Annotated in this window: 103 protein-coding genes, 1 tRNA gene and 1 pseudogene (2 of these 105 cut by a window edge); 56 read left to right on the forward strand and 49 right to left on the reverse strand. The window is 72.2% G+C overall.

The genetic code is table 11. From position 1 onward, the window contains the following. Positions 1-126, forward strand: the 3' end of a protein-coding gene (gene gltB / locus ACZ3IJ_RS16615; protein ID WP_467468749.1) for a glutamate synthase large subunit. It extends 4,434 nt beyond the left edge of the window; 126 of the gene's 4,560 nt are visible here — the last part of the coding sequence; its start codon lies beyond the left edge, outside the window; the stop codon is at positions 124-126. Further along, entirely contained in the window at positions 119-1,579 is a 1,461-nt protein-coding gene (locus tag ACZ3IJ_RS16620; RefSeq protein ID WP_467468751.1) for a glutamate synthase subunit beta, read from the forward strand. Before gltB ends, ACZ3IJ_RS16620 begins: the two co-directional genes overlap by 8 nt. A 128-nt stretch (positions 1,580-1,707) precedes the next feature. Here the strand turns inward: ACZ3IJ_RS16620 and ACZ3IJ_RS16625 are convergent, their stop codons facing one another. From ACZ3IJ_RS16625 to ACZ3IJ_RS16635, 3 genes are read right to left on the reverse strand one after another with little or no spacing between them, the layout of a single operon-like run. After that, the gene (locus ACZ3IJ_RS16625) at positions 1,708-2,748 is read right to left on the reverse strand and encodes a hypothetical protein (protein WP_467468753.1); all 1,041 of its coding nucleotides are present in this window, start codon (positions 2,746-2,748) and stop codon (positions 1,708-1,710) included. Next, entirely contained in the window at positions 2,745-3,626 is an 882-nt protein-coding gene (locus ACZ3IJ_RS16630; RefSeq protein WP_467468755.1) for an alpha/beta hydrolase, read from the reverse strand. Before ACZ3IJ_RS16630 ends, ACZ3IJ_RS16625 begins: the two co-directional genes overlap by 4 nt. Beyond that, entirely contained in the window at positions 3,623-4,753 is a 1,131-nt protein-coding gene (locus ACZ3IJ_RS16635) for an LLM class flavin-dependent oxidoreductase (RefSeq protein ID WP_467468757.1), read from the reverse strand. Before ACZ3IJ_RS16635 ends, ACZ3IJ_RS16630 begins: the two co-directional genes overlap by 4 nt. 79 nt (positions 4,754-4,832) lie before the next feature. On the opposite strand from ACZ3IJ_RS16635, the gene ACZ3IJ_RS16640 reads away from it, so the two are divergent. The 5 genes from ACZ3IJ_RS16640 to ACZ3IJ_RS16660 all read left to right on the forward strand — a co-directional run bounded on the left by ACZ3IJ_RS16640 (position 4,833) and on the right by ACZ3IJ_RS16660 (position 8,222). Further along, complete coding sequence (locus ACZ3IJ_RS16640) at positions 4,833-5,435, forward strand: helix-turn-helix transcriptional regulator (protein WP_467468759.1); 603 nt, start codon at positions 4,833-4,835, stop codon at positions 5,433-5,435. After that, positions 5,435-6,313 (forward strand): alpha/beta fold hydrolase, encoded by an 879-nt coding sequence (locus ACZ3IJ_RS16645; RefSeq protein ID WP_467468761.1) that lies wholly within the window; start codon positions 5,435-5,437, stop codon positions 6,311-6,313. The genes ACZ3IJ_RS16640 and ACZ3IJ_RS16645 overlap by 1 nt, the downstream gene beginning before the upstream one ends. Before the next feature lie 115 nt (positions 6,314-6,428). Beyond that, the gene (locus ACZ3IJ_RS16650) at positions 6,429-7,148 is read left to right on the forward strand and encodes a VWA domain-containing protein (protein WP_467468763.1); all 720 of its coding nucleotides are present in this window, start codon (positions 6,429-6,431) and stop codon (positions 7,146-7,148) included. A gap of 70 nt (positions 7,149-7,218) precedes the next feature. Further along, positions 7,219-7,593: a VOC family protein gene (locus ACZ3IJ_RS16655; RefSeq protein ID WP_467468765.1), complete on the forward strand. Its 375-nt coding sequence runs from the start codon at positions 7,219-7,221 to the stop codon at positions 7,591-7,593. A 113-nt stretch (positions 7,594-7,706) separates the two neighbouring features. Beyond that, entirely contained in the window at positions 7,707-8,222 is a 516-nt protein-coding gene (locus tag ACZ3IJ_RS16660) for a pyridoxamine 5'-phosphate oxidase family protein (protein WP_467468767.1), read from the forward strand. On the opposite strand, the gene ACZ3IJ_RS16665 is transcribed toward ACZ3IJ_RS16660, so the two are convergent. After that, the gene (locus ACZ3IJ_RS16665) at positions 8,217-9,221 is read right to left on the reverse strand and encodes an acyl-CoA dehydrogenase family protein (protein WP_467468769.1); all 1,005 of its coding nucleotides are present in this window, start codon (positions 9,219-9,221) and stop codon (positions 8,217-8,219) included. The genes ACZ3IJ_RS16660 and ACZ3IJ_RS16665 overlap by 6 nt on opposite strands. Further along, positions 9,221-10,366 (reverse strand): acyl-CoA dehydrogenase family protein, encoded by a 1,146-nt coding sequence (locus tag ACZ3IJ_RS16670; RefSeq protein WP_467468771.1) that lies wholly within the window; start codon positions 10,364-10,366, stop codon positions 9,221-9,223. Before ACZ3IJ_RS16670 ends, ACZ3IJ_RS16665 begins: the two co-directional genes overlap by 1 nt. Positions 10,367-10,423: 57 nt before the next feature. On the opposite strand from ACZ3IJ_RS16670, the gene ACZ3IJ_RS16675 reads away from it, so the two are divergent. The 6 genes from ACZ3IJ_RS16675 (at position 10,424) to ACZ3IJ_RS16700 (ending at position 16,275) form a co-directional block, all read left to right on the forward strand. Continuing rightward, positions 10,424-11,560, forward strand: coding sequence for an acyl-CoA dehydrogenase family protein (locus ACZ3IJ_RS16675; protein ID WP_467469077.1), 1,137 nt, complete (start codon positions 10,424-10,426; stop codon positions 11,558-11,560). Continuing rightward, positions 11,557-12,351 carry an SDR family oxidoreductase gene (locus ACZ3IJ_RS16680; RefSeq protein WP_467468773.1) on the forward strand — a complete coding sequence of 265 codons (795 nt, stop codon included), beginning with the start codon at positions 11,557-11,559 and terminating at the stop codon, positions 12,349-12,351. Before ACZ3IJ_RS16675 ends, ACZ3IJ_RS16680 begins: the two co-directional genes overlap by 4 nt. Before the next feature lie 15 nt (positions 12,352-12,366). Beyond that, the gene (locus tag ACZ3IJ_RS16685) at positions 12,367-12,996 is read left to right on the forward strand and encodes a TetR/AcrR family transcriptional regulator (RefSeq protein ID WP_467468775.1); all 630 of its coding nucleotides are present in this window, start codon (positions 12,367-12,369) and stop codon (positions 12,994-12,996) included. Between the two features lie 18 nt (positions 12,997-13,014). Further along, positions 13,015-14,172 carry an acetyl-CoA C-acetyltransferase gene (locus tag ACZ3IJ_RS16690; protein ID WP_467468777.1) on the forward strand — a complete coding sequence of 386 codons (1,158 nt, stop codon included), beginning with the start codon at positions 13,015-13,017 and terminating at the stop codon, positions 14,170-14,172. A gap of 187 nt (positions 14,173-14,359) precedes the next feature. Beyond that, complete coding sequence (locus ACZ3IJ_RS16695; protein WP_005318814.1) at positions 14,360-14,563, forward strand: cold-shock protein; 204 nt, start codon at positions 14,360-14,362, stop codon at positions 14,561-14,563. Between the two features lie 89 nt (positions 14,564-14,652). After that, the gene (locus tag ACZ3IJ_RS16700; protein ID WP_467468780.1) at positions 14,653-16,275 is read left to right on the forward strand and encodes a DEAD/DEAH box helicase; all 1,623 of its coding nucleotides are present in this window, start codon (positions 14,653-14,655) and stop codon (positions 16,273-16,275) included. Here ACZ3IJ_RS16700 and ACZ3IJ_RS16705 read toward each other — a convergent pair. The 5 genes from ACZ3IJ_RS16705 to ACZ3IJ_RS16725 are packed head-to-tail and all read right to left on the reverse strand — an operon-like array spanning position 16,272 to position 20,610. After that, positions 16,272-17,195 carry a tyrosine-protein phosphatase gene (locus ACZ3IJ_RS16705; protein WP_467468782.1) on the reverse strand — a complete coding sequence of 308 codons (924 nt, stop codon included), beginning with the start codon at positions 17,193-17,195 and terminating at the stop codon, positions 16,272-16,274. The two genes, ACZ3IJ_RS16700 and ACZ3IJ_RS16705, sit on opposite strands and share 4 nt — an antisense overlap. Positions 17,196-17,223: 28 nt before the next feature. Then, positions 17,224-18,273, reverse strand: coding sequence for an NAD(P)H-dependent flavin oxidoreductase (locus ACZ3IJ_RS16710; protein WP_467468784.1), 1,050 nt, complete (start codon positions 18,271-18,273; stop codon positions 17,224-17,226). Then, positions 18,273-19,010: a CoA-transferase subunit beta gene (locus ACZ3IJ_RS16715; RefSeq protein WP_467468786.1), complete on the reverse strand. Its 738-nt coding sequence runs from the start codon at positions 19,008-19,010 to the stop codon at positions 18,273-18,275. The genes ACZ3IJ_RS16710 and ACZ3IJ_RS16715 overlap by 1 nt, the downstream gene beginning before the upstream one ends. Beyond that, positions 19,007-19,852: a CoA transferase subunit A gene (locus ACZ3IJ_RS16720; RefSeq protein ID WP_467468788.1), complete on the reverse strand. Its 846-nt coding sequence runs from the start codon at positions 19,850-19,852 to the stop codon at positions 19,007-19,009. Before ACZ3IJ_RS16720 ends, ACZ3IJ_RS16715 begins: the two co-directional genes overlap by 4 nt. Beyond that, a complete protein-coding gene (locus ACZ3IJ_RS16725) occupies positions 19,849-20,610 on the reverse strand; it encodes an enoyl-CoA hydratase family protein (protein ID WP_467468790.1) in 762 nt (253 codons plus the stop codon). The genes ACZ3IJ_RS16720 and ACZ3IJ_RS16725 overlap by 4 nt, the downstream gene beginning before the upstream one ends. 68 nt (positions 20,611-20,678) lie before the next feature. Between ACZ3IJ_RS16725 and ACZ3IJ_RS16730 the strand changes: the two genes are divergently transcribed. The 3 genes from ACZ3IJ_RS16730 (at position 20,679) to ACZ3IJ_RS16740 (ending at position 22,893) form a co-directional block, all read left to right on the forward strand. Then, entirely contained in the window at positions 20,679-21,443 is a 765-nt protein-coding gene (locus ACZ3IJ_RS16730) for an SDR family oxidoreductase (RefSeq protein ID WP_467468792.1), read from the forward strand. Between the two features lies 1 nt (position 21,444). Then, positions 21,445-22,326 carry an SDR family oxidoreductase gene (locus ACZ3IJ_RS16735; RefSeq protein WP_467468794.1) on the forward strand — a complete coding sequence of 294 codons (882 nt, stop codon included), beginning with the start codon at positions 21,445-21,447 and terminating at the stop codon, positions 22,324-22,326. Positions 22,327-22,470: 144 nt separating this feature from the next. Next, on the forward strand, positions 22,471-22,893 hold the full coding sequence (locus ACZ3IJ_RS16740) for a ribonuclease domain-containing protein (protein ID WP_467468796.1): 423 nt from the start codon (positions 22,471-22,473) through the stop codon (positions 22,891-22,893). A gap of 161 nt (positions 22,894-23,054) precedes the next feature. Here the strand turns inward: ACZ3IJ_RS16740 and ACZ3IJ_RS16745 are convergent, their stop codons facing one another. Then, positions 23,055-23,612, reverse strand: coding sequence for a hypothetical protein (locus ACZ3IJ_RS16745; RefSeq protein WP_467468798.1), 558 nt, complete (start codon positions 23,610-23,612; stop codon positions 23,055-23,057). Positions 23,613-23,697: 85 nt separating this feature from the next. On the opposite strand from ACZ3IJ_RS16745, the gene ACZ3IJ_RS16750 reads away from it, so the two are divergent. Further along, entirely contained in the window at positions 23,698-23,856 is a 159-nt protein-coding gene (locus tag ACZ3IJ_RS16750) for a hypothetical protein (RefSeq protein ID WP_467468800.1), read from the forward strand. 4 nt (positions 23,857-23,860) lie between these two features. On the opposite strand, the gene ACZ3IJ_RS16755 is transcribed toward ACZ3IJ_RS16750, so the two are convergent. From ACZ3IJ_RS16755 to ACZ3IJ_RS16780, 6 genes and pseudogenes are all read right to left on the reverse strand, one after another. Further along, positions 23,861-24,616 carry a GntR family transcriptional regulator gene (locus ACZ3IJ_RS16755; RefSeq protein ID WP_467468802.1) on the reverse strand — a complete coding sequence of 252 codons (756 nt, stop codon included), beginning with the start codon at positions 24,614-24,616 and terminating at the stop codon, positions 23,861-23,863. Between the two features lie 25 nt (positions 24,617-24,641). Further along, positions 24,642-25,295, reverse strand: coding sequence for an HAD family hydrolase (locus ACZ3IJ_RS16760; protein WP_467468803.1), 654 nt, complete (start codon positions 25,293-25,295; stop codon positions 24,642-24,644). Beyond that, entirely contained in the window at positions 25,292-25,537 is a 246-nt protein-coding gene (locus ACZ3IJ_RS16765; protein ID WP_467469079.1) for a TOBE domain-containing protein, read from the reverse strand. Before ACZ3IJ_RS16765 ends, ACZ3IJ_RS16760 begins: the two co-directional genes overlap by 4 nt. Continuing rightward, a pseudogene (locus ACZ3IJ_RS16770) lies at positions 25,538-26,188 on the reverse strand (ABC transporter substrate-binding protein); the annotation flags it as partial. Between the two features lie 345 nt (positions 26,189-26,533). Then, positions 26,534-28,213 carry an ankyrin repeat domain-containing protein gene (locus ACZ3IJ_RS16775; protein ID WP_467468805.1) on the reverse strand — a complete coding sequence of 560 codons (1,680 nt, stop codon included), beginning with the start codon at positions 28,211-28,213 and terminating at the stop codon, positions 26,534-26,536. 70 nt (positions 28,214-28,283) lie between these two features. Then, the gene (locus ACZ3IJ_RS16780; RefSeq protein ID WP_467468807.1) at positions 28,284-29,159 is read right to left on the reverse strand and encodes a hypothetical protein; all 876 of its coding nucleotides are present in this window, start codon (positions 29,157-29,159) and stop codon (positions 28,284-28,286) included. Positions 29,160-29,300: 141 nt separating this feature from the next. Between ACZ3IJ_RS16780 and ACZ3IJ_RS16785 the strand changes: the two genes are divergently transcribed. Continuing rightward, entirely contained in the window at positions 29,301-30,098 is a 798-nt protein-coding gene (locus ACZ3IJ_RS16785) for a S1 family peptidase (RefSeq protein ID WP_467468809.1), read from the forward strand. 82 nt (positions 30,099-30,180) lie between these two features. Here ACZ3IJ_RS16785 and ACZ3IJ_RS16790 read toward each other — a convergent pair whose 3' ends face one another. Further along, a complete protein-coding gene (locus tag ACZ3IJ_RS16790; RefSeq protein WP_467468811.1) occupies positions 30,181-31,923 on the reverse strand; it encodes a glycoside hydrolase family 35 protein in 1,743 nt (580 codons plus the stop codon). Between the two features lie 84 nt (positions 31,924-32,007). Here ACZ3IJ_RS16790 and ACZ3IJ_RS16795 point away from each other — a divergent pair, with 84 nt between their 5' ends. From ACZ3IJ_RS16795 to ACZ3IJ_RS16820, 6 genes are all read left to right on the forward strand, one after another. Further along, entirely contained in the window at positions 32,008-32,895 is an 888-nt protein-coding gene (locus ACZ3IJ_RS16795; protein WP_467468812.1) for a helix-turn-helix domain-containing protein, read from the forward strand. Positions 32,896-32,906: 11 nt separating this feature from the next. Continuing rightward, positions 32,907-33,215 carry a chorismate mutase gene (locus tag ACZ3IJ_RS16800; protein WP_352186355.1) on the forward strand — a complete coding sequence of 103 codons (309 nt, stop codon included), beginning with the start codon at positions 32,907-32,909 and terminating at the stop codon, positions 33,213-33,215. Further along, positions 33,212-34,207, forward strand: coding sequence for an asparaginase (locus ACZ3IJ_RS16805; protein ID WP_467468815.1), 996 nt, complete (start codon positions 33,212-33,214; stop codon positions 34,205-34,207). The genes ACZ3IJ_RS16800 and ACZ3IJ_RS16805 overlap by 4 nt, the downstream gene beginning before the upstream one ends. 70 nt (positions 34,208-34,277) lie before the next feature. Continuing rightward, positions 34,278-36,770 carry an aminopeptidase N gene (gene pepN, locus ACZ3IJ_RS16810; RefSeq protein ID WP_467468817.1) on the forward strand — a complete coding sequence of 831 codons (2,493 nt, stop codon included), beginning with the start codon at positions 34,278-34,280 and terminating at the stop codon, positions 36,768-36,770. A 148-nt stretch (positions 36,771-36,918) separates the two neighbouring features. Then, positions 36,919-38,319 (forward strand): pyridoxal phosphate-dependent decarboxylase family protein, encoded by a 1,401-nt coding sequence (locus ACZ3IJ_RS16815; protein WP_467468819.1) that lies wholly within the window; start codon positions 36,919-36,921, stop codon positions 38,317-38,319. Beyond that, positions 38,316-39,728, forward strand: a complete 1,413-nt coding sequence (locus ACZ3IJ_RS16820) for a lysine N(6)-hydroxylase/L-ornithine N(5)-oxygenase family protein (protein ID WP_467468821.1) — start codon at positions 38,316-38,318, stop codon at positions 39,726-39,728. The genes ACZ3IJ_RS16815 and ACZ3IJ_RS16820 overlap by 4 nt, the downstream gene beginning before the upstream one ends. A gap of 5 nt (positions 39,729-39,733) precedes the next feature. Here the strand turns inward: ACZ3IJ_RS16820 and ACZ3IJ_RS16825 are convergent, their stop codons facing one another. Next, entirely contained in the window at positions 39,734-41,533 is a 1,800-nt protein-coding gene (locus ACZ3IJ_RS16825; protein WP_467468823.1) for a bifunctional metallophosphatase/5'-nucleotidase, read from the reverse strand. Positions 41,534-41,667: 134 nt separating this feature from the next. Between ACZ3IJ_RS16825 and ACZ3IJ_RS16830 the strand changes: the two genes are divergently transcribed. The 3 genes from ACZ3IJ_RS16830 (at position 41,668) to ACZ3IJ_RS16840 (ending at position 44,918) form a co-directional block, all read left to right on the forward strand. Then, complete coding sequence (locus ACZ3IJ_RS16830) at positions 41,668-42,339, forward strand: SIMPL domain-containing protein (protein ID WP_467468825.1); 672 nt, start codon at positions 41,668-41,670, stop codon at positions 42,337-42,339. 134 nt (positions 42,340-42,473) lie between these two features. Further along, the gene (gene pyk / locus ACZ3IJ_RS16835) at positions 42,474-43,910 is read left to right on the forward strand and encodes a pyruvate kinase (protein ID WP_467468827.1); all 1,437 of its coding nucleotides are present in this window, start codon (positions 42,474-42,476) and stop codon (positions 43,908-43,910) included. Positions 43,911-43,964: 54 nt separating this feature from the next. After that, positions 43,965-44,918, forward strand: coding sequence for a DUF4331 family protein (locus ACZ3IJ_RS16840; RefSeq protein WP_467468829.1), 954 nt, complete (start codon positions 43,965-43,967; stop codon positions 44,916-44,918). Here ACZ3IJ_RS16840 and ACZ3IJ_RS16845 read toward each other — a convergent pair whose 3' ends face one another. After that, the gene (locus ACZ3IJ_RS16845; protein WP_467468831.1) at positions 44,919-45,701 is read right to left on the reverse strand and encodes a transcriptional regulator; all 783 of its coding nucleotides are present in this window, start codon (positions 45,699-45,701) and stop codon (positions 44,919-44,921) included. A gap of 110 nt (positions 45,702-45,811) precedes the next feature. Beyond that, positions 45,812-45,886: transfer RNA gene (locus ACZ3IJ_RS16850), tRNA-Leu, on the reverse strand. 98 nt (positions 45,887-45,984) lie between these two features. Here ACZ3IJ_RS16850 and ACZ3IJ_RS16855 point away from each other — a divergent pair. Further along, positions 45,985-46,641, forward strand: coding sequence for an ANTAR domain-containing response regulator (locus ACZ3IJ_RS16855; RefSeq protein WP_361432797.1), 657 nt, complete (start codon positions 45,985-45,987; stop codon positions 46,639-46,641). A gap of 107 nt (positions 46,642-46,748) precedes the next feature. On the opposite strand, the gene ACZ3IJ_RS16860 is transcribed toward ACZ3IJ_RS16855, so the two are convergent. The 7 genes from ACZ3IJ_RS16860 to ACZ3IJ_RS16890 all read right to left on the reverse strand — a co-directional run bounded on the left by ACZ3IJ_RS16860 (position 46,749) and on the right by ACZ3IJ_RS16890 (position 56,861). Continuing rightward, positions 46,749-47,465, reverse strand: a complete 717-nt coding sequence (locus tag ACZ3IJ_RS16860; RefSeq protein WP_352186344.1) for an ABC transporter ATP-binding protein — start codon at positions 47,463-47,465, stop codon at positions 46,749-46,751. Continuing rightward, positions 47,462-48,523, reverse strand: coding sequence for an ABC transporter ATP-binding protein (locus ACZ3IJ_RS16865; RefSeq protein WP_467468834.1), 1,062 nt, complete (start codon positions 48,521-48,523; stop codon positions 47,462-47,464). Before ACZ3IJ_RS16865 ends, ACZ3IJ_RS16860 begins: the two co-directional genes overlap by 4 nt. A gap of 3 nt (positions 48,524-48,526) precedes the next feature. Further along, positions 48,527-50,368, reverse strand: a complete 1,842-nt coding sequence (locus tag ACZ3IJ_RS16870; RefSeq protein WP_467468836.1) for a branched-chain amino acid ABC transporter permease — start codon at positions 50,366-50,368, stop codon at positions 48,527-48,529. Beyond that, entirely contained in the window at positions 50,365-51,294 is a 930-nt protein-coding gene (locus ACZ3IJ_RS16875; RefSeq protein ID WP_352186341.1) for a branched-chain amino acid ABC transporter permease, read from the reverse strand. The genes ACZ3IJ_RS16870 and ACZ3IJ_RS16875 overlap by 4 nt, the downstream gene beginning before the upstream one ends. 103 nt (positions 51,295-51,397) lie before the next feature. Then, positions 51,398-52,630 (reverse strand): branched-chain amino acid ABC transporter substrate-binding protein, encoded by a 1,233-nt coding sequence (locus tag ACZ3IJ_RS16880; protein WP_352186340.1) that lies wholly within the window; start codon positions 52,628-52,630, stop codon positions 51,398-51,400. Between the two features lie 1,300 nt (positions 52,631-53,930). Next, positions 53,931-54,437 (reverse strand): PaaI family thioesterase, encoded by a 507-nt coding sequence (locus tag ACZ3IJ_RS16885; RefSeq protein WP_467468840.1) that lies wholly within the window; start codon positions 54,435-54,437, stop codon positions 53,931-53,933. 126 nt (positions 54,438-54,563) lie between these two features. Beyond that, positions 54,564-56,861, reverse strand: a complete 2,298-nt coding sequence (locus tag ACZ3IJ_RS16890; protein WP_467468842.1) for an FdhF/YdeP family oxidoreductase — start codon at positions 56,859-56,861, stop codon at positions 54,564-54,566. Positions 56,862-57,039: 178 nt separating this feature from the next. On the opposite strand from ACZ3IJ_RS16890, the gene polA reads away from it, so the two are divergent. Beyond that, positions 57,040-59,694 carry a DNA polymerase I gene (gene polA / locus ACZ3IJ_RS16895; RefSeq protein WP_467469081.1) on the forward strand — a complete coding sequence of 885 codons (2,655 nt, stop codon included), beginning with the start codon at positions 57,040-57,042 and terminating at the stop codon, positions 59,692-59,694. Between the two features lie 52 nt (positions 59,695-59,746). Here the strand turns inward: polA and ACZ3IJ_RS16900 are convergent, their stop codons facing one another. Next, a complete protein-coding gene (locus ACZ3IJ_RS16900) occupies positions 59,747-60,625 on the reverse strand; it encodes a DUF4184 family protein (RefSeq protein WP_467468844.1) in 879 nt (292 codons plus the stop codon). Between the two features lie 238 nt (positions 60,626-60,863). On the opposite strand from ACZ3IJ_RS16900, the gene ACZ3IJ_RS16905 reads away from it, so the two are divergent. The 3 genes from ACZ3IJ_RS16905 (at position 60,864) to pgfA (ending at position 63,913) form a co-directional block, all read left to right on the forward strand. Next, on the forward strand, positions 60,864-62,603 hold the full coding sequence (locus ACZ3IJ_RS16905; protein WP_467468845.1) for a lytic transglycosylase domain-containing protein: 1,740 nt from the start codon (positions 60,864-60,866) through the stop codon (positions 62,601-62,603). Between the two features lie 189 nt (positions 62,604-62,792). Then, positions 62,793-62,933: an SPW_0924 family protein gene (locus ACZ3IJ_RS16910; RefSeq protein ID WP_355111251.1), complete on the forward strand. Its 141-nt coding sequence runs from the start codon at positions 62,793-62,795 to the stop codon at positions 62,931-62,933. A gap of 14 nt (positions 62,934-62,947) precedes the next feature. Next, a complete protein-coding gene (pgfA, locus tag ACZ3IJ_RS16915; RefSeq protein ID WP_391797952.1) occupies positions 62,948-63,913 on the forward strand; it encodes a cell envelope lipid trafficking protein PgfA in 966 nt (321 codons plus the stop codon). Here pgfA and hrpB read toward each other — a convergent pair. Both hrpB and ACZ3IJ_RS16925 read right to left on the reverse strand, forming a co-directional pair. Further along, a complete protein-coding gene (gene hrpB / locus ACZ3IJ_RS16920; protein WP_467468846.1) occupies positions 63,897-66,458 on the reverse strand; it encodes an ATP-dependent helicase HrpB in 2,562 nt (853 codons plus the stop codon). The two genes, pgfA and hrpB, sit on opposite strands and share 17 nt — an antisense overlap. A 91-nt stretch (positions 66,459-66,549) precedes the next feature. Beyond that, positions 66,550-67,377, reverse strand: coding sequence for a class I SAM-dependent methyltransferase (locus ACZ3IJ_RS16925; protein WP_467468847.1), 828 nt, complete (start codon positions 67,375-67,377; stop codon positions 66,550-66,552). Positions 67,378-67,722: 345 nt separating this feature from the next. Between ACZ3IJ_RS16925 and rpsA the strand changes: the two genes are divergently transcribed. From rpsA to ACZ3IJ_RS16945, 4 genes are all read left to right on the forward strand, one after another. Next, positions 67,723-69,225 carry a 30S ribosomal protein S1 gene (gene rpsA / locus ACZ3IJ_RS16930; RefSeq protein ID WP_019885395.1) on the forward strand — a complete coding sequence of 501 codons (1,503 nt, stop codon included), beginning with the start codon at positions 67,723-67,725 and terminating at the stop codon, positions 69,223-69,225. 218 nt (positions 69,226-69,443) lie between these two features. Next, the gene (locus ACZ3IJ_RS16935) at positions 69,444-70,382 is read left to right on the forward strand and encodes a PAC2 family protein (RefSeq protein ID WP_467468848.1); all 939 of its coding nucleotides are present in this window, start codon (positions 69,444-69,446) and stop codon (positions 70,380-70,382) included. A gap of 31 nt (positions 70,383-70,413) precedes the next feature. Further along, positions 70,414-71,022: a dephospho-CoA kinase gene (coaE, locus tag ACZ3IJ_RS16940; protein WP_467468850.1), complete on the forward strand. Its 609-nt coding sequence runs from the start codon at positions 70,414-70,416 to the stop codon at positions 71,020-71,022. Between the two features lie 203 nt (positions 71,023-71,225). Then, a complete protein-coding gene (locus ACZ3IJ_RS16945) occupies positions 71,226-71,594 on the forward strand; it encodes a tetratricopeptide repeat protein (RefSeq protein WP_467468852.1) in 369 nt (122 codons plus the stop codon). Between the two features lie 33 nt (positions 71,595-71,627). Here ACZ3IJ_RS16945 and ACZ3IJ_RS16950 read toward each other — a convergent pair whose 3' ends face one another. Next, entirely contained in the window at positions 71,628-71,909 is a 282-nt protein-coding gene (locus ACZ3IJ_RS16950) for a DUF6343 family protein (protein WP_467468854.1), read from the reverse strand. 127 nt (positions 71,910-72,036) lie between these two features. Here ACZ3IJ_RS16950 and ACZ3IJ_RS16955 point away from each other — a divergent pair, with 127 nt between their 5' ends. Then, the gene (locus ACZ3IJ_RS16955) at positions 72,037-72,744 is read left to right on the forward strand and encodes a class I SAM-dependent methyltransferase (RefSeq protein WP_467468856.1); all 708 of its coding nucleotides are present in this window, start codon (positions 72,037-72,039) and stop codon (positions 72,742-72,744) included. Between the two features lie 119 nt (positions 72,745-72,863). Then, entirely contained in the window at positions 72,864-73,310 is a 447-nt protein-coding gene (locus ACZ3IJ_RS16960; protein WP_467468858.1) for a DoxX family protein, read from the forward strand. A gap of 35 nt (positions 73,311-73,345) precedes the next feature. Here the strand turns inward: ACZ3IJ_RS16960 and ACZ3IJ_RS16965 are convergent, their stop codons facing one another. Further along, positions 73,346-73,678, reverse strand: a complete 333-nt coding sequence (locus ACZ3IJ_RS16965) for a hypothetical protein (protein ID WP_467468860.1) — start codon at positions 73,676-73,678, stop codon at positions 73,346-73,348. A 188-nt stretch (positions 73,679-73,866) separates the two neighbouring features. Between ACZ3IJ_RS16965 and ACZ3IJ_RS16970 the strand changes: the two genes are divergently transcribed. From ACZ3IJ_RS16970 to ACZ3IJ_RS16980, 3 genes are all read left to right on the forward strand, one after another. Further along, positions 73,867-76,710, forward strand: coding sequence for a DEAD/DEAH box helicase (locus ACZ3IJ_RS16970; RefSeq protein ID WP_467468862.1), 2,844 nt, complete (start codon positions 73,867-73,869; stop codon positions 76,708-76,710). Then, positions 76,707-78,011, forward strand: coding sequence for an SWIM zinc finger family protein (locus ACZ3IJ_RS16975; RefSeq protein ID WP_467468864.1), 1,305 nt, complete (start codon positions 76,707-76,709; stop codon positions 78,009-78,011). Before ACZ3IJ_RS16970 ends, ACZ3IJ_RS16975 begins: the two co-directional genes overlap by 4 nt. 162 nt (positions 78,012-78,173) lie before the next feature. Continuing rightward, the gene (locus ACZ3IJ_RS16980) at positions 78,174-78,980 is read left to right on the forward strand and encodes a chaplin (RefSeq protein WP_467468866.1); all 807 of its coding nucleotides are present in this window, start codon (positions 78,174-78,176) and stop codon (positions 78,978-78,980) included. 27 nt (positions 78,981-79,007) lie between these two features. On the opposite strand, the gene ACZ3IJ_RS16985 is transcribed toward ACZ3IJ_RS16980, so the two are convergent. Continuing rightward, the gene (locus ACZ3IJ_RS16985; protein ID WP_467468869.1) at positions 79,008-79,667 is read right to left on the reverse strand and encodes a DUF2293 domain-containing protein; all 660 of its coding nucleotides are present in this window, start codon (positions 79,665-79,667) and stop codon (positions 79,008-79,010) included. A 12-nt stretch (positions 79,668-79,679) separates the two neighbouring features. Next, positions 79,680-80,138, reverse strand: coding sequence for a hypothetical protein (locus tag ACZ3IJ_RS16990; RefSeq protein WP_467468871.1), 459 nt, complete (start codon positions 80,136-80,138; stop codon positions 79,680-79,682). Positions 80,139-80,219: 81 nt separating this feature from the next. On the opposite strand from ACZ3IJ_RS16990, the gene ACZ3IJ_RS16995 reads away from it, so the two are divergent. Then, positions 80,220-80,954 carry a DUF7873 family protein gene (locus ACZ3IJ_RS16995; protein WP_467468873.1) on the forward strand — a complete coding sequence of 245 codons (735 nt, stop codon included), beginning with the start codon at positions 80,220-80,222 and terminating at the stop codon, positions 80,952-80,954. A 422-nt stretch (positions 80,955-81,376) separates the two neighbouring features. Here ACZ3IJ_RS16995 and ACZ3IJ_RS17000 read toward each other — a convergent pair whose 3' ends face one another. Then, a complete protein-coding gene (locus ACZ3IJ_RS17000) occupies positions 81,377-82,771 on the reverse strand; it encodes an MFS transporter (protein ID WP_467468875.1) in 1,395 nt (464 codons plus the stop codon). A gap of 47 nt (positions 82,772-82,818) precedes the next feature. After that, complete coding sequence (locus ACZ3IJ_RS17005) at positions 82,819-84,030, reverse strand: pyridoxal phosphate-dependent aminotransferase (protein ID WP_393497824.1); 1,212 nt, start codon at positions 84,028-84,030, stop codon at positions 82,819-82,821. Positions 84,031-84,114: 84 nt separating this feature from the next. On the opposite strand from ACZ3IJ_RS17005, the gene ACZ3IJ_RS17010 reads away from it, so the two are divergent. From ACZ3IJ_RS17010 to ACZ3IJ_RS17020, 3 genes are all read left to right on the forward strand, one after another. Then, on the forward strand, positions 84,115-84,744 hold the full coding sequence (locus ACZ3IJ_RS17010) for a winged helix-turn-helix transcriptional regulator (RefSeq protein WP_467468878.1): 630 nt from the start codon (positions 84,115-84,117) through the stop codon (positions 84,742-84,744). A gap of 99 nt (positions 84,745-84,843) precedes the next feature. Then, positions 84,844-85,320, forward strand: coding sequence for a cupin domain-containing protein (locus ACZ3IJ_RS17015; RefSeq protein WP_467468880.1), 477 nt, complete (start codon positions 84,844-84,846; stop codon positions 85,318-85,320). Between the two features lie 45 nt (positions 85,321-85,365). Continuing rightward, the gene (locus ACZ3IJ_RS17020) at positions 85,366-86,013 is read left to right on the forward strand and encodes a nucleoside/nucleotide kinase family protein (RefSeq protein ID WP_467468882.1); all 648 of its coding nucleotides are present in this window, start codon (positions 85,366-85,368) and stop codon (positions 86,011-86,013) included. Between the two features lie 94 nt (positions 86,014-86,107). Here ACZ3IJ_RS17020 and ACZ3IJ_RS17025 read toward each other — a convergent pair whose 3' ends face one another. The 4 genes from ACZ3IJ_RS17025 to ACZ3IJ_RS17040 all read right to left on the reverse strand — a co-directional run bounded on the left by ACZ3IJ_RS17025 (position 86,108) and on the right by ACZ3IJ_RS17040 (position 90,027). Next, entirely contained in the window at positions 86,108-87,004 is an 897-nt protein-coding gene (locus ACZ3IJ_RS17025) for a carbohydrate kinase family protein (protein ID WP_467468884.1), read from the reverse strand. Beyond that, a complete protein-coding gene (locus ACZ3IJ_RS17030) occupies positions 87,001-87,915 on the reverse strand; it encodes a pseudouridine-5'-phosphate glycosidase (protein WP_467468886.1) in 915 nt (304 codons plus the stop codon). The genes ACZ3IJ_RS17025 and ACZ3IJ_RS17030 overlap by 4 nt, the downstream gene beginning before the upstream one ends. A 62-nt stretch (positions 87,916-87,977) precedes the next feature. Beyond that, a complete protein-coding gene (locus ACZ3IJ_RS17035; protein WP_467468888.1) occupies positions 87,978-89,183 on the reverse strand; it encodes a hypothetical protein in 1,206 nt (401 codons plus the stop codon). Then, complete coding sequence (locus tag ACZ3IJ_RS17040) at positions 89,167-90,027, reverse strand: hypothetical protein (protein ID WP_467468890.1); 861 nt, start codon at positions 90,025-90,027, stop codon at positions 89,167-89,169. The genes ACZ3IJ_RS17035 and ACZ3IJ_RS17040 overlap by 17 nt, the downstream gene beginning before the upstream one ends. A 592-nt stretch (positions 90,028-90,619) precedes the next feature. Between ACZ3IJ_RS17040 and ACZ3IJ_RS17045 the strand changes: the two genes are divergently transcribed. Beyond that, complete coding sequence (locus ACZ3IJ_RS17045) at positions 90,620-90,976, forward strand: cupin domain-containing protein (protein WP_352186309.1); 357 nt, start codon at positions 90,620-90,622, stop codon at positions 90,974-90,976. Positions 90,977-91,108: 132 nt separating this feature from the next. On the opposite strand, the gene ACZ3IJ_RS17050 is transcribed toward ACZ3IJ_RS17045, so the two are convergent. Both ACZ3IJ_RS17050 and ACZ3IJ_RS17055 read right to left on the reverse strand, forming a co-directional pair. Then, the gene (locus tag ACZ3IJ_RS17050; RefSeq protein WP_467468892.1) at positions 91,109-92,401 is read right to left on the reverse strand and encodes an MFS transporter; all 1,293 of its coding nucleotides are present in this window, start codon (positions 92,399-92,401) and stop codon (positions 91,109-91,111) included. Then, positions 92,398-92,997, reverse strand: coding sequence for a methylated-DNA--[protein]-cysteine S-methyltransferase (locus ACZ3IJ_RS17055; protein ID WP_467468894.1), 600 nt, complete (start codon positions 92,995-92,997; stop codon positions 92,398-92,400). The genes ACZ3IJ_RS17050 and ACZ3IJ_RS17055 overlap by 4 nt, the downstream gene beginning before the upstream one ends. A gap of 198 nt (positions 92,998-93,195) precedes the next feature. Here ACZ3IJ_RS17055 and ACZ3IJ_RS17060 point away from each other — a divergent pair, with 198 nt between their 5' ends. The 5 genes from ACZ3IJ_RS17060 to ACZ3IJ_RS17080 all read left to right on the forward strand — a co-directional run bounded on the left by ACZ3IJ_RS17060 (position 93,196) and on the right by ACZ3IJ_RS17080 (position 100,439). Next, entirely contained in the window at positions 93,196-94,140 is a 945-nt protein-coding gene (locus tag ACZ3IJ_RS17060) for an MHYT domain-containing protein (protein ID WP_467468896.1), read from the forward strand. Between the two features lie 71 nt (positions 94,141-94,211). Then, complete coding sequence (gene uvrB / locus ACZ3IJ_RS17065) at positions 94,212-96,350, forward strand: excinuclease ABC subunit UvrB (RefSeq protein WP_467468898.1); 2,139 nt, start codon at positions 94,212-94,214, stop codon at positions 96,348-96,350. 151 nt (positions 96,351-96,501) lie between these two features. Next, on the forward strand, positions 96,502-97,080 hold the full coding sequence (locus tag ACZ3IJ_RS17070) for a TerD family protein (RefSeq protein WP_391797982.1): 579 nt from the start codon (positions 96,502-96,504) through the stop codon (positions 97,078-97,080). A 105-nt stretch (positions 97,081-97,185) separates the two neighbouring features. Then, positions 97,186-99,180, forward strand: coding sequence for a TerD family protein (locus ACZ3IJ_RS17075; RefSeq protein ID WP_467468900.1), 1,995 nt, complete (start codon positions 97,186-97,188; stop codon positions 99,178-99,180). A gap of 236 nt (positions 99,181-99,416) precedes the next feature. After that, positions 99,417-100,439 (forward strand): TerC family protein, encoded by a 1,023-nt coding sequence (locus ACZ3IJ_RS17080; RefSeq protein ID WP_467468902.1) that lies wholly within the window; start codon positions 99,417-99,419, stop codon positions 100,437-100,439. Positions 100,440-100,517: 78 nt separating this feature from the next. Here the strand turns inward: ACZ3IJ_RS17080 and ACZ3IJ_RS17085 are convergent, their stop codons facing one another. The 3 genes from ACZ3IJ_RS17085 to ACZ3IJ_RS17095 all read right to left on the reverse strand — a co-directional run bounded on the left by ACZ3IJ_RS17085 (position 100,518) and on the right by ACZ3IJ_RS17095 (position 103,524). Then, the gene (locus ACZ3IJ_RS17085) at positions 100,518-101,867 is read right to left on the reverse strand and encodes an MFS transporter (protein ID WP_467469083.1); all 1,350 of its coding nucleotides are present in this window, start codon (positions 101,865-101,867) and stop codon (positions 100,518-100,520) included. A 261-nt stretch (positions 101,868-102,128) separates the two neighbouring features. Next, entirely contained in the window at positions 102,129-102,785 is a 657-nt protein-coding gene (locus ACZ3IJ_RS17090) for an MBL fold metallo-hydrolase (protein ID WP_467468904.1), read from the reverse strand. Between the two features lie 49 nt (positions 102,786-102,834). After that, complete coding sequence (locus tag ACZ3IJ_RS17095; RefSeq protein ID WP_467468906.1) at positions 102,835-103,524, reverse strand: maleylpyruvate isomerase family mycothiol-dependent enzyme; 690 nt, start codon at positions 103,522-103,524, stop codon at positions 102,835-102,837. A gap of 187 nt (positions 103,525-103,711) precedes the next feature. On the opposite strand from ACZ3IJ_RS17095, the gene uvrA reads away from it, so the two are divergent. Then, entirely contained in the window at positions 103,712-106,705 is a 2,994-nt protein-coding gene (gene uvrA, locus ACZ3IJ_RS17100) for an excinuclease ABC subunit UvrA (protein WP_467468908.1), read from the forward strand. Positions 106,706-106,829: 124 nt separating this feature from the next. On the opposite strand, the gene ACZ3IJ_RS17105 is transcribed toward uvrA, so the two are convergent. Continuing rightward, on the reverse strand, positions 106,830-107,723 hold the full coding sequence (locus ACZ3IJ_RS17105; RefSeq protein ID WP_467468910.1) for a carbohydrate kinase family protein: 894 nt from the start codon (positions 107,721-107,723) through the stop codon (positions 106,830-106,832). 115 nt (positions 107,724-107,838) lie between these two features. Here ACZ3IJ_RS17105 and ACZ3IJ_RS17110 point away from each other — a divergent pair, with 115 nt between their 5' ends. After that, positions 107,839-108,264, forward strand: coding sequence for a Rieske (2Fe-2S) protein (locus tag ACZ3IJ_RS17110; RefSeq protein ID WP_391797989.1), 426 nt, complete (start codon positions 107,839-107,841; stop codon positions 108,262-108,264). Between the two features lie 50 nt (positions 108,265-108,314). Here ACZ3IJ_RS17110 and ACZ3IJ_RS17115 read toward each other — a convergent pair whose 3' ends face one another. After that, a complete protein-coding gene (locus ACZ3IJ_RS17115; protein WP_467468913.1) occupies positions 108,315-109,244 on the reverse strand; it encodes a hypothetical protein in 930 nt (309 codons plus the stop codon). Between the two features lie 247 nt (positions 109,245-109,491). Here ACZ3IJ_RS17115 and ACZ3IJ_RS17120 point away from each other — a divergent pair, with 247 nt between their 5' ends. Both ACZ3IJ_RS17120 and ACZ3IJ_RS17125 read left to right on the forward strand, forming a co-directional pair. Beyond that, positions 109,492-110,088 carry a papain-like cysteine protease family protein gene (locus ACZ3IJ_RS17120; RefSeq protein WP_467468915.1) on the forward strand — a complete coding sequence of 199 codons (597 nt, stop codon included), beginning with the start codon at positions 109,492-109,494 and terminating at the stop codon, positions 110,086-110,088. A gap of 5 nt (positions 110,089-110,093) precedes the next feature. Continuing rightward, a complete protein-coding gene (locus ACZ3IJ_RS17125) occupies positions 110,094-110,873 on the forward strand; it encodes a hypothetical protein (protein WP_467469085.1) in 780 nt (259 codons plus the stop codon). A gap of 173 nt (positions 110,874-111,046) precedes the next feature. Here ACZ3IJ_RS17125 and ACZ3IJ_RS17130 read toward each other — a convergent pair whose 3' ends face one another. Further along, on the reverse strand, positions 111,047-111,823 hold the full coding sequence (locus tag ACZ3IJ_RS17130) for an SDR family NAD(P)-dependent oxidoreductase (RefSeq protein ID WP_467468917.1): 777 nt from the start codon (positions 111,821-111,823) through the stop codon (positions 111,047-111,049). A 58-nt stretch (positions 111,824-111,881) separates the two neighbouring features. On the opposite strand from ACZ3IJ_RS17130, the gene uvrC reads away from it, so the two are divergent. Then, positions 111,882-112,181, forward strand: the 5' portion of a protein-coding gene (gene uvrC, locus ACZ3IJ_RS17135; protein ID WP_467468919.1) for an excinuclease ABC subunit UvrC. Its footprint extends 1,737 nt past the window's final position; 300 of the gene's 2,037 nt are visible here — the first part of the coding sequence; it begins with the start codon at positions 111,882-111,884; its stop codon lies off the right edge, out of view.

A 112,181-nucleotide genomic window follows, 5' to 3' on the forward strand; every position in this document is an offset into this window, starting at 1 on the left:
CGGTTCAGCAAGATCATCCCGTCCACGTACAAGGCAGTGCTCGCCGCCAAGGACGCCGCTGAGCTCGCCGGTCTCTCCGAGGCCGAGACCACCGAGAAGATGATGGAGGCGGCGACCCATGGCTGACCCCAAGGGCTTCCTGACCACCGGGCGCGAGGTCGCCAAGACCCGTCCGGTGGGCGAGCGAGTCAAGGACTTCAACGAGGTCTACGTCCCCGGCTCCCTGCTGCCGATCATCAGCAAGCAGGCCGGCCGCTGCATGGACTGCGGCATCCCGTTCTGCCACAACGGCTGCCCGCTCGGGAACCTGATCCCCGAGTGGAACGACTACGCCTACCGCGAGGACTGGGCGCAGGCGAGCGAGCGCCTCCACGCCACGAACAACTTCCCGGAGTTCACCGGGCGGCTCTGCCCGGCTCCGTGCGAGGCTGCGTGCGTGCTCGGCATCAACCAGCCGGCCGTCACCATCAAGAACGTCGAAGTCTCGATCATCGACAAGGCGTGGGACGCGAACGACGTCAAGCCGCAGGCGCCCGAGCGCCTGTCCGGCAAGACCGTCGCCGTCGTCGGCTCGGGCCCGGCCGGACTGGCCGCGGCCCAGCAGCTCACGCGGGCCGGTCACACGGTCGCCGTGTTCGAGCGCGCGGACCGGATCGGTGGACTGCTGCGGTACGGCATCCCCGAGTTCAAGATGGAGAAGCGGCACATCAACCGCCGTATCGAGCAGATGCGCGCGGAGGGCACCAAGTTCCGTACGGGTGTCGAGATCGGCCGCGACATCACGGCGACGGACCTGCGCAAGCGGTACGACGCCGTGGTCATCGCGGCGGGCGCCACGACCGCGCGCGACCTGCCGGTTCCGGGCCGCGAGCTGTCCGGCATCCACCAGGCGATGGAGTACCTGCCGCTCTCCAACAAGGTCGTCGAGGGTGACTTCGTGACCCCGCCGATCACGGCCGAGGGCAAGCACGTGGTCGTCATCGGCGGCGGCGACACGGGCGCGGACTGCGTCGGCACCGCCCACCGCCAGGGCGCGGCCTCGGTCACGCAGCTGGAGATCATGCCGCGACCGGGCGACGAGCGGGCGGCCGGCCAGCCGTGGCCGACGTTCCCGATGCTGTACAAGGTCACCTCGGCGCACGAGGAGGGCGGCGAGCGGGTCTACTCCGTCTCCACCACCCACTTCGAGGGCGACGAGGACGGCAACGTCCAGTTCCTGCACCTGGTCGAGGTCGAGTTCGTCGAGGGCAAGCTGACGCAGAAGCCCGGCACGGAGCGGAAGATCCCGGCGCAGCTGGTGACGCTCGCGATGGGCTTCACGGGCACGGACGTCGAGAACGGCCTGGTCGGGCAGTTTGGTCTAGACCTCGATGAGCGGGGTAACATCGCCCGTGACGCGGACTTCGCCACCAACGTCGGTGGTGTGTTCGTGGCCGGTGACGCCGGCCGCGGCCAGTCGCTGATCGTCTGGGCGATCGCCGAGGGCCGTTCGGCCGCCCGCGGAGTCGACCGCTTCCTGACGGGTGCGAGCGACCTCCCGGCCCCGATCCGCCCGACGGACCGAGCCCTGACGGTCTGACCGTCCCGTCCCCAAGACGTCCCGTACAACGACGTACGGAACTGAGCGCGGCGCCCCCCGAATGTCCCCGACCGGACGACTGGGAGGGCGCCGCGGCGCGTCCTGCGGCCGCCGGGACGACAGTCGGCCTACTGGCTGCTCATCCGGTGGGGGTGCGAGGCGTCCGCGGGACAGACGAAGGCCCGGTACTCGTCGCGTGCCGCGCCGATGCCCGTCGGGCCGTACAGGGAAGGGGGCGTCGAGCCGTCCCAGGTGGCCGCGACCTCCTCGTACGACAGCCAACTACGCCCGCCACCACCGGAGTCCATGGTCAGCAGCAGCCGCATCTCCGTCCCGCACGCCCCGCAGAACACCCGGTCCAGGTCCGTCCGGTGCCACGAGTCCCAGCCGCCGATCTTCCAGCCCGGTGCGATGGACAGGTCGTACTGGTACCGGGGCGCCGCGTCCCCGGCGCGCTCCACGAAGGCGTCCTCCCAGGAGTCGATCCGCTCCACCAGCTCCTGGGGGAGGTAGTCCGCGAAGGGGTACTCGACGACCTGCTCGGGAGCGAGGACGCACGGTTTCGGGAGGTACTGCTCCCGCTCCACGACCGGCGGTTCCGGCTGGTCCGGCAGTACCGCCCGCACGTCCGCCGACCGCCGCCAGCGCAGGTGCGTCGAGGGCCCGAAGTCGCCCGGGGAGGCGTCGTCGTGGCGGGTGAACGGGCACCACAGCACCTGGAGCAGATCCGCCCCGGGCGGGGCGAACGGTGCCAGGTCCGGAACGTCCCGGACGTAGAACTGGGCGAGCCCCAGCAGGGGCAGCGGGGAGCCGTCGTGCCGGTCCGGCTGATGCGCGGCGTCCACCATCTCGTCCAGCTCCACCTGTTCGGCGGCGGTGTGCCGAATGCCGTCCGGGCCCGCCGCCCGGGGCCGGGCCCAGGCCGCCCGCACGATCCGCTCGTACCGCCGTGCCCGCTCCGGGCGTACGCCACGAGCCCGCCCGTGCGCCGTCCCGCACACCGGCCACGCCTCGTCCGCCGGCCACAGCAGCGGACCGCCCACCGAACTGTCCGCCGCCGTCGGCGAGCCCTCGCGCGGGTGGAGCAGGGTCGCGGTGCGGGCGTACGCGGTCAGTTCGGGGAACGGGATCGTGATGTCCAGCGGACGGTACGGCGTGGTCGGTCTCACGCGCACAGGCTAGCGAGCCAGCCCGCGGCGCCCGCCAGGGCCGCGTCCGCTTCGGGGAGCACGCCGCGCGCCCCCAGGAAGCCGTGGAACATGCCGGTGTGCAGCCGCGCTTCGGCGCGGACCCCCGCCGAGGAGAGTCGGCGGGCGTAGGCCAGGCCCTCGTCCCGGAGCGGGTCGCAGTCCGCGAGGACCACGAGCGTCGGAGGGAGGCCGGTGAGGTCGGCCGCGAGGCCGGGGGAGGCGGCGACCGGATCGCCGGCCGGGCCTACGTACTGCTCCCAGTACCAGCGCATATGGGCCGTGGTGTGGAAGAACCCCTCGGCGTACGCCTCCGCCGAGAGGGAGTCGAGCCGGTGGTCGAGGGCCGGGTAGAAGAGCAGCTGGCCCGCGACCGGTGGGCCGCCGCCGTCCCTGGCACGCAGGGCCGCGCCCGCGGCGAGGTTGGCGCCGCTGGAGTCGCCCGCCAGGATCAGAGGGCCTCCGTGACGGGCGGCGGCCCACTCCAGGACCGCGTACACGTCGTCCTCGGCGGCCGGGAAGCGGTGCTCGGGCGCGCGCCGGTAGTCCACGGAGACCACGGAGACCCCCGCCCGGACGGAAAGTTCACCGCAGAGTCCGTCGTGGGTGTCGAGGTCGCACAGAACCCACCCGCCGCCGTGCGCGAAGACGACGACGGGGCGGGAGGCGAGCGCGGAGCCCGGCCCGGCGTCGTACAGACGTACGCGGACGCCGTTCGCCGTCGTCTCGTGCCGTGGCGGGACCTCCCGTACGCTCGCCCGGGACGCCGCCCGTAGTGCCAGGGGTGAGCCCGGGGGCGGGAAGTCCGCCGACATCGCCTCGCAGAGCGCCCGGGCCGCCGGTGTCAGGGGATCGGTCATCCGGCCGTCAGCTCCCGCGCGCGGAAGTGCGGGATGACCCGCTCGCCCCACTGCCGGATGGTCTCCATGCAGACCTCCTGCGGGACCGTGCCCATCTGGATCAGGCACATCACCTCGTCGACGCCGATCTCGCGCAGCCGCTCGACGTAGGCGATCGCGGTGTCGGCGTCCCCGTAGGCGTGGTCGGTGTTGTACGGGCCGGTGTCCGCCGGGCGGGCCGGGACGTCCGCCTCGTGGAGCCGGGCGACCAGCTCCTCGCGTCGTCGTTCGAGCGCGGCCGTGTGGTCCTCGTCCTCGGCGTAGCCGGTGGGTGCCGGGGCGTCGCCGTACCAGTGGGCGATCGACTCGGCGAAGAAGCGCTGGCCGCGCGTGCCGAGGCGCAGCGCGCGCTCCGCGTCGTCCAGGACGATCGTGGGGCAGAGCGCCGAGAAGTGGTCGTTGACCTCGGTGGAGACGAGCCGCGAGCCGTCGCGTACGGCGATGGCGTCGTCGTACACCTTCCGCATCGCACGGACGTCGTCCGCGCCCGCGAACCCCAGCACCAGTGCGCCGATGCCGAGTTCGGCGGCCCGCTTGAGGGTGTCGTGCTTCGAGCAGGCCATGAAGAGGGGCGGGTGCGGGTCCTGCACGGGACGGGGAAGGACCGCGCCCGGGCCGATGTCGATCGAGCCGTGCCACTCGAACCGCTCCTCGCGCCAGGCCCGGGAGAAGATCCGCAGGGCCTCCTCCATCTGCGGATACGTGTCCTCCTGGCGCACTCCGTACATGCGCATCTCCTGGCGGGTCGCTCCCCGGCCGGCGCCGATGTCCACCCTGCCGCCGCTGAGGACGTCGAGCATGGCGGCGCGCTCGGCCACCCGTACCGGGTGCTGGTAGCCGAACGGCATGGTGACGACGCCGTGGCCGATCCGGATGCGCTCGGTGCGGGCGGCGACCCAGGACAGGAAGATCTCGGAGGCGCTCATGTGGGCGTACTGGGTGAGGGAGTGGTGCTCGACGGCCCAGACGCGGTCGAAGCCCATCCTCTCCGCGTGGACGGCCTGTTCGACGCAGTCGTGGATGACCTGGCGTTCACGTTCGGGGGTCGGGTCGACGAGCTGGGCTTCGAAGATCATGGAGAACTTCACGGTGAACTCCTCTATGCCGAATAGAAATACTTCTAGCAGGCATAGGTGTGGTGCGGAAGGGAGTCGTAGACTTCGGTCCGTGGCGGACAAGACGACGGCGGGGCGGGGCGCGGAGCCGGAGAACCCCGGTTTCCCGGCGACCGGTTGGGCGGTGCTCGGGCTGCTCTCCTTCGGCCGGGAGCTGTCCGGCTACGACCTCAAGAAGTGGGCCGACCAGTCGCTGCGCTTCTTCTACTGGAGCCCGTCGTTCAGTCAGATCTACAGCGAGCTGAAGCGCCTGGAGCAGGCCGGATTCGCCACCTCGCGGACGGTCGCCCAGGAGACGGGGAGCCGTGACAAGCGGGTCTACCGGATCACGGACGAGGGGATGACCGCCGTCCGCACCTGGGCCCGCACCGCGGCCGTCGACCCGCCGGTGCTCAAGCACGGCCCCATGCTCAGGCTCTGGCTCGGGCATCTCCTCGAACCCGAGCAGATGGGTGAAGTCCTCCGCCACCACCGGGAGTTCGCCGAGGGGATGCGCCGGCGCGCCGAGGCCGACGTGGAGGGCGCGAAGGCCGAAGAGGCCTGGGAGTACCCGATGCTCACCCTCACCTGGGCCGAGCGGTACTACGCCGCCGAGCGCGATCTGGCGGACGCCATGCTCGCGGACATCGAAGACCTGCGGAAGAGGAGGCTGTGATGACGACAGGGATCGAGCAGTGGTGGGCCGAGGGCGAGCGGATCACGCTCACCGTCTCCGGAGTCCCGCGCGAGGTGTTCGTCCGCCGGGCCGGCAGCGGACCCGTGATGACGCTCCTCCACGGGTTCCCCAGCTCGTCGCACGACTGGGCACGGGCGGCCCCCGCTCTCGCCGCCCACCACACCCTCCTCATGCCGGACCTCCTCGGCTTCGGCGCCAGCGAGAAGCCGGCCGACCACACGTACTCGATCCACGAACAGGCCGACCTGGTGGCCGCGTTGTGGCAGCACGAAGCGGTGCGCTCGACGCATCTGGTGGCCCACGACTACGGCACCACCGTGGCCCAGGAACTCGTCGCCCGCCGCGCCGAGGGAGCGTCGAAGAGCGAGATCACGAGTCTGACGCTGCTGAACGGCGGCATCTATCCCGAGCTCCACCGGCCGGAACCGGCCCAGTCCGCGCTGCTCGACCCCGAGCTCGGCCCCCAGCTCAGCGCCGCGCTGAGCGCCGAACTCCTCGCCGCCGCCCTCGCCCCGACGTTCGCCGAGGGGTACGACGCGAGCGCCGACGTGGCCGCGATGTGGCAGGGCCTCGGCCGGGACGACGGCCACCGGAACGCCCATCTCCTGATCCGGTACATCGACGACCGGACCGCCCACCGCGACCGCTGGGTCGAGGCCATGGAGAGCGGCGACCTGCCCAAGGCGTTCGTCTGGGGCCTGCTCGACCCCATTTCGGGGGCCCACATCGCCGAGCGGATCGCCGAGCGCATGCCGGACGCGACCCTCCACGCTCTGGCCGACGTCGGCCACTGGCCCCCGCTGGAGGCCCCGGACCGCGTCGCCTCCCTGATCCTCGCCGCGGTGGGTGACCGGTGACGCCGGCCCCTGGAACACGTGCGGCGCGGCGGGCCTGATCACGTACGCTCGGGAACGTATCGGGAGGAGTCCGCGCGGCAGCGGCCGCGCGGGTCCTGGGGGAGGGGAGCCGTCGATGGCACTGAGTCTGCGCAAGGTCGAGGAGACCGCACCGGCGCTGGTGAGTCTCTACAAGTCGGCGGGGGCCTCCCTGCGCAAGCACGGCCTGGACGGGCAGCGCGTCGCCGTCTATCTCGTGCTCGACTACTCCGGCTCGATGAAGCCGTACTACAAGGACGGCAGCGTCCAGGCGCTGGCCGACCGGGTGCTCGGTCTCTCGGCCAACCTGGACGACGACGGGCGGGTGCCCGTGGTCTTCTTCTCCACCGACGTCGACGCCGAGACCGACATCGAACTCGCCGACCACCAGGGGCGGATCGACCGGATCGTCGCCGGGCTCGGCCACATGGGCAAGACCAGCTACCACCTGGCGATGGACGCGGTCATCGACCACTACCTCGACAGCGGCGCCACCGTGCCCGCGCTCGTCGTCTTCCAGACCGACGGCGGACCGATCAACAAACTGGCCGCCGAGCGGTACGTCTGCAAGGCGGCGAAACTACCGCTCTTCTGGCAGTTCATCGGCTTCGGCGACCCCGGCAGCCGGCAGTTCGAATTCCTGCGCAAGCTCGACGAGTTGGCCGTGCCGGACAGGCGGCCCGTCGACAACGCCGGGTTCTTCCACGCCGGAACGGACCCGCGCAGGGTCCCGGACGCCGAGCTGTACGACCGGATCGTCTCCGAGTTCCCAGCCTGGCTCTCCGCCGCCCGGGCCGCGGCCATCGTCCGCCCGTGAGACCCCGCAGGCCCGGGAACCGCGGGAAACCCGCTGGCTCGTACGGTGTCGACCACGTGATAGTGACGGCATGGCATCTCTTGTGCGACATGTGACGTTCGACTGCTCCGACGCGTACGGCCTGGCGGCCTTCTGGGCCGAGGCCCTGGACGGAAAGGTGTCCGACGAGGACGCGCCCGGTGACCCCGAGGTGCTGGTCCACTCCGCGGGTGCGGACCTGCTCTTCATCCAGGTGCCCGAGGGGAAGGCGGTCAAGAACCGGGTCCACCTCGACCTGCGGCCGGAGGACCGCGGCCGGGACGCGGAGGTCGAGCGGCTGCTGGCCGTCGGCGCCACGATGGTCGGCGACCACCGGAACGCGGACGGCACCGGCTGGGCCACGCTGGCCGACCCCGAGGGGAACGAGTTCTGCGTGGAGCGGTCGGCCGCCGAGCGCGGGGAGTAGGCGGGGCCGGAGATTCGGGCCGCAGTCGGTGGGCCGGTCCCGGCCGGCGTCCCGGTCCGGACAGAGGAGCAATCCAGACAGAAGGTGTCGGGTATCCGGTGTTTCCTGGAGTCATGGGAGACACCGGAACCACGACCACCTGGGCGGCCTTCGAAGCCGCCGAGCCCGCTTTCGCCGCGACCGTGCGCGAACGCTTCGGGCAGTACACCCACCACTCGCTCGCCACCGTACGGAAGGACGGCTCGCCGCGGCTCAGCGGCATCGAGGCCGACTTCCGCTGGGACGAGCTGTGGCTCGGCATGATGCCGAACTCCCGCAAGGCTCTCGACCTGCGCCGTGACGGCCGCTTCGCGCTCCTCGCCAACCCGGGCTCGGGGACGGACATGGGCGGCGGCGACGTCCGGATCTCGGGCCGGGCCGTCGAGATCACCGATCCGGGGGCGCTGGAGCGGTACGCGGAGGCCGTGGGCATGCCCCTGCCGTTCCACGTCTTCCGGGTGGAGGTGACGGAGGTGGTCCGCACCTTCGTCGAGGGCGACGACCTGGTCGTCCGCACCTGGTCACCGGGGCGGAGGCTGCGGACGATCCGGCGCCGTACGGACGACAGTCCGCCGCGCGAGCAGTCATGAGCCGCCGTACGTGTCGAGGACACGGGCCCGGCACCAGGACGGGGCGCCCCAGGCGTCCCTGAGCGGCCGGGCCTTGCGGAGCCAGAGCGAGAGGTCGAGCTCCTCGGTGTAGCCGACGGCGCCATGGATCTGCAGGGCCGTCCGGGCGGCGGTGTAGGCGGCCTCCCCGGCCGTGACCTTGGCGGCCGCGAGATCGGTGCTCGCGAAGGAGAGCGCCGCTCCGAAGACCAGGGGGCGGGCGAACTCCAGCGCGATCAGGGTGTCGGCCAGCCGGTGCTTGACCGCCTGGAAGGAGCCGATCTCCGTACCGAACTGCCGCCGCTGCTTCGCGTACGCCACGGTCCGGTCGAGCAGCGTCAGGCCGACGCCGAGCGCCTGGGCGGCTGTCGCCAGCAGGGCCCAGTCCCGGGCGTACGCGACGGCCGCCGTCACGGCGGGCCCCGCGGCCAGCACCTCCCCGCCGGGCCCGGGCCTGGCGAACCGGCGCGCGGGATCGGCGGAGACGCGTACGCCCTCGTGGCCCCGGGCGATCCGTAGCTCGTCCGCCTCGACGGCGAGGACCAGGTCGGCGCGGTCCGCGTCCAGGGCGGCGCCCCGGGGCGGTGCGGGCGGCGCGCCCGTCGCCAGCGTCGCGATGGTCCCGCCCGCGGCGATCCCCGGGAGCAGACGCTTCGCGGGACCGTCCTCGCCCCGCCGTGCCAGCTCCGCGAGCAGCGCGGAGGCCGCCACCGTCTCGACCACCGGGCCGGGCACCCCGTGCCGACCCAACTCCACGAACGCCGTGGCCAGTTCGACCGGCAGCGGGCCCACGCCCTCGTACGGCTCCGGCACCGCGAGCGCGAAGACGCCCGCCTCCGCGAGGCGTGACCACAGGGCGCGGCCCGGCGACGGATCGTCCGCCGCCCAGGCCCGGATCGCGGCAGGCGTCCCCGCCGCCGTCAGCATCGCGTCCAGCGAGCGCGCGAAGGCGCGCTGTTCCTCCGTCGCCGGGAATCGCATCAGCGCCGCCCCTTCGGCAGGCCGAGCAGCCGCTCGGCGATGACGTCGCGCTGGATCTCGTTGGTGCCGGCGTAGATCGGACCCGCGAGGGAGAAGACGTACCCCTCGCCCCACGCGCCGTCCGCCGGCTCCGTCTCGTCGCCCAGCAGGTCGAGCGCCGTCTCGTGCAGTGCGATGTCGTACTCCGACCAGAAGACCTTGTTCAGGCTCGACTCCGCCCCGATGGCCTCCCCGGCCGCGAACCGTGCGGCGGCGCCCGCCGTGAAGAGCTGGTAGGCCCGGGCCCCGATCACCGCGTCCGCGACCCGGTCGCGATGCCCCGGACCCTCCCCGCCCTCGCGCCAGAGCCGTACGAGCCGGTCGGCGGCGGCGAGGAAGCGGCCCGGGGAGCGGAGCATCAGCCCGCGCTCGTTGCCCGTCGTGGACATCGCGATCCGCCAGCCCTGGCCGGGCTCCCCGATCACGTCCTCGTCCGGGACGAAGACCTCGTCGAGGAAGAGCTCGGCGAAGGCCGGCTTCCCGTCGAGCCGCCCGATCGGCCGGACCGTCACCCCGGGCGCCCGCAGGTCGAACATCAGGTACGTCAGCCCCCGGTGCGGCCGTGCGGGGTCCGTCTCCGGGTCGGTGCGGAAAATGCCGAACGCCCGGTCCGCGAAGGCCGCCCGCGAGGACCAGGTCTTCTGCCCGGACAGCAGCCAGCCGCCCCGCGTCCGTACCGCGCGCGAGGTGAGTGAGGCCAGGTCGGAGCCCGACTCCGGCTCCGACCAGGCCTGCGCCCAGACGACCTCGCCGGTCGCCATCGACGGCAGCACGCGGGCCCGCTGCTCCTCCGTGGCGTGGTCGAAGAGGGTCGGGGCGAGGAGGTTGATGCCGTTCTGCGTGACCCGGCCCGGCGCCCCCGCCGCGTAGTACTCCTCCTCGAAGACCAGCCAGCGGAAGATGTCGGCGCCCCGGCCGCCGTACCGCTCGGGCCAGGAGACGACCGACCAGCGGCCGGCGGCCAGCTCGGCCTCCCAGGCGCGATGCGCGGCGAAGCCCTCCCCGGTCTCCAGGGAGGGCAGCGGCTCGGCGGGCACATGGGCCCGCAGCCACTCCCGGGCCTCCGCGCGGAAGGCGTCCTCCTCGGCGCTGTACGACGGGTCCATCGGGGCTCCTTCCCTAACAAGTGTTTGGTAGGTTAACGTACGGCCATGAGCAGCGCCATGAGCAGCGTCGAGGAGTTCCGCACCGAGATACGCGCCTGGCTGCGAGCCCACCTCACAGGCGAGTTCGCCGCCCTCAAGGGACTCGGCGGCCCCGGCCGCGAACACGAGGCCTTCCCCGAACGCCTCGCCTGGGAACGCCACTTGGCCGCCCACGGCTGGACCTGCGTCGGCTGGCCCACCGAGTACGGGGGGCGCGGGGCGAGCGTCGAGGAGCAGATCGCCTTCCACGAGGAGTACGCCCTCGCCGACGCCCCCGCCCGCGTCAACCACATCGGCGAACAGCTCCTCGGCCCCACTCTCATCGACCACGGCACCGAGGAGCAGAAGGCGCGCTTCCTTCCCCCGATCCGCGCCGTCGAGGAGCTCTGGTGCCAGGGCTACAGCGAACCCGGCGCCGGCTCCGACCTCGCCGCCGTCCGTACCCGCGCCGTCCGGGACGGCGACGACTGGGTGATCGACGGACAGAAGGTCTGGACCTCGCTCGCCCACGAGTCGCAGTGGTGCTTCGTCGTCGCCCGCACCGAGCCCGGCTCCCGGCGCCACGCGGGACTCTCGTACCTCCTCGTCCCCCTGGACCGGCCGGGCGTGGAGATCCGGCCGATCGTCCAGCTCACCGGCACCAGCGAGTTCAACGAGGTCTACTTCGACGGCGCCCGGACCGCCGCCGCGAACGTCGTCGGCGCCCCCGGGGACGGCTGGCGCATCGCCATGGCCACCCTCGGCTACGAACGCGGCGTCTCCACCCTCGGCCAGCAGGTCGGATTCCGCCGCGAGCTGGAAGGGCTCATCGCGCTCGCCCGGCGCAACGGCGCCCTCGCCGACCCGCTGATCCGCGACCGGCTCGCCCGGGCCTGGACCGGACTCCAGGCCATGCGCGCGAGCGCCCTGCGCGGCACCGACCCCTCGACGGCCAAGCTCTACTGGTCGCACTGGCACCGCGACCTCGGCGAGCTGGCCATGGACGTCGGCGGCGCCGCCGCGACGGTCGTCGCCGCCGAACCGTACGAACTCGACGAGTGGCAGCGGCTGTTCCTCTTCTCCCGCGCCGACACCATCTACGCCGGATCCAGCGAGATCCAGCGCAACCTCATCGCCGAGCGGGTGCTCGGCCTCCCCAAGGAGCCGCGCCCATGACCCCGCCCGCCGCCCCGCCCCCGTACGTTCCCGGGCACGGACTGCTCACCGGCCGTAGCGCCGTCATCACCGCGGCCGCCGGCGCCGGTATCGGCGGGGCCACCGCCCGGCGCTTCCTGGAGGAGGGCGCCAGGGTCCTGATCAGCGACGCGCACGCCCGCCGGCTCAAGGAGACCGAGGCCGCCCTCGCCGCCGAGTTCGGTGCGGACCGGGTCGACGCGCTGCCCTGCGACGTCACCGACGAGGCCCGGGTACAGGCCCTCTTCGACACGGCCGTACGGCTCCACGGCCGGCTCGACGCCGTCGTCAACAACGCCGGGCTCGGCGGCACCGCCGCGCTCGTCGACATGACCGACGCCCAGTGGAGCCGGGTCCTGGACGTCACCCTGAACGGCACCTTCCGCTGCACGCGCGCCGCCCTGCGCCACTTCGCGGCGGCGGATCACGGCGGCGTGATCGTCAACAACGCCTCCGTCGTCGGCTGGCGCGCCCAGGCGGGCCAGGCCCACTACGCCGCCGCCAAGGCCGGCGTCATGGCCCTCACCCGCTGCGCCGCCGTCGAGGCGGCGCCGTACGGCGTCCGCGTCAACGCCGTCGCCCCGTCCCTCGCCATGCACCCGCACCTGGTCAAGGTCACCTCCGCCGAGCTGCTCGCCGAACTCACCGCGGCCGAGGCCTTCGGGAGGTACGCCGAGCCCTGGGAGGTCGCCAACGTCATCGTCTTCCTCGCCGGCGCGTACTCCTCCTACATGACCGGCGAGACCGTCTCGGTCAGCAGTCAGCACGCCTAGGACCAGAATGGACGTGTGCCGAAGACAGTCAGCAGCGACAGCAAGAAGAAGCCCCCGGTGAGCGCCTCGCCCGAGCGCCGCAGGGAACTCCTGGACACCGCGGCCGAGGTGTTCGCCGCCCAGGGGTACAACGCCACGACCGTACGGAAGATCGCCGACGCCGCCGGCATGCTCGCCGGCAGCCTCTACTACCACTTCGATTCCAAGGAATCGATGCTCGACGAGATCCTCTCCACCTTCCTGACCGAGCTGTGGGAGGGGTACGACGCCGTCCTCGCCGCCGGACTCGGCCCCAGGGAGACCATCGAGGCCCTCGTCACCGAGTCCTTCCGGGAGATCGACCGGCACCGCGCCGCCGTCGCGATCTACCAGAAGGAGTCCAGGCACCTCGCCGACCAGCCCCGCTTCCACTACCTCTCGGACTCGCAGGTGAAGTTCGAGAAGGCGTGGCTGGGCACGCTGCAGCGCGGGGTCGAGGCCGGGACCTTCCGGGCCGACCTCGACATCCGGCTCACCTACCGGTTCGTGCGCGACACCGTCTGGGTCGCCGCGTCCTGGTACCGCCCGGGCGGACAGCACAGCCCGGACGAGATCGCCCGCCAGTACCTGTCGATGGTCCTGGACGGAATCGCCGTACGTTCCTAGCCGTCTGGAGGAGTTGTCATGGCCGAGGCCTACATCGTCGAAGCGGTCCGCACCCCGGTGGGCCGCCGCAAGGGAGGCCTGGCCTCCGCCCACCCGGCGGACCTCGGCGCGCACGTCCTGAAGGCGCTCGTCGCCCGCTCGGGCATCGATCCCTCCGCCGTCGAGGACGTCGTCTTCGGCTGCCTCGACACCGTGGGCCCGCAGGCCGGCGACATCGCCCGTACGGCATGGCTGGCGGCGGGCCTCCCCGAGGAGGTCCCCGGCGTGACGATCGACCGTCAGTGCGGCTCCTCGCAGCAGGCCGTGCACTTCGCGGCGCAGGGCGTGCTCTCCGGCACGCAGGACCTGGTCGTGGCCGGCGGCACCCAGAACATGTCGATGATCCCGATCGCCTTCGCCTCCCGGCAGGCCGCCGAGCCCCTCGGCCTGAGCGAGGGCCCCTACGCGGGCTCCCAGGGCTGGCGAGCGCGGTACGGAGACGTGCCCGTCAACCAGTTCCACGGCGCCGAGCTGATCGCGAAGAAGTGGGGTATCACCCGCCGTGACCAGGAGGAGTTCGCCCTGCGGTCGCACGAGCGGGCGCTGCGTGCGATCGACGAGGGCCGCTTCGCGCGGGAGACCGTCGCCTACGGGGACGTGACCGTGGACGAGGGCCCGCGCCGGGACACCACCCTGGAGAAGATGGCCGGCCTGAAGCCCGTCGTCGAGGGCGGCACGATCACGGCGGCCTGCTCCTCCCAGGTCTCCGACGGTGCCGCGGCGATGCTCCTGGCGAGCGAGCGGGCCGTACGGGAACACGGCCTCACCCCGCGCGCCCGCGTCCACCACCTCTCGGTGCGCGGCGAGGACCCGATCCGGATGCTCTCCGCCCCGATCCCGGCCACCGCGTACGCCCTCAAGAAGACGGGCATGACCATCGACGACATGGACCTCGTCGAGATCAACGAGGCCTTCGCCCCGGTCGTCCTCGCCTGGCTGAAGGAGACGGGCGCCGACCCGGAGCGGGTGAACGTCAACGGCGGCGCGATCGCCCTGGGCCACCCCCTGGGCGCGACGGGCGTGAAGCTGATGACGACGCTGCTCCACGAGCTGGAACGCACGGGCGGCCGCTTCGGCCTCCAGACGATGTGCGAGGGCGGGGGCCAGGCCAACGTGACGATCATCGAGCGGCTCTGATCTTCGTACCGCCCCCGGTGTGACGCTCGTCGCCGTCCCGCCCTCCGGGTGGGGCGGCGTGCTAAGGTTCCCTTGTTGCTAGTTGGTACCCATGAACTTTATGTGCGCCTGACGGGAATGTTCCTCAGGCGCGATTTTGTTTTCCGGACTCTCCGGGATGGGACCCTTACCTATTCAGGAGAAGATTATGGCCACCGGAACCGTGAAGTGGTTCAACTCGGAAAAGGGCTTCGGCTTCATCGAGCAGGACGGCGGCGGCGCCGACGTCTTCGCCCACTACTCCAACATCGCGACCTCCGGCTTCCGTGAGCTGCAGGAAGGCCAGAAGGTCACCTTCGACGTCACGCAGGGCCAGAAGGGCCCGCAGGCGGAGAACATCCTCCCGGCCTAATTGTCGGACGCGTTTCTCGCAGCCGGGGCCCGCACCGCGCAGGTGCGGGTCCCGGCTTGTGCTGTGCTCAGGCCAGGAAGGCATTTCCCATGACCCGCTCCGAAAGGCGGCCCCGCCGGGCCGCGGAATCCCGCTCCGGAAACCCGTCCGGAAATACCCGCCGTGGCTCCGCCGCCGCCCCCAAGGGCAAGGCCAAGGGCGCCGGGCGTGGCCGTGGACCGGCCTCGCCTCCGCCGCCGCGTGAGTTCACCCTGCCCGAGACGCTGACGCCCGCGCTCCCCTCCGTCGAGTCCTTCGACGCCCTCGACATGCCCGCCGCCCTCGTCAAGACGCTGAACGCGCAGGGCGTGACCGAGCCCTTCCCGATCCAGGGCGCGACCCTCCCGAACTCGCTCGCCGGCCGGGACATCCTCGGCCGCGGCCGCACCGGCTCCGGCAAGACCCTCGCCTTCGGCCTCGCCCTGCTCGCCCGCACCGCGGGCCGCCGCGCCGAGCCCAAGGCCCCGCTCGCCCTGGTCCTGGTGCCCACGCGCGAGCTCGCCCAGCAGGTCACCGACGCCCTCGCGCCGTACGCCACCTCGGTCCAGCTCCGGCTCGCGACCGTCGTCGGCGGTCTGTCGATCACCAAGCAGGCCAACTCGCTGCGCCGTGGCGCCGAGGTCCTCGTCGCCACCCCCGGCCGTCTGAAGGACCTCATCGAGCGGGGCGACTGCCGGCTCGACCAGGTCGCGATCACGGTCCTGGACGAGGCCGACCAGATGGCCGACATGGGCTTCATGCCGCAGGTCACCGCGCTGCTCAAGCAGGTCGAGCCCGACGGCCAGCGGATGCTGTTCTCGGCGACCCTGGACCAGAACATCGACCGGCTCGTGAAGATGTTCCTCGACGACCCGGTGGTGCACTCCGTCGACCCGTCGGCCGGCGCCGTCACGACGATGGAGCACCACCTGCTCTACATCGCCGACGAGACCGACAAGAAGGCCGTCACGCTGAAGATCGCCGCCCGCGACGGCCGGACGATCCTCTTCCTGGACACCAAGCGTGCCGTGGACCGGCTGGTCAAGCGGCTGCTCGCCAGTGGCGTACGGGCCTCCGGCCTGCACGGCGGCCGCTCGCAGCCGCAGCGCAACCGCACGCTGGACCAGTTCAAGAACGGCCAGGTCACCGCGCTCGTGGCGACCAACGTGGCGGCCCGAGGCATCCACGTCGACGACCTCGACCTGGTCGTGAACGTCGACCCGCCGATCGACCACAAGGACTACCTGCACCGCGGCGGCCGCACCGCCCGGGCCGGCGAGTCCGGCAGCGTGGTCACCCTCGTCCTGCCCGAGCAGAAGCGCGACATGGGCCGCCTGATGTCGAACGCCGGCATCAGCCCGCGTACGGCGCAGATCAAGTCCAGCGACGAGGAACTGACCCGCCTCACCGGCGCCCGCGAGCCCTCGGGCGTCCCGGTCGTCATCGAGGTCCCGCAGCCGGCCCAGCCCGCGCAGCCGCGCACGGGCGGCCAGCGCTCCCGCCGCGGTGGCGGCGGCGGCCGTCCCCGCTCGGGCGCCACCACCCGTACGGGTACGACCGGTTCGCGCACCGCCGCGGGCACGGGCGGCTCGCGTACGGGTACGGCGGGCGCCGCCGGCCGCACCCGCGGGTCCGGCACCGCCGGCGGCGGCCGTAGCGGCCGCCGGGGCGGCGGAGCCGCGACGCAGGGCTAGCGGAGAGCCGGGCGGGTGCCCGGCTGGTCGACGAGTCGGTCCTGGAGCCTGGCCAGCGTGCCCAGCTCCAGGCCGAGCCCGTCGGTGAGGTAGCGGAACAGGCTGCCGTACCCCTTCCTCACCTCGTCGAGCGCGGTCCTCAGATACTCGGTCCGCACCTCCTGGAGGGGGATGATCAGGTCCGGGTTCTGCATCAGACCGCCCTGCTTCAGGCCCTCCCGCACCTTCGCGTCGTACGCGGAACGGAAGGTGTTCGAGGCCAGGTAGTCGCCGACGACCATCTGCTCCGGCACGCCCAGGACCGTCAGGAGCAGGTAACTCGTCCAGCCCGTACGGTCCTTGCCCGAGGTGCAGTGGTACAGCGACGGCGTGGAGCCGAGACCGGCCAGCTCGCGGAGGGTGAGACCGAGCTGGGCCCGGTTCGCCGCGCTCGTGACGAAGGTGCGGTACACCTCGTGCATGAACGCGGCCGCCCGGCCGCCGCCGAGCATCTGCTCCTGGCGCACCGGGTCGCGGGAGCCGATCGCCGCGAGCAGCTGCCCGAACAGACCGTTGTCGGTGACCTGCCGCGACACCGCGACGAGCCCGGACGGCAGCCGGTCCGCGCCGTCGTACTGGACCTCCAGCGGGATCCGGAAGTCGACGACCCGCCCCAGGCGCAGCCCGGCGAGGGTCGTCACATCGGCGTCGGTCAGCTTGCTGAGCGCGTCGGCGCGGTAGACCAGGCCGTGCCGGACCCGGTCGCCCGTGTAGGTGAGGTAGCCGCCCAGGTCACGTACGTTGACCGCGCCCTGCAGCGGGATGTGGCGGACGGCCGCGGCGCGGGGACGGCTGCGGGGCGCCGCGACGGCCGGGGCGGCGGCCGCCGCGAAGGCGGCTGCGGTGGCGGTGCTCAGCAGTGCGCGTCTCGACAGTGGCATGACGGAACTCCCGTGGGCGATGAGGGTTTCACCCTGGTGATGGCAGGGTGCGGAGCACGTGCTCGGCCTCGGACATGACCCGCAGGACGAGTTCCTCGCAGCTGGGGAGGTCCTCGATGACTCCCGCGACCTGTCCGGACGCCATGACACCGAGGTCGGTGCGGCCCTCGACCATGGACGCTCTGAGGAGCATGGGGGTGTTCGCTGCGAGCAGGACCTGGCTCCACGACAGGTCCTTGCCGTGTCTCATCGCGAGACCGTCGCGGACCATCCGCGACCAGGAGAGGCCCGAGATCCCGCGGAAGTGCGCCGCGCGCCGGACCGCCTGGGCCAACGCCCGCACCCGGCCCGCCCGTTCGAGGGCGGCGACCATCTCCGTACGGAGCATCCGGTGGGGCAGTCCGTCGACGGCGGTGGTCACCGTCACGTCCTTGACCGTCGCCGCGAGGTACTTCGCCTTGACGGCGTCGGGGACGGTGGAGTCGGAGGTGAGGAGGAAGCGCGTGCCCATGGCGATGCCCGCGGCCCCGTAGGAGAGCGCGGCCACCAGGCCGCGGCCGTCGTGGAATCCGCCCGCGGCGATCACCGGGACGGAGACCGCGTCGACGACCTGCGGCAGCAGGACCGTCGTGGCCACGTCGCCGGTGTGCCCGCCGCCCTCCCCGCCCTGCACGATCACGGCGTCCGCGCCCCAGGCCGCGACCTTCTCCGCGTGCCGCCGTGCCCCGATCGAGGGGATGACGACCACGCCCGCGTCCTTCAGCTCCGCGATCAGCTCGCGGGACGGGGCGAGCGCGAAGGAGGCGACCCGGACGCCCTCCTCGACGATGATCCGGACCCGCTCGCCGGCGTCGCCCGCGTCCGCGCGCAGATTGACCCCGAACGGCCGGTCCGTACGCGACTTCACCTCGCGGACGGCGGACCGCAGCTCCTCGACCGTCATCGTCGCGGAGGCGAGGATGCCGAGGGCACCCGCCTCGGCCGTGGCCGTGACCAGGCGGGGGCCCGCGACCCAGCCCATACCGGTCTGGACGATCGGGTGGCGTACGCCGGTCAGTTCGGTGAGCCCCGTCTTCATCAGGCCCGGACCTCCCTCTCCCGCAGCCCCCGGGGGTCGATCACCTCGCGGATCAGCCGGAGCTCCTCGGCGGTCGGTTCGCGGGTGTACGGCACGTCGTCGCCGATCGCGAGGTCGAAGCCGGTGGCCTGCCGCACCTGGTCCACGGTGACGCCCGGGTGCAGGGAGGCGAGCCGCATCGAGCGGTCGGGCGTCTCGAAGTCGAAGACGCCGAGGTCGGAGACGACCCGGGGGATCCGGTGGAAGCGGTCCACCCCGGCGGCGGCCGCGCGGTCGTGTCCCACGCCGCTGACCATGTCCACGCGCTCGACGAAGACCCGCGGGGAGTGCTTCGGCACCCAGTAACTCACCGGGTTGTTGAGGGTGTTGACCGGCGCTCCGCGTACGCCGAGAAGTTGCCGGGAGGGCCGGGACCAGTCGCCGATGCAGGAGATGTTCTGGTTGCCGTACCGGTCGATCTGGCTCGCGCCCATCATGACGTGCCTCTTGCCGCCGGTGACCATCGTCAGATGGCGGCGGTACGGCAGCCAGCCCTCGATCTCCCCGTCGAGGCCCACCAGCATCGCCTCGCCGTCGGTCAGCAGCAGTTCGGGGGCGAAGGAGCGTTTGGCGAGCCGGGCGCCGAACGAGGAGACGGGGGCCATGGCGGCGGCGAGCACCTCGCCGCCGTCCCGCCAGGCCTCGGCGCAGGCGAGGACGCAGTACTCGGCGCGGGTGACGCTCGCGGTCGTGGTCACTGCTGCTCCTCGTGCCAGGTGCGTACGGCCTGCTGGTAGTCGTCCTCGCTCTTGCCGGAGAGGAAGCGCTCGGCGAACTCGGGCCAGGGGGTGGTCGCGTACAGCTTCTGGAAGGATTCGTCGCGTTCGTGGTCGGGGGCGCAGGAGGTGAAGTGGGCGCCGTTCGGGGTCTCGACCACTCCGGTGACGCTGTGCCGGCTGACCAGCAGGGACTGCGGGGCGGTGCCGGGGTCGAACCGCTCGACGATCCGTTCGCACGAGACGTACGCGGTGTCGGCGGCCTCGCAGAAGAGGTCGTCGAAGTACGGGTCGGGGCCCAGGTACTGGCCGTTGCCCAGCCGGTCGGCGCGGTTGAGGTGGACGAAGGCGGCGTCCATGCGCAGGGCGGGGACGGCGACGAGCGTCTCGCCGTCGTCGTACGGCGAGGTGATGGTGCGCAGCTCGGGGTTGACCGTCATCACGTCCGAGCCGAGCCCGGCCCGGACGGGCATGAAGGGCAGCCGGTTGGCCGCCGCGTGCAGCCCCCACATGAACATCGCCTCGTCCAGCTCGGTCATGGTGAGGTCGCCGCGCTCGCGCGCGGCGCGGAAGTGGGGTTCGAGGGGGATGGAGTCCAGGGTGGTGAAGGCGGCCACCAGACGGCGGATCCGGCCCGCCGCGGCCAGCAGGCCGACGTCGGGTCCGCCGTAGGAGATCACCGTGAGATCGGTGATCTCGGACCGGAGCACCGCTCTGACCAGGGCCATCGGCTTGCGGCGCGAACCCCAGCCGCCGATGCCGATCGTCATGCCGGAGCGGAGCCGGCCCACCACCTCGTCGGGGGTCATGGTCTTGTCGGTCACGGGGAGCCCTCCTTGGCCTCGTCCTTGCCGAAGGTGTCGCGCACGCGGTCGGCGACCCCGCTGAGGTTCGCCTCGAAGGTGAAGCCCTGCTCGAAGCGGTAGCTGCGGCGCACGTCCACCGGGTCGATGCCGTTGATGGCGGCCTTGGCTAGCCGGATCAGGTAGCCGTCCTTCCGGGCGATCTCGGCCGCCAGCTCCAGCGCCGCGCCGAGGAGTTCCTCGCGCGGCACGACCTTCCAGACCGAGCCGTGGGCGTGCAGTTCGGCGGCGGTGGCGGTGCGCGAGGTGTAGTACAGCGCGCGCATCAGGTGCTGGGGGACGAGCCGGGCCAGATGGGTGGCGGCGCCGAGCGCGCCCCGGTCGAGTTCGGGCAGTCCGAAGGTGGCGTCCTCGGAGGCGACGATCGCGTCCGCGTTGCCGACGAGTCCGATGCCGCCGCCCAGACAGAAGCCGCCGACCGCGGCCACGACCGGCACCTCGCACTCGTACACCGCCGCGAACGCCTCCGCGCAGCCGCGGTTGGCGCCGATGAGACTGCCGTGGCCGGTGTCGCGCTGCATCTCCTTGATGTCGACCCCGGCGTTGAAACCGCGGCCCGCGGCCGCGAGGACGACGCAACGGGTCCCCGGGTCCCGGCCGGCCGCGCGGACGGCGTCGGCGAGGTCGTACCAGCCCCGCACGGGAAGGGCGTTGACCGGTGGGAAGTCGACGGTGACGAGTGCGATGCCCTTGCCCGGGCTTGCGGTGGAGACACCCATGAGCGGATCAGCTACCTTTCCACCAAACATTTGTTAGGTGACTGCTCGATGAGGAAAGGTAGCAGCCGATGGAGCTGGACGGGAGGGTGGCCGTCGTCACCGGCGGCACACGCGGGGTCGGCGCGGGCATCGCGCGGGCCCTCCTCGGGGCGGGCGCGCGCGTGGTCGTCTGCGCCCGCAGACCGCCGGACACGCCCGTCACGGAGGGGGGCCGCGAGGCCGCCTTCGTCCCCGTCGACCTGCGGGAACCCGCCGCCGTCGGCGCGTTCCTCGCCGGCGTCGGCGAGCGCTACGGACGGCTGGACGTGCTGGTCAACAACGCGGGCGGCACGCCCTACCGGCTCCTGGGGGAGGAGGAGGCCGAACGCCACGCGCGGGTGGTGGAGTTGAACCTGGCCGTCCCGCTGCGGGTCTCGCTGGCCGCCCACGGACTGCTGCGGACCTCGCGCGGCTCCGTCGTCATGATCGGCAGCGTCAGTGCCACGCGGCCCTCGCCGGGCACGGCCGCGTACGGCGCCGCGAAGGCCGGCCTGGAGAACCTGGCGCGCTCGATGGCCGTGGAGTGGGCCCCGTACGTACGGGTGAACACCCTGGTCCTCGGGATGGTCCGGACCGAACTCTCCGATCTGCACTACGGGGACGAGGACGGGATCGCGGCCGTCGCCCGGACCGTGCCGCTCGGCCGGCTCGCCGAGCCCTCGGACGTGGGGGAGGCGGCGGTCTTCCTCGCCTCCGACCGGGCCTCGTACGTCTCGGGGGCCTCATTGCTTGTCCACGGGGGCGGCGAGCGCCCCGCGTTCCTGGATGCCGCGACCGCCAACAAGGAGAGCTGATATGGGACTGTGCGAGGGCCGGGTCGTGATCGTGACCGGAGCGGGAAGGGGTCTGGGGCGGGCGCACGCGCGCGCCTTCGCCGCCGAGGGGGCGAGGGTCGTCGTCAACGACCTGGGGGTGGGGCTCGACGGTTCCGCCGGGTCGGGTTCGCCCGCCGGGCAGGTGGTGGAGGAGATCCGTACGGCGGGCGGCGAGGCCGTGGCACACGGCGGCGACATCGCCACGGAGGAGGGGGCGGCCTCGCTGGTCGCCACCGCCCTGGACGCCTTCGGGCGCCTCGACACCCTGGTCAACAACGCGGGCTTCCTGCGGGACCGGATGCTGGTGAACCTCGGCGAGGACGACTGGGACGCGGTGATGCGCGTCCACGTGAAGGGCCACTTCCTGCCGCTGCGGCACGCGGCGGCGTACTGGCGCGCGGAGGCCAAGGCGGGCCGCGAGCCGGTCGCCCGGGTCGTCAACACCACCTCGGGTGCGGGCCTGCTGGGCAGTGTCGGGCAGGGCAACTACGCGGCGGCCAAGGCCGGGATCATCGGTCTGACCCTGGTCGCGGCGGCGGAGACGGCCCGCTACGGCGTGCAGGTCAACGCCATCGCCCCGGCGGCCAGAACCCGGATGACGGAGGGGGCCTTCGCGGACCTGGCGGGCGTACCGGAGGACGTCTCCCCGCTGGTCGTCTGGCTGGGCTCGGCCTCCTCGGCAGGGGTGACCGGCCGGGTCTTCGAGGCGGAGGGCGGCCGGATCACCGTCATGGAGGGCTGGCGTCCGGGCCCGACGGCCGACAAGGGCGCGCGGTGGAGCCCCGCGGAGGCGGGCGAGGCGGCGCTGAAGCTGCTGGCGGAGGCGGAGGTGCCGCAGCCGGTGTACGGCTCCGGGGGGTGAGCCCCCACCCGTACGTGCGGAGGGCGTGACGTCCGAGTGGGGGCCGCACACGCGACCCCCACATCACGCAGATGAAGTCAACATCCAGCGAAATGAAGGGAGTTGGGCTGTCGGCGACGCTTCTACGCGCGTCATCATCGGTGCATGCGAATCCCCCCACGATTCACCCTCATCGGCGGCGCCGCCGCTCTCGTCTCGACACTCCTCCTGGGCGCCCCCGCCGGCGCGGCCCTCGCCCCGGCGGCCCCCGTGTCCGCCGCGTCCTCCTTCTCGACCGCCGCCGTCGGAGAGATCTGTCTCTCCGACCTCCCCTCCCAGGCCCACGACACCCTCCGCCTGATCGAAGGGGGCGGGCCCTTCCCGTATCCCCAGGACGGCACTGTCTTCCAGAACCGGGAACGTGTCCTCCCGGGTCAGTCCGCCGGTTACTACCACGAGTACACGGTGGAGACCCCCGGCTCCCCCACCCGCGGTGCGCGCCGGATCGTGACCGGTGAGTCCCAGCAGGAGGACTACTACACGGCCGACCACTACGCCACGTTCGACCTCGTCGACCACGGCTGCTGAGCCGGCCCGGCCCCATCGGCTCCCGTTCCGCGGCCGGCCTTCCCCCATGCCGGCCGGCCGCGGACCGGGTGTTGGGCTGTCCGTAACCCGTCGGCCGCCCACGGCTGCGAGGCTCCGAGACGAACTGAAGTTGTCTGTACAACTTGGAGAACCTCATGGCGTCACCCGCCGCCGCGCCGCCGCGCTGGCTGCGCGACAACGGTCCCTGCGCGGAGTGCCGGGATCCCCGCAACGGCCAGAAGCTGTTCCAGATCACCGAACTCCCCGCCGCGCTCGCCGTCGGCACCGTGCGCAACACCCGCACCCCCGACGGCGCCCCCGCCCGCGAGGTCGTCCGGGCCCCCGACGGTCACCGCTCGCTCTACCCCGAGTCCTGGCTCGACGCCCACCTCCCCGGCGCGGCGGCCGCCCCCGGCGACGGCCGCACCGAGGACGACAAGGAGCTGTGGGCCGCCGGGCGGTTCGCGGACGGCGTCCCCGAGGCCGACTGGGCCTCCTACACGTCCGACCCCGCCGTCCGCGCCGACCTGCTCGACGCCGTCCTCCGCCTCGGCTTCGCCCTCGTCCGCGACGTGCCCGTCCGCGACCGCCAGGTGCTCGACGTGGCCCGCACCTTCGGCCGGCACCGACAACCGGCACAGCCACACCGGTGCCGACTGGCTCGACCAGTGGTTCGGGCCCGAGGTCACCGAACCCGTACGGCTGCACGTCGCGGCCAAGCGGTACCTGTGCGCCGTCGAACCCGGCTACTCCGCGCTGCTCTCGGAGGCCTCCGTCCACACCCTGGCCGTACAGGGCGGGCCGATGACCGAGGAGCAGGTCCGCGCCTTCGAGTCCCACCCGGGGGCCGCGGACGCCGTCGCCGTACGCCGCTGGGACGAGCAGGCGAAGGGTCCGGACCTGCCGACGCCCGGCTTCGAGCACTTCCGGCCCCTGCTGGCCCGGCTGCTCCTCACGGGCTGAGTGCTCACGAGCCGAGGCGGCGTCCGAGCGCGCTCGTCGCCGTCGAGCTCTGCATCGTGAACGCCACCGTCCCCGGCAGATACCGGTCCTGCGACCACTCCACCGGGTTCCCCGCCGGGTCGGTCGAGTGCCGCCGCTCCCGCAGCAGCGACTCCCCGGCCCGGCACCCCAGCAGCTCCGCGTCGTCCGCGTCGGCCGGCACCAGGTCGATGGTGTGCCGCGCGTCCGCGAACAGCACGCCGTGCAGCTCCAGTTGCTCCGAGTGCGAGACCGTGTCCAGCGGCATCCCGGCCACCAACTCCCCGATCCGCTCCGGATACGTCGTCCGCTCCACCATCACCGGGCTGCCCGCGAGCGTCCGCAGCCGTCGCACCCGGTAGACCGGCGCGCCCTCCCCGACACGGAGCTTCTCGGCCTCCTCCGCGTCCGCCGGGACCCGCTCGACCGCCACGATCCGGCCACCCGGCTTCTCGCCGAGCGAGCGCGCCCAGCGCGTGAAGGAGCGCAGCTCGCCGAAGCTGTGCAGCCGCGGACCGCCGAGGACCACCCGGCGCGAGCCGCGCCGCGAGGTGATCAGACCGTCGGTGCGCAGCGCGGCCAGCGCCTGCCGGACCGTACCCCGCGACACGCCGTAGCGGCGGGCCAGTTCGTCCTCCGCCGGCAGCTTCGCCCCGGAGCCGTACTCGCCCGCCGTGATGGCGGTCCGCAAATCGCCGGCGACCTTCAGATACAGCGGCGTCCGCGCCCGTTCCTCACTCACACGCCCACCCTGTCATGCGCCCCGCTCACCCGACCAGGGAGCTCAGCAGCTCGGGGTCGACCTCGGTCAACGACTCGGCCAGCGTGACGCCTTCGGTCCCGGCGAAGGCCCCGAGCGGCTCCGTCGACGGCACCGCGAGGACGCGGCACCCGGCGGCGACGGCCGAGGCGACCCCCGTCGGGCTGTCCTCGACCGCCACGCACCGCCCCGGCTCGGCGCCGAGCGCCACGGCCGCCGCCAGATAGGGATCGGGCTCCGGCTTCGTCCGCACGGTGTCCTCGGCGCCGAACAGCGCGTCGAAGCGGTGCCCGTCCAGGGTGCTCGCCACCTGGGCGACGACCGCGCGCGGCGAGGCCGAGACGAGCGCAGTCGGCACCCGGCTCTCGCGGAGCGCGGCGAGCAGCCGCAGCGCGCCCGGGCGGGGCGCGGCGGCCACCGAGAGCCGGCCGGCGAAGTCCGTGCCCAGTTCGGCGGCGAGTTCGGCCGCCGGCGCGTCCAGGTAGGTGTGGAGCAGGGCCGCCGTGTCCTCGACGGACCGTCCGGTCACCGCCGTCCGGCGCTCGGCGTCCAGGGCGCGGCCCCGGCGCGCGGCGGCGGCCTCGACGACGTCCAGCCAGACGCCCTCGGTGTCGACGAGGGTGCCGTCCATGTCGAAGAGGACCGCCTGCAGCCGCGTCACGCCGCACCGCCCGTCGGCGCGGTGGAGGCGAGCAGCACGGGCCGCTGACGGGGACGGACGGAGACCTCCGTGCCCGGGGTGAGCCCCGCCGCCGCGTGCGTGGGGACATCCGCCTTGACGTCGGTGCCGTCGGCGAGAGCGATCCGCAGCCGGGTCGTCGGGCCGTGGAACGAGGTGCCGGTGACACGAGCGGGACCGCCCGCCGTGACCTCCAGCGCCTCGGGCCGCAGCAGCACCCGCACGTTGAGGGCGACCTTGCCCTTGTACTCGGGCTTGAGCAGGTCGGCGAAGGTCTGCGGGCAGACCGTGACCCGCTTGGCGTCGCAGCCGATGGAGACGTAGCCGCCGTAGTCGTTGAACCAGCGGCCCTGGGCGTCGCGCTGCGTGCCGGGGATCTTGTCGAAGGCGGCGACCTTGTACGGGGCGGTGAGGCCCTGCTCGCCCGCGGCCTGGGCGAAGGACGCACCGAGGTCGAGCACGTCGGGGGCGCGGTCCTGGCCCTTGCGGGACCTCACCGCGTTGATCTCGTCCTGGCTGGAGCCGTCGGGGTTCTCCACGTTCACCTTCATGCCGTACTTCGCGGTGAAGCCGTCGATGATCGCGCCGTAGTTCGCCCAGTCGCGCGGGATGGCGATCGCGTTGAGCGTGCCCTCCTTCTTCGCGGCGGCGACCAGGGCGTCCATGCCGCCGGCCTCGGTGGCGGAGGTGGCGGTGGCGAGGTTCTTCCCGTCGGCGCCGGCGGCGTCCTTCGTCGGGGCGGCGCCGCAGGCGGTGAGGGAGAGGGCTGTCAGGCCGAGGGCGCCGAGCAGGACGGCGGCGCGGGCAGGGGAGGTCACGCGTACTCCATGAGGGAAGGGGAGCGGGGCCAAGATGTATGAACAACTGCTGTCCATACAACTCCTGCATTACGGGGGGTCGCGGTGGCTCCTCGGTGAACGCGAGGAGAAGCCCGCCCTGCGATTCCCCGGCGGAACGGGGCGCTCGACCGGGGGCCAGGGGAGCCTGGGGTCAGGGGAGTCAGGGGCCAGGGAGCCTGGGGTCAGGGGAGCCAGGGGCCAGAGAGCCTGGGATCAGGGGAGTCAGAGGAGTCAGGGAGCCTGGGGTCAGGGGTCCCTGGGGACGGATCAGGTCAGGGGAGCCAGGGATCAAGGTCCCTGGGGTCAGGAGGCCCCTGGGTCAGGTGGCCTTGGGGCAGGGGTCCGACGCGCCCCGGGGGTGCGGGGTGCCGCCCCGCCGCCTCAACGGCAGCGCGGCGTCGTCCACTCCAGGCGGGTCCTGGCCCGGGGGTCCGCGACGTACTCGACGGCGGCGAGCGCGGTGTCGCGGGCCGTCCCCTCCGGGTCGCCGTCGGCGAGGAGACGCGCCAGGACTTCCACGGCGCGCGGATCCTGACGCATCGCCAGCCCTCGGGCGGCCTCGGCCACCGCGTCCTCGTCGTCGTCGGCGAGCCGCGCGACGAGCGCCTCCCGCAGAACCGGGGTGTCCTCGGGAACCTCCGCGAGCGCGAGCGTCGCCCAGTCCCGTACGCCGTGGTCGTGGTCCCGGCTCAGCGCGATCAGCGTCGCCACCTCCTCGGGGCGCCCGGCGGGCACCAGGCCCGTGAGCGCGCAGCCGAGCGCCCGCCGCACCTCCACGTCGGGATGCGAGGCGAGCGCGAGCAGCTCCGGCAGCGCCTGCGCGTCCCCGCACCGCCCGAGTGCGACGACGGCGGAGAGCGCGGGCTCCCGGGCCGCGCCGGGCGCGACGCCGGGCACGGTGCCGGGCGCCTCGCCGGACCCCGAATCGGCCACCGTCGCCGGCCACGCCGCCACCTTCGCGGCCTCCGTCTCCGCCCTGGCTCTCGCCACCTCCGCGGCCGTCCCGGCCTCCGCAGCGGTGCCCGTCCCCGCAGCCGTCCCCGCCTCCGCGGCCCTCCCCATCTCCGCAGCGGTCCCCGTCCCCGCCTCCGCGGCCGCCTCCGCCGCGAGCCTGCGCAGCACCGGGACGGACCGGGACGTGAAGCGGTCGAGGCCGCCCAGGACGCGGGCGCCCAGCGCCCGTCGCAGCGGGCCTCCGCTCGCGCACCAGCCGGCTGCCACCCTGAAGGTCTCCTCGTCGTCGCGGTCGGCCAGCGCGCGGACCGCCTCCTGCCAGTCGTCCAGCTCGGGGTCCGCGCAGTTCAGGGCCCGGGTGGCGAGCTCCTCCGGGGAGACGCGCACACCGAGCGTCCGCTCCAGGAGCGTGGCGATCGCGGCGTGGCCGGTCTGCTGCTCGTTGCCCCGGCTCGGCGCGCCGTCCGCCCGCAGCACGTCGACGACGACGGTCACCCCGCCGTCCTCGCGCACGCGCCGCACCACGGTCTCCTCGGCGCCCTCGGGCCGGCCCGGGTCGAGCAGCCCGCGCCGCAGCTCCCCGGCGATGTCCACGCCGACCCAGCGGCGCGCCTCCCGCAGGGCGTCCTCGGCCGGGCCCGCCCCGTACTCCAGGAGCGCCCGCACGCTCGCGGCCGAACCGCGCCGTGCCGCGGCCACCAGCGGCGGGAGGCCGTCGGGCCCCGGCCGGCTCGGCGCGGCGCCGTGTTCGAGCAGGACCCGTACCGTCTCCGCGTGTCCGAGCCGCACCGCCCAGTCCAGGGCCGTGAATCCGTACGCCTCGGCCTGATCCGCCCGCGCGCCGCCCGCCAGCAGGGCCCGCACCACGTCCGCGTGGCCGCCGCAGGCCGCACCGCACAGCGGAAGGTCCCCCGCCTCCTCGCCGCTGCCCCGGCGGGGATCCGCCCCGGCCGCGAGCAGCAGCCGTACGATCCCCGGTTCGTTCGCGACGGCCGCCCGATAGAGCGCCGTCTCCCCTTCGTCGTCCGTCTCGGGGGAGACCCCGCTCCGCAGGACGCGCACCACGGCGTCGTCCCCTTCGTGCATTGCCTCGAACAGCGTGCTCATCCACCGACCTTCACCCGTGGGGCGCGGACGGCGCAAATGGGAAACAGCCCCCCGCGACCACCCACCGGGACTACGTGTCGCACTCCAGGACCGCCTCGCACACCCCGCACCGGGCGCGCACCCGGCGGCCCGCCGGCACCCTCAGCCGCTGCCGGCACACCGGGCAGGGGAAGGAGACGCGGGCCGAGGCCCCGCTCCCCTCGAAGGCGTACGAGGCATCCTCCGCCGCTCGCCCGTAGCGGCGGTCCTTCGTGTACCGGTGCCGGGCAGCCCATCCCGCCGCGGCGAGCGGGGGCCGCCGGGCGTCGCGCGCCGCCTCCTCCCGCCCGCGGATCCACGCCTCGTACGCGCGGGGGCTGGTGAACCACGGCGAGGGGTCCTCTCCGAACACCTCGGCCCGCTTCGCCAGCACGTACCCGAACTCCTCCGGCGTCAGATACCCGAGCTTCTGGCTGGACATCCCGTCCTCCCGGAAGGCGTCGAGCAGCAGCCAGCCTGCCCCCAGATAGGCGGTCACCACATCGGTGAGGATCTCGTTGTCCCTGGTGCCGGGAAAGCCCAGGCCGAGGCGGTGGAGCAGCACGTGCGTGATCTCATGGGCCAGCGCCGCCCCGATGTCCCTGCGGTGGCCCCGGAAGCGGTCGTTCAGCTCCACGAAGTACTCGGGACCCGCAGCCAGGTCCACGCTCGCCGCGTGCTCCATCTCCCGGAAGCTCACGATCATCCGTGCCTCGGGCAGCCTCAGATGGTGCACGAGTGCCCCGGCCACGCGCTGGGCGCCGAGGTGGAGGTCCTCCTCGTCGGTGAAGGCCACGGCCTGCGCGGACATGCTCGCCCCGTACCGCCGCACCCCGTCCGCCGACAGCCGCCGGTACAGCGCGGTGATCGAGGCCCGGACCGTGGCGAGGTGCGGGAACCCGTGGACGACTTCGCTTCCGTTCGGCACGCCGCACCCCCTTGCCTCCACTGTACGAGGCCTCGCGGGAGCGCGGTGCTGGCCGAAATCGCGCCCTTGTGGCCCTCCCGGGGCGCTGTCCATAATCCCGACCAAGTCTTGACGGGCACATGCCATCAAGGCCAACCCCCCATGAAAGGCAGACACTTGAAGAAGAACAGGTTCGTCCGCGCCCTTCAGAGAATCGCCGCCGCCGGCGCCGTCGTCCTCGCGGCCGTCAGCCTCCAGCCCTCCAGCGCCTTCGCCGCGCCCGCCCCGGTCGTCGGCGGAACCCGCGCCGCCCAGGGTGAGTTCCCCTGGATGGTCCGGCTCTCCATGGGCTGTGGCGGCTCGATGCTGACGTCGCAGATCGTCCTCACCGCCGCCCACTGTGTGAACGGCTCCGGCAACAACACCAGCATCACCGCCACCGCCGGAGTCGTGGACCTCCAGTCCAGCAGCGCCATCAAGGTCCGGTCGACCAAGGTCCTCCAGGCCCCCGGCTACAACGGCCAGGGCAAGGACTGGGCCCTGATCAAGCTGGCCTCGCCGATCACCTCGGTGCCCACGCTCAAGATCGCCGAGACCACCGCGTACAACAGCGGCACGTTCACCGTCGCCGGCTGGGGTTCCACCCGTGAGGGCGGCGCGCAGCAGCGGTACCTGCGCAAGGCCACGGTCCCGTTCGTCTCGGACGCCGACTGCAAGGCCGCCTACGGCAGCTCCCTCGTCGCCGGCGAGGAGATCTGCGCCGGCTACAACGAGGGCGGCGTCGACACCTGCCAGGGTGACTCCGGTGGCCCGATGTTCCGCCGCGACAACGCCGGCGCCTGGATCCAGGTCGGCATCGTGAGCTGGGGCGAGGGCTGTGCACGTCCGGGCCTCCCCGGCGTGTACACCGAGGTCTCGACCTTCGCCGCCCAGATCAAGTCCGCCGCGGCGACCCTCTAGCACGACCGGTCGGACCGGTCCGACCGGCAAGACCCCGAGCGTGTACGGGGGCGGGGCCGCCGCCCCCGTACACGCTCGCCCCTCAACCGAGCCGCACGCCCGCCGGTCCGCCCTCCAGTTCGAGCACCCACACCTCGTTGACACCCTCCCGCAGCACGGGGCCCGGGACGAAGAGCGACTCCTGCGGGCCCGCGCTCCAGTACCGGCCGAGACAGAAGCCGTTCACCCAGACGAAGCCCCGCGTCCCGCCCGGCAGCGACAGCGCCGCGTCGCCCGGCCCGGACACCTCGACCTCCGCCCGGTGGAGCCCCGGCAGCGTCCCGGCGGTCACCGGACGGAACGGCACCTTCGCCACCGCCGCCGCCTCGAAGGCGTCGAGCCTCAGCCCCCGGGCCCGCACCCCGTGCACGTACTGCCGCTCGTGCCGGACCCCGCCCGTGATGCCCTTCGGCTCCGCCTGCCGCGGCCCGTAGTTGACCCGCCCCAGCGACTCCACCCACAGCTCCACCACCGCCGGCCCCGCCACCGGCTCGGGCAGCACCGCGTCCTCCGACGTCAGCACGCCCGCCCGGACCCCGTCCACGTACACCAGCGCACGGTCGCGCAGGCCGGACACCGCGAGCGGGTACGGCTGCCGGGGGCCGGGGAGCTCCAGGCGGTAGCGCACCAGACCCCGGTCCACCCCCAGCTCCTCGAAGGTCGGCGGCACCGGCGTCCGCGACTCCTCGTCCCCGAGGACCTCCAGGACCTCCGCCAGGGGCGCCCACTCCGTCAGGGCGGCCTCCACCGGCCCGGCGATCCGCCGCGGCGGCCCCGGCACCTCGGGCAGCGGCCCCTCCGCATACTCCGCGAGCACCTCACGGAACCGCCAGTACTTCTCCGTCGGCAGCCCCGCCTCGTCCACCGGCGCGTCGTAGTCGTACGAGGTCACCGTCGGCAGCAGCGCGCCCCCGTGGAGCTCACCGGCCCGGTTCGCCCCCGCCCAGCCCGCGAAGTTCGTCCCCCCGTGCGCCATGTAGACGTTCACCGAGGCTCCGCACTCCAGGATCTCCCGCAGCGCCGCCGCCGCGTCCGCCGCTTCCCGTACGGAGTGCTCCGTGCCCCAGTGGTCGAACCAGCCGCACCAGAACTCCATGCACATCAGCGGCCCGGACGGCTGGTGCCGCCGCAGCACCGCGAACGCCTCCCGCGCCCCCGAGCCGAAGTTCGCCGTCGCGAGCGCCCCCGGCACCGAACCGCCCGTCAGCATGTGGTCCTCCGGCCCGTCCGAGGTGAAGAGCGGAACCTCCACCCCGCAGTCGAGCAGCAGATCCGCGACATGGCGCAGATACCCCTGGTCCGAGCCGTAACTCCCGTACTCGTTCTCCACCTGGACCATGATCACCGGACCGCCGCGGCCGATCTGCCGCTCCACCACCTGCGGCATCAGCCGGCGGAACCAGCGCTCCACATGCCCGAGGTACTCCGCGTCGTCCGTCCGCACCCGGCGCCCCAGGCGTCCCGTCAGCCAGTGCGGCAGCCCGCCGTTCTCCCACTCGGCGCAGATGTACGGCCCCGGCCGCACGATCGCCCACATCCCGGCCCGCGCCACCTCGTCCAGGAACCGGCCGAGCGCGCCCACGTCCCCGTACCGGCCGGGCTCCGGCTCGTACAGGTTCCAGGGGACGTACGTCTCGACACAGTTGAGGCCCATCGCCCGGAGCATCCCCAGGCGATGGCCCCACTGCTCCTCGTGCACCCGGAAGTAGTGCAGCGCCCCCGACAGCAGCCGCACCGGCCGGCCGTCCAGGAGAAAGTCCTCGTCACCCACAGCGAACGTGCTCATGACGTCACCCTCGCCCTCTGGCGGCGGACGGGTCCATGGACAAAGATCGTCGCTGTTTGGACGGAAGAAAGGCAGGTACGGCGGATGTACCACACCTGGATGCGTTACTTCACACCCAGCCCGGTCCACCACCGACTCGGTCTCGTCTGCCTCGGCGTCGGGCTCCAGCACGGCGCCCTGCCCACCGTCGGCCCCCGCACCCTCGACCACCACGTGGCCGTCGTCGTCAGCGCCGGCAGCGGCTGGTACCGGGGCCCCGACGGGCGCCGCACCACCATCACCGCGCCCGCCCTGATCTGGCTCACCCCCGGCGTACCCCACCACTACTCCGCCGACCCCGACACCGGCTGGGACGAGGCCTTCGTCGACTTCGCGGGACCCGCCACCGTCACCTACACCGAACTCGGATACATCGAGCCCGATCGGCCCGTCGTCCCCCTCGCCGACGCCACCGCCCCGCGCGCCGCCGTCGGCCGCATCGCCCGCGCCGCCCGCCGCGGCAACCCCCTCCTGGAGGTGGAGACCGGGGCCGCCGTCCACGAGCTCCTGGTCGCCCTGCGCCGCGCCCGCGCCGACACCAACGCCGACGGCGACCCCGTCCTCACCGCCCTCGCCCGCGACGCCTTCCAGCCGCTCTCCGTCGCCGAGCACGCCGCCCGCCACGGCATGACCCAGGCCGAACTGCGGACCGCCGTCCGCCGCACCGCGGGCTGCAGCCCCAAGGACTACCTCCTCACCATCCGGCTCGGCCGTGCCAAGGAACTCCTCGCCGCCACCGAACTGCCCGTCGCCGCCGTCGCCCGCCGCGTCGGCTACGACGACCCCGCCTACTTCTCCCGGCTCTTCACCCGCCGGGTCGGCACCGCCCCCGTCCGCTTCCGCGAGCAGCAGGGCCGGACCGTGCCAGGCGGCTGGAGCAACGTGATCCCGGATCCCGAACACCCGCCGACCCTTCGCTCCCGATCCGTCTAAGCTCGCTGCTCATGAGCGAGATCGACGAGTCCGTCACTGCGGAACTGACCCGGCTGCGCGAGAGCATCGACAACATCGACGCGGCGGTCGTCCACATGCTCGCCGAACGCTTCAAATGCACCCAGCAGGTCGGCGTCCTCAAGGCGAAGCACCAGCTGCCGCCCGCCGACCCGGCGCGCGAGTCCCGCCAGATCGCCCGGCTGCGGGAGCTCGCCGAGAGCGCGAAACTGGACCCGGCGTTCGCGGAGAAGCTGCTCAACTTCATCATCGCGGAGGTCATCCGGCACCACGAGACGATCGCGGACGGAGCGCAACGATGAACCGGGTCACGGTCTTCACCCTCGGCGGGACGATCTCCGCGCGCGGCGGCGACGCCAGCCGGATGACGGGAGCCGAGGTCCTCGCCGGCCTCGGCGTCACCGACGCCGGCCTCTCCGTCGACCTGCGCGACTTCCGTCGGCTCCCCAGCTCCTCCCTCGCCTTCGAGGACCTCGCCGCCCTCGCCGACGAGGTCCGCGAGACCGTCGCCGCGGGCTCCGGCGTCGTCGTGGTCCAGGGCACCGACACCCTGGAGGAGACCGCCTTCCTCCTCGACCTGCTCTGCGAGACCGACCGGCCCGTCGTCGTCACCGGCGCCATGCGCCGCCCCGACCTGCCCGGCGCCGACGGCCCCGCCAACCTGGCCGCCGCGATCGCCGTCGCCGCCGACCCCGGCTGCGCGGGCCTCGGCGTCCTCGTCGTCCTCGCCGACGAGATCCACGCCGCCCGGCTCGTCCGCAAGACCCACACCACCTCCGTCGCCACCTTCGCCTCCCCGGGCGCCGGGCCGCTCGGCACCGTCGTCGAGGGCGAACCGCGCCTCCTGCTGCGCCCCACCGGCACCAGCGCCATCCACCCGCTCCGCTTCGACCCGGCGGTACGCGTCGCCCTGGTCACCCTCTCCCTCGGCGACCGCGGCGAGCTCCTCGAAGCGGTCGACTCCCGCTTCGACGGCATCGTCGTCGCCGCCTTCGGCGCCGGCCACGTCCCGACCTGGCTCGTCGACCCCCTGGAACGGCTCGCGACCCGCATCCCCGTCGTCCTCGCCTCCCGCACCGGCGCCGGAGCGACCCTCAGCCGTACCTACCGCGGCCCCGGATCCGAGCACGACCTCCTCACGCGCGGACTCGTCCCCGCGGGCCCGCTCGACCCCGCCAAGGCCCGCCTCCTCCTCCACGCGCTCCTCTCCACCGGCGCCAGGAGCCCGAGCGGTTACGACCGCCCCGGCATCACGGCCGCCTACGCCCACGTCACCGGCGCCGGCCTCGCCTGACGCCGCCGCGCCGGGCTGACTGCGGGAACCCCCGTGCCCCGCCGCCGCACCATCGGGCAGCATGGGCCCCATGTCCGTACTGACGCGCGACGAAGCGCAGACCCGTGCCCGGCTCCTCGACGTCCAGCACTACACGGTCGACCTCGACCTCACCACAGGCGACGAGACCTTCGAATCCACCACGCTCATCCGGTTCACCGCCCGGACCGCGGGGGAGACGTTCGTCGAGCTGAAGCCCGTCACGCTCCACTCCCTCCAGCTCGACGGCGAGCCCCTCGACCCCGCCTCCCTCGAAGAGAACCGGGTCCCGCTGCGCCTCACGGAGGGCGAGCACGAGCTGCGCGCCGTCACGACCATGCGGTACTCCCGTACCGGCGAGGGCATGCACCGCTTCAAGGACCCCACCGACGGCGAGTCGTACGTCTACACCCAGCTCTTCATGGAAGACGTCCAGCGCGTCTTCGCCGCCTTCGACCAGCCCGACCTGAAGGCCGTCTTCGAGGTGAGCGTCAAGGCCCCCGAAGGCTGGACCGTCCTCGCCAACGGCATCACCGAGCAACAGCCCGACGGCAGCTGGAAGGCCGCCGCCACCCCGCTGCTCTCCACGTACTTCGTCTGCGTCGCCGCCGGCCCCTGGCACTCCGTCCGCACCCGGCACGCCGGACTGCCCTTCGCCATCCACTGCCGGCGCTCCCTCGCGCCCCACCTCGACGCCGACGCCGACGAGATCCTCGACATCACCAAGGCCTGCTTCGACCGCTTCCACGAGAAGTTCGAGGAGCCGTACCCGTTCGACTCCTACGACCAGGCCTTCGTCCCCGAGTTCAACGCCGGCGCCATGGAGAACCCCGGCCTTGTCACCTTCCGCGACGAGTTCGTCTACCGCTCCGCCGTCACCGTCACCGAGCGCCAGACCCGCGCCATGGTCATCGCCCACGAGATGGCCCACATGTGGTTCGGCGACCTCGTCACCCTGCGCTGGTGGGACGACATCTGGCTGAACGAGTCCTTCGCCGAGTACATGGGCTACCAGACCGTCAACGAGGCGTGCTCCGACCGCTTCCCCGACACCTGGATCGACTTCGGCATCGAGCGCAAGGCCTGGGGCTACGACGCCGACCAGCGCCCCTCCACCCACCCCGTCGCCCCCGATCCGGACGCCGTACCCGACACCGACTCCGCGCTCCTCAACTTCGACGGCATCTCCTACGCCAAGGGCGCCTCCGCGCTGCGCCAGCTCGTCGCCTGGATGGGCGAGAAGGACTTCCTCGCCGGCATCAACACCCACTTCAAGCGCCACCGGTTCGGCAACGCCACCCTCGCCGACTTCATCGACAGCCTCGCCTCCGCGACCGAACGCGACGTCCACGCCTGGGCCGAGCGGTGGCTTCGGACCACCGGGGTCGACACCCTCACGCCCGAGCTCGCCGGCGGCGACACCCGCACCACCCTCACCGTCCGGCACGACGGCAGCCGGCCGCACCGCATCGCCGTCGGCGTCTACGACCGCGACCTCGTCGACGGCCGACGCCTCGTCGCGCGCGAACGCCTGGAGACCGACGTCCCGCAGACCGCGCCCCTCGACCTCCCCGGACCGCGCCCCGCCCTCGTCGTCCTCAACGACGGCGACCTCACGTACGCCAAGGTCCGCCTGGACGAGACCTCGCTGGAGACCGCCCTGCGCGGCATCTCCGGCATCCCCCACGCCCTCACCCGCGCCCTCGTCTGGAACACCCTGCGCGACATGGTCCGCGACGGCGAACTGGACCCCCGCGACTACCTGGCCACGGCCGAGGCCCACCTCCCCGAGGAGTCCGACCTCGCCGTCGTGCAGGGCGTCCTCGCCTTCGCCCGCACCCAGATCGCCGACCACTACCTCGCCCCCGCGGACCGTCCCGCCGCGCTCGCGCAGCTCACCTCCCTGGCCCGCACCCTGATCCGCCACACCGAGGACGGCGAAGCCCCCGGACTGCGCCTCACCGCCGTCCGTACGTTCATCAGCAGCGCCACACAGCCCGACACCATCGCCGGGTGGCTCGCCGAAGGGACCGTCCCCGGCGGCCCGGAGCTCGACCCGGAGCTGCGCTGGCGCGTCCTCGCCCGGCTCTCGGTCCTGGGCGCGGTCGACGGCGCCGTGATCGACCGCGAGCTTGCGCGGGACGCGAGCGCCACCGGCGAGGAGGGCGCGGCCCGCTGCCGGGCCGCCCTGCCGACGCCCGAGGCGAAGGCGGCCGCCTGGTCCGCCCTCTTCGACTCGGACGATCTGTCCAACTACCTGTTCACCGCGACGGCCCAGGGCTTCTGGCAGCCCGAACAGGCCGATCTGGTGCGGGAGTACGTGACGCGCTACTACCCCGCGGCCATCGCGCTCGGCGCCCGCAGGGGCGCCGCGATGGCCGCGGCGGCCGGCCGCTACGCGTTCCCCGCGTTCGCGATCGACCAGGAGTCCCTCGCGCTGGGCGAGTCCCACCTCACGGACCCGGCCCTGACTCCTGCCCTCCACCGTAAGCTCGTCGACCAACTCGCCGACCTGCGAAGGGCCTTGACGGTCCGCACCGCCTGACGGCCCGCGTGCCGGGGGCTCACCGCCCAGCGGCCCGCGGGCGAACGGCCACCGGGGGACGGCGTCCTGTCAAGGACCCGTCCCCCGTTCGGGTTGCTCCCGCGACATCGTCGGACAAACCCCCAGAACCCCCGGCAGGCTCGTGCCCATGCGTGCCGACCCCGCCCCACCCCTCGCCGCGACGGACACCGACGCCCTGCGCCCCCTCCTGGACACGGTCCTCGACGCACTCCGCGCGGGCGCGACCGCGCGCGGCGGTCCGATCCCCTCCGGCGGCCCGGACGAGGTCACCGCCCGCGTCCGGGAGGCACTGGGAGACCCGCTCCCCGCGCACGGCACCGACCCCACCGAGACCCTCCGCACGCTCACCCGCGCGCTCGCCGAGGGGGCCGCGGACCCCGCTCATCCCCTCTGCGCCGCCCACCTCCACACGCCGCCCCTCGGGCTCGCCGCCGCCGCCGACCTCGCCGCGTCCGTGCTCAACCCGTCCATGGACTCCTGGGACCAGGCCCCCGCCGCCTCCGCCCTGGAAGCCCTGGTCACCGAAGCCCTGGCCGCGGCGGTCTACCCCGCGGGACCCGACGGCACCGGACCCGGTCCCGACGCCCTCGTCACCACGGGCGGCACCGAGTCCAACCAGCTCGCGCTCCTCCTCGCCCGCGAGCGCCACGGCCCGGGCCACAGCGTCCAGAGCGTCGTCGGCGCGAACGCCCACCACTCCTTCCGCCGCGCCGCCTGGCTCCTCGGCCTCCCCGAACCGGTGACCGTGCCCACCCCCAACGGCACCCTCGACCCCGTGGCCCTCGACGAGGCGCTCACCGACCTCCACGGCCCCCTCCTCGTCGCCGCGACCGCGGGGACCACCGACACCGGCCGCATCGACCCCCTCCCGCAGATCGCCGACCTCTGCGACGCCCACGGCGCCGAGCTGCACGTCGACGCCGCCTACGGCGGCCCCCTTCTCTTCAGCGACACCCGCCACCCGCTCCTCGCCGGCCTCGACCGCGCCCGCACCGTCACCCTCGACCTGCACAAGCTGGGCTGGCAGCCGGCCGCCGCCGGACTCCTCGCCGTACGGGACGGGCGAGACCTCACGGTCCTCTCCCACACCGCCGACTACCTCAACGCGGCCGACGACACCGAGGCCGGACTCCCCGACCTCCTCGGACGCTCCCTGCGCACGACCCGCCGACCCGACATCCTCAAGATCGCCGTCACCCTGCGCGCCCTCGGCAGGGACGGCATGGGCGCGCTCGTCGACCGGGTCTGCGACCTCGGCCAGCAGCTCGCCGACCTCGTCGAGAAGAGCCCGGACCTGGAGCTGTACGAGCGCCCGGCCCTGACCACCGTGCTGTTCCGGCCCGCCGGCGCCGACGACACCACCGTCGCCGCGATCCGCCGCGCCCTCCTCGACGGGGGACGGGCGGTCCTCGGCCGGGCCCGCGCGGACGGCCGGCTCTGGCTCAAGGCCACCCTGCTCAACCCCCACGCCACCCCCGGCGACCTCCAAGACATCCTGGACCTCGTGGAAGGCAGCACCGACCGATGACCGGCAGCACCCCCCAGCGCGACCTCGACCACCCCCATGACCTGGTGGGCATCGGTATCGGCCCCTTCAACCTCTCCCTCGCCGCGCTCGCCCAGGGCGTCCCCGGCGGTCTCGCCACCGCGTTCTTCGACCAGAACCCCGCCTTCCACTGGCACCCCGGCCTCCTCATCGAGGGCGCCAGCCTCCAAGTCCCCTTCCTCGCCGACCTGGTGACCCTCGCCGACCCCGCCAGCCCCTGGTCGTTCCTCAACTACCTCCGCTCCCGCGACCGGCTCTTCCCCTTCTACTTCGCCGAGAAGTTCCACATCCAGCGCGCCGAGTACGACGCCTACTGCCGCTGGGTCAGCGCCCAGCTCTCCGGCCTGCACTTCGGCCACCAGGTCGACGCCGTCCGCTGGAACCCCGAACGCGCCCTGTTCGAGGTGGACTTCACCCAGCTGGACAAGGACGGCGAGGCCGAGGCGCTGGGCCGCGTGTACAGCCGCAACGTCGTCCTGGGCGTCGGCACCGAACCGTACGTACCCGAGCCCCTGAAGCCGCTGGCCGACGCCCCGCACGTGCCCGTCCTCCACTCGGCCGACTACCTGGAGCACCGCGAGCGGCTCCTCGCGGCCGAGCACGTCACGGTCATCGGATCCGGCCAGTCCGGCGCCGAGATCTTCCTCGACCTGCTGCGCGCCAGGCCCGCTGGAGCCGAGAAGATCCACTGGCTGGCCCGGACCGAGGCCTTCGCACCCATGGAGTACTCCAAGCTCGGCCTGGAGCACTTCACCCCCGACTACACCCGCTACTTCCACGCCCTGCCCGAACAGACCCGCAACGAACTCGTCCCGCGTCAGTGGCAGTTGCACAAGGGCATCGACGCCGACACCATCGCCGCCATCCACGACGAGCTGTACCGGCGCACCCTCCACGGCGGGTGGCCCGACGCCGTCCTCACCCCGGGGGTCCGCGTCCGCACCGCCGGCCGCGTCGCCACCACCAAGGTCGAACTCCATCTGGAGCACCTGCAGCAGTCGACCCGTTCCCGGCTCACCACCGACGCCGTCGTCCTCGCGACCGGCTACCGCGAACGCCCCGTCGACCGGATGCTCGCCGGGCTCGACCCGTATCTGCGCCACGACTCCGCCGGCCGGGCCAGGATCGACGACGACTTCCGGCTCGTCCTCGACTCCTCCGTCACCGGCTCCGTCTACGTACAGAACGCCGAGAAGCACACCCACGGCGTCGGCGCCCCCGACCTCGGACTCGCCGCCTGGCGCAGCGCCACCATCCTCAACTCGCTCACCGGCAAGGAGCCGTACCCGCTGCCGCGCCGCACCGCCTTCACCAGCTTCGGCCTGGAACGGAGAGAGGCGCCACGCATCCCGGCGCAGGGCCAGGCGATGACGCCTCTCACACAGAGCTGAACCGCCTAGAAGACGGGAACACCGTCCCGGGTCAGCTTCCAGTCCACCGACGCGAACTGGCCCGGGTCGATCGATCCCTTCGCCTTCACCCACTGGATGATGGTGTTGCGGATCTCGTCCGAGTTGGCCCACAGCTGCTGGGCCTTGGCGACGTGCGGGAAGGCGCCGCCGCCGCTGGCCCGGTAGTTGTTCACGGCGAGGACGAACTGCGCGGCCGGGTCGATCGGCTTCCCGCCGAAGGACAGGTTCACGATCCGCGAGCCGGCCGGCCTGGCGATGTCGATCTCGTACGTCACGCCGTACACGGCGTCGTAGTTGTAGTCCGGCGTGCCGTCCGCGTTCGTCAGCTTCGCCGTGTCCACGGGCGCGCCCGCCGGGGTCTGCACGTAGTACCGCGCCGAGAACTCCAGGTAGTCCTTGACCTGGGCACCCGTGAGCAGACGCGCCTCCAGGGTGTTCTCGAAGACGTAGAGCCCGGCCGCGTCACGGATGGTGACCTGACCGGCCGGGATCGCCGCCGTACGGGAGAAGCAGGACGCCTGCGACAGGACCGGCAGGGCCCCGTACGCGCCGCCCGCCAGCGCCTCCTTCACCGTCTCCGCCTGCACGTGGTTGATCAGATCGATGATCGGCTCGTCCTTCCACGGCGCGTCGGCCGTGGCCATCGTCGCGCTGGAGGTGCCGATGATCTGGTTGACGTACGCGACGACCTTCTTGTGCTCGTCGGCGAGCAGGCCGACGATCTCCGGGTCCTCCTCCACGGTGTTGGAGTTCAGCACCTGGGCGCCGATCTTCTCGACGGTCCACCGGCCCTTCTCCCACACCAGGTCGAAGTCGAAGAGGGTCAGGCGCTGACCCCACTTGAGCGGCTCGGACAGCACGACGTCCTTGCCGGTCTCCTTGTTCCTCACCCGGTACTCGGGGATCTCGGTGTGGGCGTGGCCGACGAGGATCGCGTCGATGCCGGCGACCTGCTCGGCGACGAGCCCGGCCGCGTTCTCGACGTGGGGGAGCTGGTCGCCGTACGAGGACGTGCCGCTGGAACCGCTGTGCGCCGACACCACCACGACGTCCGCGCCCATCGAGCGCAGCTTCGGCACCCACTTCGCCGCCTGCTCCTCCAGGCCAGGGAAGACCATCTTGCCGCTGACGTTGGCCTTGTCCCAGATCGCGATGCCCGGGTTGGTCAGACCGAGGACCGCGACCTTCACGTCCCGGCCGTGCGGGGTGCGCAGCCGGTGCATGCTGTACGGCGGGAATGCCGGCCTCAGCGTCTTCGCGTCGAGCGCGTTGGCGCCGAGCAGCGGGAAGTCGCACTGCTCCTCGAACTTCCGCAGCACCGGTATGCCGTAGTTGAACTCGTGGTTGCCGAGCGCGGCGGCGTCGTATCCGATCGCGTTCATCGCCTGCGCCATCGGGTGTACGGGACCGCGACGGGCGGTGATCGGGTCGACCTTGGCGTAGTAGTACGACAGCTGGGTGCCCTGGATCGTGTCGCCGGCGTCGATGAGGAGCGTGTTGCACCGCCCCTTGGCCTCGCGCACCTGGTCGACGAGGGTGGAGATCTTCGCGAGACCCACGTCGTTGTGCGCCTTGTCGTCGAACTCCTTGTCGGTGAAGTAGTCCCAGTTGAATACGTTGCCGTGCAGGTCGGTGGTGCCCATCACGGTGAAGGAGTACCGCTTGGCCGGCTCGGGACGCGGTCCGCGGGCCTGGGCCGGGGCGGCGGCGACCCCCGTGGTGAGGGCGGCTCCGGCTCCGACGGCGACGGAGCTCTCCAGGAACGTCCGGCGGTTCAGCGGCATGTGTTCTCCTTGGTCCGATGGTGCACAACGCGCGTAGATTCTGGCCCACCCGTCCCTCCGGCGACAGAGTTTTCGGGTCACGGAGTGGGAAAGTGTTCGGGATCGCAGCCACCGCCCGTACGAGGGAGCCCGACGTGACGACCCCACACCCGACCCCGGAGGCACCGCAGGTGGCTGTCCGCGGGGAGGCCCGACTCGACGTCGATCCGGAAGTCGCCCGTATCGGGGTGACGGTCAGCGCCCGCGGCACCGACCGGGCGGCGACCCTCTCCGACCTCACCCGGCGCAACACGCTCGCCCTCGACCTCGTGAAGTCCTACGGCGACGCCGTCGAGAAACTGGAGACCGGTTCCTTCTCCATCACCCCCGAGCCGGGCCGGCACGGTCGAGGCGAGCGGATCCGCGCCTACCAGGGCCGTGTCCATCTCACCGTGGAACTGACCGACTTCACCGCCCTCGGCGAGCTCACCACCCGCCTCGCCGATCTCGAACTGACCCGGGTCGACGGCCCCTGGTGGGCGCTGCGCCCCGACTCCCCGTCCTACGCGGAGGCCCGGCGCACGGCGGTGCGAGAGGCGGTCTCGCGCGCCCGCGCGTACGCGGAGGCCCTCGGCACCTCCCTCGCCGCCCTCCTGGAACTCTCGGACACGGGCCTGGTCGCGCCCCCGCCGGCAGTGGGCGGCATGCGCATGGCGTTCGCGGCCGACGCCTCCGACGCGCCTCCTCCGCTGGACCTGGAACCCCAGCTCCAGACGGTCACCGCCGAGGTGACCGCCCGCTTCACGATGGCCCCTCCGGCCCTCTAGGACCACCCCCGAAACGCTCATCGGAGCACCCGCCCGCACAGATTCAAGACTTGTCAATAACCTTTCATGCAAAGGTTGTTGAACAGACATGCCCGGCCTCTCGACTACCCGCCGGTAAGCCCTAGGGTCGAACCATGCGCCGAGCGAAAATCGTTTGCACCCTGGGGCCCGCCACCGACTCGTACGACCAGATCAAGGCACTGGTCGAGGCCGGAATGGACGTCGCCCGCTTCAACCTCAGCCACGGCGGCTACGCCGAACACGAGGAGCGCTACCAGCACGTACGGAAAGCCTCCGACGAGACCGGCCGCAGCATCGGAGTCCTCGCCGACCTTCAAGGTCCGAAGATTCGCCTCGGCCGGTTCCGTGAAGGACCCGTACTCCTTGAACGCGGTGACGACTTCACCATCACCGTCGAGCCGACTGAGGGCGACCGCCACATCTGCGGCACCACCTACGACGGCCTCGCCGCCGACGTCACCGCCGGTGAGCGCATCCTCGTCGACGACGGCCGCGTCACCCTCGAAGTCACCTCCGTCGACGCACCCCGCGTCCACACCCGCGTCGTCGAGGGCGGAATGGTCTCCGACAACAAGGGCCTCAACCTGCCCGGAGTCGCCGTCTCCGTCCCCGCCCTCTCCGAGAAGGACGTCGACGACCTCCGCTGGGCGCTGCGCACCGGAGCGGACGTCATCGCCCTCTCCTTCGTCCGCAGCGGCCGCGACATCGAGGACGTCCACCGCATCATGGACGAGGAGGGACGCCGCCTCCCCGTCATCGCCAAGATCGAGAAGCCCCAGGCCGTCGAGAACATCGACGACATCGTCGCCGCCTTCGACGGCATCATGGTCGCCCGCGGCGACCTGGGCGTCGAGATGCCCCTCGAACAGGTCCCGATCGTCCAGAAGCGCGCCATCAAGCTCGCCAAGCGCAACGCCAAGCCGGTCATCGTCGCCACCCAGATGCTCGACTCGATGATCGACAACTCCCGGCCGACCCGCGCCGAGGCCAGCGACGTGGCCAACGCCGTCATCGACGGCACCGACGCCGTGATGCTCTCCGGCGAGACCAGCGTCGGCAAGTACCCCGTCGAGACCGTCCGCACCATGGGCCGGATCGTCGAGGCCGCGGAGGAGGACGTGCTCGCCAAGGGCCTGCCGCCGCTGACCGAGCGGAACAAGCCCCGTACCCAGGGCGGAGCGGTCGCCCGCGCCGCCGCAGAGATGGGCGACTTCCTCGGCGCCAAGTTCCTCGTCGCCTTCACCCAGTCCGGCGACACCGTCAAGCGCCTCTCCCGCTACCGCTCGCCCATCCCGCTGCTCGCCTTCACACCCGACCCCGCCACCCGCTCCCAGCTCAACCTCACCTGGGGCGTCGAGACCTTCCTCGGCCCACACGTCGACTCCACCGACGCGATGGTCGCCCAGGTCGACGAGGAACTCCTGCGCATCGGCCGGTGCCGGAAGGGCGACATCGTCGTCATCACCGCCGGCTCCCCGCCCGGAGTCCCCGGCTCCACCAACCTCGTCCGTGTCCACCACATCGGCGAGGACGACAGCCCGAAGGAGTGACCACGGCGGCCCCGTTGCGCCCCGACACCTCTGTCCGAGCGCCAAGGTGACGCCATGTCACACCACCTCAGCGGACCCCATCTGCGTTCCCCGATGGGCGATGCCCGCCTGGACCTGACCGACCTCTTCGCCTTCACCGTTCCCGGCGGGCGAACCGTTCTCATCATGAACGTCAACCCGATCGCGCCCACCGGGGGCACCGCGTTCCACCCCGACGCGGTCTACCGCGTCAACGTCGACACCGACGGCGACAACCAGGCCGACATCGCCTTCAGCTTCACCTTCTCCGACCCCGCGGACGACGGCGAGCAGACCCTCGCCCTCCACCGCGCCACCGGCGTCGAGGCCCGCGCCCACGAGGCCGCCGGCACGCCGCTCTTCACCGACGTCCCCGTCTCCTTCGGCCGCGAGCTGTCCGTGACCGAGGCGGACGGCTACAAGGTCTCCGCCGGACTGCGCAGCGACCCCTTCTTCGCCGACCTCGACGGCATCGTCGCCGACTTCACGTGGACCGGGACGGACTGGGGCGCCGACAAGAACGTCTTCGGCATCGCCCTCGAAATGCCCGACGCGGCGCTCGGCGACGACCCCCGGATCGGAGTCTGGGCCCGCGTCAGCCTCCACGCCGACGGCGAACTGAAGTCCGTCGACCGCGGAGCCCATCCCTCCCTCACCGCGTACCTGAACGCGGAGGAGGCCAAGGACGCCTACAACGAAGGGGAACCGGCCGACGACTGGGCGACCTACCTCGAACCCTGGAAGGCGGCCCTCGCCCACACCGGCGGCTACACCCCCGAGGCGGCGGAGGAGGCGCTCCGCACGGTCCTCCCCGACGTGCTGCGCTACGACCGGAGCAAGCCCGCCGCCTACCCCAACGGGCGCACGCTCACGGACGACGTCACCTCGGCCCGGCTGGCGATGATCTCGGGCGGCAAGGTCACCTCGGACCACATCGGCCCCCACAAGGACCTGCTCCCGCACTTCCCGTACCTGGGGACGCCGCACTGATCAGTGCTTGACGCCCACGTGCAGATCCATGAGGGCGACGGAGGCCTTGCGCGCGATGGAGATGTTCTGCGCGCTACGTGACTGGTTGGCGGACTTCCACTCGACGCCGACGAGATCGAGGGCGTCGGTGAGGAGCCCGATGATGTCGGCGGACGAGTTGGTGAAGAAGTAGCGGGGGCACTCGTACCGCTTCATCCGTCCGCCGATGATCTTCTCGGTCCAGTTGACGATTCGGCAGCCGTCAGAGTGGATGAGTCCCCGGATGAACGCCCACGGGTGGGTGTCGACGATCTGCTGCTGCCAGGGTTCGAGAGCGATGTGCCGCTCGTGTTTCTTGCCAGGGCCGTGCTGGGGGAAGAGGCAGGTCCAGTGCCGCCCGTAGCTGGTGACCATCACGCACCCCTGCTTCTGCAGGACGCAGACGCTTCCCTCGGGCCGGACGGCCCTGATCGCCTCGCGACACTGCTCGATCAGGCCGGGCCAGGCGTCCGCGCAGGCGATGCGTAAGAAGTGGCCGCCCCGGGGGTGATCGCTGATGCAGCCGTCGCCCACGTAGAGCCCGAGCAGGTAGGAGTACGCGATCGTGTCGTCGGGTACCCCCGGCGACGGACAGCATCTCGGGCAAGGAGCCGACTGTCCGCTCATGCGCGGTGAGGGCTCAAGTCGAGTCTTCCAGGCGCGCATGGCGGCTCGGGAGACGCCCGTCTGCTTGCTGACGGAGTCGAGGCTCCGCCCATCGGCGAGCAGAGCCAGGGTGTGCTGGCGTGTCTCAAGGTCGTACATGAATGCGATGGTCGTCGCGCCCATGATCGCCTGCATGCTTTCGCGGGTGTGTTCACCGACGTGAGTGGAAGACCGCCTCGCGCGGCTCAACCTTGGAATCGAAGGAAAAGTGCCCCAGGTGGGATTCGAACCCACACTGTCCGCTGTTTGAGAGCGGCCTCTCTGACCAGTTGGAGTACTGGGGCCTTAGAAAGGTAGGGCTGGAAGAGCCCTGCGGATCACCACCTTACCGCAGCTAGGTAGGCTCATGGGGAGCAGCTTTGCCCCGCAACGAGGAGCCCCCGTGACCGCCCCCGAGTCGCCCCAGCCCGCCGACGACGCCGACGTGTCGCACGTCCCGCCGCTGACGACCCGCGTCGTCATCGCCGAGGACGAGGCCCTCATCCGCCTCGACCTCAAAGAGATGCTCGAGGAAGAGGGCTACTCGGTCGTCGGCGAGGCCGGCGACGGCGCCCGGGCCGTCGAGCTCGCCCGGGAGCACCGGCCCGACCTCGTCATCCTGGACGTGAAGATGCCCGTCCTCGACGGCATCTCCGCCGCCGAGAAGATCGCCGGGGAGTCCATCGCCCCCGTCCTGATGCTCACCGCCTTCTCCCAGCGCGACCTCGTGGAGCGGGCGCGGGACGCCGGCGCCATGGCGTACCTGGTGAAGCCGTTCAGCAAGAGCGACGTCGTCCCGGCGATCGAGATGGCCGTGTCCCGCTTCGCGGAGCTGCGGGCGCTGGAGAAGGAGGTCGCCGACCTCTCCCAGCGGCTGGAGACGCGCAAGCTGGTGGACCGGGCGAAGAGCATCCTGCAGACGCAGTACGGCCTCACCGAGCCCGCCGCCTTCCGCTGGATCCAGAAGACGTCGATGGACCGGCGCATGTCGATGCAGCAGGTCGCCGAGGCGGTCATCGAGGACGCCGAGGAGAAGAAGGCGGCCAAGGGCCAGCAGTGACGCCCTAGCCGTACGCGTACGCGTACGGGTACGGCTACGAGAAGGAGGCCCGCCCCACAACGCTGTGGGGCGGGCCTCCTCGTTCTCGGTGCGATGGTGCCGCCGGATCAGTCCTCGCCGAGGTACGCCTTGCGCACGGACTCGTCGTGGAGCAGGTCCCGGCCGGTGCCGGACAGGACGACCTTGCCGATCTCCATGACGTGACCGTGGTCGGCCAGGGCGAGGGCGGCCTGGGCGTTCTGCTCGACGAGCAGGATGGTGGTGCCCTGGGCCTTGAGCTCGGCGATGGTCGCCATGATCTTCTGCATCATGATCGGCGAGAGCCCCATGGAGGGCTCGTCGAGCATGAGCAGCTTGGGCTGGGACATGAGGGCACGGCCCATGGCGAGCATCTGCTGCTCGCCGCCGGAGAGGGTGCCCGCGGCCTGCTTGCGCCGCTCCCCGAGGATCGGGAAGAGGTCGTAGGCGCGCTGGACGTCCTTGGCGATGCCCGCGGTGTCCTTGCGGAGGAAGGCGCCGAGGAGGAGGTTCTCCTCGATCGTCATCCGGGGGAAGATGTGCCGTCCCTCGGGGGAGTGGGCCAGGCCGAGGGAGACGATCTTGTGCGCGGGCGTCTTCCGGAGCGACTTGCCCTCGAACTTGATCTGGCCGCCGACGGGCTTGAGCAGTCCGGAGAGGGTGCGCAGGGTGGTCGTCTTGCCGGCGCCGTTGGTGCCGATCAGGGTGACGACCTCGCCGGCCTCGACGGAGAACGAGATGCCCTTGACGGCCTCGATCTTGCCGTAGGCGACGCGCAGGTCCTCGACCTCGAGCAGTGCGGTCATGCGTCGTTCTCCTTGCCCGAACCGGTGGCCTTCGGGGTGTCCTCGGCCGCGGTCTCTGTGCTGTCCGTGGCGTCGTCGGCGGCCTCGGAGGCCTCGTCGGCGTCGGCAGGCTCGGCGTCCGCGTCGGAGGGCTCGGGGTCGGCGTCCGTGTCGGTCGCCTCCTCCGAGGTGGCTTCCTCGGCGGCGGCCTCCTCCGCGGCGGCCTCCGCCGCCTCGACCTCGGCCACCTCTTCCTCGCCGGGCGCGCCCTCGAAGGGCTCGCCCAGGTAGGCGGCGATGACCCGCTCGTCGCTCTGGACGGTCTGGCTGTCGCCCTCCAGGAGCTTCTCGCCCTGGACGAGTACGGCGACCCGGTCGCAGAGGTTGAAGATGAAGCGCATGTCGTGCTCGATGACGAGCACGGCGACGCCCATGTCCCGGATGGCGAAGATGAGTTCCTCGGCGGCCCGGGTCTCCTGCGGGTTCATGCCGGCCGTCGGCTCGTCCAGGAGGATGAGGCCGGGGTCGCTCGCGAGCGCGCGGGCGATCTCGAGCTTGCGCTGCTCACCGTAGGGGAGGTTCTTCGCGAGGTGGTCGGCCTTGTGCTTCAGGCCGATGAACTCCAGGAGTTCGAGGGCTCGCGTCTCGGCCTCGTTCTCGGCCTTCTTGAAGCCGGGAAGGCGCAGCAGGGCGGACCAGAGGCCCTGCTTCATCCGGGTGTGGCGGCCGACCAGGACGTTCTCCAGGACGGTCATGTTGCTGAACAGCCGGATGTTCTGGAAGGTACGGGCGATGCCTGCGTCGGTGACCTTGAAGGACTTCGGCGGCAGGACGTTGCCCTTGTAGCGGACCTCGCCCTCGGTGGGGATGTAGAGGCCGGTGAGGCAGTTGAAGAACGTGGTCTTGCCGGCACCGTTGGGGCCGATGAGACCGACGATCTCCCCGCTGTTGACGGTGAGGTTGACGTCGCGGACGGCGGTGAGGCCGCCGAAGCGCATCGTGACTCCGCGGGCGTCGAGCACGGGCTCGCGGTCCGGGACCGCCGGAGCGGCGTCCTTCGTCGTGGTGATGGTCGTCATGGTTCAGGCACCTGCCTTGGCGAGCGTGGCGGGCGCTTCGGCGTTCTCGTGGAACTCGAGCTGGTTGCGCCGGTTGGCGATGATGCCCTCGGGGCGGAACCGCATGAGCAGGATCAGCGCGAGTCCGAAGGCGAGCAGCTGGTAGTCGCCCATGAACTGAAGCTTGTTCGGGATGAGGAAGAGCAGCGCCGCGCCGACCAGGGGACCGCTCATGGTGCCCATGCCGCCGAGGACGACGGCCGCGAGCAGGAAGGCGGAGTTGGGCGGGATGGGGCCGGCGAAGAGGTACTGCTCCGGGGTCACGGTGTAGGTGACGTGGGCCTGGACGGTGCCGGCGACTCCGGCGAGCGAGGCGCCGAGGGCGAAGGCGATGAGCTTGACGCGGAAGCCGTTGATGCCCATGGCGAGCGCGGCGGTCTCGTCCTCGCGGATGGCGACCCAGGCGCGGCCGATACGGGAGTTGCCGCTCCGTCGGAAGACGAGGACGACGACCGCCATGATCAGCAGCATCAGGAAGAAGTAGTTGGCGAAGCGTCCGATGGTGAATCCGGCGATGGAGTGCTCCATGCCGAAGTCGAAGCCGAAGATGTTGAGGTTCGGGATGGACGCGATGCCGTTGGAGCCGTTGGTGATGTCCGGACCGGAGGTGCCGTCCGTGTTCATCATCGTGATGCGGAAGATCTCACCGAATCCGAGCGTCACGATGGCGAGGTAGTCGCCGCGCAGCCGCAGGGTCGGGGCGCCGATGAGGACACCGAAGATCAGGGAGGCTCCGGCGCCGACGAGCACGGCGGCCCAGAAGGGGAGGTGGATGCCGAGCGGGGAGGTCGGCGCGCCGGACACCAGGGCGGCCGCGTAGGCGCCGACGCCCAGGAAGGCGACGTAACCGAGGTCGAGCAGACCGGCGAGGCCGACGACGATGTTCAGGCCGAGGGCCACCGTCGCGAAGATCAGGATGTACACGCCGATGGTCGCGTACTGGTCGTCGGTCTGGGTGAAGGGGAACAGGGCCGCGGCGATGAACGCACCGGCGATGGTGAGGTTCTGGTGCTTCGACGTGAGCTGGGTGGCCTGCTGGATGAGGCCGGACTTGGTGAGCGCGGCGAAGCCGAAGCCGGCCGTGATCAGGAAGCCGATGAACGCTTCGTCGTACTCGGTGCCGATGCCGTAGGTGAAGACGCCCAGGCCGGCGGCGAGGATGCCGGTGATGATGAGGATCTCGACCGCGGACGGCAGCGGGGGCACCGGGCGGACCGGGCCGGCGGCGAAGGAGGCCTTGAAGGTCTGCCAGCCGTTGCCGAGCCGGTGACGGAACTGGGACCAGCCGTCGTCCTCGGGGTCCACGGCGTGGAGCTCGGGACGCTCGAAGGGCAGGGCCAGCGCGCCGATCAGGGCGAGCAGGGTGGCGACGCCGACGACGGCGCCACCGGGCTCCAGGTTGATCGGGCCGCCGAGCTGGACGCTGATCGAGACGATCGTGTACCAGGCGGTGGCGAAGGCGGCGAGCGCGGAGAACTTGATCGCCCCGTCGGCTCCGGCCGGGGTGAGCCAGCCGGTGCCCTTGACCCCGTACGAGGAGAGGCCGAACAGGACGGTGAGGAGGCCGGCCACGAGGACCTGCCACTGCAGTCCGCCCGGGTAGCCGTAGACGGTGAGGTCGCCGGGGAAGGCGGCCGTCCAGGTCCAGGAGAGGAAACAGCTGACCACGGTGAGCGCGCCGCCGCCGAGGGCCAGGGCCCGTGCGGTGGTGGCGGGCAGGGGGAGGAGTCCGGTCGCCGTGGCGGTCGCGGGCTCGGGTGCGGCGGGGGCCGTCGTGTTCTCGGAAGTGGTGGTCATGGTGGTCACGCCCTGTCCGCGACGCGCTCGCCCAACAGACCCTGGGGCCTGAGGAGGAGGACGACGATGAGGAGTACGAACGCCCAGACATCGGCCCAGGACTGGCCGCCGAGCTGCTGCATGCCGGGGATGTGGTTGATGTAGGCGGTGGCCATCGTCTCGGCGATGCCGAGGACGAGTCCGCCGATCATCGCGCCGTAGATGTTGCCGATGCCGCCGAGGACCGCCGCGGTGAACGCCTTGAGTCCGAGGAGGAAGCCCATCTTGTAGTCGATCTGGCCGTACTTGAGGCCGTACGCGACGGCTCCGACGGCGGCGAACGACGCACCGAGCGCGAACGCGATCACGATGATGCGGTCGGTGTTGACGCCCATGAGGCGCGCGGTGTCCGGGTCCTGGGCCGTCGCCTGCATGCCGCGTCCGATGCGGGTGCGCATGACGAAGAAGGCGAGGAAGGCCATGCAGATCGGGGCGGCGACGACGAGGAAGACGTCACCGGTTCCGATGGTGATCGGGCCGAGCTCGATCGGGCCGCCGGGGATCTGCGGGAAGGTGCGGGCCGACTTGGCCTCCGGGTACCAGGCCCAGACGGCCTGCTGGAGGGCGAGCGAGAGACCGATGGCCGTGATGAGCGGGGCGAGCTTGGGCCCGCCGCGCAGCGGCCGGTAGGCGAAGCGTTCGGCGCCGACGGCTATGGTCGTGGCCACCAGGATGGCACCGATAATCATGAGGGGGAGCGCGATCCAGAGGCTCGTTCCTCCGGGGAGCATGAGCCAGACCGTCAGGGCCCCGAAGCCGCCGGTCATGAAGATCTCGCCATGGGCGAAGTTGATGAGCTGGACGATGCCGTAGACCATCGTGTAACCAACGGCGACCAGCCCGTACATGGATCCCAGTAGCAGGCCGTTGACCAGCTGCTGCGGCAGTTCGTTCACCGCATTGTCCTCCGAGACTTTCGACGGATGTGACACCGCGCGGGGCGCTGTGGTGCGGCGCCCCGCGCGGCGAAGGTGGTGCTGAGGGGTGAGGTGGAGCGGATCAGCCGCCGAAGGTGCCGGACTCGATCGGCTTGTGAGCGCCGTTCTCGACGCCGTACACGGTCAGCTGCTTGTTGGTGGTGTCACCGAACTCGTCGAAGGAGACCTTGCCGGTCACGCCCTCGAAGGAGATGGACTGCATCGCCTCGACGATCTTGGCGCGGGCGTCGGACGGCAGCTTGCCGCCGTTGCCGTCGACGACCTTCTTGACGGCCTCGATGATGGCCCAGGTCGAGTCGTAGGAGTAGCCGCCGTACGCCTCGTACGCGTCCTTGTAGTTCTCGGCCTTGTAGTTGGCCAGGAACTCCTTGGCGGAGGGCAGCTGCTCGATCGGCGCGCCGACGGAGGTGGCGATGTCACCGTTGGAGGCGGCACCACCGAGCTTGATGTACTCGGCGCTGTAGAGGGCGTCGCCACCGACGACGACGACCTTGGCGCCGGCTTCCTTGATCTGCTTGGTCAGCGGGCCACCGGCCGGGTACTCGCCACCGTAGTAGACGACGTCGGCGCCGGAGCTCTTGACCTTCGTCGCGACGGCGCTGAAGTCCTTGGTGTCGGGGTTGACGTGGTCGGTGCCGACGACCTTGCCGCCGAGCTTCTCGAACTCGCCCTTGAAGGTGGCGGCGAGGCCGGCACCGTAGGTCTTCTTGTCGTCGATGATGAAGGCCTTGGTCTTCTTGGCCTTGTTGACGACGTACTGGGCGGCGAACGGGCCCTGGATGGCGTCGGTGGTGGCGGTGCGGAAGTAGGACTTGTAGGTCCGCTTCTTGTCACCGCTGTTCCAGTTGGGGCCCTGGCTCAGCGAGGGGTTGGTGTTGGCCGGGGAGACCTGCACCAGGTTCGCGTCCTGGAAGACCTTCTGCATCGACTCGGCGACGGAGGAGTTCAGGGGGCCGACGACGCCGAGCACCTCCTTGTCGGCGACCAGCTTGGTGGCGTTCTGCTGGCCGGAGGAGGGCTGGGCCTGGTCGTCGAGGGACTCCAGCTTGAAGGTGACGCCCTTGACGTACTCCTTCTTGTTGGCCGTCTTGACCGCGAGGTCGGCCGAGTTCTTGATGCCGAGACCGAGCGCGGAGAGGTCGCCGGTCAGGGGCGCGTCGAGACCGATGACGACGGTCGTGTTGCCGCCGCCGGCGGCGTCGCCGCCCTTGTCGTCGCGCGAACCGCAGGCGGTGAGGGTGAGTGCTCCCGCGGTGATCGCGGTGGTGAGGATGAGCAAGGAACGGTGTCGCACGATGAATCCTTTCCCTGGCGCGGCCCCCTCGAGCTGAGGCGGTGCCGTGAAGCATGGAGCTTGAGGTGCCGTTTGTGAATGCCGGGCCGTACTGGGATGACTGTGGTGAAGCCGAGGTCGTGCAGTGGACGCGCCCGGCGGCGCGGTGACTGGCCGTGACTCTAAGCGCAGGTGGAGGAGGTGGGGAGCGGCGAGGTCAGGATGTGACTGTCTTGTTATCGCCTGGGGGAGAGGAGGTGGACAGGGGGTGGGCAAAACAGGACAAAAGTGTCTGCAATGTGGTGTTCACATAGTGAGAACGCCCAGTTCCGCTAAGGGGCTTGAGTGGAACTTGCTCCTGTCGGACCGCTCGAGGTGCTCTCCGGATATCGGACAGTCACTCAAACGTCAGCGGACAGAACCGGGGAGTGACCGCGCCGCTCTCTGGCCGGAGAAGCGTCACGGAGTGTTACCGCGGCGGATGGCGCGGACAGGCCGCGGAGGCTGCTTCGCGTTCCCCGGGCGGTCGGCCGCGCCCGGCTCATGTGCTCCGCTCCTGCGCGTCGTTGCGCCCGGTACGGGGTGAGGTCGGTGTGGATGTCCGCCGTCGCGCGGGGCGGAGCCGCGCGGCGGGTCCGGCACTGCCGGTGGGGCCTGCGCGGGGGGTGGACGCCTCGCCTGCGCGGGCTCCCGGGGGACCTGCTCGCGGGGTGCAACAGGCCTTCCGTGCAGGGTAGTTGGGTCGACGAGGCGTGGCGGGGACACGCGCCCGCGGATGCGGTCGGAGGAAGGGGGTGCGATGGCGATCCGGGTGGTGAACTGCGCGAATCGCCGTGACGGGAGAGGCTGTTGATGTGTGAGGCGCCCGGGAGTGGGGGTGGGCGCGGGTCGGGCTGCGCTGCCCGCGGTGCGGGGCCGGTGTCGTCGGGCGCGGTGGTCGCGATGCCGGACCGGCGACTTCGGTGTCCGGGGGGCGAAATGCGCGCGCCGTCCGCGGGAGCGGTCGCCCGACGGGTCCGCGTTCGGAAGGCGAGGCCCGGCGTCCGGGAGCCGGTGTTCCGGGGCCCGGCGCGCTCCACCGGCCACGGTGCCCGGAAGGAGAGGCTCCATGACCTCGGGCGGGGGTGGCCGGGGCCCTATCCGGAACCGTCCCCGTTTCCGCGAAGGTGACTCCTGGTGACGGTACGCCGTGATCGCTGGTGACGGTACGCCGTGATCGCCCCGACGCGGAGCGGCCCGGGACGGTGGTGACCGTCCCGGGCCGCGCGAGAACGAGAAGGCAGGCGACCGGTGCCTCCGGCGGGGGCGCCGATCGGGTTTGTCAGGCGCCGGCGCCGCTGTCGCCCGCGTTCGGGATGGTGTCGGCGTCCTTGGGCGAGACCTCACGGAGCAGGCACGTCAGCCGGGCCGAGCAGACCCGCTTCCCCTGCTCGTCGGTGATCACGATCTCGTACGTGGCCGTGGAACGGCCGCGGTGCACCGGCGTCGCCACACCCGTCACGAGCCCGCTGCGGACCCCGCGGTGGTGGGTGCAGTTCAGGTCCACGCCCACCGCGATCCTGGAGACACCGCCGTGCAGCATGGAGCCGATCGAGCCCAGGGTCTCGGCGAGGACGGCGGAGGCGCCGCCGTGCAGCAGACCGTACGGCTGGGTGTTGCCCTCCACCGGCATCGTGCCGACGACCTTCTCCGCGGAGGCCTCGATGATCTGCACGCCCATGCGGTTGCCGAGGTGTCCGGCCGAGAAGAGGGCGGGAAGGTCGACGCCGAGCGCGGCGTACTCGTCGATGACCTCCTGCGGGAACTTCACGTGATGCTGCTCGCCCATCGGCCCGGCTCCGTTCGTCTTCGTACGTCGTCGTGAACACCTGCCTGAGCGAACGCTTAGGCGTGCCGTGATTCTTCCAGACGGCCCCCGGGGGCGGTCCAGCCCCCTGCCCGGGAGGTGCGGCGATCAGCCCGCCGCCGGGACCAGCCGTACGATCACCGACTTGCTGGCCGGGGTGTTGCTGATGTCCGCCGTGGACTCCAGCGGCACCAGGACGTTCGTCTCCGGGTAGTACGCGGCCGCGCAGCCCCGCGCCGTCGGGTAGTGCACGACCCGGAAGCCCGGCGCGCGCCGCTCGCTGCCGTCGGTCCACTCGCTGACGAGGTCCGCGTACGACCCGTCCGCCAGGCCCAGGGCCGCCGCGTCCTCGGGATGGACCATGACGACCCGGCGGCCGCCCTTGATCCCCCGGTAGCGGTCGTCGAGGCCGTAGATCGTGGTGTTGTACTGGTCGTGCGAGCGCAGGGTCTGGAGCAGCAGCCGGCCCTCCGGCACCTTCGGGTACTCGACGGGGGCGGCGGTGAAGTTGGCCTTGCCGGTGGCCGTGGGGAAGCGCCGCTCGTCGCGCGGGGCGTGCGGCAGCGCGAAGCCGCCCGGGTCGGCGGCGAGGCGGGCGTTGAAGTCCGTGAAGCCGGGGACCACGCGCGCGATGCGGTCGCGGATCGTGGCGTAGTCCTTCTCGAACTCCTCCCACGGCGTGGCCGAGCCGGCCCCGAGGACGGCCCGGGCCATCCGGGCCACGATCGCCGGCTCGGAGAGCAGGTGCGGGCTCGCGGGCGGCAGGTTGCCGCGCGAGGCGTGCACCAGGCCCATCGAGTCCTCGACGGTCACGAACTGCTTGCCGCTCGCCTGGACGTCCTTGTCGGTGCGGCCGAGCGTGGGAAGGATCAGCGCGCGCGTGCCGGTGACCGCGTGCGAGCGGTTCAGCTTCGTCGAGACGTGGACGGTCAGCCGCGCCCGGCGCATCGCCGCCTCGGTGACCTCGGTGTCCGGGGTCGCGCCGACGAAGTTGCCGCCCATGGCGAAGAAGACCTTCGCCTCGCCGTCGCGGAGCGCCTGGATCGAGCGGACCACGTCGAAGCCGTGATGGCGCGGCGAGACGATCCCGAACTCCTTGTCCAGGGCGTCCAGGAACGCGGGCGCGGGCCGCTCGAAGATCCCCATCGTGCGGTCGCCCTGCACGTTGGAGTGGCCGCGGACGGGGCAGACGCCGGCGCCGGGGCGGCCGATGTTGCCGCGCAGCAGCAGGAAGTTGACCACTTCGCGGATCGTCGGCACGGAGTGCTTGTGCTGGGTGAGGCCCATCGCCCAGCAGACGATGGTCCGCTTCGAGGCGAGGACCATCTCCAGGGCCCGCTCGATCTCGGACCGCTCCAGTCCCGTCGCCGCCAGCGTCTCGTCCCAGTCCGCGGCGCGCGCGGCCGAGGCGAACTCCTCGAACCCGTGCGTGTGCGCGTCGACGAACGCCGTGTCGACCGCCCCGTCCGTCTCCAGGATCAGCTTGTTCAGGAGCCGGAAGAGGGCCTGGTCGCCGCCGATGCGGATCTGCAGGAAGAGATCGTTCAGCGCCGCGCCCCGGAGCATGCCGGTCGCGGTCTGCGGGTTCTTGAACTTCTCCAGACCGGCCTCGGGCAGCGGATTCACCGAGATGATCTTCGCGCCGGCCGCCTTGGCCTTCTCCAGGGCGGAGAGCATCCGGGGGTGGTTCGTGCCCGGGTTCTGTCCGGCGACGACGATCAGGTCGGCCTGGTGGAGGTCCTCCAGAGAGACGCTGCCCTTGCCGATCCCGATGGTCTCGTTGAGCGCCGAGCCCGAGGACTCGTGGCACATGTTGGAGCAGTCCGGCAGATTGTTCGTACCGAATTCGCGGGCGAAGAGCTGCAGCAGGAACGCGGCCTCGTTGCTGGTCCGCCCCGAGGTGTAGAAGAGCGCCTCGTCGGGGGAGGAGAGGGCGGTCAGCTCCTCGGCGATGATCGCGAACGCCCGCTCCCAGGTGACCGCCTCGTACCGCTCGGCGCCCTCCTCCGTGGCGCCTCCCCTTTCCAGAAGCATGGGCTGCGTGATGCGGCCCTGCTGGCCCAGCCAGTACCCGCTCCGGTTCGCCAGGTCCCCCACGGGGTGCGCGGCGAAGAAGTCCGGGGTCACCCGGCGCAGCGTCGCCTCCTCGGCGACCGCCTTCGCCCCGTTCTCGCAGAACTCCGCCACGTGCCGCTTGTCGCCCTCGGGCCAGGCGCAGCCGGGACAGTCGAAACCGTCCTTCTGGTTGACCTTGAGCAGGGTCCGCGCGCTGCGCGCCACCCCCATCTGAGCCTGGGCGATCCTCAGGGTGTGCGCGACGGCGGACAGGCCGGCCGCGGCGTGCTGCGGCGGCGCGACCTGCGGTGCGTCCTGGACCGGGTCGCCGGCGGGGGGCTTGCTGACCATCGCGCTCTCCCTTGAGCGGTCATCCTGTGTCGTACGTCTCCGATCCTGTCACGCGCCTCCGACAGCGCGGTGCCCGGACCGGGTGTGGAGGGGATTGTCGGTGGTCCGTGGCAGGATCGTGTACGTGGCCCAGACAGCATCGAAGAAGACCGAAGAAACCCGTCCCCGCCTGCTCCTCATGGACGGGCACTCGCTCGCGTACCGGGCGTTCTTCGCCCTGCCCGTGGAGAACTTCACGAGCGCGAGCGGACAGACGACGAACGCGATCTACGGCTTCGCGTCGATGCTGGCGAACACGCTGCGCGACGAGGCGCCCACGCACTTCGCCGTCGCGTTCGACGTGTCCCGCAAGACGTGGCGCTCGGCCGACTTCCCCGAGTACAAGGCGAATCGATCCAAGACCCCGGACGAGTTCAAGGGGCAGGTCGAGCTGATCGGCGAGCTGCTCGACACCATGAACGCGGTGCGGTTCGCGGTCGACGGCTTCGAGGCCGACGACATCATCGCGACGCTCGCGACGCAGGCCGAGGCGGCCGGCTTCGAGGTCCTGATCGTCACGGGCGACCGGGACTCCTTCCAGCTGGTCACCGACCACGTGACCGTGCTCTATCCCACCAAGGGCGTCTCCGAGCTGACCCGCTTCACGCCGGAGAAGGTCCAGGAGAAGTACGGCCTCACCCCCTCGCAGTACCCCGACTTCGCCGCCCTGCGCGGCGACCCGTCCGACAACCTGCCCGGTATCCCGGGCGTCGGCGAGAAGACCGCGACGAAGTGGATCAACCAGTTCGGGTCCTTCGCGGAGCTGGTCGAGCGCGCCGACGAGGTCAAGGGCAAGGTCGGGCAGGCCCTGCGCGACCACCTGGAGTCGGTCAAGCTCAACCGCCACCTGACCGAGCTGGTCCGGGACGTCGAACTGCCCCGCACCGTCGCGGAGCTGGAGCGCGCGCCGTACGACCGGACCGCGCTCAAGGGCTTCCTGGAGGTCCTGGAGATCCGCAACCCGAGCCTGCGCGAGCGCCTGCTCGCGGTCGACCCCGGCGCGGAAGAAGAGGAAGCCCCGGTTCCCGACGCGGGCGTCGAGCTGGACGGCACGGCCCTCGGCACCGGCGAGCTGGCGCCCTGGCTGGAGGCGCACGCCGCGCAGCCCCTCGGTGTCGCGACCGTCGCCACCTGGGCCCTGGGCACGGGCAACGTCAGCGAGGTCGCGCTGGCGGCGGCCGACGGCAAGGCGGCCTGGTTCGACACCACGCGCCTCGACGAGCAGGACGAGCGGGCCTTCGCGGCCTGGCTCGCCGACGCCGCCAGGCCGAAGGTGATGCACAACGCCAAGGAGGCCCTGCGGGTCTTCCCCGAGCACGGCTGGCAGCTCGACGGCATCACGATGGACACCGCGCTCGCCGCCTACCTGGTCAAGCCCGGACGCCGGTCCTTCGCCCTGGACGCGCTCTCCGTCGAGTACCTCCACCGCGAGCTGGCCCCGGCGGCCGCAGACGGGCAGCTCGCCTTCGGCACCGACGAGCACGCCGAGGCGGACGCCCTGATGGCGCAGGCGCGCGCGGTCCTCGATCTCGGAGAGGCCTTCGGCGAGAAGCTCGGCGAGGTCGGCGCGACCGAGCTGCTGCATGATGTGGAGCTGCCGACGTCCCTGCTCCTGGCCCGGATGGAGCGGCACGGCATCGCCGCCGACCGGGACCATCTGGAGGCCATGGAGCAGCAGTTCGCCGGAGCGGTGCAGCAGGCCGTCAAGGAGGCGCACGACTCGGTGGGCCACGAGTTCAACCTCGGCTCGCCCAAGCAGCTCCAGGAGGTCTTCTTCGGCGAGCTGAACCTGCCGAAGACGAAGAAGACCAAGACCGGCTACACCACGGACGCCGACGCGCTGGCCTGGCTGGCCGGACAGACCGAGCACGAACTGCCGGTGATCATGCTCCGCCACCGTGAGCAGGCGCGTCTGCGCTCCACGGTCGAGGGCCTGATCAAGACGGTCGCCGGCGACGGCCGCATCCACACCACCTTCAGCCAGACCGTGGCGGCGACGGGCCGGCTGTCCTCCACCGACCCGAACCTGCAGAACGTGCCGGTGCGCACCGACGAGGGCCGCGCCATCCGGCACGGCTTCGTCGTGGGCGAGGGCTTCGAGTCGCTGATGACGGCGGACTACAGCCAGATCGAACTGCGGGTCATGGCCCATCTCTCCGAGGACGAGGGCCTGATCGAGGCGTTCACCTCCGGTGAGGACCTGCACACCACGGTCGCCTCGCAGGTCTTCGGCGTCGAACGGTCCGCCGTCGACGCCGAGATGCGCCGCAAGATCAAGGCCATGTCCTACGGCCTGGCGTACGGCCTCTCGGCCTTCGGCCTCTCCCAGCAGCTGAACATCGAGCCGGGCGAGGCCCGCGCCCTGATGGACACGTACTTCGAGCGTTTCGGCGGGGTACGGGAGTACCTGCACCGGGTCGTCGACGAGGCCCGTGCCACGGGGTACACGGAGACGATGCTCGGCCGCCGCCGGTACCTCCCCGATCTGAACAGCGACAACCGCCAGCGCCGTGAGGCCGCCGAGCGCATGGCGCTGAACGCGCCGATCCAGGGCACGGCGGCGGACATCGTCAAGGTCGCGATGCTGAACGTGGACCGGGCGCTGACCGAGGCCGGACTCGCCTCCCGCATGCTCCTCCAGGTCCACGACGAGATCGTGCTCGAAGTGGCCGCGGGCGAGCGGGAGCGGGTCGAGGCCATCCTCCGCGAACAGATGGCCTCGGCGGTCTCCCTCCGAGCCCCCCTCGACGTCTCGGTCGGCGTGGGCCCGGACTGGGAGTCGGCGGCCCACTGACGCTCCCGGCGCGGGCGGGAGACCGCCCGCGCCGGAGAGGCCGCGCTCGGTGTCAGCGAGGTCCGGGGCGGGAGCCGGCCGGCTCGTCGTCCTGGGAGTGCTCGCCCGCGCGGGAAGCGGCCTTCGTCGGCCGCATCCCGCGCAGCCGTGTCCCGGCGCCGTACAGCACCATGCCGACCGCGAGCCCCGCGCCGCCGCCGAAGCAGGCCGTCGGGACGATGTCCAGAGGCGTCTCGATCCGGCCCCAGTACGCGTACCAGCGAAGGCACCGGTGCACGATCCCGGCCAGCACGCAGGCGCCGATCAGCCCGCCCGCCAGCCGCCGTCCCCGGCGGCTCAGGACCGGAACGCCCTCCGCCCGCACGGCCCCCGCGGCGGCGCCGCGCAGCGCCCGCGCGGCGAACCACACCAGCAGCGCCAGCGCCAGCGCCGACCCTCCGTACTGCAGGTACAGATAGACCGGGAACCCGGCCACGATCGCGTCGAGGAACGGGATCGCGCGCGTGCCCCAGCGGTCGAGGTGGGTGAAGGAGTCCCAGACGACATGGGTCGAGGCCCCGATGGCCGCGGACACGCAGAACCACCCGGCGAGCGGCAGGGGCGCGCGGCCGTTCCAGGAACTCCCCCGGACGAACCCGTACACCCGTCCCTGCCACCGTCCCGGCAGCAGTGCCACCAAGGGCTCACGCACCATCAGCCACACCGCCACCAAGGCGCCGGCGATGAGCAGATCGACCGTCACGACACCGACACCGGAGTGCGTGACGTCTCCGAAGAGCATCGCGCCCGGGACGGCGGTGGCCGCGAAATAGGTCATGTCGGGCGCGAACGATCCCGCCACCAGCGCGGAGGCGATCAACGGGCCGCGTCCGGTGCCGTCCCGGCGGATGCCCGGCAGCACCGCGGCGGCATGGCTGAGCGTGAACGGCATCGGAACATCCCCCTCGAATCCACGCCGGCCGGGAAACGTCCCGGCGGCCGGCGGCCGGCGATCAGCGATCACGCCCAGTATGCGTGAGCGATCTCGTGCCGGTCGTGGGCGGTCAAGAGGTGACGAAAGAGTGAAACACGGTCAAGGCCCGGTGTTCCGGGGCCCGTCGGTGTCATAGGGTCTCCTGAGGCCTCGCGCGGGGAGCGCGGAGTGCAGTCGAGGGGGAGGAACCAGACGTATGGCAGCGCAATTCGGCCGTCGGCTGCGCAGGGGGGCGACCAGCGGTGCCGTCGTGGCGGCGGCCGTGGCGGCACTGGCCGCTTCGCAGGGACCCGGTGCGGTCCCGCCGCCCGCGGACACCGCGGGCGGAGACCGGCCGGTCGGCGCCGGTGACGCGACGCTCCCGCCGGACGGATCGGCCACCGGCGACTCGCCGTACTACACCGACCTTCCGCCGCTGAACACGCCCAACAAGCCCGGCGCTTCCATAGACCTGCCGATCGTCACCGGCCCCGCCGAGGCCGGCATACCCGCGACCGTGCTCTCCGCCTACAAGCGCGCGGAGCAGTCCATACGGTCAAGCGACCCCGCCTGCCACCTTCCGTGGCAGCTCCTGGCCGGCATAGGCAAGGTCGAGTCCGGACAGGCCCGCGGCGGACGTGTCGACGCCAACGGCACCACGCTCTCGCCGATCCTCGGCCCGAAGCTCGACGGTGTCGGCTTCGCGAACATCTCGGACACCGACGACGGCGCCTTCGACAACGACACGACGCACGACCGCGCCGTCGGCCCGATGCAGTTCATCCCCTCGACCTGGGCGACCTGGGGTCAGGACGCCAACGGCGACGGCCGCAAGGACCCCAACAACATCTACGACGCCGCGCAGGCCGCCGGGCTGTACCTGTGCGCCAACAACCGCGACCTCGCGGTCAAGGCCGATCTGGACCGGGCGATCCTCAGCTACAACCGCTCCACCGAGTACCTGCGCACCGTGCTCTCCTGGTTCGAGTACTACCAGCGCGGCACCCACCAGATCCCCGACGGGACGGGAACCCTGCCCGTCGACCGCAGCGACACCCCGAGCACCGGCCGCTCCCCGCAGCCCACGCCGACCGCGCCGGTGACCCCCTCGCCGTCGCCGACCCCGCAGAAGCCCAAGCCCACGCCGACGCCGAACCCGTCCGAGCCCGGCACCCCCAAGCCGACCCCGCCGGCGACCGTCGAGGTGGCGCGGATCAAGGACGCCGGCACCGGCACCCTGACGGTCGCCGCCGGTGGCACCTTCGCCGAGCGGCCCACCGTCGAGGCGCTGGACGCGAAGGGCAAGCCGGTCGCCGGTGTGACCGTGCGCTTCGAGATCGTCGGCTCCACCGACTCCCACTTCGGCGGTGTGGCGAAGAGCGTGCAGGTCACCACCGGCTCCACGGGCCGTGCCGTCGCGCCGAACGTCCGGGCGGGCGAGCAGACGGGCACCTTCACGGTCCGGGCCACGGTCGTGGGCCGGGCGCTGGCGCCCGTGGCGTTCACCGCGACCGTCACCGAGCGGACCGCCGACACGCTGGTCCGCGGTGACGACAAGGAGCTGACGGCCACCACCGGCGGCCGGTTCGCGGACCGCGTGCTGGTGAAGGCCACCCTCGACGGCGCCGCCGCCGCCTCGGTCGGCCTGACCGCCACCTTCATCACCTCGGCGGACGACCCGCAGGCCAACACCAAGGGCCCCTACTTCAAGGACGCCGACGGCAAGCCGCTGCGGACCCTCGCGGTGAAGACGGACGCCAACGGGCTGCTCACCCTCCCCGACATCTACGCGGACGACCAGGTGGGCACCTTCCTGCTGCGCCTGACGACGCCCGGCGGAGGCACTCTGACCATCGAGCTCGAGGTCACCGCCCCGGCGCCAGATCCGACCCCGACCCCGACGCCTGCCCCGACGTCCTCGTCGACCGGCTCGCCCGAGGCCACCCGGACCCCCTGAGCGCCCGGTCGAGCAGCGCGCCCGCTCCGGACGTCCTGCTCGGCCGCCGGCCATCCGCCGCCCCCTCGTCCGCCCGGACGAGGGGGCGGCGCTCTGTGTTCTGAGTGCAACGTGTTCTCATCTCGCGGCCACGTTGCTACGGTGCCCCAGCCCTGACGCCGCATCAGATCGAACACCGGGAGGCCGACCTTGCGCGCCCTCGTAGCCGCCGCCATCGGGCTGGTCCCAGTCCTCCTCGTCATCCTCCTCGTCTCCGTGGTCGACCTGCCGCCCGACGGGCCCACCTCGCCCAAGCCCCTCCTCACCGCCGACCCCGGCCCCAAGAAGTAGGAGGAGCCACGCCCATGCGCCGCCGCGCCAGCCTCGTCCTGCTCTCCTTCGCCGTGTTCTTCGCCGCGATGGCCCCCACCCTCCGCTGGTACGTCTTCCCCCGCGTGGCGAAGATCCCGCCGAACCAGTACCAGGAGATCGTTCTGGAGGCGAAGCCCGCCACCCTCGTCGACTACTCGACCCTCACGGCCAAGGAGGTCGAGAAGCTCACGATCATCCAGACGCTCAAGGGCAACGTGGAGGAGTCGAAGCGGATCGAGCGGAACGCCGGCCGCGACGTCGTCGTCTGGGACGCGCTCACCTACATCACCGGCCCCGACGGCAAGATGGTCTCCAAGATCCCCGAGCGGTACATCTTCGACGCCCACACCCAGGACCCGGTCAACGCCACCGGGGCGATGGTCGACGGCGACGCCGTCCGGCGCGAGGGCATCGAGTTCAAATGGCCCTTCCTCACCGAGAAGCGGGACTACCAGTACTACGACGCCCGTTCCCGCACCTCGGCCCCCATCCACTACAAGGGCACCCGCACCTTCCGGGGCATGGACGTCTACTACTTCGAGCAGACCATCCCCTGGACCAAGGTCCCCATGCCCAAGACGATGCCGATCGAGGGCGTCACCCCCGAGATGATCAGCCAGTCGGGCATGACCATCTGGTACACGACCAAGCGGATGTTCTGGGTCGACCCCGTCACCGGCGCCCCCGTCAACGGCGAGGAGATCCACAAGGAGGAGCTCCGCAACGAGAAGACCGACTGGAAGGTCACCGCCTTCTCCGGCCACGTGAAGATGCGCGAGGACTACATCCGCAGCACCGTCGAGCTGGTCAGGACGAACCGCACGGTCGTCCTCCTCGTCACCTCCTACCTCCCGTGGACGTTCGTCACCCTCTCCCTCCTCCTGCTCGCCCTCTCGCTCTGGCTGGAGGCCCGCGGCCGGCGCCCGGGACCGGACACCCCCGCTACCGCTCCCTCCTGAGCCGCGCGCTGGTGTGCCGCGTCGGCTCCGCCCCGGCCGGGTCCTCCGGCCACGGATGCCTGGGATAGCGGCCGCGCAGCTCCGCCCGCACGGCGCGGTAACCGTCCCGCCAGAACGAGGCCAGATCGGCGGTGACGGCCGCCGGCCGGCCGGCGGGGGAGAGCAGGTGGACCACGACCGGCGTCCCGCCGGCCACCCTCGGCGTCTCGGCGAGCCCGAACATCTCCTGCAGCTTCACCGCGAGGACCGGCTGCTCCCCGCCGTAGTCCAGCCGAATCCGCGATCCGCTGGGCACCTGGATCCGCTCCGGCGCGAGTTCGTCGAGCCGGCCCGCCTCACCCGTCGTCCACGGCAGCAGCCGTCCCAGCGCCTGCCCCGCGTCGATGCGGCCGAGGTCCGCCCGCCGCCGGGCCCGGGAGAGCTCCGGCTCCAGCCACTCGTCCGCCCGGTCGAGCAGGGCCCCTTCCGCCATCTCCGGCCAGGGCTCTCCCATGACCCGGTGGAGAAAGGCGAGACGCAGTCGCAGCTCCTGGGACTCCCGGCTCCACCGCAGCAGCCCGAGCCCCTCGCGTCGCAACCCGTCCAGCAGCGCCGCCCGTACGCGCCCGGGGTCGGCACCGTCCCTCAGCGGACGCGCGGTCAGTTCGACGGCGCCCAGCCGCGACACCGACCGGGCCACCACGTCCCCTTCCTCCCAGTGGACCTCCTCGCCGGAGACGAGCAGATGCCCGGCCGCGGCCCGCGCCACGTCCTCGTCCACCACGGCGGCCAGCCGCACCCTGGCCGTGGCGCTCCGTGCGGTCCGGTCCGCCACGGCGACCGCCAGCCACGGGGCGCTGCCGAGCCCCGATCCGTCGGCGAGTTCGGCACCCGTCCCCGACACCATCAGGAACCCGCCGCTCTCCCGAGCCCTGGCCACCCGCTCGGGAAAGGCGTACGCCGTCACGAGCCCGGCGACGACGTCCTCCCCGCCGCCCGCCGCGGCGCCACCTCCGGCCCGCGGAGACTCAGGTCCCGCCTCGGCGGCCGATCGCTCCAGACGCCGGGCCTCCGCCTTCCAGCGCGCTCCGTACCCGTCGGTGCCCCGCCGCGCCGCGCGCCAGGCCGCGGTCAGGTCGTCGCCGTACTCCCGGGGCGGCTCCTCGCCGAGCAGCGCGACCACCTCGGCCGCCCGCCGCGCACCGACCTCGGGCGCTCCGTCGATCAGGGCCCTGGCCAGACGCGGGTGCACCCCGAGCCGGGACATCCGTACACCCCGCTCCGTCGCGCGCCCCTCCTCGTCCACCGCCCCGATCGCCGTCAGTACGGAGCGCGCGGCCGCCATCGCCCCGGCCGGCGGTGTGTCGAGGAGTGCGAGTCCCTTCGCCGTGGGGTCGCCCCAGCAGGCCGTGCGCAGGGCGAACGAGGCCAGGTCCGCGATCTCGATCTCGGGGGAGGGGAAGCGGGAGCGGCGGCCGTCGTCCGCCTCCGCCCAGCAGCGGTACACGACCCCGGCCGCCTCCCGGCCGGAGCGGCCCGAGCGCTGCGTGGCAGCGGCGATCGACACCGGGACCGTGGCGAGCGACCCCAGGCCGCGGGCGTGGTCCGTCCTCGGCTCCCGCGCCAGTCCCGAGTCCACGACGATCCGCACCCCCGGAACGGTCAGGCTCGACTCCGCCACGGAGGTCGCCAGGATCACCCGGCGCCGCCCGCCTGGCTCCGCCCCGCGCAGCACCGCGTCCTGCACCGCCGCCGGCGCCCGCCCGTGCAGCTGGAACACCTCGGCGTCGAGGTCCGCCAGCATCCCCGCCGTCCGCGCGATCTCCCCCGTGCCGGGAAGGAAGCAGAGGACGTCGCCCTCGTGGCGTTCGCACGCCAGCCGGACCGTCGCCGCCACGTGACGCAGCAGAGCGGGATCCACCCAGGTGCCGTGCGAGGGCCGGACACCTGCGGGCGGTGCGGCGAACCGCACGAGGTAACCGTGTGACTCGCCCTTGCTCCGGACGATCGGTGCCGGGCCGGTGCCGTCCAGGACCGTCAGGAGCTCCGCCCAGGCCTCGGCGTCGGTGGTGGCCGAGGCGGCGATCAGCTCGAGCTCGGGCCGCAGCGTGGCCCGGACGTCCACCAGGAACGCCATCGCCGTGTCGGCGTCCAGGTGACGCTCGTGGCACTCGTCGAGCAGCACCACGTCCACGCCGGCCAGCTCCGGATCACGCTGGAGCCGCTGGAGGAGGACACCGGTGGTCACCACCTCGACGCGGGTCCCGGGGCCGGTCCGCCGCTCACCGCGGACCGAGAAGCCGACGGCCTCGCCGACCTCCTGACCCAGCAGCCACGCCATCCGCCGCGCCGCCGCCCGCACCGCCATCCGGCGCGGTTCGGCCACCAGTACCCGCCGCCGCGGTCCGTCCCCCATGAGGCCCGCGAGCGCGAGCGGCACCAGCGTGGTCTTGCCGGTGCCGGGAGGCGCGTGCAGCACCGCCGTGCCGCGCTCGCCGAGCGCGGTCAGCAGCTCGGGTACGGCATGGCGGACGGGGAGACGGTCGAGTGCGTCGTGTCGGATCACGCACTCAGTCTCGTACGTCGCCCCGGGACGCGTTCACCGCTGTCCACAGGCTCTGTCCTTCTATATGAGGAACGGAAGGCGAGTGTCCGCGTCAGTCCCGCTCGCAGACGAAGATCGCCGTACCGGGAATCAGGTTCCCCCGCAGCGGCGACCAGCCGCCCCACTCCTGGCTGTTCCACTCCGGCCACTCCGGCTCGACCAGATCCACCAGCCGGAAGCCGCCGGCGACCACGTCCCGCACCCGGTCGCCGATCGTCCGGTGGTGCTCCACGTACACGGCCCGCCCCTGCTCGTCCTGCTCGACGTAGGGGGTGCGGTCGAAGTAGGAGGCCGCGACCGACAGCCCCTCGGGACCCGGCTCGTCGGGGAAGGCCCAGCGGATCGGGTGCGTCACCGAGAAGACCCACCGGCCGCCCGGCCGCAGCACCCGGCGCACCTCGCGGAACACCTTCACCGGGTCCGCAACGAAGGGCACCGCGCCGTACGCCGAACAGGCCAGGTCGAAGGCACCGTCGCGGAACGGCAGCGCTCCGGCGTCCGCCTCGACCAGCGGCACGTCGTCCCCGATCCGCAGCGCGTGCTGGAGCTGCCGGTGGGAGAGGTCGAGCGCCACCGGTCGCGCCCCCTGAGCCGCGAGCCAGCGCGAGCACTGCGCCGCCCCCGCGCCGACCTCCAGGATGTCGAGCCCTTTCAACGAGCCGGCCGGTCCGAGCAGCCCCGCCTCGGCCTCGTCGAGACCCTCCGGACCCCAGACGAAACGGTCGTCCCCGAGGAACGCCCCGTGCTCGCTCTGGTACTCGTCGGCGTTCCCGTCCCACCAGCCGCGGCTCGCCCGGCTGCTCTCCGCGTCCCCCGCGTCACGCCGGGTCGCCGCAGGCTCGTACCCGGACCCGTCTTCCTGTTCGTACTCTTGGTTCATCTCGCCCGTCGATGTAGTTTGCGCACAGCGTCGCTGCGCTGCCCCGGCCAGGATGGCCTGGGGAGACTTGAGTTGTGCCGGGTATAGGGCGAACCGCCCCGCGTGCGCGCTTCGCGCATTGACCCTGTCCGGCTGCCCCCGTATGCTAAAGGTTGCGCTGCGGGCCTGCGCGCCTCAGACGGAGCAGGCCGCGCTCGCACGGTTGTATGTCCCCTCGGTTCTCGAGGCGCCCACCGGTCCATCCGGAAAGGCGCTTCATTGGCTGTCCGGCTTCTTCGGTGCGATACGGGCTCTCGGCGTAGCAGTACCTACGACTTTCTGTCCGTAACCGGAGCCCTTTCCCACATGACGAGCAGCACCGAGACCACCGCCACCACCCCGCAGGTTGCGGTCAACGACATCGGTAACGAGGAAGCCTTCCTCGCCGCGATCGACGAGACGATCAAGTACTTCAACGACGGCGACATCGTCGACGGCGTCATCGTGAAGGTCGACCGGGACGAGGTCCTGCTCGACATCGGTTACAAGACCGAAGGTGTCATCCCGAGCCGCGAGCTCTCGATCAAGCACGACGTCGACCCGAACGAGGTCGTCAAGGTCGGCGACGAGATCGAGGCCCTGGTTCTCCAGAAGGAGGACAAGGAAGGCCGCCTGATCCTCTCGAAGAAGCGTGCCCAGTACGAGCGCGCCTGGGGCACCATCGAGAAGATCAAGGAAGAGGACGGCATCGTCACCGGTACCGTCATCGAGGTCGTCAAGGGTGGTCTCATCCTCGACATCGGCCTCCGCGGCTTCCTCCCGGCCTCCCTGGTCGAGATGCGTCGCGTCCGCGACCTCCAGCCCTACGTGGGCAAGGAGCTCGAGGCGAAGATCATCGAGCTGGACAAGAACCGCAACAACGTGGTCCTGTCCCGCCGTGCCTGGCTGGAGCAGACCCAGTCCGAGGTTCGCCAGACCTTCCTCACGACCCTCCAGAAGGGTCAGGTCCGCTCCGGCGTCGTGTCCTCGATCGTCAACTTCGGTGCCTTCGTGGACCTGGGTGGCGTCGACGGTCTCGTGCACGTCTCCGAGCTGTCCTGGAAGCACATCGACCACCCGTCCGAGGTTGTCGAGGTCGGCCAGGAGGTCACCGTTGAGGTTCTCGACGTGGACATGGACCGCGAGCGCGTCTCCCTGTCGCTGAAGGCGACCCAGGAGGACCCGTGGCAGCAGTTCGCCCGTACCCACCAGATCGGCCAGGTCGTCCCGGGTAAGGTCACGAAGCTGGTTCCGTTCGGTGCGTTCGTCCGCGTGGACGAGGGCATCGAGGGTCTGGTCCACATCTCCGAGCTGGCCGAGCGCCACGTGGAGATCCCGGAGCAGGTCGTCCAGGTCAACGACGAGATCTTCGTCAAGGTCATCGACATCGACCTCGAGCGTCGCCGGATCTCGCTGTCCCTGAAGCAGGCCAACGAGTCCTTCGGTGCCGACCCGGCGTCGGTCGAGTTCGACCCGACCCTGTACGGCATGGCCGCGTCCTACGACGACCAGGGCAACTACATCTACCCCGAGGGCTTCGACCCCGAGACCAACGACTGGCTCGAGGGCTACGAGACCCAGCGCGAGGCCTGGGAGACCCAGTACGCCGAGGCGCAGCAGCGCTTCGAGCAGCACCAGGCTCAGGTCATCAAGTCCCGCGAGGCCGACGAGGCCGCCGCTGCCGAGGGTGGCGCCGCCGCTCCGGCCGGTGCCCCGGCGGGTGTCTCCGGTGGTTCGTACTCCTCGGAGTCGGACGACAACTCCGGCGCCCTGGCGTCGGACGAGGCCCTGGCTGCCCTGCGCGAGAAGCTGGCCGGCGGCCAGAGCTGAATCAGCTCTGCCCCTAGGCACTAGCTAGCCAACGATCGAGGCCCGTTCCCCTCCGGGGGAGCGGGCCTCAGTCGTTTCCCGAGGGCTCCACGCGCGTCCTGCGCGGGTCCCGCGCGCGTGCTCGCGCGCGCACACTCCGCTCACGAAAACCGGGCCACGGGGAATGCCCCCGCGCCGGGGAGCGTTCTTCTCTAGGAACGCGAGGAGGAGCGGTAATCGTGCTTGATCCCCAGGATTTGTACGAATGGGACCAGAAGGGCCTGGCCGTCGTGGACATGGCCCTGGCGCAGGAGTCGGCCGGGCTGGTCATGCTCTACCACTTCGACGGCTACATCGACGCGGGTGAGACCGGCGAGCAGATCGTCGACCACCTGCTGGACACGCTGCCGCACCAGGTGGTGGCCCGCTTCGACCACGACCGGCTCGTGGACTACCGCGCACGCCGGCCGCTGCTCACCTTCCGGCGCGACCGCTGGACGTCGTACGAGACGCCCGCCATCGAGGTCCGCCTCGTCCAGGACGCCACCGGCGCCCCCTTCCTGCTGCTGTCCGGCCCCGAACCGGACGTGGAGTGGGAGCGGTTCGCCGTCGCCGTCCGCCAGATCGTCGAACGCCTCGGCGTCCGCCTCTCGGTGAACTTCCACGGCATCCCCATGGGGGTCCCGCACACCCGCCCCGTCGGCCTCACCCCGCACGGCAGCCGTACGGACCTCATGCCCGGCCACCGGAGCCCCTTCGACGAGGCCCAGGTCCCCGGCAGCGCCGAAGCGCTCGTCGAGTTCCGGCTCACCGAATCCGGTCACGACACCCTCGGCGTGGCCGCCCACGTCCCGCACTACGTGGCCCGCTCCTCCTACCCCGACGCCGCGCTGACCGCTCTGGAGGCGATCACGGCCGCCACCGGCCTCGTCCTGCCCGGTGTCGCCCACACGCTGCGCACCGAGGCCCGACGCACACAGACCGAGATCGAGCGCCAGATCGGGGAGGGCGACGACGAGCTGACGGCCCTGGTCCAGGGCCTTGAGCACCAGTACGACGCGGCGGCCGGCGCCGAGACCCGCGGCAGCCTCGTCGCCGAGCCCGTCGACCTGCCGTCGGCGGACGAGCTCGGCCGCGAGTTCGAGCGCTTCCTCGCCGAGCGGGAGGGCGACGCGTAACCGGCGGACCGCGGGTCCTAAGCTGCCGCTCATGCTGAAGGTGGGCCTGACCGGCGGTATCGGCGCCGGCAAGAGTGAAGTGTCGCGGCTCCTCGTCTCGTACGGGGCCGTGCTGATCGACGCCGACAAGATCGCTCGCGAGGTCGTCGAGCCCGGGACTCCCGGGCTCGCGGCCGTCGTGGAGGCGTTCGGGGCGGAGATCCTGACCGACGCGGGCGTCCTGGACCGGCCGAAGCTCGGCTCGATCGTCTTCGCCGACGCCGACCGTCTGGCGACCCTGAACGCGATCGTCCATCCCCTGGTCGGCGCCCGCTCCGCCGAGCTGGAGCGCACGGCGGGAGCCGACGACGTCGTCGTCCACGACGTACCCCTGCTCACCGAGAACCGCCTCGCGCCGCTCTACGACCTGGTGGTCGTCGTCGACGCGTCCCCGGAGACCCAGCTCGACCGGCTGGTACGGCTGCGAGGGATGGCCGAGACCGAGGCGCGGGCCCGGATGGCGGCCCAGGCGACGCGCGAGCAACGCCGGGCGATCGCGGACCTGGTCGTCGACAACGACGGGCCGCTGGGCGCGCTGGAGCCCCAGGTGCGCAAGGTCTGGGACGAACTGAGCCGGCGGGCCGCCGGGGGAACCCGGTAGGAAGCCGACAGGTCCGCGCCGATCGGCCACGCCCCCGGCGGGGTAGGTATCGCGGGTACGGCGGTCGGATTTCCCGCGGTCACCACCGCGGCGGGCCGCGGTGAGAACCGTGGCGATGTCGTTCGCGCCGGAATCGGGTCCCGGCCCGGAATACCGCTGTCACGCCCGATGTTGAACCGCCGGAGACAGGGAAGGATGCCACCGTGGCCGAGAGGAACCCCGAGACCCACGTCATCGACTTCCGCGCCGCCGAGCAGCTGCTGGCAGCGCGGGACCCCCGCGGTGCCGTGAAGCTGCTCGACTCGGTGATCGCCGCTCATCCCGAGAACACCGCGGCTCGGCTGCTGCGCGCCCGCGCCTTCTTCGCCGCCGCCCAACTGCGCCCCGCCGAGCTGGAGTTCGAGCTGGTCCTGGAGCGTGAACCGGACAACGCGTTCGCGCACTTCGCGCTCGCACGCACCTTCCAGCGCTCCGGCCGACCCGACCAGGCCACCCGCCACTTCCGCCTCGCGGCCGCGCTCGACCCCAAGCCGGAGTACCTCCAGGCGGCCCGCTTCGACGCCGAGGACTGACGCTCGGCAGGCGTCGCGCGGCGACGGGCGGTGTCAGCGGCGGCGGCGCGGGCCCGTGCCGCCGTGATCGGGCTCGTACGGCGGGATGTTCCGCCCCGGCTGCCAGTGCGGCCCCTGACGGATGTGGCGCAGCACCATCGACATGTCGACGGCGGCCACGACGAACAGCACCCCGCAGGCCGCCGCCCACCCGGGGCTGCCCACCAGCGCGAAGACCGTCGTACCGAAGGCGGCCCACAGCAGACCCCACAGACTCAGCCAGAACCGCATCCGCAGAGCACTGCGCGCGGTCGCCGGTTCACTGCCTGTACGCATCACGGTCGCATCTCCTACTGAGGGTCTACCCCCGGCGTTCGAGGGCGAACGTCACGCGAACGGGCGATGTCCGGGCCGACGCGGCGTCGCTGGGAACGGGCGCCCGAGGACCTTCGTTCTCCTGGGCATGAGCGGACGGATGCGGGAGGGACACCACGGGACGGGGCCCGGAGCCATCACCCCCGACGGCTGCGCCGTCGACGTGTACCGGCGCCTCGGGGTGGGCCGTGAGCCCGAGGTGATCGAGGCCGCCGTGCCGGCCGGTGCCTCCCTGCTCGAACTGGGCTGTGGAGCCGGGCGGGTGACGGGGCCTCTGGTCGAGCGGGGTTTCGCCGTGACGGCGGTGGACGAGTCGGCGGAGATGCTGGAAGCGGTCAGGGAGCGCGTGCCGGGCGTGGAGACGGTGCGCAGTCCGATCGAATCACTGCACCTGGAGCGGCGGTTCGACGTGGTGATGCTCGCGTCCTTCCTGGTCCACACGGCCGAACACGCCGAACGGCAGGCACTGCTGGAGAGCTGCAGACGCCATGTCCGCGACGACGGCTGCGTTCTGATCCAGCGCGAGGGCGAAGGCTGGCACCGGCAGGTGCCGCGCGAGCGCGAGGACCCGGGCGGCTGCACGGTACGCATCGTGTCGTCGGACCCGGTCGGGGACGGCGTCGACTCCGTCCTGGCCGAGTACGTCTTCCCGGATCTGCGCTGGACCCAGAGGTTCCTCTCGCGGCCCCTGAGCGCGGCGGAGTTCGAGCGGTACCTGGGCGAGGCGGGGCTTGTGGTCGACGCCGTGCTGACGGACGACGGCACCTGGGTCAGGGCTCGTCCCGTGGCCCGCTGAGCGGACCGTGCCCCGCTGAGAGACTTCGTGTCGGGCGCCGGAACGGCGATGACTTTCCGGTGCCCCGCCCGTCTACCCCTGTGACAGCGAACGCACCGCCGACAGCAGGGGGATCACTCATGACCACCGACATCGCACCCGTCACCGCCGCCTCCGGGACCGCCGCGGGCAAGGGGCGCCTGAGCCGCCGCGCCGACATCACCGTACGGGTCCTCCAGATCCTCCTCGCGCTCTTCTTCGCGATCCCGAGCGCCGCGCCGAAGCTGGTCGGACACTGGTCGGCCGCCGAGGCCTTCGACCGGATCGGCTGGGGCGACTGGCTGATGTACACGGTCGGCGCGCTGGAACTGGCCGGGGCGGTGGCACTGCTGGTCCCGATCCTCGCCGGCGCCGCGGCGACCGCGCTCATCGGGCTGATGATCGGGGCGTTCGTCACCCAGCTGACCGTGTTCGACGGCCAGAACGCCCTGACGCCGGTCCTCTTCGCCGTACCCCTCGCCGTCATCGCCTGGACCCGTCGCGACCGCACCACGGAGCTCCTCGCGCGGATCCGCCGCCGGGCGTGACGCGCCGGCGGCGGGCCGCGCCCGTGCCGGCGCGGTCAGTGGACGACGCTGTAGCTGCGCCAGGGGAGCGTGTCCGGCGCGATGACGTCGCTCGTGTTCGTCGCGATGTAGATGTAGTCGCCCTGGCACTGCCGGTTCGTATAGACCTTCAGGTCGAGGAGCGTGCGGTTCTCGACCCTCGTCACGCCGGACGGAGCGAGCCGGTGGCAGCCGTTGACCGAGGGGCTCGTCACGGTGATCACCGCCTCGCGCGCGGATTCGTACGTCAGCGTGCCCACCGCGGTGCGGCCGAGACCGGAGCAGCCCGCGACGGTGAGCATCAGAAGCGCGGCCCCGGCGGCGGTGCCGATACGCCGATGAACGGACATGGCGGTTCCTCGTCTGTCGGGCGAAGGCGGCAGAAGCCCTGTTCACGTCACCCTGCCGCCTGCGGGGCGGGCTGTCACCCGGTGCTGGTCCGCCCGGGCGAAGCGGCGCGAGGGCCCGTTGTCAGACCCCACCCGTAAGGTCGGAGATCCAGAAGGAATCCGTCGCGGAACGGGAGGTGACCGGAGCCATGACCCAGCACACCTGGCAGAGCTGTGCCGCCGTCTTCCTGCCGGCCTCGCCGCCCCGGGAGGGGCGGGTCGCCTTCTGGGCCCCGGACGGCGACACGCTGCCCGGGTCCGCCGAGATCACCGAGCTCACCGTCGTACGGCGGCACGGCGCCGGAGTCCGCAGCCGCGCCGTCCCCGCGAGGGTCCTCGGGATCGCCGAGGCCCTGCCGCACCTGGTCGCCGCCCGTCACCGTCCGGGCGCCCACCCTGCGACCGCCTGCTGGGGCGCCGCCGCCCTGCACGCCCTGCATCTCTCCGCTCGGGGCCGGCTGCTGCCCGGCCTCACCGCCGACGACCTGGACGCCTGGCGGGCGGGGCCGCTGGACGCCGACGACGTCGCCCATCTGAGGGCCGTCGCCGCCGCGATGCCCCCCGAGGCACACGCGGTGCCGTTCCCCGGCCGCAGTCCGCTCCAGCTGCCCGACCCGGAGGCACTCGTGCGGGCCTTCCTCGACGCGGTCGCCGACACCCTGCCCCGTACCCCCGCCGCGGCCCACGCGGCAGGTGAGCCGTTCGCCGCGCGCCCCGCACAGCACCTGCCCCACGCACGCGCGTGGGCGGCCGAGGCGGCGGCGGGCATGGACGCCGGCGTCCGGGTCTCGCTCCGGCTCGACCTGAGCGGTTACCGACTCTTCGACGTCGCCGAGGAGGGCGGTGACGAGCGGCGGGCCGCCGCGGCCCTCCTCCAGGTCCACAGCCTCGCCGACCCCACCCTCGTCATCGACGCCGCCGCACTCTGGGAGGGGGACGGCGACGAACTCTTCGGACCGCGGGCCCGCGTCGACGCCGTTCTCGCGCTGCGCCGCGCGGCCCGCGTCTGGCCACCGCTCGGCGGGCTCCTGGAGCGCGACGTCCCCGACGTCCTCGCCCTCACCGAGGACGAGCTGTACGAGCTGCTCGGCCCCGCCGCCGCCCGCCTGGCGGACGCCGGGGTGGCCGTCCACTGGCCCCGTGAACTGGCCCGCTCGCTCACTGCCTCCGCCGTCGTACGGCCGCCGGACGCCGCCCCGGGCTCGGCCACCGACGGCACCGCGTTCTTCGACAGCGAGGAACTGCTCCGCTTCAACTGGCAGCTCGCCCTCGACGGCGACCCGCTCACCGAGCGGGAGATGGACGCGCTCGCGGAGTCCTACCGGCCCATCGTGCGGCTGCGTGACCAGTGGGTGGTCGTCGACCCCGACCTGGTCCGCAAGGCCCGCAAGCGCGAACTGGGCCTCCTGGAGCCCGTGGACGCCCTCGCCGTCGCCCTCAGCGGTACGGCCGAGGTGGACGGCGAGACCGTCCGCGCCGTGCCCGTGGGCGCCCTCGCGACGCTCCGGGACCGGCTCGTCGCCGGGCCCGAGGAGGTCGAGGCGCCCGCCGGACTGGACGCCACCCTGCGCGACTACCAGCTGCGCGGACTGGCCTGGCTCGACCTGATGACCTCGCTCGGCCTCGGCGGCTGCCTCGCCGACGACATGGGCCTCGGCAAGACCGTCACGCTCATCGCCCTCCATCTGCGCCGCGCCCGCCGCGCGCCCACCCTCGTCGTCTGCCCCGCCTCCCTGCTGGGCAACTGGCAGCGCGAGATCCAGCGCTTCGCCCCCGGTGTCCCCGTGCGCCGATTCCACGGCCCCGACCGCTCCCTCGAAGGACTCGTCCCGGAATCCGGCACGGGCGGCTTCGTCCTCACCACCTACGGCACCCTCCGCACCAGCGCCCCCCACCTGGCCGGACAGGAGTGGGGGATGGTCGTCGCCGACGAGGCGCAGCACGTCAAGAACCCCTTCTCCGCCACCGCCAAGGCGCTGCGCACCATCCCCACGGCCGCCCGTGTCGCCCTCACGGGCACGCCGGTGGAGAACAACCTCTCCGAGCTGTGGTCCCTGCTCGACTGGACCACCCCCGGCCTCCTCGGCCCCCTCAAGGCCTTCCGATCCCGCCACGCGCGCGCCGTCGAGAACAGCGAGGAGATCGAGAACCAGGAGGCCGTCGAGCGCCTCGCCCGGCTCGTCCGGCCCTTCCTGCTGCGCCGCCGCAAGTCCGACCCCGGCATCGTCCCCGAGCTGCCGCCCAAGACCGAGTCCGACCATCCCGTGGCCCTCACCCGCGAGCAGGCCTCGCTCTACGAGGCGGTCGTCCGGGAGACCATGACCCAGATCGAGGAAGCGGAGGGCATGGCGCGCCGCGGACTCGTGATGAAGCTGCTCACCTCCCTCAAGCAGATCTGCAACCACCCCGCCCAGTATCTGAAGGAGCACACGGCCAGGGGCGGCGGCACGGCCCGGCTCGCCGGCCGCTCGGGCAAGCTCGCCCTGCTCGACGAACTCCTCGACACGATCCTGGCCGAAGGCGGCTCGGTGCTCGTCTTCACCCAGTACGTCTCCATGGCCCGGCTGCTCGCCGACCATCTGGCGGCTCGGGCGATCCCGGCCCAACTGCTCCACGGAGGAACGCCGGTGGCCGAGCGCGAGCGGATGGTCGACCGCTTCCAGTCCGGCGACGTGCCCGTCTTCCTGCTGTCGCTGAAGGCGGCGGGCACCGGGCTCAACCTGACCCGCGCCGGCCATGTCGTCCACTTCGACCGCTGGTGGAACCCGGCCGTCGAGGAGCAGGCCACCGACCGGGCCTACCGGATCGGACAGACCCAGCCCGTCCAGGTCCACCGGCTGATCGCCGAGGGCACGGTGGAGGACTCCATCGCCGAGATGCTGCGCGCCAAGCGCGCCCTCGCCGACGCCGTTCTCGGCTCCGGAGAGGCCGCGCTGACCGAGCTGACCGACCGCGAGCTGGCGGACCTGGTGTCCCTGAGGAGGCCGGCGTGAACGGCCCCTCCGGCTCCTCGCCGCGCCCCGCCCGCCGGCCCGCCGCCGGGAGGTTCGCCGGCCCGCGCCACGACGACCTGCGCCGTACCTTCCCCGCCCTCGCCCCGCGCGAGGCGCCGGACGGCCGCTTCGCCGCCACCTGGTGGGGCAACGCCTGGGTGGAGGCCCTGGAGGACACGGCCCTCGACCCGGCACGGCTGGCGCGCGGCAAGGCGTACGCGGGGCGCGGGCACGTCGACGCCATCACGGTCACCCCCGGCCGGGTCATCGCCTACGTCCACGGCACGCGCCCCCGTCCGTACCGCACCGAGATCCGGCTGAGGACCCTCGGCGACGACGGCTGGGAGCAGTTCCTCGACGAGGTCGCCGCGCGGCCCGACCACATCGCCGCCCTGCTCGACAAGGACGTCCCGCACGCACTGGAGGCCGTCACCGGTCTGCTGCCGGCGCCCGGAGACCTCGTTCCCGACTGCTCCTGCCCGGACGACGGGTTCCCGTGCAAGCACGCGGCAGCCCTCTGCTACCAGTCGGCGCGGCTCCTCGACGAGGACCCGTTCGTCCTCTTCCTGATGAGGGGCCGTGGTGAGCAGGAGATCCTCGCCGCCCTCACCCGGCGCAACGCGGCCCGCTCCGCCGCGGAGAAGACGGCGGCGGCGCCGCCGATGGCGACGGTCCCGGCTCGCGCCGCGCTCGCCCCCGACCCCGGCCGCGCCCTGCCGTCGCTGCCTCCGCCCCTGCCCGCGCCCGCGCGGCCCGGCCGTCCCCCCGTCTACCCGCCGGACCCCCACGCGCCCGATCCCCTCGCCCTGGACCTGCTCGCCACGGAGGCCGCGGCCCGGGCCCACGCCTTCCTGACCACCGGGCACGATCCCGTCGCCGCGCTCACCCCCTGGCAGGACGCCGTGCGGCTGGCCGCCGCCCACCCGGGCTCCGGACTCACCGCCTCCACCCGCGCGCTCTACCGCGACCTCGCGTACGCCCTGGACCGCACACCCACCGATCTCGCCCGCGCCGTCGCGGCCTGGCGGCAGGGCGGAGCCGCCGGACTCACCGTCCTCGAAGAGCCCTGGGACCCGCCCGCGGGGCCCTTCGACCGGGCCCGACCGGCGTTGCTCGCCGCCGACTTCCCGGCCTTCCGCCCCTGGCGCAACCGGTTGTCGACCCGCTCCCTGCAGCTCCGTCTCGGCCGCGACGGACTCTGGTACGGCTACGAGTCCGACGCCGACCGTGAGGACTGGTGGCCCCGCGGCACACCCGACGCCGACCCGGTCGGCGCGCTCACCGATCTGCTGGGCCACTGACCGCCGGCGCAGGGCCCGAACCGTCTGACCCTGCCCTGTCCGTTCGAAGCCATTCCCACTCGATGGAGTGAAACCCGCCGACGGCCTGATCCGGCCTCGCCCGAATCGCGTTAATTGCGGTACGGGCGGACGCCCGTGAACACCTCCGGAAGGCAGGAAGCCATGAGGCACATTCGCCGAAGTGGTCTGGCCACACTGATGGTCACGGGTGGCGCGCTCGCGCTCTCGGCGGGCGCCGCGCACGCCGACGCCGGTGCACAGGGCGCCGCTGTCGGTTCGCCGGGCGTCGGCTCCGGCAACACCGTGCAGTTGCCGGTGCACGCCCCGGTCAACGTCTGCGGAAACACCGTCAACGTCGTCGGACTCCTCAACCCGGCGTTCGGCAACCGCTGTGCCAACACGAGCGCGTCCGGCGGCTACGGCTCGGACGCCGACGGCCCGGGCAGGGCCCACAAGGACCTGCCCGGCACCCCGCGCAGCGGCGGCCGGCACGCGGGCGGCCAGCACGGCGGCGGCTCCCAGCACGGCGGCTCCCACGCCGGTTCGTCCCACGGCGGTTCGTCGAACGGGGGCGGGGCCACCGCCGAGGGCCACGCCCACGGCTCGCCCGGCGTGCTCTCCGGCAACGGACTCCAGCTGCCCGTCGACCTCCCGGTCAACGTGAGCGGCAACTCCGTCAACGTCGTGGGCATCGGCAACCCGGCGTTCGGCAACACCTCGGTCAACGGCCCGTCCCAGCCGGAGGAGCCGGGGGAGGAGCCCAAGCCCACGCCGCCGCGGAACATCCCCCCGATCCCCGAGACGGAGACCGAGGAGCCCGCCCCGGCGCCGCGCCCGCAGACCAGCTCGGTCGCGCTCGCCAGCACGGGTTCGGAGCTCGTCGGCTACGCGGCCCCGGCCGGCGCGGCCCTGCTGCTCGGCGGCGCACTCCTGTACCGCCGGGCGCGCGGCATGGGCGCACAGGTCTGAGGCCCTCCGCGCGGTACCTCCCCGTCCTCACCCGGGGCGCCAGGCCCGGAGCACCGTCTCGATGGCGGGTGCCACCCTCGTCCGGGCCTGGTGCCGGGGAACACCGCGCATGAGCAGCGAGTCGTACTCGGTGTCGACATGCCGTACGGCGGCCCGCACCGCAGCCGTGACCGCGCCCCGGTCGAGCGCCCGCCCCGCCGCCGTACGTCCCACCCGGCCGCTGCCCTTGTGGGAGGCGTGGGCCGCGATCTCCGCGGCCCGGGCCAGCGGGCAGTGCGGGAAGAGCCGCAGGATCTCGGCCTCCAGCGCCGCCGTGACCTCCGAGTCCCGCTCCGCGCGCCGCGCCGCGTCCCGGACCCGGCGCCTCGCCCGCGCCTCGGCGTCCGCCAGGCAGGCAGCCTCCGCCCGGGCGAGCGCGGCCTCCTCGACGAGGAGGCCCTGACGCTCGTACCGGGTGCGGCGCCGGTTGTGCCGGACGACGACCGCCCACAGCGCGCTTCCCTCCCGCGCCCGGCGGGTCAGGGCGGTGTCTCCCCGGCGCAGGAACACCAGATGGCCCAGGTCGGCGCAGTCGAGGCAGACGGGCGCGTTGAACTCGACGATCATCCGCTCGAGGGGCCCTTGACGGCACTCCGAGCAGCGGCGCCGTTTGAGCGGTTCGACGACGACGGGTGCGACCAGGTCCACGACGTCCTCCTCTCAGCGCACGCCGGGAGCGGCGGCGGCGATGAACCGGTCGAGCGTCCCCTTCGCCTGCCGTGAACGGTGGGCGCGGTCCTCCTCGCCGGTCGCCTCGTGCATGCAGTTGGTCGTCTCGAAGGCCTGCTCGGCCAGTCGGCGGGTCTCCGCGTCCTCGCAGACCAACTGCACGCGGAAGAGCGCCTGTCGGGTGGCCGTGCGCTGACGGTACGAGGCGTAGCGCGACTCCTCCGCCCGGTCGGAGTCGGGGTCCTCCTCGGCGCGGAACCAGCGGTCGTTCTGGCTGCGCCGGTAGTCGACGACCGCTCCCGCGAAGGCGCTGTACGCCGCGATCCGCTCCTGCCGCAGCTGCTCGTCGCGGGCCAGCGCCGCCGTGCGCTCGGCGGCCCGGCTCTCGAACCAGTGCGTGGCGATCACACCCAGCAGGGTCCCCGCCACGGCGATCAGTGCCGTCTCCATGCCCCGGTCACTCCTCCGCATGCTCAAGTGGCCGCGATAATCGTTCGATTCACCGCCCCGGTCCCGGCTAGGGTCCGTCGCGTGGCAACGAAACTCAATCAGATCATCGCAGTGGAGAAGGGCGTCAAGTCCAGGGCGCAGCAGGACCTCACGTCGGCGCACCACGGGCTGCAGAAGCCCGCCCTGCTCGCGGGCATCTCCCGTACGTACCAGCCGAAGGACGAGGAGGGCGAGCAGCTTCCGCCCGAGTCCACTCTGGTGCAGGTGAAGGCCGAGGACGTACTGCGCGACACCGCAAGGGCGCTGACGAGGCTGTTCGATGTGACCGCCACCAAGGACTGGGCCAACTGCGAGGCGCGCGCCGACATCACGGTCGACGGGCGCGTCCTGGTGGGCCGGGTGCCCGTCGCGTACCTCCTCTTCCTGGAGAAGCAGCTGACGGACATCAACACCTTCGTGCGCAAACTGCCGGTCCTCGACGCGGCCGAGTCGTGGACGCAGGACCCGTCGACCGACGCGTGGAAGACCGAGGTCGTGCGGACGGTCCGGACGAAGAAGGTGCCGCGCAACCACGTCAAGGCGGAGGCGACGGACAAGCACCCGGCGCAGGTCGAGGTGTACTACGAGGACGTGCCGGTCGGCTACTGGACCACCGTCAAGTTCTCCGGCGCCCTGCCGGCCCGGCGGGTGAACGAGCTTCTGGAGCGGGTGGAGAAGCTCCAGCAGGCCGTGAAGTTCGCGCGTGAGGAGGCGAACAGCGCCGAGGTCACCGACCAGCGGGTCGGCGACGCCGTCTTCGGCTACCTCTTCGGGTAGCGGGGACACCCATGAACTCCCCGGCCGCAGTGACGGCCGGGGTGCGCGAGGAGCGCAAAGCTGAAACTGAGGCTTGTCGTGAATCCGCGGTTCCAGTGGAGGTTCGAGTCCTCCTCCCGGCACTCTCCTGCCGGGGTGGCCCAACCAGGCAGAGGCAGACCGCGTCAATCTCAGACTATTGCTCCAGACTCAGCATGCGCCGCTCATCGCCGGATCGACCGGGCCCGGGCCCTGGTGCGTCGAAATGCCAGTTCGAATCTGGTCCGCCGAGCTCGATCGGCGGTGGTCCAACGGCAGGACGCGACGCAATGACGACTGACCCGGGTCCTCAAGTGTGCCGGCGTGTGATGTGAGCGGCATCGAACAGGGTCCGGGGGCAGGCTACGCCCTCGGACCCGCTCCTTTTCCGGAGCCCTGACGCCCTACGGCGTTCGGGACTTCGCCGGTACGCAGAGCCGGGCGAGCACGGCGGCGGTCAGATACGCGAGCGCGCCGACGGCCATGCTGACACGCACCCCCACGCCGCCCCCGGCCGTGACGAGCAGGCTGCCGCCGAGCGCGACACCGGTGGCGCTGCCGATCTGCCGCGTGGTGTTGAAGAGCGCGGACGCGGTCCCCGAGTACGCCGGTGGAGCGGCGCCCATCACGGTGGCGGTCGAACCCGTGAGGGCGAAGGAGGTACCGAACCCCGCGGCCATCATCGGGGCCACCAGCAGGGCGTACGCGGGGTCGGCGCCGGCCGCGGCCCAGCCGGCCAGCCCCAGGGCGGCCAGCAGCATGCCGGAGACCACGAGCGGACGGTCGCCGGTGCGGCGGGCCAGCCGTCCGGACAGGACGGACGCGAACATGGTCATCGCCACGGCCGGGAAGAGCGCGAGACCCGTTTCGAGGGCGCCGTAGCCGCGACGCTGCTGGAACTCCAGGCTGGCGGTGAACACCATGCCGTAGAAGCCGAAGTTGAACAGCAGCCCGATGACGGCTCCGCCCCCCATGGCGCGGGACCGGAGCAGGTCCAGGGGCAGGGCGGGGGACCGGGCCAGCCGCTCGCGTACCGTGAACGCCACCGCGGCGAGGACGGCCAGGGCCAGTCCGCCGAGGACGACCGGGTCGGACCAGCCACGCCTGCCGGCCTCGTTCAGCGCCCCCGTCAGCAGCGCCACCCCCGCGACGACCGCGACCTGGGCCGGCCAGTCCAGAGCCCGGGTGGCGCGCCGCGGCGAGCGCTCCACATGGCGCAGGGTCAGCAGCAGACAGGCCGCGCCGACGGGCAGGTTGATGAGGAACACCCAGCGCCAGCCCACGGTGGAGACGAGCAGGCCGCCCAGGAGCGGCCCGGCGGAGGCGGCGATGCCGGCCATCGAGCCCCAGAGTCCGAACGCCCGCGACCGGGCGGCCGGCGCCGGGTAGGCCTGCTGGAGCAGGGCGAGGGAGCCGGGCACGATCAGCGCCGCGCCGAGCCCCTCCACCAGCCGGGCCGTCACGAGGAAGGGAGCGTTGGGCGCGAGAGCGCAGGCGGCCGAGGACGCGACGAAGACGACGACGCCCGCGCAGAAGATCCGGCGGTTGCCGAGACGGTCGCCCAGCGCGCCGCCGGTCAGCAGGAACCCGGCGAAGACCAGGGTGTACCCGTCGGTGATCCACTGGATCCCGGTGAGCGAGGCCGACAGCTCCCGGCCGATCACCGGTACGGCGACGTTGAGGATCGTCACGTCCAGGATCACCATGAAGTACCCGGCGCACACGGCCAGGAGCGGCGCCAGGGACCGTCGCTCCGGCGTGGGTGACGACTTCCCGAACTCCACGGCCTCAACTCCCATCCGTCCGTGGAGGCCCACGTCACGGCCAGCGTAGGGGTAGGGCGGCCCTACTGCCGGTAGCCGCTCAGGAAGCGTCCGATGCGGCTGATCGCCGCGTCCAGGTCGTCGGCGTACGGGAGGGTCAGAATGCGGAAGTGGTCCGGCCGTGGCCAGTTGAAGCCGGTGCCCTGGACCACCTGGATCTTCTCCCGCAGCAGCAGGTCGAGGACGAACTTCTCGTCGTCGTGGATCCTGTGCACCTTCGGGTCGAGGCGGGGGAAGGCGTAGAGCGCGCCCTTCGGCTTCACGCAGGAGACGCCGGGGATCTCGTTGAGCTTCTCCCAGGCCTTGTCGCGCTGCTCGTGGAGCCTGCCGCCCGGGGCGGTCAGCTCGTGGATCGACTGCCGGCCGCCGAGCGCCGCCTGGATGGCGTACTGGGCGGGGGCGTTCGGGCACAGCCGCATGGAGGCGAGCATGGTCAGCCCCTCCAGATAGCTCTTCGCGTGCTGCTGCGGGCCGCTGACGACCAGCCAGCCGGAGCGGAACCCCGCCACGCGGTAGGTCTTGGAGAGCCCGCCGAAGGTGAGCACGACGAGGTCGGGGGCGAGGGAGGCGGCCGGGTGGTGCACGGCCTCGTCGTAGACGATCTGGTCGTAGATCTCGTCGGCGAAGACCATCAGCCCGTGGCGGCGGGCGAGGTCGAGGATGCCCTCGACGATCTCCCGGGGATAGACGGCGCCCGTGGGGTTGTTCGGGTTGATGATCACGACGGCCCGGGTACGGTCGGTGATCTTCGCCGCCATGTCGTCGAGGTCCGGGTACCAGTCGGCCGACTCGTCGCAGAGGTAGTGCACGGCCTTCCCGCCCGCGAGGGTGGTCACCGCCGTCCACAGGGGGAAGTCGGGGGCGGGGATCAGCACCTCGTCGCCATCCTCGAGCAGCGCCTGGACCGCCATGGAGACCAGTTCGGAGACGCCGTTGCCGAGGAAGACGTCGTCGACGTCGACCTCGGGCAGGCCCATGGCCTGGTAGCGCTGGGCGACGGCGCGCCGGGCGGAGAGGATGCCTCGGGAGTCCGTGTAGCCGTGGGCCTTCGGGAGCATCCGGATCATGTCCTGGACGATCTCCTCGGGCGCCTCGAAGCCGAAGAGCGCGGGGTTGCCCGTGTTGAGGCGCAGGACGCTGTGGCCCGCCTCCTCCAGGGCGTTGGCGTGCTCGATGACCGGGCCGCGAATCTCGTAGCAGACCTCGCTCAGCTTGCTCGACTGCCGGAACTCCATGCGACGACCTCCCCAGAAGTATGGATGCTTGGTTTTACCAAGTTCGAGCTTGGAAAGTCCAACGACTTGTCTAGACTGCGTCGCATGCCACGTCAGCCACGACAGCCGCGCCGCCGGAGCTACGACCAGTACTGCGCCTCCGCGCGCGCCCTCGACGCCGTCGGCGACCGCTGGACGCTGCTGATCGTCCGCGAACTCCTCGCCGGGCCGCGCCGCTACACCGATCTCCACGCCGATCTCCCGGGCGTCAGCACGGACATGCTGGCCGGGCGCCTCAAGGACATGGAGAGCACCGGACTCGTCACGCGCCGCCGCCTGCCGCCACCCGTATCGGCGTACGTGTACGAACTCACCCCGCGCGGACGTGGACTGCTTCCGGTCCTGCGTGCCCTGGCGGAGTGGGGCGCGCAGGACCTGGACGCACCCCGCCCGACCGACGCCGTACGTGCCCACTGGTTCGCGATCCCGCTGCTCCGAGCCATGGAGGGCGTGGTGACAGGGGTCGTGCAAGTGACCCTGGACGAGGGCGTGTTCCATGTACGGATCGAGGGGGACGGAGGTGTCTCCTACGCGGACGGGCCCGCCGAGAGCCCGGACGCGCATCTGCGGACGGACACCGCGACCTGCCGGGCCCTGGCGAGCGGGGAGCTGAGCCTCGCGGACGCGGTCGCGGCGGGACGGGCGCGGCTGGATCAGACCGTACCGACCGGCTGAGATCGTTCGGCCGCCCGGGCCCCCTCCGCCGGGTTACCGTATGGCCGGTTTCCGCTGTCGTGAACAACGCGACCGCATCGGTGAGTTGGAGGGGTAGCCATGAGAACGGGCATATTCGGGGCGCGGCTGCGCAAGAGCCTGGTGGTCGCCGGCACGGTCGCCGGTGTGGCGGTCGTCCCGTCCGCCGCGCTCGCCACACCGGGCACCGGGGTGAGCGGCACCGTGCTGGCCAAGGGCACCTCCGACGGCAGGCTGAAGATCAAGCCGCCCAAGGGCGACACCGACGTCACCGTCCGCACCGTCACCATCGCGCCGGGCGGCTCCACCGGCTGGCACCACCACCCCGGCCAGCTCATCGCCGTCGTCCAGTCCGGCACCCTGACCCGCACCCTCGACGACTGCTCGGTCGAGACCACTCCCGCGGGCGAGGCCTTCATCGAACCGGCGGGCCGCAGGCACGTGCACATCGGACGCAACCTCGGCGCCGAACCCGTCGTCCTCTACGTCACCTACGTACTGCCCGAAGGCGCCCCGCTCTCCGTCGACGAGCCCGCGCCGGAGTGCGCGCAGGACTGACGCCCCTGCGGCGAACCGCCGTACGCGTGTGGCAGGGTCACGTCCGTGCGATTCGAAGCGATCACCTGGGAGCGGCTCTCCGAGACCCTGGCCGCGCATGTCGACGACGCCACCCCCGGTGACGGGAGCGCCTGGCTCAAACTCGCCATCGACGGCGCGCCCGCGGCGCCGACCGGCGAGACCGCGGAGCGGATCGCGCAGGCGCTGCGGCTGCGCGGCCGGTCCGTGCTCGTCGTCGGCACCGGAGGGTTCCTGCGGCCCGCCTCCCTCCGGTACGAGCACGGTAAGCAGGACCCCGACTCGTACTACGGCGAGTGGTTCGACACCGGCGCGCTGTGGCGCGAGGTGTTCGGCCCCCTGGAGGCGGGCGGCACGGGGCGCGTCCTGCCCGACCTGTGGGACCCGGTCACCGACCGCGCCACGCGCAGCACCTACGTGGAACTGCCGCCCGGTGGAGTGCTCGTGGTGCACGGGCCCTTCCTCCTCGGGCACTGGTTCCCCTTCGACACCACCGTCCATCTGCGCCTCTCGCCCGGAGCACTCGCCCGCCGCAGCGGGGAGCCCTGGACCCTGCCCGCCTTCGAGCGGTACGAGAACGAGGTCGGGCCGTCCGACGCGGCCGACGTGGTCGTCCGCGCCGACGACCCGCGCCATCCGGCCTGGACGGGACTCCCCGGCCAGGACCTGGCCTGACCGGTGCCCCGGGGGCCAGAGCCGGCCTCCCCGATCCCCGGGACCCCCAGGGAGTGTCCGCCGTCGGCGGCCGCCCGCCCACGCCGGGCATCCTCTAGGGGTGCGCCGTCGGCGGCCGCCCGCCCACCACGGTCACCGCCTCCGCTCCGGCCAGGCAGCCCGCTTCCGCCGCCTCTCTCGCGTCCGCGCCCGAGAGCCGGGCCGCCAGGAACGCCCCCGTGAACGCGTCACCCGCGCCCGTGGAGTCCACCGGCGACACCTCCGGAGCGGCGACACGGCCCGTGACCGCGCCGGACTCGGCGACCAGAGCACCCCCGGCGCCCAGGGTGACCGCGACCAGCGGGAACGCCCGGCTCAGTGCCACGGCCGCCTCCTCCGGCCCGGCGCACCCCGTGAGCAGCCGGGCCTCGTCGACGTTCGGGAACAGGGCCTGCACCCCTTGAGCGGCCGCCAGGAACCGCTCCACGCCCCACTGCTTCAGGAACCCCACGGACGCCGGGTCCACGCTCACAGGGATCCCCGCCTCCCGGGCGCCGCGCATCGCCCGCAGGGCGGCCGCACGGCTCGGTTCGGCGAAGAAGAGGTACCCCGAAAGATGGAGGCGAGCCGCCCCGTGGAGGAACGCGTCGGACCAGTCGGCGGGGGAGAGGCGCAGCGCCGCTCCGCTGTCCGTCAGGAACGTCCGCTCCGCGGCCGCGTCGACCAGGGAGATCACCGTCGCCGTGCCGACCTCGCCGTCCGGCACGAGCATCGGCCGCACGCCCGCCCGGCGGAGCGCCCTGTCGTGCCACCCCGCCTCGTCCGTGCCGACCCGGCCGAGCAGGGCCACCGGCGCTCCGCCCGAACGCGCCGCCCAGCAGGCCACGTTGGCCCCGGCCCCACCTGGCAGCCGCCGGATCGCGGCGGCCGTGTCGGTCGCCGGCGCCAGCGGTGTCCTGTGCCGGGCGACGATGTCGGTGACCACGTCGCCCACGACCAGCAGACCGCTCATGCGCCGCCGCCGGCGTACGCGGCGGCGATCCGTGCCCCGAGGGCCACGTTCCCGCGCACCGCCGCGAGGTTCGCCTCCAGGGACGCCCCGTCCGTGTGCACCATCAGATACTCCAGCAGGAACGGCGTCACTGCCTGGCCCGTGATCCGCTTCTCCTTCACCGCCGCGAGGCCCTGGGCGAGAACCCGGTCGTGCAGCTGCGGGTCCAACTGCTCCGCCACCGGCACCGGATTGGCGACGATCATCGCCCCACGGGGCCCGCCCAGCGCGTCCTGGGCCCGTATCACCCCCGCCACCTCCTCGGGCGTGCGCAGCGTCCAGTCGACCGGCTCACCCGAGGAGGCCAGATAGAACCCCGGGAAGTGCTCGGTCCCGTACCCCACCACCGTCACGCCCAGGGTCTCCAGCCGCTGGAGCGTCGCGGGGACGTCGAGGATCGACTTGACCCCCGCGCACACCACCGTGACCCCGACCCGGGAGAGCAGCCGCAGGTCCGCCGACTCGTCCTGCGTCTCGGTCCACTCCCGGTGCACGCCGCCGAGCCCGCCCGTCGCGAAGACCCGGATGCCGGCCGCGTCCGCCAGCCACGCCGTCGCGGAGACCGTCGTCGCCCCCGTCGCCCCGGTCGCGAGCGCCGGTGCCAGGTCCCGGTGGCCCAGCTTCCGCACCGCCGGATCCTCGGCGATTCTGGCCAACCCGTGTTCGTCGAGGCCGACATGAGCCACCCCGTCGATCACCGCGATCGTCGCCGGCACGGCGTCCCCCGCCCGCACCAGAGCCTCCAGCTCGCCGGCCACGGCCAGATTGCGCGGGCGCGGCAGACCGTGGGCGATGATCGTGGACTCCAGCGCGACGACGGGCCGGCCCTCGTGGAGCGCCTCCCGCACCTCTTCGTACACCTGTGTGGACATGTCCCATTTCTGGCGCACTCACGCACCACTCAAACCTGGGTGGCGAGGTTCGGCCACACGGTTCAGCCACACCGAGGCAGGGCGGGCAGCCGCGCCGCGTCGACCACCTGGATCACCGCCCGGGAGCCTTCGGACTTCGCGTTGCCCCGGCTGTACGCGACCGCCAGCGCCCCGCCCCTGGCCTGCGCGTAGCCGTACGCGGGAGTGATCCGCGTGTACGAACCCGTGCCGAGGTCGAGCGCGTACGACGTCTCCGGTGTGCGCCAGGTGACCAGGCGGCCGCTGATCCTCAGCTGGTCCATGCCGTCGACGGCCGGGGACGTGGTGACGACCGCCGTGGGCCGCGCGTCCCCCTCCCGCCACACCATCAGGCGCGGCTCGGCCTCGCCCGCCACCCAGGCCCAGGTGCCGCCACCGGACCCGCTGCCTCCGTTCCCTCCGTTCGCTCCGTTCCCTCCGCCGTCGGCGACGACCGAGCGGACGTCCCGGAGCGCGGCCAGGGGGCCCGGGAGCTCGGCGGGCCTCCCGTCCCTGAGCGAGACGGCGGCCAGCCGGGTGCCGGATCCCGTGGACTCGCGCCAGACAAGCAGTCCGCCCACCGCGAAGGGGGCGTCGACGACGCCCGTGTGCAGGGCGCGGGGTGCGCCGCCCGCGGCGTTGGCCGCGAACACCGTGGCCTCGCCGTCGCCCACCCCCTGCGCCCAGTGGACGGTGCCGTCGCGGACGACGGGCTGGGGAAGCGGGCCCGGCCGGTCGGCCCGGGCGAGCCGCCGCGACGAGCCCGTCTCGGCGTCCCACACGTACAGACTCCACGGGCTGTCCAGCGTCCGTCCCTCCAGGACGGCGAACGCGGCCCACCGGCGGCCGTCGAAGTCGGCCGCGAGCAGCTGGTGCTCGACCGGGTCGGCGAGCGCCAGCAGGGTGCGCGGCGGGCCGCCGCCGCCCACCAGCGCCGCCCGTCTGCGGTCGGCGCCGCTGAGCTGGACGGCCGTCCAGCCGGGGCCGGTGTCGGTCAGCGTCGCCCGCTCGCCCGCCGGTGCCCGCAGCTCGCCCGCGGAGAGCACGGAGCGCCAGGCCGCGGGCAGCTCCACCTCGCACGCGGCGGCGAGCGCGGTCGGCCTGGGCGCGGGGGCGGACGACTCGCGGGGCGCCGGTTCCGGGCCGCCGTGCCGCGTCGACGAGCACCCCGCGAGGAGGGTGCCCGCCAGCAGCAGGGTCAGCGCCGCCCGTGCGCCGACCGGGGAGCAGGACCTACCAGACGTACCCACGGCCGCCCATGATGGTCGTGATGGTGTCGGACGAGATGTGCGCCGACTTGGGTACGGAGCCCGCCCACGAGATCACGCTCGTGCTCACCCCGCCCACCGGGTCGAGGTAGTTGACCTGCCCGGCGGCGGTGTCCGCGTTGTACCCGTCGATCGCGACCCAGTGGAATATCTCCACGTTGGGGTGGCCGACGAGGTGGGGGCCGCCCGGTACCTCCCAGGCGTTGCCCGCTATCGCGTAGTCGTTGTCGGTGTTGTGGGTGATGTGCTGCCGGAAGTTCGCCTTGTCGGTGGCGGACGGCGTGTAGGGGAGCGCACGGGGGACGTAACCGGCCCCGGGGAGGCGGTGGTTCAGCGCGTCGGCCATGGGGTAGCCGGTGGGGCTCGGCACGTTGATGTTGACGCCGTACCAGGCGGTGCCGCCGGTGGTGGTCCGCAGGAGGTTCGCCGCGTCCTGCTGGGAACGGCCGGCGACCTCGTCGGCGGCGGACTGGGCGATCACGAGGGTGGCCGGACCGCACCAGTACGAGGTCTTCTGGGACTGGTGGACGCCACCGGAGAGCTTGTAGCCGACGAGCGCGCTCTGGGTGCGGATCCCGTCGAGCGCCCTGGACGCCTCCGCCTGCTTGGCGTCGCTCATTCTCTGCTGGGCCGGGGTCAGGCGCTGCGGCCCGAGGGTGTCGTACGCCGCCTTGTAGGAGGCGCCGGGGGCTATCGGTTCACGGGCCGAGGGCTCGGACGCGGCTTGCGCCGGGGGCGCGGCCGCGAGGACCGCGAGCAGCGCGGCGGCGGTCAGGACGGTGGCGGTGCGGGGGGCCTTGCGAGGGGTGAACGACGACGCGGGCATCGCACTCTCCTGTCGGAGGTGGGGGAGGAGGTCACGGTGGGATTTTGACGCGCACACGCCAGACTGGACAGGGGGTTCGGAGGATTCCGTCCGACCGACATTGGGCGCACCAAAGGCGCCTGCGGCGACCTGCGGGAACATCGGTCCACCGACGGTCCCGCCGGCTCTGTTCTCCAGCACCGCGGCGCCGGGACACAGGCCTCGGCGGTGTGCGCGTATGAGCGGTTCCGCCCCCGGGGGAGCCGAAGTGTTCATCTGCCACTTGTACGACGTCCGAGGGTCCGACTACGACCGGATGTACGCCGATTGGCCGCCTCCACCACTCCTACGGAATCGGTGGGTCGCCACCGGCTCCCGCCCGGCCGGCGCGGCGAAGTCTTCACCCGATCGCGCCGGGATCACCGCGACACCCCGCCCGGGCCTCGCCCGGAGCGTCGGCCCGGTCCGCGCGGCGGTGCGTCAGGCCGCACCTCGGATTTCGTCGCGGTCTGCCGATCCGGTGAAGTGGGCTGGTCAGGGGCGAAGCGGAGGGAATCGTTCCAGCCGGTCCTGACGGCGAGGCCGCCCGGAGCCCCCGCTACAGTCACCGGCCATGACGACACATGACCAGCCCTCGTTCGCCGTCCACATCCCCGACGCGGAGCTCGAGCCCGAGCCGCTCGACCCCGCCCAGATCGTCTCGGGAACACCCGAGGTGACCGGCAAGGTCCTCTGGGAGTCCGCCGACGGCAAGCAGGTGCGCGGCATCTGGCAGATCACCCCCGGAGTGGTCACCGACACCGAGGCCGACGAGCTCTTCGTCGTCGTCAGCGGGCGGGCCACCGTCGCCGTCGAGGGCGGCGCCACGCTGGAGATCGGGCCCGGTGACGCGTGCGTGCTGCGCGAGGGGGACCGGACCACCTGGACGGTCCACGAGACGCTGCGCAAGGCGTACCACATCAGCCTCTGAACCCCGGTGCGGTGAGGGGGCGCCGAGCCCGGTCGGACGCGGAAGAGCCCGGTCGGACGCGGAAGAGCCCGGTCGGACGCGGAGAGCCCGGTCGGACGCGGCGCCCGCTGCGGGCCGGCGCCGGACGCCCCCTCAGCCCCGCCGCAGCACGCCGCGTACCGCCAGCGCCGCCATCGGCAGCAGCAGGCACGCGCCCACCAGGTTCAGCCAGCCGTAGCCCGCGCGCGCCACGATCAGCCCGGCCATCAGGCCGCCGAGGCCGGCCGCGGTGTTCATGATGAAGTCCGACAGGCCCTGCACGGCCGCCCGCGCGGCCTGCGGAACCGAGTCCGTGAGCAGCGCCGAGCCCGACACCAGGCCCGCCGACCAGCCCAGGCCGAGGACGAACAGGCCTGCCGCGGTCTGCCCGTGGCTGGGGCCCGCCGTGCCCGCGAGCAGCGCCGCCAGGGAGAGGAGCCCGACCGCGAGGCCGATGACCGAGAGCCGGCCGAGGCGGTCCGACAGCCAGCCCATGACCGGGGAGAAGGCGTACATGCCGGCGATGTGCCCGCTGATCACGAGGCCGATCAGCTGGATGCCGGCGCCGTGGTGGCTCAGCGCCACCGGGGTCATCGACATGATCGAGACCATCGCGGTGTGCGAGGCGGCCACGGTGACCAGCGCGAGACGGGCCCCAGGGGACTTCCGCACGGCCCGCACGCCCGCCCTGAGGGAACGGCTCTCGGCCCCCTGGTCCTCCCCCGGGGCGGCCAGGGCGCGCGCCGTGAGCAGCGGGTCGGGGCGGAGCAGAGCCGCGACCACGAGCGCGGCGATCAGGAACGCTCCGGCCGCCCAGACGAAGGGGCCGGCCGTCGCCGGGATACCGAGTCCGGCCACGCTCTCTCCGGCCGGCGCGGCGATGTTCGGGCCGAGGACGGCGCCGATCGTCGTGGCCCAGACGACGGTGGAGATGGCCCGGCCCCGGTGATGCGGTTCGACCAGGTCCGCCGCGGCGAACCGGGCGGCGAGGTTGGCCGAGGAGGCGGCGCCGAACCCGACCAGGCCGGCGAGGAGCAGGGGGAAGCTGTTCAGGACCGCCCCGAGGACGGCGACGCCGGCGCCCAGTGCCCCGATGAGATACGCCAGGACGAGCCCGGGGCGCCGCCCGCGCGCACCCATCAGCGCGGCCAGCGGCATGGCGAGCAGCGCGGGGCCGGCCACCGTGGCCGTCGAGGCGAGGCCCGACAGGGCCTCCGTGCCGCTCACCTCCTTGGCCAGGACGGCGGCCAGGGCGATGCCGGTGGCGATACCGAGCCCGCCGAGGATCTGCGTGGCGATCAGCACGGCCTGGATCCGTCGCCGGAGTGCCGGCGGCACGGGTGCCGCGACGGGGGTGGATATCTCCGCCGGACGAGCGGCGTCAGGGGCATCGGGGGCGTTGGTCACTGACGAGAGTGTGCCAGCCGGCCCCGTCCCTGAGAACGGCGCCCGTGCGAGCCGCGGTCGCCGCGGCTCAGAAGAGGCGGAAGGACTCCCTCCAGGGCCAGCAGCGTCCGCTTCGTCTCCAGTCCGCCCCCGAAGCCGCCGATCCCGCCGTCGCTCTCCACCACCCGGTGGCACGGCACCACCACCGGCAGCGGATTGGCGCCCATCGCCGCGCCGACGGCCTGGGCGGCGCCCGGCTGCCCGACCCGCTGCGCCAGATCCCCGTACCCGACGACCGTCCCGAACGGCACACCCTCGGCCAGCTCGCGCAGCACCTGGCGGTTGAAACCCGTCGTCAGCGTCCAGTCCAGGGCCAGGTCGAACGCGCGCCGGTCACCCTCGAAGTACTCCGCGAGCTCCCGTATCGGCTCGGCGAGCCGCCCCGACGCGCTCTCCACCGGCTCCGCGCCGAGCTGCCCCGCCAGCCGGGCGATCGCGGTCTCCCGGACCGTCTCGTCGGCGTGGAAGACCACGCTCACCAGACCGCGCTCGGTCGCCGCGAGCATCAGCGGACCGATGCCGCTCGGCACGACCGCCCATTCCACCGTGGTGTCCATGACGATCACGGTACGACGGGGCACTGACATCGCGGTCGTCACGGCCGGGTCTCGTCTCGGTCTCACCGACGGCAATTCCCGGACCTCATGGTCGAACGGCCCGCCGCGCGCCATAATCTCGCCCCGGTAGGACTACTACTCAGCGGTACCGACTGTTTTCGGACGACGTGGGCACCACGGCTGGAGGTACAGACGCTCATGCAGGGCACGGTCGACGGATTCAGCTACGGCCTCGTCACCCCGGTCGCCGCCTACCTCATGGCCTGCCTCGGCGGCGCCCTGGGGCTGCGCTGCACGACGAGATCCCTGCGTCACCGCGACACCTTCAAAGCGGGCTGGCTCGCCCTCGGGGCGACGGCGATAGGCACGGGCATCTGGACGATGCACTTCATCGCCATGATGGGCTTCTCCGTCCGCCAGGCGCCGATCAGCTACGACCGCCCCATCACCTTCGCCAGCCTGGGCGTCGCCATCCTGATGGTGGGCATCGGCATCTTCATCGTCGGCCACCGCGGGGCCACCCCGCTCACCCTGGTCACCGGCGGCACCATCACCGGCCTCGGCGTCGCCACCATGCACTACCTCGGGATGGCGGGCATGAGGCTCCAGGGGACCATCGACTACGACACCCCCACCGTCGCCCTCTCCGTCGTGATCGCCGTCGTCGCGGCCACCACCTCGCTCTGGGCGGCCGTCTCGGTCCATGGATTTCTGGCCAGCCTCGGCGCCAGCCTGGTGATGGGCCTCGCCGTCAGTGGTATGCACTACACCGCCATGGCGGCCGTCAACGTCCATGTGCACGACTCCGCCACCGTCGCGGGCGGCGACACGGCCACCTCGCTGCTGCTCCCCATGCTGGTCGGTCCGGCCGTCTTCCTGCTCCTCGCCGCGGTCGTCGTGATGTTCGACCCGCTGCTCGTGATGGGCGACCCGGACTGGCAGCGGCCCTCCGCGCAGGGCCCCCACCGCCCCGGACTGCCGGCCCAGCGGCGCGCCCCCGCCTACGGCGAGCCGGCGAACTGGTCGGCCCGGCAGCCCGCCGGCCGGGGAGCCAGGGGAGCCCGGGGCGGCCGCGCGGACCGTGGAAGCCGCGGCGGCGCCAGGAGCGCGGGCCGGGGCGCCCACCGCTCCCAGGAGTGGTGAGGAGCGGCCCCGGGAAAAGGCCCTGAGGCGTTCCCCGCCCGACTGTCAGTGGGGGGTCGTACGGTGGTTCCATGCGGCCCGTTTCCCAGATCGAACGTACGGTGGCGCCCTTCGAGGTCGTCAGTCCCTACCAGCCCAGCGGCGACCAGCCGACGGCGATCGCCGACCTCGACCGGCGCGTCCGCGCCGGCGAGAAGGACGTCGTCCTCCTCGGCGCGACCGGCACCGGAAAGTCCGCGACCACCGCGTGGATGATCGAGAAGCTGCAGCGCCCCACCCTGGTGATGGCGCCGAACAAGACGCTGGCCGCCCAGCTGGCCAACGAGTTCCGCGAGCTCCTGCCGAACAACGCGGTCGAGTACTTCGTCTCGTACTACGACTACTACCAGCCCGAGGCGTACGTCCCGCAGTCGGACACCTACATCGAGAAGGACTCCTCGATCAACGAGGAGGTCGAGCGGCTCCGCCACTCCGCGACGAACTCGCTGCTCACCCGCAGGGACGTGGTCGTGGTCGCCTCTGTCTCCTGCATCTACGGCCTCGGCACGCCCCAGGAGTACGTGGACCGCATGGTCCCGCTCAAGGTCGGCGAGGAGATCGACCGCGACCAGCTCCTGCGCCGTTTCGTCGACATCCAGTACACGCGCAACGACCTGGCGTTCGCCCGGGGCACGTTCCGCGTCCGCGGCGACACCATCGAGATCTTCCCGGTCTACGAGGAGCTCGCCGTCCGCATCGAGATGTTCGGCGACGAGATCGAGGCGCTCTCCACGCTTCACCCGCTCACCGGCGAGGTCATCAGCGAGGACCGCGAGCTGTACGTCTTCCCCGCCAGCCACTACGTGGCGGGCCCCGAGCGGATGGAGAAGGCGGTCAACGGCATCGAGCGCGAGCTCGAGACGCGCCTCGCCGAGCTGGAGAAGCAGGGCAAGATGCTGGAGGCCCAGCGTCTGCGCATGCGCACCACGTACGACATCGAGATGATGCGCCAGATCGGCTCCTGCTCCGGCATCGAGAACTACTCGATGCACTTCGACGACCGCGAGCCCGGCTCCGCGCCCAACACGCTGCTCGACTACTTCCCCGAGGACTTCCTGCTCGTCATCGACGAGTCGCACGTCACCGTCCCGCAGATCGGCGCCATGTACGAGGGCGACGCCTCCCGCAAGCGGACCCTGGTCGACCACGGCTTCCGGCTGCCCTCCGCGCTCGACAACCGCCCGCTGAAGTGGGAGGAGTTCCAGCAGCGGATCGGCCAGACCGTCTACCTCTCGGCCACCCCCGGGACGTACGAGCTGTCGCGCGGCGACGGCTTCGTGGAGCAGATCATCCGCCCCACCGGCCTCGTCGACCCCGAGGTCGTCGTCAAGCCCACCGAGGGCCAGATCGACGACCTGGTCCACGAGATCCGGCTGCGGACCGAGCGGGACGAGCGGGTCCTCGTCACCACGCTCACCAAGAAGATGTCGGAGGACCTCACCGACTACTTCCTGGAGCTCGGCATCCAGGTCCGCTATCTGCACAGCGACGTCGACACCCTGCGCCGGATCGAGCTGCTGCGCGAGCTGCGGGCCGGCGAGTACGACGTCCTGGTCGGCATCAACCTGCTCCGTGAGGGTCTCGACCTGCCCGAGGTGTCGCTCGTCGCCATCCTCGACGCCGACAAGCAGGGCTTCCTGCGCTCCGGGACCTCACTGATCCAGACCATCGGCCGCGCGGCGCGCAACGTCTCCGGACAGGTCCACATGTACGCGGACACCGTCACGCCGGCCATGGAGAAGGCCATCGACGAGACCAACCGGCGCCGCGAGAAGCAGATCGCGTACAACACCGCCAACGGCATCGACCCGCAGCCGCTGCGCAAGAAGATCAACGACATCGTGGCCACCATCGCCCGCGAGGAGGTCGACACCGAGCAGCTGCTCGGCACCGGCTACCGGCAGGCGAAGGACGGCAAGGGGGCCAAGGCACCCGTCCCCTCGCTCGCCGCGCACTCGACCAAGGGCCGGGCCAAGGGCGGCAAGGCGGGTTCCACGGTCGAGCTCGGCGACCGCCCCGCGACCGAACTGGCCGCGATCATCGAGGAGATGACGGACCGGATGCGCGCCGCCGCGGCGGAGCTGCAGTTCGAGGTGGCCGCCCGGCTCCGTGACGAGGTGGGAGAGCTGAAGAAGGAGTTGCGCCAGATGAAGGAGGCGGGACTCGCCTGACCTCCCGGGCTGCTCGGCACGCCCGGTGTGTTGCAAGACCGACACAAAACGCGACCACGTCTGCTGTGTTGTCAGTGCCCCTGCGTAGGGTGCTGGGAAACCGCACGCACAGCGAGGCGGCCGCGGGGATCGCTAGGAGAGGGGACAGCGCGTGACGGTCAACATGACCAAGGGTCAGGCCATCAGCCTGGAGAAGCAGGGCGGGGGCGACCTGTCGTCCGTACGGATGGGGCTCGGCTGGCAGGCGGCGCCCCGGCGCGGTCTGTTCGGTTCGCGTACGCGCGAGGTCGACCTGGACGCCTCCGCGGTGCTCTTCGCCGACAAGCAGCCGGTGGACGTGGTCTTCTTCCGCCACCTGGTGAGCGACGACGGCTCGGTCCGGCACACCGGTGACAACCTGGTGGGCGGCGCCGGTCAGGGCGGCGACGACGAGTCGATCCTCGTCGACCTCCAGCGCGTACCGGTCCACATCGACCAGATCGTCTTCACGGTGAACTCCTTCACCGGACAGACTTTCCAGGAGGTGCAGAACGCCTTCTGCCGGATCGTCGACGAGACCAACGGCCAGGAGCTCGCGCGCTACACCCTGGACGGCGGCGGCCAGTACACCGCGCAGATCATGGCGAAGGTGCACCGGGCGGGCTCCGGCTGGAAGATGACGGCCCTGGGCAACCCGGCCAACGGCCGGACGTTCCAGGACCTGATGCCCGCGATCCTGCCGCACCTCTAGACGGCACGGCGGACGCACCCACAGCTCCCGGAGGCGGCAGGCCACCGGGAGCTGTCCCACATGTTCCACACGGAAGACACGGAAGACGCTGAGGGGACAGAGCCGATGACGGTCGAGCTGGTCCGGGGACAGAACCATCCCCTGCCCGACACCCGACTGGAGATCCGGGTCTCGGCCGGACATCCGGTCGTCGCCGGAGCCACCCTCGGCGACGAGGGGGGCCGGGTCCCCGGCGTCGAGTGGATCGCCCACCCGGGCTCGCCCTCGCTGCCCGGGGTCGAGGTCTCCCAGCAGGCCGCGGCCGACCACCGGCTCGCCGTCGACCTCGAAGCGGTCCCGGCGGCCGTGCACCGACTCTCGCTCCTCCTCGCCCTGCCCGTCGGCGTCGGCGGCCCGACCCGCTTCGGCACCGTCGCCGCCCCCTTCGTCGCCGTCACCGGCCTCGACGGCACCGAGATCGCCTCCTACACGATCACCGGCCTGGACCGTGAGTCGGCCGTCGTCGCCCTGGAGCTGTACCGCCGTCAGGGCACCTGGAAGGTGCGGGCGATGGGCCAGGGGTACGAGGGCGGTCTCGCCGCCATGCTCGGCGACCAGGGCCTCGAGCGCCCCGCCGATCTGGCCGCCACGATCCTGGAGGCCGTCGCCAGGGGGCTGGCCCGCTCGGTCTCCGCCCCGCCCCCGCGCGTCCCCGAGACCGAGCGCGTACGCCACTCGGCACCGGCGGCCGCTCCGGAGACGACGGCTGCCGCGGACTCGGCCCCCACACTGCCGGTGCCCCCGCCGCCTCCACCACTGCCCTCCACGCCGCTGCCCTCCACACCGGCGTCGTCCAACCCGGCCCCGTCCGGCGGGAGCACGGGCGACGGGACCACGGGCGGAGGGACCACGCACGGCGGCCCCATCAGCTATGCCCATCCGGGCCGCCGTACGGCCGCGCCCGAGCCCGACCCCCGGCAGGCACCCCCCGTCCCCGTCGCCGGGGACGCCGGCGGCTGGTCCATGGACGAGCGGCTCTACAACCAGGTCTGGGGCATGTTCGAGGACCTGGCCCGCACCACCGCCGCGTACCGCAGTGCGTGCGACTTCGCCGAGTCCCGGCTCGACAAGGAGCTCGACGGCGTGCTCTCCGACCCGCGCAGTCGCATCGGCGGCGCCGGGGACGCCGCCCGCGAGGCGGCCCGCGCCAGACACGACGAGCTCACCGGCCGCGCCCAGGAGGTCCTGGACCGGGACCTCGCCCAGCTCGCCGCGGAGTCCGAGGTCGTCGAACCGGCGCTGCCGCCTGCCTACGCCCGCTGGGACAACCCCGTCTGGCACGCCTACCGCGTCCCCATGGAGGCCCCCATGGCGCTGCGCCTGGGCGACCTCCACCTCCCCGAGCGCACGGATCTGCGCATCCCGATGCTGGTGAGGCTCCCGCTGGAGCGCGGCTTGTGGGTGGACTCCGGACGCGGGCGGTCCGAGGCGGCCGGGCTGCTCGACGAGGCCGAGCTGCGCCGGCTCGCGCTGGACACCGCCGTCGCGCACGCGGCGCGACTGCTCGCGGTGTACCCGCCGGGTGAGTTCACGGTCCATGTCGTCGACGCGGCGGGCTCGGGCACGACGGCGCTCGCGCCGCTCGTCGAGGCCGGGGTCCTCGGGGGACCGCCGGCGGCCGGAGCGGCCGGGGTCACGGCCGTCCTCGCCCAGCTCACCGAGCGCGTGGACCTGGTCCAGATGGCGCTGCGGGCCGGCGCCCCCGACGCGCTGCCGCCGGGCATGGACACGGCCGAGCAGCTGCTGATCGTCCACGACTTCCCGCACGGCTTCGACGACCGGGCGGTCAACCAGCTCCGCTACCTCGCGGACGAGGGCCCGGCGGTCGGGGTGCATCTGCTGATGGTCGCCGACCGCGAGGACGCCTCCGCGTACGGCCCGGTGCTCGACCCGCTGTGGCGGTCGCTGCTGCGGCTCACTCCCGTACCGGACGACCACCTCGCCGATCCCTGGGTCGGCCACGCCTGGACGTACGAGCCGCCACTCTTCCCGTCGGGGAGCCGGATACTGCCGCAGGTCCTCGCGCAGGTGGCCGAGGCACGACGGCAGTGGGGCCGCTGACCTGCTGCTTTGGGGGCTCTTTACCCTAGCCTTTACCTTTTCTTGGTTCTTCGGGTAGTCTTCTCGGCGCGGAGGGGAGTACTCCCCATGTGCGGCGTTCCCGTCAATACGGACGCACCCCGAGCGGGGTCGATCCCGGGGCGCCGGCCCGGCCCGTCCCGCGCGGACGGCCCGGGTGGAAGAGACCTCCGGCAGCGACGACGCTGATCAAGTAGCCGTACGACGCCGGAGGCGCAGTGGACGTTTCGACGACTCTCTGGGTGCTGACCATTCTCGGTCTGAGCGCCCTCATCGCGATCGACTTCTTCATCGGGCGCAAGCCCCATGACGTGTCGGTCAAGGAAGCCGGAATCTGGACGATCGTCTGGATCGTGCTCGCCGTGCTCTTCGGCGTCGGCCTGGCCTTCTTCGGCAACGGTCAGGCGTCCGGCGAGTTCTTCGCCGGATTCATCACCGAGAAGTCGCTCAGTGTCGACAACCTCTTCGTCTTCGTGCTGATCATGGCGAAGTTCTCGGTGCCCTCCCACCTCCAGCAGCGCGTGCTGCTCGTGGGTGTGCTGATCGCCCTGGTCCTGCGCGCGATCTTCATCGCCGCCGGCGCCACGATCATCGCCAGCTTCTCCTGGGTCTTCTACATCTTCGGCGCGTTCCTGATCTACACCGCCTGGAAGCTCATCCAGGAGGCGCGGGCCGGCGACGACGAGGACGAGTGGGAGGAGAACCGTCTCCTCAAGTCGGTCGAGAAGCGGTTCGGCGTCGCGGACAAGTACCACGGCACGAAGCTCTTCATCAAGGTCAACGGCAAGCGGGTGCTGACGCCGCTGATGGTCGTCATGCTCGCCATCGGCACGACGGACGTCCTGTTCGCCCTCGACTCGATCCCGGCGATCTTCGGCCTGACCCAGGACCCGTACATCGTCTTCACCGCCAACGCCTTCGCCCTCATGGGTCTGCGTCAGCTGTACTTCCTGATCGGCGGCCTGCTGAAGAAGCTGGTCCACCTCAGCTACGGCCTGTCGGTGATCCTCGGCTTCATCGGCGTGAAGCTGGTACTGCACGCCCTGCACGAGTCCGGGGTCCACGTCCCCGAGATCTCCATCCCGTTCTCGCTTTCGGTCATCGGCGGCGTCCTGGTCATCACGACGATCACCAGCCTGATCGCCTCCAGGAAGCAGGCGGAGCGCGAGGCCGCCGAGGCTGCCTCCGAGATCCCCGCCGCGGAGGCCGGGGAGACCGAGAAGGACAGCGTCGGCGCCTGACGGCGTACGGCACGGAGAACCACGCACCGCGGCCGGTGCGAGCGGCACACCACCGTTCGCACCGGCCGCGGTGCTTTCCTACGCGGACACCTCCGCCGCAGCCTCCGCCGACGTCTTGGCCGACGCGTTCGCCGACGTCTTCGCCGACGCGTTCGCCGGCGCCTTCGCCCGGGCCGAGGCCGAGGCCGGCAGCGTCTCCGGCAGCAGCGCGAAGCAGACCAGGCTCAGCAGCGCCACCACCGTCAGATACGCCGCCACGCCCCAGGGCGGCCCCGAGCCCCCGGACAGCGCCGTCGCCAGGATCGGTGTCAGCGCCCCGCCCAGGACGCCCGCCAGGTTGTAGCCGACCGCCGCTCCCGTGCAGCGCACCCTCGGCTCGTAGAGCTCCGGGAGGTACGCGGCGACCACCGCGAACATGGTGATGAACGCGAGCAGGGCGCCCAGGAATCCGAGGAACATGAGCACCGGCCGCCCCGTGTGCAGCAGGGCGACCATGGGGAACATCCAGGCGGCGGAGGCCGCGCAGCCGGCGAGACAGAGCGGACGACGGCCGTACCGGTCGCCCAGGATCGCCGCCAGCGGTGTCGTGGCGCCCTTGATCGCCACGGCCGCCATGATGCAGATCAGCATGGTCGTACGGTCGACCCCGAGTCGCTCGGTGCCGTAGGCGAGGGCCCAGGTGGAGACCGTGTAGAACACCGCGTAGCCGACGGCGAGGGCTCCGGCGGTGAGCAGGACGAGCCGCCAGTGGTCACGCGCCACCTCGGCGAGCGGGGCGCTCGCCCGCCGTCCGGTCGCGCTGAGCTCCTGGAACTGCGGTGTCTCGGCGAGCGAGGAGCGCAGCAGCAGCCCGCCGATCGCGAGCAGCCCGGCCGCCCAGAACGGCACGCGCCAGCCCCACTCCCGGAACTGGGCGTCGGTCAGCGCGGCGGACAGCGCCAGCATCACCCCGTTCGCCAGCAGGAAGCCGACGGATGGGCCGACCTGCGGGAAGCTGGCCCACAGCGCCCGCCGCCGCTCCGGGGCGTGCTCGGCGGTGAGCAGGACCGCCCCGCCCCACTCGCCGCCCAGGCCGAGCCCCTGCAGGAAGCGCAGTACGAGCAGCAGGACGGGGGCGGTGATGCCGATCGTCGCGTACGTCGGGACCAGGCCGACCGCGACCGTGGCACAGCCGGTCAGCACGAGCGAGGCGAACATGACCGGGCGCCGCCCGTACCGGTCGCCGACATGTCCGAAGAGCACGGAGCCGAGCGGCCGGGAGAGGAAACCCACGGCGAAGGTGCCGAAGGCGGCCAGGGTCCCGGCGACGGGGGAGAAGGTCGGGAAGAAGAGCGGCCCGAGAACGAGCGCGGCGGCGGTCCCGTAGACGAAGAAGTCGAAGAACTCGATGGCCGTGCCCACGAGCGACGCGAGGGCGACCCTCCCCATGGAGGGGCCGTCGGCGGCCGCAGGGGCTTCGGCCGCGGCGTCGGGGGCCACCCGGTCGCCCGGAGGCGGCGGGGGGTCCGGGGGTGTCGGCGGACGCGGAGAGTGACCGTGGTGCATGTCCCGCCAACTACCCGGCGTCCACCGGAGTTACGGGGGCGTGCGGGAGCACGCGGCCGCGGGCCGCGCGCCTCCCCAGGTCGGCGGGGGCGGGGGCGGTCGCAACGACCCGCGCGCCCGCCCGTCACGACCGCCCCCGAGGTGTCACCAGCCGCGTGCGCGCCACTCCGGCAGGTGCGGGCGCTCGTCACCGAGCGTGGTGTCCTTGCCGTGGCCCGGGTAGACCCAGCTCTCGTCCGGCAGCACGGCGAAGAGCTTGGTCTCCACGTCCTCGATCAGGCTCGCGAAGGCCTTCGGGTCCTTCCAGGTGTTCCCGACGCCGCCCGGGAACAGGCAGTCGCCGGTGAAGACGTGCGGGTGGCCGTGCGGGTCGTCGTAGACCAGCGCGATCGAGCCGGGCGTGTGCCCGACCAGCCGGCGGGCGGTCAGCTCCACCCGGCCGACCCTGACCGTGTCGCCGTCCTCGACCCGGACGTCCGTCGGGACCGGGATGCCCTCGGCGTCGTACGCCCCCGCGTACGTCCGCGCCCCGGTCGCCGCGACCACCTCGGCGAGCGCCTGCCAGTGGTCTCCGTGCTGGTGGGTGGTGACGACGGACGCGATGCCGTCGTCACCGATCAGCGTGAGGAGCGTCTCGGCCTCGTTGGCCGCGTCGATCAGCAGCTGCTCGCCGGTCGCCCGGCAGCGCAGCAGATACGCGTTGTTGTCCATCGGACCGACCGCGACCTTGGAGATCATCAGGTCCGTCAGTTCGTGCACATCGGCGGGCCCGCCGACCTTCACCGCTCCGCTGTACGTCATGGGCTCAGCCTATCGCCGGGCACCGACGGACGGGCCCCAACGGCCGGGACTACAGGGCCGGGAGCTGCGGAAGCGCGCCGCCTTCCACCTTGAGGGCGGCGCCGTCGCGACGGCCCGCGAGCCAGCCGAGCAGCTCGGGAGCGGGACCCGAGACGGCCACCGAGCCGCCGTCGGCCCCGCCGCCGGTCGTCCACATCTCGCCGCTCTCCGACCGGAGGCCGGTCGACGGGACGTCCTTGTGGCCGGCGAACCGCTCCGCGAGGAAGTCGATCTCCCGCAGGACGAACTCCTCCGGCAGATCCTCCAGCTCGTAGCCGATTCCCAGGTCGACGTGGTGCAGGGCGACCTCGACCCAGCGGCGGAAGGGCACCCGCGCCGCCCGGTCGGTGACGCCGTTGCGCAGCTCCACGATCCGCTGCCAGTCGGCGGGCTCGGCGCCCACGGCCTGGAAGCGCTCGCCCGTCTCGCGGAGGTCGGCGAGCTGCTCGGCGGCCGGGCGGGGGGCGTCCCGCTCGATGTCGGCGTCGCGGGTGGCGGCGTCGGCGTACATCGGCCGGCCCTGGAGAACGTTCACCAGGGCGTCGGCGTTGCGGGCGATGTGGGCCAGGACATGGCCGCGGGTCCAGCCGGGAAGCCGTGACGGCTCGGCGACGGCCGCGTTGTCCAGGGAGGCGGCTGCGCTCAGGAGCCGCTCGGTCGCTTCACGTACAGAGTCCAGGTCACGCACATGGTCGATCATGGGGCCGACCCTAGCGCCGCCACTCGTTCGGGTGAAGCGGTCGGAGTGAGGCCGGAAATCGAATGTGCGTGCTATAGGCTCGATGGAAGCATCCGGCATCCTTGGTTGTTGGGTACTCAGGACCATCCAGGCATATCTGTGACCCGCACTCTGTGCCTCCGCTCTCTCAAGAAAGGTGCGGACCGGCGTGGCCGACCGTCTCATCGTTCGTGGCGCTCGCGAGCACAACCTCAAGAACGTCTCGCTCGACCTCCCCCGCGACTCCCTGATCGTCTTCACCGGGCTGTCCGGGTCGGGCAAGTCCTCCCTCGCGTTCGACACGATCTTCGCCGAGGGACAGCGTCGGTACGTCGAGTCGCTCTCCTCGTACGCCCGGCAGTTCCTCGGTCAGATGGACAAGCCGGACGTCGACTTCATCGAGGGGCTCTCGCCCGCCGTCTCCATCGACCAGAAGTCGACCTCGCGCAACCCGCGCTCGACGGTCGGCACCATCACGGAGGTCTACGACTACCTCCGCCTCCTCTTCGCCCGTATCGGCAAGCCGCACTGTCCGGAGTGCAGCCGCCCGATCTCGCGCCAGTCGCCCCAGGCCATCGTCGACAAGGTCCTGGAGCTGCCCGAGGGCAGCCGGTTCCAGGTCCTCTCCCCGCTCGTGCGCGAGCGCAAGGGCGAGTTCGTCGACCTCTTCGCCGACCTCCAGACCAAGGGGTACAGCCGGGCGCGGGTGGACGGGCAGACCGTCCAGCTCAGCGAGCCGCCGACCCTGAAGAAGCAGGAGAAGCACACGATCGAGGTGGTCGTCGACCGCCTCACCGTGAAGGACAGCGCCAAGCGCCGGCTCACCGACTCCGTGGAGACCGCCCTCGGGCTCTCGGGCGGCATGGTCGTGCTCGACTTCGTCGACCTCGCCGAGGACGACCCCGAGCGCGAGCGGATGTACTCGGAGCACCTCTACTGCCCGTACGACGACCTGTCCTTCGAGGAGCTCGAGCCCCGCTCCTTCTCCTTCAACTCGCCGTTCGGCGCCTGCCCGGACTGCACCGGCATCGGCACGCGCATGGAGGTCGACCCCGACCTGATCGTCCCGGACGAGGACCGCTCGCTCGACGAGGGCGCGATCCACCCCTGGTCCCACGGCCACACCAAGGAGTACTTCGGCCGGCTCATCGGCGGCCTCTCCCAGGCCCTCGGCTTCCGTACGGACCTGCCCTACGCCGCGCTCCCCGCACGGGCCAAGAAGGCCCTGATGTACGGGCATAAGACCCAGGTCGAGGTCCGCTACCGCAACCGGTACGGACGGGAGCGGGCGTACACCACCCCGGCCTTCGAAGGCGCCGTCTCCTTCGTCAAGCGGCGGCACAGCGAGGCCGAGAGCGACTCCAGCCGTGAGCGCTTCGAGGGCTACATGCGCGAGGTGCCCTGCCCCACCTGTGAGGGAACCCGACTGAAGCCGATCGTCCTCGCCGTCACGGTCATGGAGAGGTCCATCGCCGAGGTCGCCGCGATGTCGATCAGCGAGTGCGCCGACTTCCTCGGCCGGCTGAAGCTCAACGCCCGTGACAAGAAGATCGCCGAGCGGGTCCTGAAGGAGGTCAACGAGCGCCTCCGGTTCCTCGTCGACGTCGGTCTCGACTACCTCTCCCTCAATCGCGCGGCCGGCACGCTCTCGGGCGGCGAGGCCCAGCGCATCCGGCTCGCCACCCAGATCGGCTCGGGTCTGGTCGGCGTGCTCTACGTCCTGGACGAGCCCTCCATCGGTCTCCACCAGCGCGACAACCACCGGCTCATCGAGACCCTGGTCCGGCTCCGGGACATGGGCAACACGCTCATCGTCGTCGAGCACGACGAGGACACCATCAACGTGGCCGACTGGGTCGTCGACATCGGCCCCGGCGCCGGTGAGCACGGCGGCAAGGTCGTCCACTCCGGCCCCTTGAAGGAGCTGCTCGCAAACAAGGAGTCGGTGACCGGGCAGTACCTCTCGGGGCGCAGGGCCATCGGGATGCCGGACATCCGCCGCCCCGTGGACCCCTCGCGCCGGCTCACCGTGCACGGCGCCCGGGAGAACAACCTGCGCGACATCGACGTCTCGTTCCCGCTGGGCGTCCTCACCGCCGTCACCGGAGTCTCCGGATCCGGCAAGTCGACGCTGGTCAACGACATCCTCTACACGCACCTGGCGCGCGAGCTCAACGGCGCCAAGTCGGTGCCCGGCCGGCACACGCGCGTGGACGGCGACGACCTCGTCGACAAGGTCGTGCACGTCGACCAGTCGCCGATCGGCCGCACCCCGCGGTCGAACCCGGCGACGTACACCGGGGTCTTCGACCACGTCCGCAGGCTGTTCGCCGAGACGATGGAGGCGAAGGTCCGCGGCTATCTGCCGGGCCGGTTCTCCTTCAACGTCAAGGGCGGCCGCTGCGAGAACTGCTCCGGCGACGGCACGATCAAGATCGAGATGAACTTCCTGCCGGACGTGTACGTCCCGTGCGAGGTCTGCCACGGCGCCCGGTACAACCGGGAGACCCTGGAGGTCCACTACAAGGGCAAGTCCATCGCCGAGGTCCTGGACATGCCGATCGAGGAGGCCCTGGACTTCTTCGAGGCGGTCCCGACCATCGCGCGCCACCTGCGCACGCTCAACGAGGTCGGGCTCGGGTACGTCCGCCTCGGCCAGTCCGCGCCGACGCTCTCGGGAGGTGAGGCGCAGCGCGTGAAGCTCGCCTCCGAGCTCCAGAAGCGGTCGACGGGACGCACGGTCTACGTCCTGGACGAGCCGACGACGGGTCTGCACTTCGAGGACATCTCGAAGCTGATCAAGGTCCTTTCGGGTCTGGTCGACAAGGGGAACTCGGTGATCGTCATCGAGCACAACCTCGATGTCATCAAGACCGCGGACTGGGTCATCGACATGGGCCCGGAAGGCGGCAGCGGCGGTGGTCTGGTGATCGCCGAGGGCACGCCGGAGGAGGTCGCCTCGGTCCCGGCGAGCCACACCGGCAAGTTCCTCCGCGAGATCCTGGGCGCCGACCGCGTCAGCGACGCGACCGTGCCCGCGGCGCGCAAGGCGTCCGGCTCCGCGAAGAAGGCCCCCGCGAAGAAGACGGCGGCGAAGAAGGTGGCCGCACCCGCGAAGAAGGCCGCGGCCAAGAAGACGGCGGCGCGGGCGCGCAAGGCGTGACGGAACCGGGGTGGGGGCCCGCGAGGGCCTTCCCCCGCCCCGCTCTCTCCCTTCCCGGACCGGGGCGCGCCCCCGGGTCCGGGCCGCCTGCCAGGCCTGCGGGCCACCTGACAGGCTTTGCGGGCTACGTGCCCAGCTCGTGCGCGTACGGAGGTTCCGCGCCCGGGCGGGTGCAGGTGAGGGCGGCCGCCTTCGCCGCGTACGTCAGGAGCGCGGTCCACGCCTCCGCGTCCAGGGAGTGCACCGGGCGGTCGCCCAGGCCGTGCAGGAGCGCCGCGTTCACCGTGTCGCCCGCACCGATCGTGTCCGCGACCTCGACCGGTACCGCCGGGACCGACACCTCGGAGGACGGGGTGTGGACCGTCAGGCCCGCCGAACCCCGGGTCAGGACGACCGCCGAAGGCCCGCGCTCCAGCCAGCGCTCCGGCGTCGAGCCCAGCCAGGCCGCGTCCTCCTCCGAGAGCTTCAGCAGCGAGACGTACGGCAGCCAGGACGCGAAGCGCTCACGATAGGCGGCCGCGTCCGGGATCAGGCCCGGGCGGATGTTGGGGTCGAGCAGCGTCAGCGCCCCGCGCTCCGCCTCCCGCCGCAACAGCGCCTCGTACGCGCTCGCACCCGGTTCGAGGGCCAGCGAGCACGTGCCGAACGCGACCGCCCGCACCCCGTCCGGCAGCCGCTCCGGCAGCGCGAAGAGCCGGTCGGCCGTGCCCTCGACGTAGAAGCCGTACTCCGCCGAGCCGTCCGCGCCCACCGAGGCGACCGCCAGCGTCGTCGGCTCCGGGCCGCGCTGGACGAGCCCGGTCTCCACCCCCGCCTCACGCAGCCCGCTCATCAGCGCCTCGCCGAACGGGTCCGTCGAGACCCGCGAGCAGAAGGCGACCCTGGCGCCCAGCCGGCCGAGGGCCACGGCGGTGTTGTACGGCCCCCCGCCCCTGACGGGTACCAGCGCGGACAGCGGCCCGGCGGCGGCACCGTCGGGGACCAGATCGATCAGGGACTCACCGGCGACGACGATCACGCCGTGAACGTAACCCATGCCCCACCGGCCATGACAGCCCCCTCGCAGGCTCGTGCGGAGGCGCCGGTATCGTCGGTTCGGTCACCCCATGTCCCGATCGCACCGTGGAGCGCTCATGTCCGGCCAGTCCAGCCGCCGCACCGTACTGAAGGGCGCCGCGCTCGCCGGTGCCGCCGGGCTGGGTGTCGCCGCCTGCTCCACGGATTCCAAGCTCGGACACGCCCAGGTCCCCACGCCGACCGCCCCGGTGACCCTCGGAGCCCCCGAGGAGGTGCCCGTCGGCGGCGCCAAGCTCTACCGCGAACAGCGCGTTCTGGTGAGCTGCCCGGCCGAGGGCCGCTACAAGGCCTTCAGCGCCCAGTGCACCCACGCGGGCTGCGTCCTCGACAAGATCGAGAACAACGAGGGCAACTGCCCCTGCCACGGCAGCCGCTTCGACGTGACCACCGGCAAGGCCCTCCAGGGCCCGGCGACGGTCCCGCTCCCCGAGGTCCCGGTCCGCGTCGAGGGCGGCAAGCTCGTCGCGGGCCCGGAGGCGTAGGAGCCCGGCGGGAGCAGGGCGCCGACCGCGTCTACGAGCAGTCCCGGCGCCTACGACCAGTCCCAGTCGATCCCCAGGAGCCCCGGGCGTACGCCCTGCTCCACCAGGTGCACCGCGCGGTGCCGCCCGCTCAGTGTCAGATCCGAGCGACCACCGCGCGCCGCGCCCGCCGACGCCTGGGCGAAGCGCCGGCACCGTACCGGCAGTGCCGCCTCGTCGAACCGCACCTGCAGCACGTACTGCCCGCCCGCGAAGCTGAACCCCCGGACGTACTCCCCGCTCGGACCGCCGGTGCCGTCCTCGAAGCCGTAGCCGAAGAGGTACGTGTCCCCGGCCCGCAGCCGTGCGTCGAACAGCAGCTCCGCGACGAGCACACCCGTCTCGGCGTGCCACCGCACCCGCCCCGTCCGGCAGTTCTCCGTCGCATGCACCACCACCCGCGACGGGTCGCAGCCCGGATCGCCGTGGTGGATGGCCAGATAGCGGTCGATCCCGTCCCGGTGCGCCCGCACCACGTGCTGGGAGTCCCGTCCCACCAGTTCCCGCCCCGCTCCGATCCGCACCCGCTCGTGGTGGCCGACCGTGTGCAGCCCCCCGTCGACCGGCGACTCCAGGCCGGCGAGCAGCTCCTCCACCGCCCCCGACGCCTCCACCAGCGAGCGGTACGAGCGGGCGGCCGGCCGCTCCACGTCACCACGCGCCGCCGCGTCCTCGGCCAGCAGGCGGATCAGCGAGTTCCCGGGCAGCTGCAGCACCTCCTCCAGCGCGCGGACCGCCTTCATCGACTCCGGTCGCTGTGGTCGGCGGGCGCCCTGCTGCCAGTAACTGAGGCTGGTCACCCCGACCTTGACCCCCCGGTGGGCGAGATGGTGCTGCACCCGCTGGAGCGGCAGCCCGCGCACCGCGAAGGCCGTGCGCAGCGCCAGATGGAACGGCCCGGTGTGCAGCAACTGCGCCAGATCGGCCTCGGTGTGCCCCACGGGACTCCTCAGTGAACGTTCACGGTGAAGGGGGCGGGCCGCCGTGCCGCCGGGGGCGCGCCCGCAGGTGACGGCAGGGCGTGTGTTCACAACCGGGTCACACCGTTCACAGGCCGCCGTCACCCCGCATTGAAGCGTGTTGACCCGATCCGGACAACGTTCGATGCTCCAGGGCAGCGTCCGGACGCGCTCCTCCACCCCCCACACCCCCACACATCCCCACACCCCCCGTCTCGGGAGGAACGCGATGCGCAGTAGAAAGCTGTCCTTGGCGGCGCTCGCCGCTGCCGCCCTCTTCCTGCTCCCCATGACGTCGGCGACCGCCGCGCCGACGGGCGAGGACGTCTCCACCCAAGCGTCCCTCGCGTACAAGCGACTGAACATCACCATGCAGGCACAGCAGAAGACCAACTGGTGCTGGGCCGCCGGCGGCAACACGATCGCCACGTGGTTCGGCCGGAACTACAGCCAGAACCAGTTCTGCAACGCCGCCTTCAACCGCCCGCAGGGCTACGACTGCCCCAACAACCAGGCCACGCTCGGCAACGTGCAGACCGGCCTGCGCTGGGCGGGCGTCAACCCCGGCTCGTACGTGACGGGCTGGCTGCGCTACTCGACCGTGCAGACCGAGATCAACGCCGACCGCCCGGTCGAGACACGGATCCAGTGGGCGAGCGGCGGTGGTCACATGCACGTGATCTACGGCTACGACGACGCGAACAGCTGGGTGTACTGGGGCGACCCCTGGCCCTCCAGCGACCGCTACAACTGGGCCTCGCACGCCTGGTACGTGGAGAACGGGTCGTTCTCCTGGACCCACTCGCTCTACCGGATAGGGGCGTGACGACGATGAAGGTGCACGTACGCGCGGCCGGCGCCGGACTCCTGTCCGCCGCCGCCCTCGTCGCCCTCGGCGCCGTTCCGGCCGTCGCGGCCGGTACGCCTCCTCCGGCGCCGACGCCGGAGAAGGCGGCGTCCGCCCCCGCGACCCTGGACACGCTCTCCCGGTTCTTCGCCCGCGACGGAGCCGTCGCACGGGCGGCGGCGCGGCCCCGGATCGAGGGCGCGTCCGTCCCCGTACGGGTTCTGTCCCCGGACTTCGTGGCCGGGAAGGCGGGGGCGCCCGTCGCCCGCGTCGAGTTCCACGCGAGCAAGGCGGTCGCCTCGGACGGGCAGACCGCCTCGCTGTGGACCGCGCGGGGGGCGGACGGAGCGTGGCAGGTGGTGAACATCGCCACCGGCGACGACGAGATCCGGTACGCGGCGCAGGGCGCGCGGGCCCTGCCCGGCGGGATCGTCTTCCGCGAGCCGCAGATCGACGCGTGGTACGTCCAGAAGGGCGCGAAGGTGCTGCCGCTGGACGAGGACGCGGTGCGGGCGGTGGGCCGGAACGGGACGAGCCTCGGCGCGTACCGGGAACGGGTCGTGCAGGCGTACGGGGACAAGCTGCCGACCTCCGCGTACGCGCGGAAGGGCGCGGCCGGCGGCTACGACGAGCCTGCCGCGGCCCAGGACGAGTCCTGGGGCACGGCGGCGTCCGCCACGGCGGGCGCGGGCGCGGCACTGGCCCTGGGCCTGATCGCCACGCGTGCGTGGCGCCGCCGGGCCCGTCTGAGCGGCGGCGCGTAGAGCCCGTTCGTCTCCCCACCCCGCGCCTTCCCGAACCGGGGGCGAGCCCCCAGGCCCCCGTACGGCCCTCGGCCGTGTCCGGGAGCGCCGGACCGGCTGGGATCCGGGGCACAGCCCCGGTCACGGGAAGGGCGGGGTGGGGAACGGGCCCGCGCAGCGGCCCGCCCCCGCGCTCAGCGGGCCAGGTAGCCGCCGTCCACCGGCAGGACCACACCCGTGATGAAGGACGCCTCGTCCGAGGCCAGGAAGAGGATGGCCGCCGCCACCTCGTCCGGGGTGCCGAAGCGGTGCATGGGGTGCAGCTCGACGATCTCCGAGAGGTACTCCGGCCCGCCCGGTTCCGTGCGGGCCGCCGCGACCCGCTCCGTCTCGATCGTGCCCGGCGCCACCGCGTTGACGCGGATCCCGCGCCCCGCCCACTCGACCGCCAGGTGCTTCGTCAGCCCCGAGGCCACGAACTTCGCCGGGCCGTAGACCGCCTGGCGGGCCTGGCCCGCCACCCCGGAGATCGACGAGGTGCAGACGATCGCCCCGCCGCTCTCCTGCCCGGCCATGACCTCGATCGCGTACTTGCAGGTCAGGAACATGCCCTTGCCGTCCACGGCCATGACCCGGTCCCAGTCCTCGCCGGTCGCCTCCGTGACGTCCGAGAGCGGGATCACCCCGGCGTTCGCCACCAGGACGTCGAGCCGTCCGAAGCGCTCCACCGCCGTCGTGATCATCCGACGGGCGTCCTCCTCCCTCGCCACGTCCCCGACCACCGTCGCCATGCCGGGGTCGTCACCCAGCGTCGCCAGCCGCTCCGCGTTCACGTCCGTGGCCACCACCCGCGCGCCCTCGCGTGCGAACCGCAGCGCCGTCGCCCGCCCGATTCCGCTGGCCGCCCCCGTGATCACGCACACCCGGCCCGCGAGCCGCCGCGTCGCCCGTTCCGTCGTCTCCGTCGTCATGTCCGGCCAACGAGCGCACGCGGTCTGAGTGTCGGCCCCCGCCAGTAGGGTGGGGAGCATGGCCGACCCCTCCAGCTACCGCCCCAAGCCGGGGCAGATCCCCGACTCGCCGGGGGTCTACAAGTTCCGCGACGAGCACCGCCGGGTGATCTACGTCGGGAAGGCGAAGTCCCTGCGTCAGCGGCTGGCGAACTACTTCCAGCCGCTCGCGAGCCTGCACCCGCGCACGGCCACGATGGTCACCACGGCCGCCTCGGTGGAATGGACCGTGGTCTCGACCGAGGTCGAGGCGCTCCAGCTGGAGTACTCCTGGATCAAGGAGTTCGACCCCCGGTTCAACGTCAAGTACCGCGACGAC

The organism is Streptomyces sp. NPDC013317, from assembly GCF_055563155.1.

Coding starts and splice junctions, on each gene's coding strand:
- ACZ3IJ_RS16620 (WP_467468751.1), top strand. CDS start 119: ATGGCTGACCCCAAGGGCTTCCTGACCACCGGGCGCGAGGTCGCCAAG.
- ACZ3IJ_RS16630 (WP_467468755.1), bottom strand. CDS start 3,626: ATGACCGATCCCCTGACACCGGCGGCCCGGGCGCTCTGCGAGGCGATG.
- ACZ3IJ_RS16645 (WP_467468761.1), top strand. CDS start 5,435: ATGACGACAGGGATCGAGCAGTGGTGGGCCGAGGGCGAGCGGATCACG.
- ACZ3IJ_RS16650 (WP_467468763.1), top strand. CDS start 6,429: ATGGCACTGAGTCTGCGCAAGGTCGAGGAGACCGCACCGGCGCTGGTG.
- ACZ3IJ_RS16655 (WP_467468765.1), top strand. CDS start 7,219: ATGGCATCTCTTGTGCGACATGTGACGTTCGACTGCTCCGACGCGTAC.
- ACZ3IJ_RS16660 (WP_467468767.1), top strand. CDS start 7,707: ATGGGAGACACCGGAACCACGACCACCTGGGCGGCCTTCGAAGCCGCC.
- ACZ3IJ_RS16665 (WP_467468769.1), bottom strand. CDS start 9,221: ATGCGATTCCCGGCGACGGAGGAACAGCGCGCCTTCGCGCGCTCGCTG.
- ACZ3IJ_RS16670 (WP_467468771.1), bottom strand. CDS start 10,366: ATGGACCCGTCGTACAGCGCCGAGGAGGACGCCTTCCGCGCGGAGGCC.
- ACZ3IJ_RS16675 (WP_467469077.1), top strand. CDS start 10,424: ATGAGCAGCGTCGAGGAGTTCCGCACCGAGATACGCGCCTGGCTGCGA.
- ACZ3IJ_RS16680 (WP_467468773.1), top strand. CDS start 11,557: ATGACCCCGCCCGCCGCCCCGCCCCCGTACGTTCCCGGGCACGGACTG.
- ACZ3IJ_RS16690 (WP_467468777.1), top strand. CDS start 13,015: ATGGCCGAGGCCTACATCGTCGAAGCGGTCCGCACCCCGGTGGGCCGC.
- ACZ3IJ_RS16695 (WP_005318814.1), top strand. CDS start 14,360: ATGGCCACCGGAACCGTGAAGTGGTTCAACTCGGAAAAGGGCTTCGGC.
- ACZ3IJ_RS16700 (WP_467468780.1), top strand. CDS start 14,653: ATGACCCGCTCCGAAAGGCGGCCCCGCCGGGCCGCGGAATCCCGCTCC.
- ACZ3IJ_RS16705 (WP_467468782.1), bottom strand. CDS start 17,195: ATGCCACTGTCGAGACGCGCACTGCTGAGCACCGCCACCGCAGCCGCC.
- ACZ3IJ_RS16710 (WP_467468784.1), bottom strand. CDS start 18,273: ATGAAGACGGGGCTCACCGAACTGACCGGCGTACGCCACCCGATCGTC.
- ACZ3IJ_RS16725 (WP_467468790.1), bottom strand. CDS start 20,610: ATGGGTGTCTCCACCGCAAGCCCGGGCAAGGGCATCGCACTCGTCACC.
- ACZ3IJ_RS16730 (WP_467468792.1), top strand. CDS start 20,679: ATGGAGCTGGACGGGAGGGTGGCCGTCGTCACCGGCGGCACACGCGGG.
- ACZ3IJ_RS16735 (WP_467468794.1), top strand. CDS start 21,445: ATGGGACTGTGCGAGGGCCGGGTCGTGATCGTGACCGGAGCGGGAAGG.
- ACZ3IJ_RS16740 (WP_467468796.1), top strand. CDS start 22,471: ATGCGAATCCCCCCACGATTCACCCTCATCGGCGGCGCCGCCGCTCTC.
- ACZ3IJ_RS16750 (WP_467468800.1), top strand. CDS start 23,698: ATGACCGAGGAGCAGGTCCGCGCCTTCGAGTCCCACCCGGGGGCCGCG.
- ACZ3IJ_RS16775 (WP_467468805.1), bottom strand. CDS start 28,213: ATGAGCACGCTGTTCGAGGCAATGCACGAAGGGGACGACGCCGTGGTG.
- ACZ3IJ_RS16785 (WP_467468809.1), top strand. CDS start 29,301: ATGAAAGGCAGACACTTGAAGAAGAACAGGTTCGTCCGCGCCCTTCAG.
- ACZ3IJ_RS16790 (WP_467468811.1), bottom strand. CDS start 31,923: ATGAGCACGTTCGCTGTGGGTGACGAGGACTTTCTCCTGGACGGCCGG.
- ACZ3IJ_RS16795 (WP_467468812.1), top strand. CDS start 32,008: ATGTACCACACCTGGATGCGTTACTTCACACCCAGCCCGGTCCACCAC.
- ACZ3IJ_RS16800 (WP_352186355.1), top strand. CDS start 32,907: ATGAGCGAGATCGACGAGTCCGTCACTGCGGAACTGACCCGGCTGCGC.
- ACZ3IJ_RS16805 (WP_467468815.1), top strand. CDS start 33,212: ATGAACCGGGTCACGGTCTTCACCCTCGGCGGGACGATCTCCGCGCGC.
- pepN (WP_467468817.1), top strand. CDS start 34,278: ATGTCCGTACTGACGCGCGACGAAGCGCAGACCCGTGCCCGGCTCCTC.
- ACZ3IJ_RS16815 (WP_467468819.1), top strand. CDS start 36,919: ATGCGTGCCGACCCCGCCCCACCCCTCGCCGCGACGGACACCGACGCC.
- ACZ3IJ_RS16820 (WP_467468821.1), top strand. CDS start 38,316: ATGACCGGCAGCACCCCCCAGCGCGACCTCGACCACCCCCATGACCTG.
- ACZ3IJ_RS16825 (WP_467468823.1), bottom strand. CDS start 41,533: ATGCCGCTGAACCGCCGGACGTTCCTGGAGAGCTCCGTCGCCGTCGGA.
- pyk (WP_467468827.1), top strand. CDS start 42,474: ATGCGCCGAGCGAAAATCGTTTGCACCCTGGGGCCCGCCACCGACTCG.
- ACZ3IJ_RS16840 (WP_467468829.1), top strand. CDS start 43,965: ATGTCACACCACCTCAGCGGACCCCATCTGCGTTCCCCGATGGGCGAT.
- ACZ3IJ_RS16845 (WP_467468831.1), bottom strand. CDS start 45,701: ATGTACGACCTTGAGACACGCCAGCACACCCTGGCTCTGCTCGCCGAT.
- ACZ3IJ_RS16860 (WP_352186344.1), bottom strand. CDS start 47,465: ATGACCGCACTGCTCGAGGTCGAGGACCTGCGCGTCGCCTACGGCAAG.
- ACZ3IJ_RS16865 (WP_467468834.1), bottom strand. CDS start 48,523: ATGACGACCATCACCACGACGAAGGACGCCGCTCCGGCGGTCCCGGAC.
- ACZ3IJ_RS16885 (WP_467468840.1), bottom strand. CDS start 54,437: ATGGGCGAGCAGCATCACGTGAAGTTCCCGCAGGAGGTCATCGACGAG.
- ACZ3IJ_RS16890 (WP_467468842.1), bottom strand. CDS start 56,861: ATGGTCAGCAAGCCCCCCGCCGGCGACCCGGTCCAGGACGCACCGCAG.
- polA (WP_467469081.1), top strand. CDS start 57,040: ATGGACGGGCACTCGCTCGCGTACCGGGCGTTCTTCGCCCTGCCCGTG.
- ACZ3IJ_RS16900 (WP_467468844.1), bottom strand. CDS start 60,625: ATGCCGTTCACGCTCAGCCATGCCGCCGCGGTGCTGCCGGGCATCCGC.
- ACZ3IJ_RS16905 (WP_467468845.1), top strand. CDS start 60,864: ATGGCAGCGCAATTCGGCCGTCGGCTGCGCAGGGGGGCGACCAGCGGT.
- pgfA (WP_391797952.1), top strand. CDS start 62,948: ATGCGCCGCCGCGCCAGCCTCGTCCTGCTCTCCTTCGCCGTGTTCTTC.
- ACZ3IJ_RS16925 (WP_467468847.1), bottom strand. CDS start 67,377: ATGAACCAAGAGTACGAACAGGAAGACGGGTCCGGGTACGAGCCTGCG.
- rpsA (WP_019885395.1), top strand. CDS start 67,723: ATGACGAGCAGCACCGAGACCACCGCCACCACCCCGCAGGTTGCGGTC.
- coaE (WP_467468850.1), top strand. CDS start 70,414: ATGCTGAAGGTGGGCCTGACCGGCGGTATCGGCGCCGGCAAGAGTGAA.
- ACZ3IJ_RS16950 (WP_467468854.1), bottom strand. CDS start 71,909: ATGCGTACAGGCAGTGAACCGGCGACCGCGCGCAGTGCTCTGCGGATG.
- ACZ3IJ_RS16955 (WP_467468856.1), top strand. CDS start 72,037: ATGAGCGGACGGATGCGGGAGGGACACCACGGGACGGGGCCCGGAGCC.
- ACZ3IJ_RS16960 (WP_467468858.1), top strand. CDS start 72,864: ATGACCACCGACATCGCACCCGTCACCGCCGCCTCCGGGACCGCCGCG.
- ACZ3IJ_RS16965 (WP_467468860.1), bottom strand. CDS start 73,678: ATGTCCGTTCATCGGCGTATCGGCACCGCCGCCGGGGCCGCGCTTCTG.
- ACZ3IJ_RS16970 (WP_467468862.1), top strand. CDS start 73,867: ATGACCCAGCACACCTGGCAGAGCTGTGCCGCCGTCTTCCTGCCGGCC.
- ACZ3IJ_RS16980 (WP_467468866.1), top strand. CDS start 78,174: ATGAGGCACATTCGCCGAAGTGGTCTGGCCACACTGATGGTCACGGGT.
- ACZ3IJ_RS16990 (WP_467468871.1), bottom strand. CDS start 80,138: ATGGAGACGGCACTGATCGCCGTGGCGGGGACCCTGCTGGGTGTGATC.
- ACZ3IJ_RS17000 (WP_467468875.1), bottom strand. CDS start 82,771: ATGGGAGTTGAGGCCGTGGAGTTCGGGAAGTCGTCACCCACGCCGGAG.
- ACZ3IJ_RS17005 (WP_393497824.1), bottom strand. CDS start 84,030: ATGGAGTTCCGGCAGTCGAGCAAGCTGAGCGAGGTCTGCTACGAGATT.
- ACZ3IJ_RS17010 (WP_467468878.1), top strand. CDS start 84,115: ATGCCACGTCAGCCACGACAGCCGCGCCGCCGGAGCTACGACCAGTAC.
- ACZ3IJ_RS17015 (WP_467468880.1), top strand. CDS start 84,844: ATGAGAACGGGCATATTCGGGGCGCGGCTGCGCAAGAGCCTGGTGGTC.
- ACZ3IJ_RS17025 (WP_467468884.1), bottom strand. CDS start 87,004: ATGAGCGGTCTGCTGGTCGTGGGCGACGTGGTCACCGACATCGTCGCC.
- ACZ3IJ_RS17030 (WP_467468886.1), bottom strand. CDS start 87,915: ATGTCCACACAGGTGTACGAAGAGGTGCGGGAGGCGCTCCACGAGGGC.
- ACZ3IJ_RS17040 (WP_467468890.1), bottom strand. CDS start 90,027: ATGCCCGCGTCGTCGTTCACCCCTCGCAAGGCCCCCCGCACCGCCACC.
- ACZ3IJ_RS17045 (WP_352186309.1), top strand. CDS start 90,620: ATGACGACACATGACCAGCCCTCGTTCGCCGTCCACATCCCCGACGCG.
- ACZ3IJ_RS17055 (WP_467468894.1), bottom strand. CDS start 92,997: ATGGACACCACGGTGGAATGGGCGGTCGTGCCGAGCGGCATCGGTCCG.
- ACZ3IJ_RS17060 (WP_467468896.1), top strand. CDS start 93,196: ATGCAGGGCACGGTCGACGGATTCAGCTACGGCCTCGTCACCCCGGTC.
- uvrB (WP_467468898.1), top strand. CDS start 94,212: ATGCGGCCCGTTTCCCAGATCGAACGTACGGTGGCGCCCTTCGAGGTC.
- ACZ3IJ_RS17075 (WP_467468900.1), top strand. CDS start 97,186: ATGACGGTCGAGCTGGTCCGGGGACAGAACCATCCCCTGCCCGACACC.
- ACZ3IJ_RS17085 (WP_467469083.1), bottom strand. CDS start 101,867: ATGGGGAGGGTCGCCCTCGCGTCGCTCGTGGGCACGGCCATCGAGTTC.
- ACZ3IJ_RS17090 (WP_467468904.1), bottom strand. CDS start 102,785: ATGACGTACAGCGGAGCGGTGAAGGTCGGCGGGCCCGCCGATGTGCAC.
- ACZ3IJ_RS17095 (WP_467468906.1), bottom strand. CDS start 103,524: ATGATCGACCATGTGCGTGACCTGGACTCTGTACGTGAAGCGACCGAG.
- ACZ3IJ_RS17110 (WP_391797989.1), top strand. CDS start 107,839: ATGTCCGGCCAGTCCAGCCGCCGCACCGTACTGAAGGGCGCCGCGCTC.
- ACZ3IJ_RS17120 (WP_467468915.1), top strand. CDS start 109,492: ATGCGCAGTAGAAAGCTGTCCTTGGCGGCGCTCGCCGCTGCCGCCCTC.
- ACZ3IJ_RS17125 (WP_467469085.1), top strand. CDS start 110,094: ATGAAGGTGCACGTACGCGCGGCCGGCGCCGGACTCCTGTCCGCCGCC.
- ACZ3IJ_RS17130 (WP_467468917.1), bottom strand. CDS start 111,823: ATGACGACGGAGACGACGGAACGGGCGACGCGGCGGCTCGCGGGCCGG.